The 81884-nt window shown below is 68.8% G+C and carries 79 protein-coding genes and 11 pseudogenes; 51 read left to right on the top strand and 39 right to left on the bottom strand.

Annotated features, from left to right (window positions below):
- Positions 1–86 precede the first annotated feature (86 nt).
- Positions 87–533, top strand: a complete 447-nt coding sequence (locus tag IEJ02_RS24920) for a nuclear transport factor 2 family protein (RefSeq protein ID WP_191066915.1) — start codon at positions 87–89, stop codon at positions 531–533.
- A 34-nt stretch (positions 534–567) separates the two neighbouring features.
- Here IEJ02_RS24920 and IEJ02_RS24925 read toward each other — a convergent pair whose 3' ends face one another.
- A complete protein-coding gene (locus IEJ02_RS24925; protein WP_191066916.1) occupies positions 568–1194 on the bottom strand; it encodes a TetR/AcrR family transcriptional regulator in 627 nt (208 codons plus the stop codon).
- Positions 1195–1435: 241 nt separating this feature from the next.
- On the opposite strand from IEJ02_RS24925, the gene IEJ02_RS24930 reads away from it, so the two are divergent.
- The 5 genes and pseudogenes from IEJ02_RS24930 to IEJ02_RS48820 form a co-directional block, all read left to right on the top strand.
- Positions 1436–2848: an MFS transporter gene (locus tag IEJ02_RS24930; RefSeq protein ID WP_275559786.1), complete on the top strand. Its 1413-nt coding sequence runs from the start codon at positions 1436–1438 to the stop codon at positions 2846–2848.
- A 205-nt stretch (positions 2849–3053) separates the two neighbouring features.
- Positions 3054–3767 carry a response regulator transcription factor gene (locus IEJ02_RS24935; protein ID WP_191066917.1) on the top strand — a complete coding sequence of 238 codons (714 nt, stop codon included), beginning with the start codon at positions 3054–3056 and terminating at the stop codon, positions 3765–3767.
- 275 nt (positions 3768–4042) lie between these two features.
- A complete protein-coding gene (locus IEJ02_RS24940; protein ID WP_191066918.1) occupies positions 4043–7468 on the top strand; it encodes a protein kinase domain-containing protein in 3426 nt (1141 codons plus the stop codon).
- Positions 7469–7579: 111 nt separating this feature from the next.
- Positions 7580–8947 (top strand): protein kinase domain-containing protein, encoded by a 1368-nt coding sequence (locus IEJ02_RS24945; protein ID WP_191066919.1) that lies wholly within the window; start codon positions 7580–7582, stop codon positions 8945–8947.
- Between the two features lie 373 nt (positions 8948–9320).
- Positions 9321–9542: pseudogene (locus IEJ02_RS48820) on the top strand (RNA polymerase sigma factor); the annotation flags it as partial.
- A 650-nt stretch (positions 9543–10192) separates the two neighbouring features.
- Here IEJ02_RS48820 and IEJ02_RS24955 read toward each other — a convergent pair.
- The 3 genes from IEJ02_RS24955 to IEJ02_RS24965 all read right to left on the bottom strand — a co-directional run bounded on the left by IEJ02_RS24955 (position 10193) and on the right by IEJ02_RS24965 (position 12671).
- A complete protein-coding gene (locus tag IEJ02_RS24955; protein WP_191066920.1) occupies positions 10193–11035 on the bottom strand; it encodes a MerR family transcriptional regulator in 843 nt (280 codons plus the stop codon).
- Between the two features lie 592 nt (positions 11036–11627).
- Positions 11628–12224, bottom strand: a complete 597-nt coding sequence (locus IEJ02_RS24960) for a serine hydrolase (protein WP_317985913.1) — start codon at positions 12222–12224, stop codon at positions 11628–11630.
- Between the two features lie 36 nt (positions 12225–12260).
- A complete protein-coding gene (locus tag IEJ02_RS24965) occupies positions 12261–12671 on the bottom strand; it encodes a MerR family transcriptional regulator (RefSeq protein ID WP_191066921.1) in 411 nt (136 codons plus the stop codon).
- Positions 12672–12867: 196 nt separating this feature from the next.
- Here IEJ02_RS24965 and IEJ02_RS24970 point away from each other — a divergent pair, with 196 nt between their 5' ends.
- From IEJ02_RS24970 to IEJ02_RS24980, 3 genes and pseudogenes are all read left to right on the top strand, one after another.
- Entirely contained in the window at positions 12868–13806 is a 939-nt protein-coding gene (locus IEJ02_RS24970; RefSeq protein WP_191066922.1) for an alpha/beta hydrolase, read from the top strand.
- A gap of 349 nt (positions 13807–14155) precedes the next feature.
- Positions 14156–14323, top strand: coding sequence for a hypothetical protein (locus IEJ02_RS24975; RefSeq protein ID WP_223864368.1), 168 nt, complete (start codon positions 14156–14158; stop codon positions 14321–14323).
- Positions 14324–14387: 64 nt separating this feature from the next.
- Positions 14388–14717, top strand: a pseudogene (locus IEJ02_RS24980) (helix-turn-helix domain-containing protein); the annotation flags it as partial.
- Positions 14718–15059: 342 nt separating this feature from the next.
- Here the strand turns inward: IEJ02_RS24980 and IEJ02_RS24985 are convergent.
- Entirely contained in the window at positions 15060–16403 is a 1344-nt protein-coding gene (locus IEJ02_RS24985; RefSeq protein ID WP_191066923.1) for an endonuclease domain-containing protein, read from the bottom strand.
- A gap of 614 nt (positions 16404–17017) precedes the next feature.
- Here IEJ02_RS24985 and IEJ02_RS24990 point away from each other — a divergent pair.
- Both IEJ02_RS24990 and IEJ02_RS24995 read left to right on the top strand, forming a co-directional pair.
- Positions 17018–17323, top strand: coding sequence for a hypothetical protein (locus IEJ02_RS24990; RefSeq protein ID WP_191066924.1), 306 nt, complete (start codon positions 17018–17020; stop codon positions 17321–17323).
- A gap of 245 nt (positions 17324–17568) precedes the next feature.
- Positions 17569–18258, top strand: a complete 690-nt coding sequence (locus IEJ02_RS24995) for a GntR family transcriptional regulator (protein WP_191066925.1) — start codon at positions 17569–17571, stop codon at positions 18256–18258.
- 365 nt (positions 18259–18623) lie between these two features.
- Here IEJ02_RS24995 and IEJ02_RS50820 read toward each other — a convergent pair.
- The 5 genes and pseudogenes from IEJ02_RS50820 to IEJ02_RS25020 all read right to left on the bottom strand — a co-directional run.
- Positions 18624–18713 (bottom strand): annotated as a pseudogene (locus IEJ02_RS50820) (TetR family transcriptional regulator); the annotation flags it as partial.
- 134 nt (positions 18714–18847) lie between these two features.
- A complete protein-coding gene (locus IEJ02_RS25005; RefSeq protein WP_191066926.1) occupies positions 18848–19615 on the bottom strand; it encodes an SDR family NAD(P)-dependent oxidoreductase in 768 nt (255 codons plus the stop codon).
- Positions 19616–19674: 59 nt separating this feature from the next.
- Positions 19675–20700: a transketolase family protein gene (locus IEJ02_RS25010; RefSeq protein WP_191066927.1), complete on the bottom strand. Its 1026-nt coding sequence runs from the start codon at positions 20698–20700 to the stop codon at positions 19675–19677.
- A complete protein-coding gene (locus IEJ02_RS25015; RefSeq protein ID WP_223864370.1) occupies positions 20697–21611 on the bottom strand; it encodes a transketolase in 915 nt (304 codons plus the stop codon). Before IEJ02_RS25015 ends, IEJ02_RS25010 begins: the two co-directional genes overlap by 4 nt.
- Positions 21612–21655: 44 nt before the next feature.
- The gene (locus tag IEJ02_RS25020) at positions 21656–23008 is read right to left on the bottom strand and encodes an MFS transporter (protein ID WP_191066929.1); all 1353 of its coding nucleotides are present in this window, start codon (positions 23006–23008) and stop codon (positions 21656–21658) included.
- A gap of 94 nt (positions 23009–23102) precedes the next feature.
- Between IEJ02_RS25020 and IEJ02_RS48825 the strand changes: the two genes are divergently transcribed.
- Positions 23103–23498 carry a class I SAM-dependent methyltransferase gene (locus tag IEJ02_RS48825; protein WP_223864390.1) on the top strand — a complete coding sequence of 132 codons (396 nt, stop codon included), beginning with the start codon at positions 23103–23105 and terminating at the stop codon, positions 23496–23498.
- 720 nt (positions 23499–24218) lie between these two features.
- Here the strand turns inward: IEJ02_RS48825 and IEJ02_RS25030 are convergent.
- Together IEJ02_RS25030 and IEJ02_RS25035 are read right to left on the bottom strand one after the other, a co-directional pair.
- Positions 24219–24560 (bottom strand): annotated as a pseudogene (locus IEJ02_RS25030) (helix-turn-helix domain-containing protein); the annotation flags it as partial.
- 95 nt (positions 24561–24655) lie between these two features.
- Complete coding sequence (locus IEJ02_RS25035) at positions 24656–25549, bottom strand: NAD(P)H-binding protein (RefSeq protein ID WP_191066930.1); 894 nt, start codon at positions 25547–25549, stop codon at positions 24656–24658.
- Positions 25550–25594: 45 nt separating this feature from the next.
- Between IEJ02_RS25035 and IEJ02_RS25040 the strand changes: the two genes are divergently transcribed.
- Positions 25595–25969: a MerR family transcriptional regulator gene (locus IEJ02_RS25040; RefSeq protein ID WP_191066931.1), complete on the top strand. Its 375-nt coding sequence runs from the start codon at positions 25595–25597 to the stop codon at positions 25967–25969.
- 174 nt (positions 25970–26143) lie between these two features.
- Here the strand turns inward: IEJ02_RS25040 and IEJ02_RS25045 are convergent.
- Positions 26144–26353 (bottom strand): annotated as a pseudogene (locus IEJ02_RS25045) (NAD(P)-binding domain-containing protein); the annotation flags it as partial.
- A gap of 406 nt (positions 26354–26759) precedes the next feature.
- Here IEJ02_RS25045 and IEJ02_RS25050 point away from each other — a divergent pair.
- Together IEJ02_RS25050 and IEJ02_RS49970 are read left to right on the top strand one after the other, a co-directional pair.
- Positions 26760–27230: pseudogene (locus tag IEJ02_RS25050) on the top strand (Y4yA family PLP-dependent enzyme); the annotation flags it as partial.
- Positions 27193–27321 (top strand): hypothetical protein, encoded by a 129-nt coding sequence (locus tag IEJ02_RS49970; RefSeq protein WP_263407981.1) that lies wholly within the window; start codon positions 27193–27195, stop codon positions 27319–27321. The pseudogene IEJ02_RS25050 and the gene IEJ02_RS49970, both read left to right, overlap by 38 nt.
- 20 nt (positions 27322–27341) lie before the next feature.
- On the opposite strand, the gene IEJ02_RS25055 is transcribed toward IEJ02_RS49970, so the two are convergent.
- The 4 genes from IEJ02_RS25055 to IEJ02_RS25070 are packed head-to-tail and all read right to left on the bottom strand — an operon-like array spanning position 27342 to position 31009.
- Entirely contained in the window at positions 27342–28220 is an 879-nt protein-coding gene (locus IEJ02_RS25055; protein WP_191066932.1) for a metal ABC transporter permease, read from the bottom strand.
- Positions 28217–29131 carry a metal ABC transporter permease gene (locus IEJ02_RS25060; RefSeq protein ID WP_223864371.1) on the bottom strand — a complete coding sequence of 305 codons (915 nt, stop codon included), beginning with the start codon at positions 29129–29131 and terminating at the stop codon, positions 28217–28219. Before IEJ02_RS25060 ends, IEJ02_RS25055 begins: the two co-directional genes overlap by 4 nt.
- Positions 29118–30026 (bottom strand): metal ABC transporter ATP-binding protein, encoded by a 909-nt coding sequence (locus IEJ02_RS25065; RefSeq protein WP_223864372.1) that lies wholly within the window; start codon positions 30024–30026, stop codon positions 29118–29120. Before IEJ02_RS25065 ends, IEJ02_RS25060 begins: the two co-directional genes overlap by 14 nt.
- Before the next feature lie 14 nt (positions 30027–30040).
- Positions 30041–31009: a metal ABC transporter solute-binding protein, Zn/Mn family gene (locus tag IEJ02_RS25070; protein ID WP_191066934.1), complete on the bottom strand. Its 969-nt coding sequence runs from the start codon at positions 31007–31009 to the stop codon at positions 30041–30043.
- A gap of 246 nt (positions 31010–31255) precedes the next feature.
- Between IEJ02_RS25070 and IEJ02_RS25075 the strand changes: the two genes are divergently transcribed.
- Together IEJ02_RS25075 and IEJ02_RS25080 are read left to right on the top strand one after the other, a co-directional pair.
- Positions 31256–32239, top strand: coding sequence for an ATP-binding protein (locus tag IEJ02_RS25075; RefSeq protein ID WP_191066935.1), 984 nt, complete (start codon positions 31256–31258; stop codon positions 32237–32239).
- Positions 32240–32290: 51 nt separating this feature from the next.
- Complete coding sequence (locus tag IEJ02_RS25080) at positions 32291–32683, top strand: SCO5389 family protein (protein WP_191066936.1); 393 nt, start codon at positions 32291–32293, stop codon at positions 32681–32683.
- Positions 32684–32744: 61 nt separating this feature from the next.
- Here the strand turns inward: IEJ02_RS25080 and IEJ02_RS25085 are convergent, their stop codons facing one another.
- Positions 32745–33536: a TIGR03943 family putative permease subunit gene (locus IEJ02_RS25085; RefSeq protein ID WP_191066983.1), complete on the bottom strand. Its 792-nt coding sequence runs from the start codon at positions 33534–33536 to the stop codon at positions 32745–32747.
- Positions 33533–34618: a permease gene (locus tag IEJ02_RS25090; protein WP_191066937.1), complete on the bottom strand. Its 1086-nt coding sequence runs from the start codon at positions 34616–34618 to the stop codon at positions 33533–33535. Before IEJ02_RS25090 ends, IEJ02_RS25085 begins: the two co-directional genes overlap by 4 nt.
- Before the next feature lie 173 nt (positions 34619–34791).
- On the opposite strand from IEJ02_RS25090, the gene IEJ02_RS25095 reads away from it, so the two are divergent.
- Genes IEJ02_RS25095 through IEJ02_RS25120 form a run of 6 tightly spaced genes read left to right on the top strand, consistent with a single transcriptional unit; the run spans position 34792 to position 38301 of the window.
- The gene (locus IEJ02_RS25095) at positions 34792–35250 is read left to right on the top strand and encodes a Fur family transcriptional regulator (RefSeq protein ID WP_191066938.1); all 459 of its coding nucleotides are present in this window, start codon (positions 34792–34794) and stop codon (positions 35248–35250) included.
- The gene (locus IEJ02_RS25100) at positions 35202–35474 is read left to right on the top strand and encodes a hypothetical protein (RefSeq protein WP_191066939.1); all 273 of its coding nucleotides are present in this window, start codon (positions 35202–35204) and stop codon (positions 35472–35474) included. The genes IEJ02_RS25095 and IEJ02_RS25100 overlap by 49 nt, the downstream gene beginning before the upstream one ends.
- Positions 35471–36493 (top strand): CobW family GTP-binding protein, encoded by a 1023-nt coding sequence (locus tag IEJ02_RS25105; protein WP_191066940.1) that lies wholly within the window; start codon positions 35471–35473, stop codon positions 36491–36493. The genes IEJ02_RS25100 and IEJ02_RS25105 overlap by 4 nt, the downstream gene beginning before the upstream one ends.
- Positions 36490–37521 (top strand): WD40 repeat domain-containing protein, encoded by a 1032-nt coding sequence (locus tag IEJ02_RS25110; RefSeq protein WP_191066941.1) that lies wholly within the window; start codon positions 36490–36492, stop codon positions 37519–37521. The genes IEJ02_RS25105 and IEJ02_RS25110 overlap by 4 nt, the downstream gene beginning before the upstream one ends.
- A complete protein-coding gene (locus IEJ02_RS25115; protein WP_191066942.1) occupies positions 37518–37955 on the top strand; it encodes a thioredoxin domain-containing protein in 438 nt (145 codons plus the stop codon). The genes IEJ02_RS25110 and IEJ02_RS25115 overlap by 4 nt, the downstream gene beginning before the upstream one ends.
- A 4-nt stretch (positions 37956–37959) precedes the next feature.
- Positions 37960–38301, top strand: a complete 342-nt coding sequence (locus tag IEJ02_RS25120; RefSeq protein ID WP_191066984.1) for an ArsR/SmtB family transcription factor — start codon at positions 37960–37962, stop codon at positions 38299–38301.
- Between the two features lie 289 nt (positions 38302–38590).
- Here the strand turns inward: IEJ02_RS25120 and rpsR are convergent, their stop codons facing one another.
- Genes rpsR through rpmG form a run of 4 tightly spaced genes read right to left on the bottom strand, consistent with a single transcriptional unit; the run spans position 38591 to position 40460 of the window.
- Entirely contained in the window at positions 38591–38836 is a 246-nt protein-coding gene (rpsR, locus tag IEJ02_RS25125) for a 30S ribosomal protein S18 (RefSeq protein WP_191066943.1), read from the bottom strand.
- A gap of 33 nt (positions 38837–38869) precedes the next feature.
- Complete coding sequence (locus IEJ02_RS25130) at positions 38870–40036, bottom strand: GTP-binding protein (protein WP_317985915.1); 1167 nt, start codon at positions 40034–40036, stop codon at positions 38870–38872.
- Positions 40033–40290, bottom strand: coding sequence for a type B 50S ribosomal protein L31 (locus IEJ02_RS25135; RefSeq protein ID WP_191066944.1), 258 nt, complete (start codon positions 40288–40290; stop codon positions 40033–40035). Before IEJ02_RS25135 ends, IEJ02_RS25130 begins: the two co-directional genes overlap by 4 nt.
- 5 nt (positions 40291–40295) lie before the next feature.
- Positions 40296–40460, bottom strand: coding sequence for a 50S ribosomal protein L33 (gene rpmG, locus IEJ02_RS25140; RefSeq protein ID WP_026252351.1), 165 nt, complete (start codon positions 40458–40460; stop codon positions 40296–40298).
- An 89-nt stretch (positions 40461–40549) separates the two neighbouring features.
- Here rpmG and rpmB point away from each other — a divergent pair, with 89 nt between their 5' ends.
- The 6 genes and pseudogenes from rpmB to IEJ02_RS25170 all read left to right on the top strand — a co-directional run bounded on the left by rpmB (position 40550) and on the right by IEJ02_RS25170 (position 46224).
- Positions 40550–40786 carry a 50S ribosomal protein L28 gene (gene rpmB / locus IEJ02_RS25145; protein ID WP_191066945.1) on the top strand — a complete coding sequence of 79 codons (237 nt, stop codon included), beginning with the start codon at positions 40550–40552 and terminating at the stop codon, positions 40784–40786.
- Positions 40786–41091: a 30S ribosomal protein S14 gene (rpsN, locus tag IEJ02_RS25150; RefSeq protein WP_191066946.1), complete on the top strand. Its 306-nt coding sequence runs from the start codon at positions 40786–40788 to the stop codon at positions 41089–41091. Before rpmB ends, rpsN begins: the two co-directional genes overlap by 1 nt.
- A gap of 194 nt (positions 41092–41285) precedes the next feature.
- Complete coding sequence (locus IEJ02_RS25155; RefSeq protein WP_191066947.1) at positions 41286–42776, top strand: ABC transporter substrate-binding protein; 1491 nt, start codon at positions 41286–41288, stop codon at positions 42774–42776.
- Positions 42773–44435: pseudogene (locus IEJ02_RS51120) on the top strand (ABC transporter permease subunit). Before IEJ02_RS25155 ends, IEJ02_RS51120 begins: the two are co-directional and overlap by 4 nt.
- A 59-nt stretch (positions 44436–44494) precedes the next feature.
- Positions 44495–45508 (top strand): ABC transporter ATP-binding protein, encoded by a 1014-nt coding sequence (locus tag IEJ02_RS25165; RefSeq protein WP_191066948.1) that lies wholly within the window; start codon positions 44495–44497, stop codon positions 45506–45508.
- The gene (locus IEJ02_RS25170; protein ID WP_191066949.1) at positions 45505–46224 is read left to right on the top strand and encodes an ATP-binding cassette domain-containing protein; all 720 of its coding nucleotides are present in this window, start codon (positions 45505–45507) and stop codon (positions 46222–46224) included. Before IEJ02_RS25165 ends, IEJ02_RS25170 begins: the two co-directional genes overlap by 4 nt.
- A gap of 151 nt (positions 46225–46375) precedes the next feature.
- On the opposite strand, the gene IEJ02_RS50450 is transcribed toward IEJ02_RS25170, so the two are convergent.
- The gene (locus IEJ02_RS50450) at positions 46376–47515 is read right to left on the bottom strand and encodes a GTP-binding protein (RefSeq protein ID WP_317985917.1); all 1140 of its coding nucleotides are present in this window, start codon (positions 47513–47515) and stop codon (positions 46376–46378) included.
- A gap of 184 nt (positions 47516–47699) precedes the next feature.
- On the opposite strand from IEJ02_RS50450, the gene rpmF reads away from it, so the two are divergent.
- A complete protein-coding gene (rpmF, locus tag IEJ02_RS25180; RefSeq protein ID WP_137976993.1) occupies positions 47700–47870 on the top strand; it encodes a 50S ribosomal protein L32 in 171 nt (56 codons plus the stop codon).
- A gap of 7 nt (positions 47871–47877) precedes the next feature.
- The gene (locus IEJ02_RS25185; RefSeq protein WP_191066950.1) at positions 47878–49098 is read left to right on the top strand and encodes a GTP-binding protein; all 1221 of its coding nucleotides are present in this window, start codon (positions 47878–47880) and stop codon (positions 49096–49098) included.
- A gap of 281 nt (positions 49099–49379) precedes the next feature.
- On the opposite strand, the gene IEJ02_RS25190 is transcribed toward IEJ02_RS25185, so the two are convergent.
- Positions 49380–49922, bottom strand: coding sequence for a hypothetical protein (locus tag IEJ02_RS25190; RefSeq protein WP_191066951.1), 543 nt, complete (start codon positions 49920–49922; stop codon positions 49380–49382).
- Between the two features lie 397 nt (positions 49923–50319).
- On the opposite strand from IEJ02_RS25190, the gene IEJ02_RS25195 reads away from it, so the two are divergent.
- Positions 50320–52023, top strand: a complete 1704-nt coding sequence (locus IEJ02_RS25195; RefSeq protein WP_191066952.1) for an ATP-binding SpoIIE family protein phosphatase — start codon at positions 50320–50322, stop codon at positions 52021–52023.
- A gap of 309 nt (positions 52024–52332) precedes the next feature.
- Positions 52333–52437: pseudogene (locus tag IEJ02_RS25200) on the top strand (integrase core domain-containing protein); the annotation flags it as partial.
- 393 nt (positions 52438–52830) lie between these two features.
- On the opposite strand, the gene IEJ02_RS25205 reads toward IEJ02_RS25200, so the two are convergent.
- On the bottom strand, positions 52831–53415 hold the full coding sequence (locus IEJ02_RS25205) for a CGNR zinc finger domain-containing protein (RefSeq protein WP_191066953.1): 585 nt from the start codon (positions 53413–53415) through the stop codon (positions 52831–52833).
- Positions 53416–53466: 51 nt separating this feature from the next.
- On the opposite strand from IEJ02_RS25205, the gene IEJ02_RS25210 reads away from it, so the two are divergent.
- Positions 53467–54912: an MFS transporter gene (locus IEJ02_RS25210; protein ID WP_223864373.1), complete on the top strand. Its 1446-nt coding sequence runs from the start codon at positions 53467–53469 to the stop codon at positions 54910–54912.
- A 52-nt stretch (positions 54913–54964) separates the two neighbouring features.
- On the top strand, positions 54965–56086 hold the full coding sequence (locus tag IEJ02_RS25215) for an epoxide hydrolase family protein (protein ID WP_191066954.1): 1122 nt from the start codon (positions 54965–54967) through the stop codon (positions 56084–56086).
- A gap of 199 nt (positions 56087–56285) precedes the next feature.
- Here the strand turns inward: IEJ02_RS25215 and IEJ02_RS25220 are convergent, their stop codons facing one another.
- The 7 genes from IEJ02_RS25220 to IEJ02_RS25250 form a co-directional block, all read right to left on the bottom strand.
- On the bottom strand, positions 56286–57155 hold the full coding sequence (locus IEJ02_RS25220; RefSeq protein WP_317985921.1) for an SDR family oxidoreductase: 870 nt from the start codon (positions 57153–57155) through the stop codon (positions 56286–56288).
- A 44-nt stretch (positions 57156–57199) separates the two neighbouring features.
- Positions 57200–57517, bottom strand: a complete 318-nt coding sequence (locus tag IEJ02_RS51410) for a thiolase C-terminal domain-containing protein (RefSeq protein WP_498067110.1) — start codon at positions 57515–57517, stop codon at positions 57200–57202.
- A gap of 297 nt (positions 57518–57814) precedes the next feature.
- Complete coding sequence (locus tag IEJ02_RS25230; RefSeq protein ID WP_191066957.1) at positions 57815–58981, bottom strand: epoxide hydrolase family protein; 1167 nt, start codon at positions 58979–58981, stop codon at positions 57815–57817.
- Positions 58968–59228 carry a FeoA domain-containing protein gene (locus IEJ02_RS25235; RefSeq protein ID WP_191066958.1) on the bottom strand — a complete coding sequence of 87 codons (261 nt, stop codon included), beginning with the start codon at positions 59226–59228 and terminating at the stop codon, positions 58968–58970. Before IEJ02_RS25235 ends, IEJ02_RS25230 begins: the two co-directional genes overlap by 14 nt.
- A gap of 146 nt (positions 59229–59374) precedes the next feature.
- Positions 59375–59635 carry a helix-turn-helix domain-containing protein gene (locus tag IEJ02_RS25240; protein WP_191066959.1) on the bottom strand — a complete coding sequence of 87 codons (261 nt, stop codon included), beginning with the start codon at positions 59633–59635 and terminating at the stop codon, positions 59375–59377.
- 133 nt (positions 59636–59768) lie between these two features.
- Positions 59769–60461 (bottom strand): hypothetical protein, encoded by a 693-nt coding sequence (locus IEJ02_RS25245; protein WP_191066960.1) that lies wholly within the window; start codon positions 60459–60461, stop codon positions 59769–59771.
- Between the two features lie 131 nt (positions 60462–60592).
- Complete coding sequence (locus IEJ02_RS25250; RefSeq protein WP_191066961.1) at positions 60593–61078, bottom strand: MarR family winged helix-turn-helix transcriptional regulator; 486 nt, start codon at positions 61076–61078, stop codon at positions 60593–60595.
- A 112-nt stretch (positions 61079–61190) separates the two neighbouring features.
- Between IEJ02_RS25250 and IEJ02_RS25255 the strand changes: the two genes are divergently transcribed.
- The 3 genes from IEJ02_RS25255 (at position 61191) to IEJ02_RS25265 (ending at position 63780) form a co-directional block, all read left to right on the top strand.
- Complete coding sequence (locus IEJ02_RS25255) at positions 61191–61544, top strand: NADPH-dependent FMN reductase (RefSeq protein ID WP_191066962.1); 354 nt, start codon at positions 61191–61193, stop codon at positions 61542–61544.
- A gap of 6 nt (positions 61545–61550) precedes the next feature.
- The gene (locus IEJ02_RS25260) at positions 61551–62540 is read left to right on the top strand and encodes an amidohydrolase family protein (RefSeq protein ID WP_191066963.1); all 990 of its coding nucleotides are present in this window, start codon (positions 61551–61553) and stop codon (positions 62538–62540) included.
- Between the two features lie 364 nt (positions 62541–62904).
- Positions 62905–63780: a dioxygenase family protein gene (locus tag IEJ02_RS25265; RefSeq protein ID WP_223864374.1), complete on the top strand. Its 876-nt coding sequence runs from the start codon at positions 62905–62907 to the stop codon at positions 63778–63780.
- A gap of 544 nt (positions 63781–64324) precedes the next feature.
- Here the strand turns inward: IEJ02_RS25265 and IEJ02_RS50825 are convergent.
- Genes IEJ02_RS50825 through IEJ02_RS25275 form a run of 3 tightly spaced genes read right to left on the bottom strand, consistent with a single transcriptional unit; the run spans position 64325 to position 65589 of the window.
- Complete coding sequence (locus tag IEJ02_RS50825) at positions 64325–64624, bottom strand: cupin domain-containing protein (protein ID WP_223864400.1); 300 nt, start codon at positions 64622–64624, stop codon at positions 64325–64327.
- A gap of 36 nt (positions 64625–64660) precedes the next feature.
- Entirely contained in the window at positions 64661–64825 is a 165-nt protein-coding gene (locus IEJ02_RS50455; protein ID WP_317985918.1) for a hypothetical protein, read from the bottom strand.
- Positions 64826–64863: 38 nt separating this feature from the next.
- Positions 64864–65589: an MBL fold metallo-hydrolase gene (locus tag IEJ02_RS25275; RefSeq protein ID WP_317985919.1), complete on the bottom strand. Its 726-nt coding sequence runs from the start codon at positions 65587–65589 to the stop codon at positions 64864–64866.
- Between the two features lie 404 nt (positions 65590–65993).
- On the opposite strand from IEJ02_RS25275, the pseudogene IEJ02_RS51415 reads away from it, so the two are divergent.
- The 9 genes and pseudogenes from IEJ02_RS51415 to IEJ02_RS25320 all read left to right on the top strand — a co-directional run.
- A pseudogene (locus tag IEJ02_RS51415) lies at positions 65994–66269 on the top strand (hypothetical protein); the annotation flags it as partial.
- A gap of 2 nt (positions 66270–66271) precedes the next feature.
- Positions 66272–66409: pseudogene (locus IEJ02_RS25285) on the top strand (ISL3 family transposase); the annotation flags it as partial.
- Positions 66410–66515: 106 nt separating this feature from the next.
- Positions 66516–67553, top strand: coding sequence for a LuxR C-terminal-related transcriptional regulator (locus IEJ02_RS25290; RefSeq protein WP_191066965.1), 1038 nt, complete (start codon positions 66516–66518; stop codon positions 67551–67553).
- A gap of 724 nt (positions 67554–68277) precedes the next feature.
- Positions 68278–69615 (top strand): KamA family radical SAM protein, encoded by a 1338-nt coding sequence (locus tag IEJ02_RS25295; RefSeq protein ID WP_191066966.1) that lies wholly within the window; start codon positions 68278–68280, stop codon positions 69613–69615.
- Complete coding sequence (locus IEJ02_RS25300) at positions 69612–70466, top strand: N-acyl homoserine lactonase family protein (RefSeq protein ID WP_191066967.1); 855 nt, start codon at positions 69612–69614, stop codon at positions 70464–70466. The genes IEJ02_RS25295 and IEJ02_RS25300 overlap by 4 nt, the downstream gene beginning before the upstream one ends.
- Positions 70463–72325 carry an FAD/NAD(P)-binding protein gene (locus tag IEJ02_RS25305; RefSeq protein ID WP_191066968.1) on the top strand — a complete coding sequence of 621 codons (1863 nt, stop codon included), beginning with the start codon at positions 70463–70465 and terminating at the stop codon, positions 72323–72325. The genes IEJ02_RS25300 and IEJ02_RS25305 overlap by 4 nt, the downstream gene beginning before the upstream one ends.
- Positions 72288–72761, top strand: a complete 474-nt coding sequence (locus IEJ02_RS25310; protein ID WP_191066969.1) for a cupin domain-containing protein — start codon at positions 72288–72290, stop codon at positions 72759–72761. The genes IEJ02_RS25305 and IEJ02_RS25310 overlap by 38 nt, the downstream gene beginning before the upstream one ends.
- Positions 72758–74026, top strand: coding sequence for an MFS transporter (locus IEJ02_RS25315; protein WP_191066970.1), 1269 nt, complete (start codon positions 72758–72760; stop codon positions 74024–74026). The genes IEJ02_RS25310 and IEJ02_RS25315 overlap by 4 nt, the downstream gene beginning before the upstream one ends.
- A 16-nt stretch (positions 74027–74042) precedes the next feature.
- On the top strand, positions 74043–74462 hold the full coding sequence (locus IEJ02_RS25320; protein ID WP_191066971.1) for a VOC family protein: 420 nt from the start codon (positions 74043–74045) through the stop codon (positions 74460–74462).
- Between the two features lie 537 nt (positions 74463–74999).
- On the opposite strand, the gene IEJ02_RS25325 is transcribed toward IEJ02_RS25320, so the two are convergent.
- Positions 75000–75437, bottom strand: coding sequence for an integrase core domain-containing protein (locus IEJ02_RS25325; protein ID WP_191066972.1), 438 nt, complete (start codon positions 75435–75437; stop codon positions 75000–75002).
- A complete protein-coding gene (locus IEJ02_RS25330; RefSeq protein WP_223864402.1) occupies positions 75391–75828 on the bottom strand; it encodes an IS3 family transposase in 438 nt (145 codons plus the stop codon). The genes IEJ02_RS25325 and IEJ02_RS25330 overlap by 47 nt, the downstream gene beginning before the upstream one ends.
- A 488-nt stretch (positions 75829–76316) precedes the next feature.
- On the opposite strand from IEJ02_RS25330, the gene IEJ02_RS25335 reads away from it, so the two are divergent.
- The 3 genes from IEJ02_RS25335 to IEJ02_RS25345 all read left to right on the top strand — a co-directional run bounded on the left by IEJ02_RS25335 (position 76317) and on the right by IEJ02_RS25345 (position 80502).
- The gene (locus tag IEJ02_RS25335) at positions 76317–78068 is read left to right on the top strand and encodes a beta-N-acetylhexosaminidase (protein WP_223864376.1); all 1752 of its coding nucleotides are present in this window, start codon (positions 76317–76319) and stop codon (positions 78066–78068) included.
- A gap of 46 nt (positions 78069–78114) precedes the next feature.
- Positions 78115–78477 (top strand): discoidin domain-containing protein, encoded by a 363-nt coding sequence (locus IEJ02_RS25340; RefSeq protein WP_191066975.1) that lies wholly within the window; start codon positions 78115–78117, stop codon positions 78475–78477.
- Positions 78478–78657: 180 nt separating this feature from the next.
- Complete coding sequence (locus tag IEJ02_RS25345; RefSeq protein WP_191066976.1) at positions 78658–80502, top strand: alpha-L-fucosidase; 1845 nt, start codon at positions 78658–78660, stop codon at positions 80500–80502.
- A gap of 67 nt (positions 80503–80569) precedes the next feature.
- On the opposite strand, the gene IEJ02_RS25350 is transcribed toward IEJ02_RS25345, so the two are convergent.
- Positions 80570–81481, bottom strand: a complete 912-nt coding sequence (locus IEJ02_RS25350) for an AMP-binding protein (RefSeq protein WP_317985920.1) — start codon at positions 81479–81481, stop codon at positions 80570–80572.
- A gap of 74 nt (positions 81482–81555) precedes the next feature.
- Here IEJ02_RS25350 and IEJ02_RS25355 point away from each other — a divergent pair.
- Positions 81556–81884: pseudogene (locus IEJ02_RS25355) on the top strand (integrase); the annotation flags it as partial.

Genomic DNA, 81884 nt, shown 5'->3' on the forward strand with positions numbered 1-81884 from the left:
CGATCGCTTAACCACCGTACGTGAGGCGCGTCGAGCGCCGCAACCACGCACGTCCACGTCACTTCGAGACATAACGGAAGGCAGATATGACGTCGCAGGAGATCACGGAGCAGAACAAGGAGACGGTCCGCGCGTTCATCGACGCCCTCAACCGCCAGGACCTCGACGGCCTGGGCGCGCTGCTCACGGACGACGCCACCTGGACGGTGTGCGCGCGCGACATTCCCGCCGCCGGCTCACACGGGAAGAAGGCGCTGCTGGGCCGCGTCCTCCCGACCGCGATGGCCATCTTCGAACCGGGCGAGCCGAAGACCGAGATCACCCGCATGATCGCCGAGGGCGACATGGTCTCGGCCGAGATGGTCAGCCACGGCCGCCTGCGCCACGGCGCGGTGTACAGCAACCAGTACTCACACATGTACGAGATCCACCTGGGCCGCATCACGGCCGTCAGGGAATACACCGACACCGACTACGCCGGGAAGATCATGGCCGGAGCCGTGGCGGCGGGCCACACGCTCGACCTCGACTGAGCGCCGGCCCGAACCGTTTCCCGAACCCCGAGCGTCAGGGGGCCCGGAAGACCGCGAGCACCGCGGCGACGAGCCGATCCGTCTCCGCGTCGGCGTCCGTCGGCGCGGTTTCGCCGGAGACCCCGTACGGGGCCAGGTCGGCCAGAGCACCTGCCTGGTGCAGAGCCAGCAGACCGACCATGACGCGATAACGGAAGGCCACGTCGGGCGCGGGCACGCCGGGCAGAGCCCGGTTCAGCTCCTCCAGATAGCGGCCTTCCACCGTTTCGACCTCGTCGGCGAACAACTGGCGGATACCAGGGTCCGGTTCACTCATCACCCGGCCGAGGAAGCGCGATACGGCCGACCCGTCACCGTCGCGTCGGCGCGCCAGGTTCGCACCTGTGCGCACGAACGCCTCGACGAGGTCGGCCACGTCGGGCCTGCCGCCATTGGCGAGAAATTCCTCCAGGAGGCGCCGCCGCTCCTCATTGACAGGCCTCATGGCCCGGTCCACGACGGCTCGCAGCAACCCTTCCTTCGACCCGAAGTGATAGTTGACCGCAGCCACATTGACCCCGGCCGCGTCCGTCACCGCGCGCAGCGAGGTCGCCGCGTATCCGCGCTCCCCGAACAGCCGCTCGGCGACGTCGAGGATCCGGTCCTTGGTTCCCGCAGACACGGACCCGCCCTTCTCAGCCATAGCCCGATCTTAAACGAGCGCTTGAACCGGGCAAGTCCCGACGCCAGAGGCCACGCATAGCCTCCGATCCACTCCTAACCTTTACGGCGCTGTTCACTTTCGAACGAGCCGCCGCTACGGTAACCCTTACAGCATTGTTCAAGATCAGGAGTGATCGGTGACCAAGGAGAGCCCTCCCCATGACCGCGGCCATCACCTTCGGCATGGGCAGAGTCCACCCGTGCCGCGGCGGTGGGCGACCCTGGCCCTGCTCTGCATGGCCCAGTTCCTCCTGATCGTCGATGTCACGGTCATCAACGTCGCGTTACCCACCGTCGGCGACGCGCTTCACCTCAGCCCCGGTCAACTGACCTGGGTGGTAACGGCGTACACCCTGTGCTTCGGCAGTCTGCTGCTGCTCGGCGGCCGGGCGGGAGACGCCCTGGGCCGCAAGCGCACGTTCCTCGCCGGCCTTCTGGTCTTCACCACCGCGTCCCTGCTGTCCGGCCTGGCCGACGGCGGCGGCACCCTCATCGCCGCGCGCGCCGCCCAGGGCGTGGGCGCGGCCCTGCTCTCCCCTGCCGCGATGGCGATCATCACGTCGATGTTCGACGGTCCCGAGCGACATCGCGCGCTGGGGGTCTGGGCGGCGATCGGCGGCAGCGGCGCGGCGTTCGGCGTGCTGCTCGGCGGCCTGCTGACCACGAGCCTGGGCTGGGAATGGATCTTCTTCATCAACGTCCCGATCGGAGCGGCGGTCTTCGTCAGCGTGGCCGTCCTGTTGAAGGAGCGGGACGAGTCCGGCCCGGGACACCATCAAGCGCCCCGGAAGGGCGTGGACGCGGCCGGGGCGCTCACCATGACGGCCGCGCCGGGCCTGCTGATCTACGGCCTCGTCCAGGCTCGCGATCACGGATTCGGCTCGGCCTCGGCTCTGCTGCCGTTGGCGGGTGCGGTCGCCTGCGCGGCGGTGTTCGTGGCCGTGGAGCGGTCGGTCCGGGCACCACTCGTCCGGCTGTCCGTCCTGACCCGCCGCAACCTGGTCGGCGGCAGTACGGTCATGCTCGCCGCCTCCGGCCTTCTGATCTCCCTGTTCTTCCTCTGCTCGCTCTACCTGCAGCACGTCCTGCGACTCAGCGCCCTGCGAACCGGTCTGGTCTTCCTTCCCGTGGCCGTCGCCATCACCCTTGGGGCACACTTCGGTTCGCAGGCGGTCGGCAGGTTCGGCTGGCGGCCCGTGGCGGCCTCCGGGTTCGTGCTCACCGCGATCGGCATCCTGCTGCTGTCACGCGTCGACGAGAACGGGAGCGCATGGACACAGGTCCTGCCGGGATTCCTGATCGCCGCGGCCAGTCTCGGCGCCGGATTCGTCTCCGCCACCACCAGCGCCATGAGCGACGTCCCGCACGAGGACATGGGCCTCACATCCGGCCTGGTGAACACCTGTCATGAGCTGGGCGCGGCGCTCGGCGTGGCCGTCGTGGCCACACTCGCCGGCGCGAGCCTGGAAACCGGCGGCTCGGTGCCGACAAGCGGCTTCGACCGCGCGTTCCTGGCCTGCGCGGTGATCTCACTGGGCGCGGCAGTGGCCGGAGCCCTGCTGCTCCCCCGCGGTAGGCCCGACCCTTCCCAAGGACCGGTCTTCGCGCACTGAACTCCAGCACCCCGCGAACCCCGACTCCCGTCATCCGGACGTCGATCCCCCGTCTCGTCCGGGTGACGGGCCCCCTCGCAACAGCTTGACTATGAAACTACGGCGATTGATAGTATTTTCGCTGCGGCGACCATTGTTCGTTGTCTGGCGGAAGGGACATCGCCATGGGGGAAGACCGTTCCTGTTGCCTTCAGGCCGAGCGTTTATGAAGGCGACCACGGGGGGTCGCAACACAACGTCCGAGCTGCACGACCCGCATTCGAACGAGCGCTCCGACGGCCACATCCTTCTGATCGACCCGGATCCCGGTTCCCGGATCCTGATTCAGCGCGCCCTTGAGGACTGCAACCCCTGCGCGCCGGTGACCTCGGTCGCGACCTCGACGAGCGTTCCCGTCGGCGGTCTCGGCACACCACTGACCCTGGTCCTGTCCTCCGAGGCCGAGCACCGCGAGGTGGCTCCACTCGTAGGCCTGTTGGCACGACCCGACACCCGCATCGTCGTGGTCCTGCGCGTGCAGGCCCGCGAACGCTTCGAGGACCTCGCGGGTTTCCCCGTGGACGCCGTCGTGCACGGGGAGGACCTCTGCGGTCCGGCGATGGCCGAAGCCCTAGCGCATCGAACACAGGACACGGTCGTCGTGTCCCGGCAGGCCGTACGCCAACTGTTCCACCTCGCCGGCAGCTCGACCGCATCGGCCGCCCCCTCGCCCTCGCTCACCGAGCGGGAGGCGGAGACTCTCCAGTTCATGGCCTCCGGCATGAGCAACCGGCAGATCGCGCGGGACATGGGCATCACGGAGCACGGCGTGAAACGGCACGTCGCCAGTATCTTCGCCAAGCTCAACTGCCGGAACCGCACCACGGCGGTGGCGATGGCCCTCCGCACCGGGCTGGTGTCGCATCAGCCTCCCCAGTAGCCGATCGCCTGTTCCCCGCCGCCCTGACCACCTGACCTCCCGTCAGCTGACAGTGACGACCGTCCGGAGCACGCGACGGCAGCGAGCCCAGCTCCACACCGACAGCCGCCAAGGACTGAACGGCGCCGCTCCCCCACCTCCGCGGTGAGCCTGGAACATCGACACCAGGATCGACGCGTCACATACTGATCCTCGTCGAGATCTGACAGCGGGGCCTTCTGCGTCCGGGCCTCCCAGGACGGCGACTTCTGCCGCACTCACGATGAGGAATCGCAGTGAACGCACCTACGTCGCCGACCGTTTGGGTGACCGGCGAGACCGTCGACGGCCGGTACCGGGTGATCGGCGAGCTTGGCCGGGGCGGGATGGGCGTCGTGCACCGGGTACGGCACCTCGCCTGGGGCATCGACATGGCGGTGAAGAGTTCGCGGCCCGAGCTGTTCCGGAGCCCCGGCGATCAGGAGCTGTTCGTCAGGGAGGCCGAGGCGTGGGTGTCCCTCGGGCTCCATCCGAACGTCTGCGCCTGCCATTACGTGCGGGTGATCGACGGTGTCCCCCGCGTGTTCGCCGAGTACGTCGACGGCGGCAGCCTGGCCGAGTGGATCGGCGACGGGCGCCTCTACGCCGGGGACGCGCGGCAGGCCCTCGCCCGTGTTCTCGACACGGCAGTCCAAGCGGCCCGTGGGCTCGAGCACGCCCATCGCGGAGACCTGGTGCACCAGGACGTGAAGCCGGCCAACATTCTGCTCGACGGCACGGGTGCCGCGAAGATCACCGACTTCGGTCTCGCCCGGTCCAAGGCCACCACGGCCCCGGCTGACCTCCACGTGGCGCCGGGCGTCAGCGTGTTGGTGCCGTTCGGCGGCATGACGGTCGGCTACGCGTCCCCGGAGCAGCTCGCGGGCGAGCCCGTCGGGCGGCGCAGCGATGTCTACAGTTTCGCGGTCTCGGTCCTGGAGATGTTCACCGGCGGTGTGCATTGGGCGGCTGGTTCGGTCGCGGGCCTCGCGCTGGAGGAGTACCTGGCCGACCCCTCGAATCCGGTCGCGGCGCCACCGGAAGTCGCCCACCTGCTCCGGCGCTGTCTGCGACAGCACCCGGCCCACCGGCCGGCCTCGATGGCGGACATCGCGGATGTACTGACCGGGATCTACGAGCAGGCGACCGGCTCGGCGTATCCGCGTCCCACGTCGCAGGCCGCCGATCTGCGCGCCGACGAGCTCAACAACCGTGGCCTGTCGCTCCTCGACCTGGACCGGGCCGCCGACGCCGAGCAGGCCTTCGACCAGGCGCTCGCGGTCGACCCGCACCACGTCGGGGCCGTGTACAACGGTGGCCTGTTCCGGTGGCGTACGGGGGCGATCACCGATGGGGAACTCGTCGCCCGGTTGGAGGCGATCCCGCGCGGCTCCGGCGCGTCCTCCTGGCAGGTGCGACTGCTTCTGGCCCGGGTCCACCTCGAACGCGGCGACCTCGCGGCGGCACGCGACCTGCTCGACGCCCTCGCCCGCGAACGGCCCGACGACACCGACGTACGGGCGGCGCTGCGGGTGGCGGCCTCCGGAACCGTGGCCGATGCCCGCCACACCGGCACCCGCGAATTCCGCGAGCCGTTCGCGCTGCCGTTCGCGCCGGTGAAACTGCTCGCCCGGCACGAGGTGATGGGCTACCTGCCGATCCGGTTCGCTCCCGACGGACGCCTCGCGCTGAGCGGCCACTGGGACGGCGTGCTCCGGCTGTGGGACACGTCGACCCGCGCACAGCGGTTGGCGGTCAAGGGCCACCGCACGCAGGTGCTCGGCGTCGACCTCACCCCTGACGGCTCGTACGCACTGTCCACGAGCCGCGACGGCACGGTGCAGTTCTGGGATCTCGGGGCGGGCAGGTGTATCCGCGTCATCCGCTCCGCCGCACGCGCCACGGGGTGCCCGGTCAGGTTGAGCGCCGACGGCCGCATCGGTGTGTGGCAGGGTGCGGACGGGCGCGTCCAGGTCTGGGAACCGCGGACCGGGACCTGCCGGTGGTTGCTCGGGGAAGCGTTCAAGGGCAACCACCTGGACGGCTCGCGGTACGAGGTGAGCGCCGACGGGCGCCATGTGCTCACCGCCGAGGAGGACGGGGCGCGGCTGTGGAGCGTGGCCGATGGCCGGTGCCGGGTGCTGGCCGCCGGCTCGGCGACGCATGCGCTGTGCTTCAGTCCCGACGGACGGACGGTCGCGGTGGCCGGCGAGGACCGGGTGATCCGGTTGTGGGATGTGGGGGACGGCCGGCAGGTCCGGACGATGCGTGCGTTGACGGGACTGCCCGCCGCGGCCAGTCACCTGGCCTTCGGCGACAGTGGGCGGCTGCTGCTGTCCGGAACGACCGGCGACCACACCGTTCAGATCTGGGAGCTTAAGCGCGGCCGGTGTCTGCGGACCTTCACCACCGACGCGTACGGAATGCACCACGTCGGATTCCCGGACGGTGACGACCGGTTCGGCTGCTCCATCGGCGGGCATCCCGAACTGCCCATCCACCGCTGGCGGTTGCCCGATACCGAATACGCCGCGGAGCCGCATGTGATCAAGCCGCGCGAGTACGCGGAGGTCAGCCGGCTCGGCGGGCTGGCCGAGGAACTGCTCGCCGACGCGCACCAGGCGATGTCGAACGGCCGGCACCGGTCAGCCTTCGCCCTGTTGACCCGCGCGCGGGAGATACCGGGATACGAGCGCGCGCCCCAGGTCCTGGCCGCCTGGCACGAACTGGGCCGCTCGGCGCGCCACGTACGGCTGCGCTCCGCCTGGTCGCGACCACTGGACGCCGGCCGCCTCTCCTACGGAGCCATCACGGCGATCGGTGTCGCCGCGGGTGCCCGGCTCGCCGTCAGCGGGCAGGGCGACGGCACGGTACGGATCTGGGATCTGGACAGCGGCGCGTGCACGCGTGTCCTCGACGATCACCAGGGCAGAGTGGGCGGGGTGGCGTTGACCGACGACGGCCGGCACGTCCTGTGCGAGGGCACCAAGCCACTCGCGATCATTCGGCGGCGACTGGCAGACGGCGAGTGCCGTCGGCTGACTCCCGACCGGGACATGAGGCGGACCATCATGTTCACCGGCGACGGAAGGTACGCCTGGCTGGGCGGAGGCGACGGTGTCCTGCGCCGCTGGGACCTGGACGAGGACCGCTGCGTCACGACGATCACCCGGAACGGCCCGGTCAACGTGATCTCCACGTCCGCGGACGGGCGGCTCGCGGCGGTCGGCGACTCAGACGGCGTGGTCCGGCTGCGGGATCTCGACACCGGAGCCTGCCTGCGGACCTGGACCGGCCCCCGGGAACCGATCCTGTCGGCGTGCCTGAGCGCCGACGGCCGCCTGGCCATGTCCACACACGAGGTCATGTCCTCGGGCGCCAAGGACGAACCGATCCGGCTGTGGGACGCCGGTGCCAGGCGACCCGTACGCGAGTTCGCGGGGCACGAGGGCTGGGTCTCCGCCGTGCGGTTCACACCCGACGCCCGGTTCGCCTTCTCGGCCGGCCACGACAGATCCGTACGGATGTGGGAGGTCGCCACCGGCCGCTGCCTGCACGTGCTCGAAGGGCACCAACAACGCATCCGGCACCTCGAACTCACCCCCGACCTGCGCAACTTGGTCTCGGCGGGGGACGACGGCATCCGGCTCTGGGACCTCGACTGGGAGCTGGCGGCCGACTGAGCGGAGCGGGATGCGTACTGTCCCGTACTGTCCGACGCCGCAGACGGCACGCTCACGTTCACCGTCTCGTCCCCCGAAGCCCCCCACTCACGCACAAGGAGACGATCCTCCGTGACGCCCTCGGCCATCATCACGCTCACCCTCGTCGAGGGCCGGGTGAAGCCCGGCGCGTACGTCTTCGAGGAGCGCACCACCTGCGTCCTCGGCCGCTCCACCGACTGTTCGCCGCGACTACCCGACGACTCCGACCACAAGACCGTCTCCCGCCACCACTGCCTGCTCGACATCAACCCGCCGGACATCCGCATACGCGACTTCGGCAGCCTGAACGGCACGTACGTCAACGGCGAGAAGATCGGCCAGCGGCGCCGGGGCCTCACCCCCGAGGAGGCCGCCGCGGATTCCTACCCCGAGCACGACCTCGAGGACGGCGACCGGATCCGCCTCGGTAACACGGTGTTCCGCGTCGACATCACGCGGCCGCAGGTCGCCACGGTGAGGCTCGCGCGCTGCGCCAAGTGCGAGCGCGAGCTGGGCGACGAGGCGGGCGGCCGCCCCGGCGAGTTGTTGTGCGCCGCCTGTCAGGCCCGGCCCGACGCCGTGCTCAAGCTGCTGCTCGAGCTGGCGCACGGCGGCCGCGCCGACCTCAAGGCCATCCGCGGCTACTCGGTGATCCGGGAGCTCGGCCGTGGCGGCATGGGCGCGGTGTACCTGGCCCGGCACGAGGCCACCGGCGTGGAGGTGGCGCTGAAGGTGATGCTGCCGAAGGTGGCGGCGAGCGAGACGGCGCGCGGCCGGTTCCTGCGCGAGGTGGCGCTCACCCGGGCCATGAAGCATCCGCACGTCGTCGCGCTGCACGACACGGGCTTCGGATACGGAACCTTCTATCTGACAACCGAGTTCTGCACCGGCGGCAGCCTGGACCGGCTCGTCGCGGAACGCGGCGGGCGACTCCCGGTCGAGGAAGCGGTGCCCATCGCGGTGCAGGCGCTCAAGGGACTGGAACACGCGCACGGGCAGGGCGTCGTCCACCGCGATCTGAGCCCCTCCAACATCCTGCTGCACAGGGAGCCCGACGGCTCGACGACGGCGAAGATCGCGGACTTCGGCATCGGAAAGGCCTTTGACCAGGCGGGCCTGAGCGGGCTGACACGCACCGGCACCACGGCGGGCAAACCGATGTTCATGCCGCGCCAACAGGTCATCGACTTCCGCAAGACCACCCCCGCCGCGGACGTCTGGGCACTTGCCGCCTGCCTCTACCACACGCTGACCGGAAGGACCCCGCGCGAGTTCCCGCGCGCCAAGGACCCCTGGCAGGTCGTCCTGCAGGAGCCGGCGATCCCGATCCGCCGCCGCGACCCGGCCATCCCACGACGCCTCGCGGAGGTCATCGACACGGCGCTGCGGGAGCACCCCGAGATCGGCTGCGCGAGCGCGGCGGAACTGCGCGGGGCGCTGGAGCGGGCGGTGCGGTGAGCCCTGGCTGCGGCAGTTACGCGGGAGATACCGGCCAGCGACCGTGACGGCGACGAAGGACAGCCCGCGCTACCTGTCCGCCGCTTCATCGCTTCGCGCTCCGGGGTCCGCCCCCGTCAGGTCACCTCCCGGGGCTTGAGGGGCGCGCTCCCCACCACCGACCCGTGCGCCCGGTTCAACCGTGCCCTTGCCGGAAACCTCATCCGTCCTGGTGGGAGCCGGTGCGGCGGGCTTCCCGAAAACTGGCCGCGGTCGCTCGAGTTGGCGCTCTCGCGCTGCTGCCGTCAGCGCGCCATGATGATCGATCGTGCTGCTGCGACTGGCTTACCTGGGTGCGACAAACGTGTTCGCAATGCTCCGCCCGCTGCCCGTCGCGGAACACACCGAAGAGGACCGCGCAACGGCCCTCGCGGTGGCGGACGGACTCGGCTCCCTGCCCCCTCACCAACGTCAGGTACTGACGTTGCGCTACTACGCCGATCTTCCGGTGCGTGACATGGCAACGCTGCTCGACATCCCCGAAGGCACGGTCAAAAGCCGCCTGCACACGGCCGTGGCCGCACTGCGCACCCGGCTTCGCGAGACGGAGGTGATCCACGCGACCCGCCCCCCGCGCAAACAGCGATGTATCCACGGGGCACTCGCCGCAGCGGCAGCCGCCTGCGTCGCCGCCATCGTCGTGACAGTGACGGTCACCGCCGACGGCGACTCCGGAACCGATCTTGACACCACAGGCCGAGGACAGACCTTCCCACAAGCGCTCGCCTGCGCGACCGCCGTAGTAGAAGGCGACCTCACCGCGGTACGCCCGGTCGGTCAGGGCCGGGTTCAGGTGACCGTGTCCGTGGACCAGTGGTTCAAGCCCAGCACAGGGCCTGGCACGGCACGCTTCGACCTCGCCGACCCCGCCGTCGCGGACCCCGCCGAGGCATACGCCACCGGGGACCACCTCCTACTGCTCGTCCCCCGGCGCAAAGGCCAGATTCCCGACAGCTTCCAGGGCCAGGAGCTACGACCGATACGCGACCGGATCACCCGCACCCTCCCGGAGGCAGCTCACACCCCCTGCCCTCCTGAGTTCCAGTGAGGCACACCTGACAGAGCCTTCCCAACAGTGGTCTGGCCGGCACAAACTGCCCTGTCCCGACGCCGTACACGGAGCTCCCCACATCTCGGTGGCCGGCAGATCGACACGGACAACCTTCAAGCGCGACGAGACGCCAGGTCGGTACCGGGCACAGGCGATCACCTGTCTGCGCGGGCGTCCTGGCCGACGAGTTGTGCCACGCGCTCCATACAGCGCATCCGGGCAGGAGAGAAGTCGTAGGGCATCTTGGTGATCGCCTCCGAGGCGCCCATCCGCGTGTCCTCCTCCTCTGCCAGGTCGGCGTCGTAGGTCTCGAAGAGCTCGTCATCGGCCGTGTCCAGCCCGGCTGCCGTGATGGCCTGCACGAGGGCCATGTGGTGGGTGTATCGCTGTACGGCGATTTCCTCGACGCGCGGGTCATCGGGGTCGACGCCGTCGTCGAGGGCGGCCTCAGCCTCGTCGAGACGGTCCTCCTCGGCCCGTAGGTCGGGATGGGTGGCCAGCACGATGTACACGCCGGCCTGTAGTGCGGAGCCGAGCGGACCGAAGATCCGTTCCGTGACCAGCAGGGCCTCCATGTCGGAGGCGCGCAATGCACCAGGGGGCAGGTGGCTGAGCCGATCCGTCACCAACTCGGAGAGCAGGCCCAGCGGGCTGCCCACAGCCCGCAGGCGCCCGACGGCCGCGCGCTGACGTTTGATGTCGGCCTCCTGGGCAGCCAGGGATTCCTCCAGCCAGCCCAGGGTCTCCTCGATGTCCCCGGATTCGTCGAAGGCAGCTCGCATGTCGTCCAGGCTGATGCCGACCTCCGCCATCCTGCGGATCCACAACAGGCGGATCATGTCGTCGTAGCCGTAACGGCGGCGGCCGTCTCCACCACGCTCGGGTTCCGGCAGCAGACCGATCTGGTGGTAGTGGCGGATAGCGCGCGGGGTGGTCCCGGCGAAGGCGGCAGCAGCGCCGATCTTGACCTGGCGGGGCGGTGTGACGAAGGGGTACATCGCAGACGGAGCCTTTCGTGCTGTGGTGCCTCGACGACACCACATGCCGCTACGGCAGGTGCAACAACACACCACCCGGATTCCACCGACCGCAAGGCCCTGGCCGCCGCCGAGCGACGGATCTGGACAGCCGAGGAAGCAACCCGCTTCCTGCACTACTGCCACCGCGCCGACCGTGCGAGGCGGGCGCGTGCACCGCCAGCCAGTGAGTGGTGTGCATCGTGACGTTGCTGGTCACGGGTGTGGTGTGCGTGGGGCTCGGGGTACTCATGCTGGTCGTGGGCGGATGCCTTCGGTGAAGATCGTCGGTCACCGGGAGATTTCGCGGTTCGTGAGGACCAGCAGGGCCCTGGCCACGGGTGTGAGTAGTTGGCGTACAGGAAACCCGGTGAGAACGATCATGGTTCGGTCGACACGAGAACCGGGTCAGCCCTCCCACCGACCGGACCATGATCAATGTCAGCGCCAACCGCTGTCCCGATGTTCCCGAGGCCGGTTCACGTCGTCGCCCCCGGAGCGTCACCAGTGCAACGCGATCTGCGACGCAGCGCTCCATGTACGCACGCGGTAGCTGTACGGGGACCTGCCCTGATCAGGGCAGCTGGTCGTAGACGGTTCGGACGTAGGCGGCGCTGCGGTCGGAGCCGAGGAGGCCCGGTCCCATCTTGTTCATGACGTAGGAGATGGTCATGCGCCGGTCGAGATCCGCGATGATCATCGAGCCGCCCCAGCCGCCCCAGAACGCGATCCTGCCGTCAGGGATCCAGGGCAGGGTGTCCTTCTTCGGCAATGCGAAGCCGACACCCCAGCGAGACGGCAGGCCGTTGACGAGGTCGACGCCGTCCGCCTGCACGTCGAAGATGAGGTCGATCGTCTTCTCGCTGAGCAGCCGGATGCCGTCAACCTGACCGCCGCAGGCGAGCGCGGACAGGATGCGTGCGACGGAGCGGGCATTGCCGTGGCCGTTCGCCGCACCGATGTCCGCGGCCCGCCAGGCCGGGGTGTTCGCGGTTGCCGCCGCCACCGCCGGGCCGATCAGGGTCTTGTAGGCGGGACCGGCTGTCCCGAGGGCCGCCGGATCGAAGGGCAGCGGGGGCGGCGGCACGATGTCCGCGACACGCGTCCAGTCCGCTTCGGCTGCGCCTATCTGGAAGTCCGCTCCCAGCGGGCGGGCGACCGAGGCTGACACCGGTGTGAAGGTCAAGCGGTGCAGGTCACGGCGGGTTCAAGCGCTGTCCTCCGCTGTGAGGCCCGGTGCGTGTTCCTGCTGCCCGTTGGTCTCGCGCAGGGCCGCGAGATAGTCGGCGATCGCGTCCCTGTTGCGGGTCAGACAGTCGATGCGTGCCGTGAGGCTGGCCTGCTCGGCTTCCAGGAGCGCGACCATCTCCGGTGTCAGACCGGAGAAGCGGATGGTGCTGTGCGGGGTGGAGATGCACGGCAGGACCTGCTGGATCAGGCGGGTCGGCAGACCGGCCCGCAGAAGGTCTCGGATCTGCACAATCCGCCCCAGGGCATTTTCGTCGTACTCCCGGTAGCCGTTTTCGGAGCGACCGGGCGCGATCAGACCCTGCTGTTCGTAGTACCGCAGCAGCCGCGGAGTCGTTCCCGTGTGCTGCGCCGCCTCTCCGATGCGCATGCCCTCGATCTTAGGGCAAGGCAGCCTCCAGAAGGCCGTGACCTGCACGGTTTGACCTTGACATCAGTGTCAGGGGTGGACGCTGACGACGTTGGCGAGGTCCACCGGAACCGTCTCGGCGGCGTACCCCCACAGGGCATGTATCCCGTCCGTGTGGCACACCGGGGCCGCGCAATCAGTGGCATCGACGAAAGACATGAGCACCATGAACGTGACACCAGAAGCCGCAGCACTGCTGGAACGCTGGATGCAAGCGGCCAGCGGCATCGCTCCTGCGCTTACGGGGGAAGGCGACCTCAGCTGGGCGGAAGTGCGGGACAACTACGGCAAGGAACTCGCCGCCGCTCTCCCGGCACCGCAAGGCGTGACCTTCGAGAGGACCGAACTCGATGGCGTGCCGACCATGCTGGTGGTGCCGGAGGAAGTGACCGATGACCGGACACTGCTCTACATCCACGGCGGAGGCTACGTACACGGGGCGGTCGAGGCCTATGTCGGACTGACCGGCCACTACGCCAAACGCCTGCGGGCACGGGTGTTTGTGCCCGACTACCGCCAGGCACCCGAGCATCCTTTCCCCACCCCCATCGACGACGTGTTCACCGCCTACCGGGCGCTCCTCGCGGCGGGGACCGCCCCTGAGAAGATCGCGATCTCGGGTGACTCCGCCGGGGGCGCGATGGTGATCACGGTCATGCGCAAGGCACGCGACGTGGGCATGCCGTTGCCCGTGGCGGGCGTCTCCCTCTCGCCCTGGGCCGACCTGACGCACTCCGGCTCCTCGGTCCAGAGCCGCAACGGCCTCGACCCATTGACAAGCGGAGAATTCCTGGAGAAGCTCGCTCGCGCGTTCCTGGGCAACGCGCTGCCGACCGATCCGGACGCCTCGCCCGTCTTCGCCGATGTGCGCGGCCTGGCCCCGACCTTGATCCAGATGGGTGAGAACGAAGTGATGCTCAGCAGCGGCATCACGCTCGCCGGACGGCTCGCAGAACAACGCGTCCGCACCACCCTTGAGGTATGGCCCCACATGTTCCACGTCTGGCACCTGCTGGCCGGCCACATGGCCGAGGCCGACGAGGCCCTCGACAACGCCGTCTCCTTCATCACGCGGGAGTACGAGCGAGCGCGCTGAGCTTGTTCTTTATCTTCCGGCCTCGAATGGTGTCTCGAACTGAGTCGCTCACCTGGGGGTTCGCCGGACGTGGGGGCGGCCTTCGTCTGATCATGTGCTCCGACCAAGGGTGCACATGACCACGACTGTGTGCGGACGGTGCGGTGAAGTCCCCGGTGGACTTGACGCTGTTGCCCGAGCATCGTCGTGGGCACGGAGCAATGAGACCCGTGCATCATGAAGTTGCAGTTCACGGGTCTGGTGTGAGGGGCGATCGGGATACTCGCGCTGGTCGTCGGCCGATGTCCCTCGTGGAGACCGTCTGACCTGTCGGTCGCTGCCCGAGGACTACCGCAAGATCCTGGCGCTGGTGCGGGAGGCCGACGGACCGGTGCAGGTAAGGGCGGTCGGCGAACGGCTGGGGCTGGACACCTCGGTGCGCGGCAAGCTGGAGCCCCTGCGCGCGAAGATGACCAAGCTCGCCGACCGCGGCTGGCTGCACAAACGGCCCGACGGCCGCTTCGCCGTACGTCGGTGACGACGTTGCAGGCCGCTGCCGGCAGAACGTGACCAGCGGGCCCTCGGCGGCAGTTGAGTTTGGTGTGAAGAAAGCCAACAGTACCGTTGAGGGCCCTGACGGCCTTGTCGACACCGCCCGCCTGCCCCTGTCGAGCGCCACCCTGAACTATCTCGCCGACCTGATACGCAGCCACTTGAAGAAGATCGGCTCCCGGTGGCGGGCCCTGCCCGCCGGGAAGATCGCGGGCATCGTGCGCGCGGTGCTGCGCTGTGACCAGCGGCCGGGCGACCTGGCCAGGGGCAACCGGATACACCGCACCACCGTGTCCCGGTGGGTCCGCGAGGTCGTCGGCCTGCTGGCCGCCAGCGCCCCGCGCCTGGACCGTGCCCTGAAGAAGATCACCCGGCCCGGCCGCCGGTTGCCGGTGTCCAGCTTGTTCTCCGGCTCTTGGCTGGGTGCGTTGCGCGCCTTGGACGGCAGATAGTGCAGCGGCGTCCGCGGGGATTTGCCCAGCTTCTTCGCGTGCTTGTTCTGAATCAGCCAGATGTGCGCCGCCGCGCCCGGGAACGCCTCGGAGCTGATGGTGTACCCCGGCCTGTACGACGGGAGCACACACCCCGGGTCCTTGCCAGATATCACCTCGATTCGCTGACTGGTCGAGCACACAACTTCGACCCGTACGCGCCGGGCTATGGCCGACGTGTTTGAGCTCCCGGCCGTGAGGCTGTTGGGGTGTCAGGTCTCCCGGTGCCGCTCAGAACAGTGCCAGGCCCTCGCCGCTGGTGTCCGCGATGACTGGCCGGAACTGGGCAGGGAGGCCGTCCAGGCGGTCAGGACCGGCCGCGGCGGCCACAGCAGGAGCCGTCTCGGCCAACCAGAGACGAAACCGCTCGGCGGCTTCGCGGTAGGGGACTCGCGCCAGGACACGATGCTCGCCGGAGGGGCAGAAATCGACTGCGACAGTGAGCATGCAGGAACGGGGCGCGTTCTGACTGCCCGTCCAGGACACGCGCAGGACACCGCAGGGTTCGCGCCCGCCGGGGGCGCGGTGGGTCGGGCGTAGCGATCGGCAGGCTATGTGGGCGGTCCATGCGGCGAGGTGCGGCAGGGGCAAGGTGGTGCGTGCGCGGCAGCCGGGGCAGCGGTGCCAGTGGCGAAGCCAGTCGTCGGCGTCGGTGTGGAAGAGGCGTGTGTAGCGGTTCGCCACGCGGATGTCGTTGCTGTACAGGTGGTCGGGGCGTTCCTGGGTGTTGCAGGACTGGCAGACGGGGGCTCGGACGTAGCCGTGTTCGTGGCAGTGGTCGAGCACGGTGGCGGGCGTGGTGCGGCAGACGGCGCACGCCCACCCGGCCACCCTGCGGGAGGTGCCGGGCTTCCTGCTGAGCACCGAGTACAGCTGGCCTTCCAGCTCTCCGTTGTACAGACGCGGTGAGGCGGTGGGGCCCTCGGGGCTCGTCGTCTGCCGACCGCCAAAGTCTCGGGCCTGCCGGGGGCGGGAGGGCGGCTCGGTGGCGGCTGCGCTTGCCTGGCGGGTCCGCGCGGCGTGCACCCACCGTGTCTCGGCGTGCTCGGCAGCGTCGAGCAGCCTGACCACAGCGCGCGGCAGCCACCACGTCCGCTGCGTCCCGTCGCGGGTCCGCTCCACGAGTATCTGTCGCCAGTCGATCCCCGCCAGATGGTACGGCCGGCCGACTTCACCTCGTGCTGCCCGCTCGAGGCCGCTCGGCTCCCGCAGTTCCCCCGCGATGCGCCGGCGCCAACGCAGCTGCGTTTCCTCGTCGCACTTCTGCCTCGGCACCCCACGAAACGGACCGATGCGGACCAGGTCCTGCCGATCCATCGCCACCGCGTTCAGTTCCGCGGCCGCCCGGCGCACCTCAGCCTCCGGAACACTCCACTGACCGCCGCTCGCCCTCACCGTCTCCACCACATGGCCGCCGAGCAGGACGTACCCCACCCGGGCATGGGCAGGAGGGCAGGTGAATGCCCCAGAAGCCGTCGGCACAGCGCTGTCGGCCGTCACATCGACCCACAGAGCGTCCGCGGCACCCAGGGTGATCAGGCCGTCCGTGCGACCGGGCATGACACGCTCTGACATACCGACAGGCTAACGGCCCGCAACGCGGCAACGGGTTCCAAGCGCCTCGGTCAGCCGGGCCGCCGCCCACGCCGCATCCGCCGCCCGGTCCGCGCTGCGGCGGATGCTCGATGGCGAGGCGGGCGGCTTCAACGCCGATCCGAACCAGACCGTGGCCGACTACCTCACCACCTGACTCGAAGCCAAAGCCCTCACCCTCAAGCAGACCACCCTGGTCCGCTACCGCGACTACGTCACCCACGGCCCGATCCCGGCCCCGGGCACACTCAGACTCGACGATCTCGGCTACCGCCACATCGCCGGCTTCGCCCGCACCCAGCTCCCCACCGGCCGCGGCCGCGTCACCCCCACCGCTGCCTCGCCACACAACTGGGTCGCCATCTCCCCACGCGTCGCAGCCGCCCTCCAACACCAAGCCCCACCCGGCCCTGCCACACCTCACCCCGACGATCCGTTCTCCGGCCTGGTGTTCACCCGACCCAACGGGCAACCACTGCGACCGCAGGCCGCGACCACACCGCGACCACCGGCTTCAGCAACACGAAAAAGGCCGCCTCCCCATCTCTGAGAAAACTGCCTCCGACCTGTGAAAACGCTGGTCGGGACGACAGGATGTGAACCTGCGCCCCCTTGCCCCCCAGCGGCCGCCCTCGCCCGCACCCTGGCCTGCGCGATCTGAACAACCTGATCGTGACCCCCACATCGCCGGCCAGACCACCCAGTCCCTGCTGGCCGCCGGCACCCAGGCACTGGCCTGCATCCGGCAGGCCCTCACCGGCCAGACCCCCGACCACGCCGTCAACACAGTCACCTCCGTCATCGAGCGCACCCAGGCACAAGAGCAGACCGAACAGAAGATGCGCGACGCCATCAACGCATCCCTCGGCGGCATGATCAACGAGTACGGACACGCGGCCTGACCTGCCGCGACAGATTCCTGAACGGCACATCCAGCCCAGACACGACAAAGGCCGCCCCCCTACCCGCGGAAACGGCCTCCGGCCTGCGAAAACGCTGGTCGGGACGACAGGGTTTGAGGAGGATGAGCCATGAGGTCGGCCACCGCCGCGAAGCTTCGCGCCGATACCGCTCCCTGCCGACCGTCAACAGATGACACCATTTCGGGCTACTATGATCACTCGAGGAGCTGAAGGAGGGTTAAGCCGTGTCTGGTCAGGCGCTTGCCAGTCTCACCCGATCGACGACCCTTCGGGAGCGCGCGCTCGTGGCGCTGCGGACGGCCATCACCACCGGCCAGTACCAGCCCGGCGACCACCTCGGAGAAGTAGAGATCGCCGAGCACCTGTCGGTGAGCCGCGGCACGGTGCGCGAAGCCCTGCGCCACCTCCAGCAGGAGGGCCTCGTCACCGCGGGAGCACGTGGCATGCTGCGCGTGTCCCGGCTGACTCCGACCGAGGTCCGGGAACTCTTCCAGGTCCGGGAAGCGCTGGAAGGACTCGCAGTGGCACAGATCATCGCGTCACCGCGCAGGCAAGACGCGGCCGAAGACCTGCGCAAGGCCCTGGAAAGGCTCAAGGAGGCCTTCGCGTCAGGCGCGGATCTGGCCTCGAAGGTCGAGGCCGATCTCGGCTTCCACCTCCTGTTGTGCGAGCTGTCCGGGAACTCGGTACTCCTCAAGACCTGGCGGCAGCTCGAGGGGCCGATGCGCGTGGTGATCATGAGCGCCGCTAGTGAACGCCGCGACGTGGCCATGTCCGCAACGGCCCACGAGCCCATCGCCGACGCGATCGCCCGCGGAGACGCCGCGGCGGCCCAAGAGATCCTGCACACGCACATGGCCTCGGCGATCGAGCAGCTGGGCATCGAACGCGAAGGCACTCGCGAGACCGCCTGACCACCACGACCTGAGGTGCCGTGTTGCACGCCGGGGCACACTCGGCCAGGTCTGGGACGCGAGGGGCGGGAGTCGGTTCGGGTCAGCCCGCTGGCGGGCATCGACCAATGCGGAGACAACATCGTCGCGGGCTGCGCGCATGGACGCCTCCATTGGCGCGGCGGAAGGCTCGACGGCCCTTTGATCATCCGACCGAGCAGGCCTGCCCGGTGTTCCGCGGAGGGGCCTGCGGGTACGGCAATCCCACATCGAGTGAAGGGGCGAGCCCGCCGGGTCCTGCTCGACCTCGGAGGCGATGACACCGAGCATGCCCTGGAACTCAGGCGGCAGCACGGCGAACAGCACCCCTCCGTCTTCCAGTGGAGGTAGGCGGTGCCCTTGCCGATGCGGGCGCGGCGCGCGATGTCGTCGACGGTGACCTGCTGCGGATCCTGCTGGGCAGTGACCTGGGCCATCGCTCAGGACCGCCACCAGGTGACCACGGGCCCGGGCGAGAGCGGCGCGGAGCGCTTCCGCCGGAGGAGGTCCTGGGCCCGCTCGCCCCCGGGCTCGGGGCCCGGAGATGAGCGAACGGCCCCGACGTCTCCTCTCAGTGCAGGTGAGATCCGCCGTTGACGTCGTAGGTGACGCCGGTGAGGTAGCCGGATTCGGGCCGGGACAGGAAGGCGATGACGTCGGCCACGTCGTCGACGCTGCCGATACGGCGCACGGGGATGTCCGCGATCATGGCTGCCTTGCGGTCCTCATCCAGCTTGCCCTGGGTGATGTCGGTGTCGATCAGGCCGGGGGCGACAGAGTTGACGGTGACCCCGGCGGGCCCGAGTTCGCGGGCAAGCGCCTTGGCGAAGCCGAGCAGGGCGGCCTTGGCGGCCGAGTAGGCCACTCCCCCGAAGACGCCGCCACCACGCTCGGCCGAAACGGAGGAGAGGAAGACGATGCGGCCGAACCCGCGCTCGGCCATACCCGCGGCCACCCGGTGGGTGACCAGGTAGCTGCCGCGGACGTTCACCTCGAAGATCTTGTCCCACTCGATGGGCGTGACATCGAGGAATCGGGTCGGCGAGGTGATACCCGCGTTGTTGATGAGGGCACCGATCGGCGGGAGTCCCGCCTCGGTCTGCGTGATCGCCGCTTCTACCGCGTCGGCGTCGGCGACATCCGCCACCAGGCCCAACGCCTGTACGCCGTGCCGGGCGGCGACCTCCCGGGCGGTGTCCTCTGCGGCCTCCTTGTCCAGGTCGAGGACGGCGATGTGGTAGCCGGCGGCGGCCAGCGCGTGCGCGGTGGCACGTCCGATGCCGCGACGGGAGCCCGCCCCGGTGACGACGGCGGTGCGGGGGGTGTGATTGCTGGCCATGCGGTGCTCCTGAGGGGTGGGGAGTGGAGAAGGGAGTGAGCGCGGACGTCCCGCGCGGGTCAGAGTTCGCGGCGGACGCGTTCCTTGATCGCCGCGACGGAGAGGCCGTAGCGGTCGTGGAGGGTGGGCAGTGCGCCCGCGGCGAGGAACTCGTCGGGCAGTCCGATCGGGACGATGCGGGCCGTCTGCTGGGCGAAGGCCAGGCTGGACGCCACGGACTCGGCGAGGCCTCCGACGACACTGTGGTTCTCAAGGGTCACCACGAGGCGCCCCGTGCCGGCCTCCCGCAGCACCGTCTCGCGGTCGAACGGCTTGATCGTCGGCACGTGCAGAACGGCGACGTCGACATGATCGGCTTCGAGTTCCGCCGCCGCGCTCAGGGCCCTCACCGTCATCAGACCGGTCGAGATGAACAGCACGTCACGGCCGCCACGCAGCTGCGCCGCCTTACCGAGTTCGAACCGGTAGTCGTACTCGTCCAGGACGGTGGGCACCGCCCCGCGCAGCAGTCGTGTGTAGGTGGGGCCGGGGTGGGCGGCCAGTGCCGGGACGGCCTGTTCGATGTCGACGGAGTCCGCGGGGTCGACGATCGTCAGGCCGGGCATGCCGCGCAGGATGGCCAGGTCCTCGGTCGCCTGGTGGCTGGGCCCGTAGCCGGTGGTCAGTCCGGGGAGCGCGCCGACGACGTTGACGTTCAGCTGCGGCTCGGCGATGTCCAGGCACAGGAAGTCGTAGGCGCGGCGGGTGGCGAAGACGGAGTAGGTGGAGGCGAACGGGGTCAGGCCCACCTCGGCCAGCCCCGCCGCCGCGCCCAGCATCACCTGTTCCGCCATGCCCATCTGGAAGAAGCGGTCGGGATGGGCCTCCCGGAATACGTGCATGTCGGTGTACTTCGCCAGGTCCGCCGAGAGCCCGACCACATCGGGGCGTTCCTCGGCGAGCCGTGCCAGCGCGTGCCCGAAGGGGGCCTTCGTGGTGCGCTGTCCCTCTTCCGCGATCGAGGCGATCATCGCGGACGTGGTGAGCCTCCGCTTGGGGGCCTCGGTCGGCGTGGGTGCCGCCTGCGTCGGCGCGGAGCTGTTCATCGAACGAGTCCCTTTCCGTGGGTGGTTGCGCGGTCGAGGTCGGCCCCGGCTCGGTGACGTTCGGTCAACTGGTCGCGGGCGGCCTGCCATTCGTGTTCTTCCACTCGCATGAAGTGCGCCTTCTCCCGGGCCTCCAGCATCGGCACGCCGCACCCGATCCTGGTGTCGCAGATGAGCACGGCAGGTGATCCGCGGTGTTCGCGCAAGCTGTCGAAGGCCGCGACGAGCGCGTCGATGTCGTTGCCGTCCACGCGGATCGCATGCCAGCCGAACGCCTCCCACTTGGCCCTGACCGGCTCGGTGCGCAGCACTCCCTTGGTCGGGCCGTCGGCCTGAAGGGCGTTGACGTCGACGATGGCGGTGACGTTGTCCAGCCCGTGATGGGCGCAGGCCAGCGCGGCCTCCCAGGTGGAGCCCTCGTCGAGTTCGCCGTCGGAGAGCAGGTTGTACACGCGGGCGTCCCTGCCCTGGTGGCGCAGGCCGAGGGCCATGCCGGTGGCTACGCCCAGACCGTGTCCCAAGGAGCCACCGGAGATTTCCATGCCGGGGGTGTACGAGGCCATGCCCGACATGGGAAGGCGCGAGTCGTCACTGCCGTAGGTGGCGAGTTCGCCGACGTCCAGCACGCCCACCTCGGCGAGCGCCGCGTACAGCGCGATCGCGTAGTGCCCGATCGACAGCAGGAACCGGTCACGCTGCGGCCACTCCGGCTCGTGGGGACGGTGGTTGAGGACGTCCTGGTAGACGACGGCCAGGACGTCGGCCACGCCCAGCGCCTGTCCGATGTAGCCCTGCCCTTGGGTCTCCCCCATGTCCAGCGCGTGCATACGGATGCGGTAGGCGGATTCCTTCAAAGCGCGCACCCGCTCGGCGGGCGACACCCCCGCCGCGGGGGTGGCCTGAGTGGTCATCGCAGACATCCTCTTTTCTTCTCTCGGTGGGCGGCGTTGAGGTCTCAGTGGGCGGCCTTGAGCGCGGGTTCGGTGGACGCCGTCACGGCCCGGTCGGTCTCCCGGCGCTCCGGCTCGCCCCATGTCTCGCGCGTCACCAGCGTTGCCACGAAGCCCAGCAGGCCGTAACAGGTGAACAGCACCGCGGGGCCGATCCACCCGGTGCCGGAGTACAGCGCGGTGGCGATCATGGGCGTGAATCCGGATACCACAGCGGACAGTTGATAGGCCAGGGACGTTCCGGCGGTGCGGGTCTTGGTGGCGAACAGCTCGCAGAACCAGGCCCCCTGGACGCCGGCCAGGCAGTTCTGGCAGACGGCGTAACTGATCACGAAGGCGACCATGACCAGTGCCGCGGTCCCGGTGTTGACGAACAGGAAGAGCGGGATGCCCCAGACGACGCTCACCGCGCAGCCGAACAGGTAGACCGGGCGGCGTCCGACCCGGTCCGACAGGCGGCCCCAGAGCGTGGTGGCCGCGATGCCGAGGGCCGCGGCCGTCACCAGCGCGGTGAGGCTGGTGGTGCTCGATACGTCGGGGGCGTCGCCGTCGTCCAGGTAGGACAGGACGAAGGTGACCGAGACGGCGTATCCCGCGGTCTCCGTGGTCCGCAGGCAGAAGGCCCGCAGAACGTTGCGCCAGTCCTCGCGGATAACTGTGAGCAGCGGGTTCTTGACGAGTTCGCCGGACTCCCTGACCTCCTCGAACTGGGGCGATTCGTCGATCTTGAGCCGGATGAAGATGCCCACGGCGATCAGGACGGCGCTGAGCAGGAACGGCACGCGCCAGGCCCAGTTGTCGTCCAGGGTGTGTCGGCTCAGCAGGAACGCGAGGTTGGCGAGCAGCAGTCCGACCGGGAATCCGGCCTGTGTGATGCCCGTGTACAGGCCGCGCCGGCGCCACGGGGCGTGCTCGAAGGTCATCAGGATGGCGCCGCCCCATTCGGCGCCGAAGGCGAGCCCCTGGATCACACGGACGGCCACCAGCAGGACCGGAGCCCAGACCCCGACCATCTGGTAGGTGGGCAGACATCCGATCAGCACGGTCGCGATGCCCATCAGCAGCAGGGATCCGACCAGTACGGGCTTGCGGCCGACGCGGTCCCCGAGATGGCCGGCGACGATACCGCCCAGAGGCCGGGCGGCGAAGCCGATCCCCAGCGTCGCGAAGGACAGCAGGGTCGCCGACAGTGGGTCGGAGTCGGGGAAGAACACGTCGCCGAAGTAGAGCGCCGCGGCCGTTCCGAAGCCGATGAAGTCGTAGGTCTCGATGGTCGCGCCGACCCCGCATCCGACGGCGACTCTCAGCCGCTCGGGCGACCCGTGCGCCGCCTGTTGCGGCGCCCTGGACTCAGCCATGCCGATCCTCCTCGATCGTAAGCGGGCCCTCTGCCCCGACATGCCGACTGCTGTCTGTTGACAGTCAACAGTCGAATGAGATGCTGCGGGGATGATGAGGCGCTGTCAACCCTGTGGGGGCCGGAAAGATGCTCCGGCATCAAATCGCCATCGCACAGCGCAACGGGCCTCGGCACCGGTTCTCCTGGTGCGACAGGGCCGTCATAGCAGCACTGCTCCGGATGGTCAGCAGCGAAGGTTCGTCGCCGACGCGGCATTCGTGGATGGCAGTCACCGGTTCCACGAAGTCTTCGTCGATCTCTACTATTTGCGCAAGATCGTCCGCCCCGGTGGCCTGATGGTCGTCGACGACGACTGGTGGCCGTCTGTGGACACGGCCGTGCAGTACTACGAGCGGAACCTGGGATGGAGGGCGATCCCCGACGCCTTCTCCGGCGAGACGATCGGCGTCGGACCTCAGGGGCAAACAGGGGCCCGGTGCAAGGCATAACCCTGCCAGAGGACAGCACGTGCCGAAACGAGTCGACCCCACGTGTGCCGCTCGAAAAGACATCGCTGCATGTCATTGAGCGTTGCGCTTGCCGGAAATCTCATCCGCCCAGGTCCCGTGTACCCTCCGGTAGCCCAACCGGGATTCTCCTTCGCCAGACGCAGCACCACGTCCTGCCGGGTACGTACCCGGCAGGACGGTGTTCCGACGGTCGAGCAGTGGATTACTTGTGGACGATGCGGAACGTCGCGGTTCCGGGGGTTCCGCGGGTGTCCACCTGATAGCTACCCGTGGGCACCTTGTACGATCCCATCTGGAAAACGTCGCCCTTCTTCAGGCCCTGAACATACGCCAATTCGCCGACCTTGATCGAAGGCCGCCAAGCGGAGCAGTGGCCAGGGGACGTGCCGCGGCCGCGCGACCGAGCCGCTGGTCCAGGACGTCCACGGCCACTGCCGGAGGTCTCCGACATTGCGAAGCCAAAACTCGGTGGGCCCGAGACGCTGCAACGCCGACACAACCCGCGGCTCGTCGGCGGCCCGCTGCTGTGCGGGCCCTGCACATCCTGCCGACTGCTCCCGGCGCCGCGGGCTTGGCCGCCGGATCAAGGCGACCTTGATTCTCCGCTTCTTTTCGGCCGCTTGCGGCACTCCGGCGGGCAGGCTGCCGGGCCACCGTCACGCGCGCCGTCGCCAGAACCGCGGTGGCCTTCACCATGCCACCGAGCCTCGCCAGGTGCCGGGTCACTGTGCGGCGGCTGACGGTGATGCCCTGAGCTTGGAGTTCAAACGCGATGCGCGACGCTGACCACTTCTTGCTGCGCGGAAGGTCTGCGATTCGGGCCACGACCGTGGCGTCTGTCGCGGCGGGTTGACGGTGTGGTGTCGAAGAACGGTCGAGCAGGCCGATGGCCCCGTAGCGGCGGTAGCGGTTGACCCACTTCGATGCACAGGCGCGCGAGATTCCCCTCTCGGCGGCGACGTGCGCTATTGGACGAGTCCGGCAACGCTCGACAAGTCGGCATCGACCTTCGACGGTCAGTGGAGCGTTGGCGTGCCTCATGGGCAGTTTCCAGTTTCCCATGACGGTTTCGACATTGTCGGGGAAGCGATCTTCGGCGGTCATCACACCGGTTGGAGACTGACTGATGTGTGTGGTCATGGCCGCGGGCCGAACTCGGTGCTGTGGTCGATGGCCCACTGCGCAAAGGGGCGGGCCGGCCTACCGATCAGGCGCTCGACATCATCGGTGACAAGGCGTGATTCAGGTCGCCGCGTTGACGCCGTGATGAGGGCATCGACCAGCCGTTCGGGACGGCCGTCCGCGAGCATGCGTGCGCGCGCGATATCCACGGGGACCGGCTCGAAACGCAACTTTCGTCCGAGCGCGGCACCGAGGATTCCGACCTGGTCGGCCCTGCTGAGCGGCTCGGGCCCGGTCAGCAGGTAGGGGGTGCGATCCGAATCGTCCTGGCGTCGAAGGAGCACCTCCGCGGCTGCGGCCGCCACATCACCCTCGTCCACGACTGCTGTGCGCGCCATGTCCGGACCCCTGACCACGTCGCCTGCGCGCAGCTGTGCCGCCCAGCCCCGGGTGTTGGACGCCAGCGTGTCGCTGCGCAGCACGGTGGGATGCAGACCAGCATCACGGAGCCGGCGTTCCATGTCCGCGTGTACCTGCACAATCGGGTCGCTTTGGCGAAATGAGGCGTCATCGATCGCAGTCGAGGAGAGGTAGACGACGCGCGGTGCTGCTGCGGCGAGTTCTGCGATCAGAGGCTCAGCGGGGGCGGTGTCGAGCAGCGGCCATATGAGGAAGACGGTGTCGATGTCGTCGAGCGCCGCACGGACGGAGTCGGCGTCGGTCAGGTCACCGCGCACCGACTCGATGCCGGGTCGCGGGCCAACACGGCGACGATCGAGGCACCGCACAGCTGCTGCGCGCGCCTGCAGCCGGGCGAGGAGCTCACGGCCGAGGTTGCCCGTCGCGCCGGTGACCAGGACTGATCGGGAACAAGCAGGAGGAGGCGGGGTGGGAGAACTGTCAGGCATGCTGGGGAGGCTAAAGGTTCAGGTCGACATCAAGGCAAGGGCGGAATGGCGATAACGATCGGCGAGGCGGCTGCGCAGCTTGGAGTCGAGGCCCATGTCCTACGGCACTGGGAGCACGTCGGAGCACTCACCGTGCACCGGGACGCGAATGGTTACCGCCTCTACGACCACGACGTCCTGGAGCAGGCACGAACCGTGCTGAAGCTGCGACAAGTCGGGCTCTCGTTGCCAGAGGTCACCGCAGCGATGTCCCCGAAGAAGTCCGCAGCGCAGGAGGTCGTGCGCGCGAAGATCGCCGCGCTCGAAAGTGAGGTCCGCAGCAGACAGCAAGCGATCACCTTCCTCCGGCACACCGTCGAGTGTCGCCATCGGTACCTCGAGGAGTGCGAGGACTGCGCGACATTCGTCTGGGACCCCTGATCATCCGATGTGAGGAATTCGCGGTCGATGACCATAGCCCTTGATCAGTGGCAAGTGACCGCCGACTCAACGTCTTGGCCCGCAACATCTAGGGTGAGGACGGCTTTGGCGATGACGGTCATACGGTTGGGGCTGATGCGGGATCGCCGGCCCACCGTGACCACGCCCGCTCCTTCCAGCCAGTGCGCCATTGAAGGGGTTGCTGATGTCGACGATGGCCTTGCCCGCGAGAGCGTCTCCGTACTGGGCGACGACCGGCACGACACCGTCGTACGACAGGGCCACGATGACGATGTCCCCGGCCGGGGCGGTGCCCCATTCTCCTGTCGTTGCGCCGCCGCCGAGAGCCTTGGCCAGGTCAGCGGCCTTGGAATGATCGCGGCCCGAAAACCTCGGCCTGATCGCGAGACAGGACCACGTCGGTGATGGAATCGCCCCCGTCGGCAAGCATCACTGCCAGGTCAATCACGCCCCGCCCCGGATCATGTCCAGTGCCACGGTTGCCGGACCGAAGCCCGGTGAAGACGGCGCCTAGTATGTGCACACATGCGATACGGTGGTTTGCCTGCCGATACGACCGCGCCGACATCGCGCAGAACCCGAGCCCTGGCCGGTAATCCGCGTCTGCTCGTCCTCGACGAGTCGGCGTCGGCGCTCGCACATGGAATCCACGCCCATGTTCAGTATGAGCCAAAAGCCGCGACATCGGCGTAACGGCCCATCGTGAGGGGCACAGCTCCTCCCAGAACGCCAATCAAGTCGCCGCGAACAGGGGGGAGGCGGCCTCGGGATGAGCGGCGCCTTGTACCTGGAGCCGCGCGTATCGCCGAGGGTGAGTTCCCTGCTGGGCTCCTCCGGCTTTCTGCATACCCTCGCTGACGCGCTGGGGTCACCGCTGGGTCTGGTGCTGCCCGACCAGATCGGCGAGAACGTGGAGCGATTCCGGTCGGTGTATTCCAAGCACCACCTTTCGGGCCGGACTTTCCTGGCGCACAAGGCAAATCGTTCCAGCGCCCTGCTGCGGCGGCTGGTCACGACGGGGGCGGGGGTGGACGTGGCCTCGCTCGGCGAGCTGCAGCACGCCCTGGGCTGTGGATTCGCTCCAGCCCTGATCATGGCCACCGGGCCGAAGGACCCGGAGTTCCTGTGGCTGGCCGCCCGGACCGGAGTCACCGTGAGCCTCGACTCGGCAGTCGAGCTCGACCAGCTCGCGGCGCTGGTGCGTGCGCAGAGGCTGCCGCGGATCCGGGTGCTGCTGCGGCCATGTCGCCGTCCCGCATGGCGACCACGTGGACTACGTCCACGACGGACACCGCCACGCCCAGCACCAGGACCACTGGGACGACCACTGATCACTTCCCCCCCGTGCCGGTCAGAGCCGTGGCCGCCCCGGTACGTTGCCCCGTACCGCCCGCGATGTCACCGTGCGGCCCCGCCGGGACCGCACGGTGACGAGCGTCGCGAGGTAGACGGCGGTGGCGACGGCCAGGATGGTGAAGCTGGGTGGCAGCCGCGGAGCGGCGTAGCTCAGCCCCAGCCCGGCCCACATCTCGGCCACCGCCAGTCCGGCCGACAAGGCCAGGGCGTGGTACGGGCGGGCCGTCAGCCGGTGGGCGGCTCCGGCGGGGGCGGCGAGCAGGCCGAGCGACAGCAGGGAGCCGACCGCCTGGGTGGCTTCGGCGACGCAGGCCCCCACCAGAACCAGGAACGCCAGGCCCAGCGCCCGTACGGGCACACCGCGCGCCGCGGCCACCGCCTCGTCGACCGAGGCGAACAGCAACGGCCGTGCGAGCAGCGCCACGGACGCGCAGATCACGGCGGCCGCCAGTGCCGCCACCCTCGCCTGGCCTGCCGACAGGCCGAAGATCGAGCCGAACAACACGCTCACCCCCGCGGTGCCATGGGCGGCGCCGCGGGTGCTGTACAGGGTGAGGAAGAAGGCGCCCAGGCCCAGGGTCCAGGCGAAGACGCTGCCGATGGCCACATCGTCGGAGCGGCCCCGGCCCCCGAGCGCGCCGATCAGCACGGCGAACACCACGGTCGCCGCGAACAATCCCAGCCGCAGGTCGTAGCCGAACGCGAGCGCCGCCAGCCCTCCGGTGAACGCCACATGGCCCAGCGCGTCCCCGGTGAACACCTGAGCTCGGAGCACCAGAAAGTACCCCACCAGACCCGCCGCCGCGGCGGTCCCCGACCCGGCCAGCAACGCATGCGTGAAGTACGGGTGGTCGAACGCGGTGAACACGCTCACCCCGCACCCCCGGAGAGGCGGGCGGACGCCGGGGCACGCCGGGCGAGGATCTGTGCGAGGACGCGTGCGAGCCGGGCGAAAACGTAGACGCCCAAGGCGAAGGTGGTCACGAAGAACCCGATCGGGTACGGCGAGTAATACGCGGCGATCAGGCCGGTCCACGTCACGGCCAGCCCCACCAGCACCGAGACGGCCAGTCCCACGGCGGGCCGGGCGGTGAGCTGCTGGGCGGTGGCGGCGGGCATCACCAACAGGGCGAAGACCAGCAGAGTGCCGGTGATCTGGCTGGTCGCCGCGGTTGCCGTACCGAGCAGGACGAGGAACGCCACGGACAGGACACGTACCGGAACCCCACGTGAGGCGGCGACATCGGGATCGACCGAGGCGAACAGCAGCGGCCGTGCGATCAGCGCCAGCATGGCCAGCGTCGCCACCGCCACAGCCGCCAGGACGGCCACCTGCGTGGTGGTGATGCCGAGGAAGCTGCCGAACAACAGGGAGTTGATCCCGCCGAGGAAGCCCTTGTAGAGCGCGACGAAGAGGAACCCGCAGGCCAGCCCGAACGCCTGGACCGTCCCGGTCAGGGCCGCTTCCTGGCCGCTGCCGCCCTGCCCGGCGCGCGGGATGGCGGCGATGACCAGGGCGGCGCCGACACAGAAGGCGAAGTAGCCGACGACCGGGGTGATGCCCAGCAGGGTGGCACAGGCCGCGCCCGGGAAGTTGACCTGGGCGAGCGTATGGCCGGCGAAGCTCTGCCGGCGCAGCACCATGTACCAGCCGATGACACCCGCGAGAACGGCGACGACAGTACCGGCCCGGAAGGCGTTGACCATGAACGGAAACGCCCACATCGCCCGCAGATCGGCCACCGGATTCCACGACCAGACCGGATAGGTGTCAGTCAAGCTCATGGTGGTGACCATGGCCTCCCCCTCCCCCTGCGCCGTGCCCGCCTCCGACGACCACCAGCCGCCCGTCGCCTGCGCGCAGCACCTCCACCGGCGCGCCGTAGAGCCGCGAGAGCGTCCGCGTGGTGATGACCTGCCGTGGCGGGCCCGCGGCAGCGGCACCCTCGGCGAGGTACAGCACCCGGTCCAGCCAGGGAAGGATCGGGTTGACGTCATGCGCGACCATCACCACGCCGACCCCCTCCGCACGGCAGATCCGCCCGAGAAGCGCCGCCACCCCACCCTGATGGGACAGGTCCAGGCTGTCCAACGGCTCGTCCAGCAACAGCAGTTCGGGCCCGCGGACGAGCGCCTGGGCGATCAGCAGCCGCTGCTGCTGCCCCCCGGAACACTCCCCGAGCGGCCGATGGGCGTACGCACTCGCCCCAACAAGCTCGATGACCTCGGCGATACGGTCCCGAGCCGCCCGGCGCCGCGCGCTGAACCGCACAGGCAGCGGCAGCGGAACACCCCAGCGGTCGCCGTCCAGGCCCATGCGCACGACATCGATGCCGCGGATCCGCAAGGACGGGTCGACGTTGCGGCGCTGCGGCAGATAGCCGATCCGGTGCCCGGCACGGCCGGGAGCCTCACCCAGGACCCGTACCTCGCCCGCGGCGGTCGGCAGGATTCCGAGAACCACCTTGATCAGGGTGGACTTGCCGACACCGTTCGGTCCGAGGACGGCCGTGAACTCCCCGGCGCCAACCTCCAGATTCACCCCGGACCACAGGGTACGTCCGCCGACCCGTACGGCCGCGCCGCGCAGGGACACGACGCCCTCACCGCCTTCGCGGCGTCCGGTGCTGGTGACGTGCGGTGGTACGCGGTGCCGCGCCGCCTCCCGTATCCGGGCCATCGTCCCCACCGTCCTTACTTCTTACCCGTCGCCTCGGCCAGGGCCTTCTGGATGCCCTTCAGCTGACGGACCTGCCAGTCCTGGAACGAGGCACCCGCCGGAGTGAGGGTCTCGGTGACCGTAGCCACCGGGATACCGGCCGCCTTGGCCTCCTTCACCTGGGCCCGCACATCCGGGGTGGAGTTCTGGCTGTTGTAGACGTAGATCTTGATCTTCTTGTTCTTGATCTGCTGGTCGATGGCGGTCTTGTCCTTCGCCGTGGGGTCGGTGCCCTCGCTGATGGCGTCGAGGAACGACTCGGGGGTGGCCATCTTCAGGCCGAGGCCCTGCGCGAGCGGGGTGACGATGGACTCGGAAGCGCCGACGGACGTACCCGCGTAAGTGGACTTGATGCCGAACACCAGCCGGCTGTAGGGGGCCAGGGTGGTGTCCAGATAGGTCTTCTTCCGCGCGTCATAGAAGGCGGCGTGGTCCGGGTCGATCTTCTTGTAGTCGGCGGTGATTTTCTCGATCACCTTGTGGACGTCGGCCGGAGCGTACCAGCGGTGGGGGTTTCCGCCCGGCCTGAGGCCGACCAGGTCACCGATCTTCAGCTCGGTGCGGTCGCCGCCCGGGTTGGCGGAGAGCAGCTTGTCGGCCCACGCGTCGTAGCCGATGCCGTTGACGATCGTGTACCGGGCGGTGGCGACGGCGCGCCCGTCGGCGGCGGTCGGCTCGTAGTCGTGGGGGTCGGCGGCGGGGTTGTCGATGATGCTCTTGACGTGCACGTGGCTGCCGCCCAGCTGCTGCGCGATGCTGCCCCAGAAATTCTCCGCCGCCACGATCTGAATCACCTTGCCGGACGCTCCCTTGCCTGAGGCGGAGCCATCGGACGTGTCCGAGGAAGCGGTGGAACAGGCGCTGGTGCCGGCGAGCACGGCGACGGCGGCAGCACATCCGGCGAGGGCGCGGGGACGTATGCGGTGGGCTATGGCGGATCTCATGGCAGGGGCTCCTCAGGGGCGGAACGAACACCATGAGGCTAGATGAAAATGATTTCCAGAACCACTCGCATCACCACCCGAGATGAAAATCATTGCCAGAACTTGACCCCGCCCCGCCATACAAACGGCGACACTCCACACTCCATCTCCCCTTCGCCGACGGCAACTTGACAGGGAAGCCGTGATCCGGGAAGTCTTCAAACCACGCACATGACATTCATATTCACCTGGAGGTGATGCGCAGCCATGCGCACCGCGTTCGTCGGCAAGGGCGGAAGTGGCAAGACCACGCTGTCCGCTCTCTTCGCCCGGCACCTGGCTCGCTCAGACGCGCCCGTCGTCGCCATCGACGCCGACATCAACCAGCATCTGGGGGTGGCGCTGGGGCTGGAGGAGGACGCACTGCGCGAGGTCGTCCCGCTCAGCACGCGCCTCGGCGGGATCAAGGAGTATCTGCGCGGCGACAATCCCCGTATCGCCTCCGCCGACGCCATGGTCAAGACCACTCCCCCGGGGCGCGGCTCCCGCCTGCTGCGGCCGCTCGGACCCGACCCGGTGCACACCCGCCACGTCCGGGACATCGCGGGAGTCCGGCTGATGACCACCGGCGTGTTCACCGAGGAGGACCTCGGTGTCGCGTGCTACCACTCCAAGCTCGGCGCCGTGGAGCTGTATCTGAACCACCTCGTGGACGGCCCCGGTGAGTACGTCGTGGTCGACATGACCGCCGGCGCGGACTCCTTCGCCTCCGGGCTGTTCACCCGGTTCGACATGACCTTCCTGGTGGCCGAGCCCACGCGCAAGGGGGTGTCCGTCTACCACCAGTACAAGGACCACGCCGCCGAGTTCGGTGTGCCTCTCGCCGTGGTCGGCAACAAGGTGACCAGCGAGGACGACCGGCTCTTCCTCAAGGAGCACGTCGGCGACGACCTCCTGGTCTGCTTCGGCCACTCCGACTGGGTCCGCGCCCGCGAACAGGGCCGCCACACCGGGGAGCTGGAACCCGAGCACCGCCTGGCGCTGGAGGAGCTGCGCACCGCGGTGGACGGCCGCACCAAGGACTGGGAGACCTTCCAGCGGCAGGCCGTCGAGTTCCATCTGCGCAATGCCCGCGCCTGGGCCGACCGCGCCACCGGCCTGGACCTGAGCACCCAGGTCGACCCCGACTTCCGGCACGGACCGGCAGCTCTGTCCGAGGCACTCATCGCCGCCCCCACGGCATCGAGCTGAACACCCCCGCCCATCCGCATCCGCAAACCCAGTCGAGAGGACCCGCATCCCATGTCACTGAACGTCGCACCGGAGCTCCTCGCCCAGGCCGAACAGGGCGAGATCCAGGAACGGGACTTCGTCGCCACCGTCCGCGAGTCGCTTCCCTACGCCTACAACCTCATCGCCGGTCTGGCGGACAAGCTCCGCGAAGGTGACGCCGAGTTCGCCGACAACCAGACCCCGCCCCCGTCGGAAGCCGAACGCGGACAGCTGCTGCGGGCCCTGGCCAGCAACGCCATCCGCAGCAGTCTGGAACGCCACTTCGGCATCACCCTGGCCTTCATGAACTGCCACCGGGTGGCCGCGTTCCGACCCGGGACCGAAAACGGCGCCACGTATGCGAAGTTCACCTCCACGCGTTCCCAGATCCTCAACCAGTCACCCGAGTTCCGAGACTGCTGAGCCGCGCGGTGCACCTGAGCCCCAGGCCGCTGGTCTGGGGCTCAGGTGCGCCGCCGCCCCTTCAGCGACTGTCGGGGGTGACCACCACATCGTGGTACGGGTCCTTGGGCGCGGGAACGCGTTCGACGGTGGAGACGTCGAGGGCCGGGCTGGCGTCGTCGGTGCCCAGTTTTCCGGTGGGGTGCCAGGTGCCGGTGACCGTCACCCAGGTGTCGGCGGGCGGAGCGGCGGGCCCGTGTACCCGCACCTTGCGCACTTGCGCATCGGCGGCGCAGCAGCTGATGACCAGGCGGCTGACGTACCAGGCGCCGTGGCGGCCCGGGGTGACGAAGCCGGTGAGGCGCACGGTGTGGCCCTTCAGGGTGCGGTCGGTGTCCCAGACCGCCCGGGAGCTGAAGTCGTTCAGCGACATCTCGACAACGCCTTTGTCGGGCAGGGCCGGGAAGAGGCTGTCACCGGTGGTGGAGGCGGGGGCCTTCGGGGTCTTGGCGTCGTCGCGGGAGGCGGTGTACGAGCCGAGCGCGGGCGGCGCCAGGAAGAGGATGGTCAGGGCCGGTACGTACAGCAGCCAGGCGACCTTGGGACCGCCCGCGTGGCTGTGGCCGTGGCCGTGGTCCGCGTCGTTGCCCTGGTCCTGGTCCTGAGCATCGCCATGCGCGCGCGGGCGGTTGAACGGGAAGCCGTCGCGGGCGGCGCTCACCGCGCCGAGCGCGATCAGCAGCACCCCGGAGGCGATGAGCGCGGGCCGCAGCCCCGGGCGCACATAGCGCAGATACAGATCGGTCAGCAGCGAGATGTGCAGCAGACCGACGCCGAGGAAGAGGAGCAGCAGCACCTGGATGTTGCGCTTCACAGCAGCCACCACCCCACCAGAGCGCTGCACGCCACCGCCACCAGCCAGGTGGCCGACGAGAAGCGCACCGCGAAGGCGCGCCCGAAGGTGCCGGACTGGAGGGCGATGAGCTTCAGGTCCACCATCGGGCCGACCACCATGAAGGCCAGCCGGGCCGTCGGGGAGAACCCGGTGAGCGAGGCGGCGACGAACGCGTCGGCCTCCGAGCAGACCGCGAGGACCACCGCGAGCAGCCCCAGCATGGGCAGCGAGAGCCACAGGGAGTCGGAGAAGAGCCGCAGCACCGAATGCGGCACCGCGACGTTGAACGTGGCCGCGGCCGCGGCGCCGACCACGAGGAAGCCTCCGGCGTGCAGGAAGTCGTGCTGGAGCGAGACCCGGAACTCCTCCGCGCGGCTCGCGCCGGGCGCGTGCCCGACCGGCCCCTTCGGCAGCCGCAGCCACTCCTCGCGGCCCGCCCGGATCCACAGCCAGCCCATGGCGACGGAGGTCAGCAGCGAGGCGATCAGGCGGGCGGCGACCATCCAGGGGTTGCCGGGGAAGGCCACATAGGTCGCCACCAGCACGATCGGGTTGATGGCCGGGGCCGACAGCAGAAAGGCCAGCGCCGCCGCCGGGGCCACCCCGCGCCGCATCAGACTGCCGGCCACCGGCACCGAAGCGCACTCACACCCCGGCAGCACCGCCCCGGCGGCACCGGCCACGGGTACGGCGAGCGCCGGGTTGCGCGGAAGCACCCGGGTGAACACCCACGCCGGTACGAACGCGCTGATGGTGGCCGACACCACCGTGCCCAGCAGCAGAAACGGCACGCCCTGGATGACGATGGCGGTGAACACCGTGCGCCACGCCGCCACCGCCCGATCGTCGAGCGCTGTGGTGATGTCCGGCCCCAGCACGATCGCGACTCCGCCGAGAAGCACTACCGGGGCCCCAGCGACCAGCGCCTGAACGGCGACGCGCGCCGCCGTGCGCAGTCCACCGGACTCGTCGGCCCCGTCCGCTCCGTCGGGGCCCCGGGACAGCGTCGGGCCGCTGCCGCCGCTCTCATGCGGCGGCGCTATATCGACATCACTGTCCATTCGTCTCCCCATACGGCTTTCGTCACGGCGGTATTCGGGCTCACTTTAACGGCGGCGGATGGGCGGCAGACACACCATCACGCATGAAGGGACATTCACATGGACATGGATTTCATTTTCATCTACAGTGTATGCATACCGCTTCCCGCCGAGCGCCAGTGAGGTGATCCGCCGTGAGCAGCCGGAGGACCCGGCAGCGAACCGCCGTCCTGCGCGTCCTCACCGGCTGTCAGGACTTCGTCTCCGCGCAGGAACTGCACGCGCTGCTGACCGCGGCCGACGTTCCGATCGGGCTGACCACGGTCTACCGGGCCCTGCGGGATCTGGAGGCTACGGGTGGCGTCGACGTCGTACGCGACGAGGCGGGAGAACGGCTCTACCGCCCGCGGCCCGCCGACGGACACCGTCACTACCTGATCTGCCGCTGCTGCGGCCGCAGTCGGCCGGTGGACTCCGAGATCGTGGAGCGATGGGCCGACCGGGTCGGAGCCGACACCGGATTCGCCGCGGTGGAGCACACCGTCGAACTCACCGGCATCTGCGGCGACTGTCAACCCTCCACCGACGAAGGAGAACCGCCGCCATGCCACTGGGAGCCCGCCCGGGGCAGAGCCCGCAGCTGCGCGAGCTGAGGCAGTCCGTACGGCGCCTGCTCGGACTCGACGACGACACAGCGGTCGTCATCCGGCAACTCGCCTGCACCGAACCCGGCTGCCCACCCCTGGAGACGGTCATCGCCGTCTTTCCCATGAACGGCCGAGCCCGCCGATGGACCCTGCACGCCACCGTCGCAGAAATCGCCGAGGACGACCTGCGGGCCGCCCTGCTCACCCATGACCCGAAGGAGTCCGCATGACTACCCCAACGTCCGACGAGCCCCGTGACGAGCGCGTCCCCGTCACCGTACTGACCGGCTTCCTCGGCTCCGGCAAGACGACCCTGCTCAACCGCATCCTCACCGAGCAGCACGGACTGCGCATCGCCGTCATCGAGAACGAGTTCGGCGAGGTCGGAGTCGACGACGCCCTCGTCCTCGACTCCGAAGAAGAGATCTTCGAGATGAACAACGGCTGCATCTGCTGCACCGTGCGCGGAGACCTCATCCGCATCCTGGGCGCGCTGATGCGCAGGCGCGAGAAGTTCGATCACATCCTGATCGAGACCACCGGTCTCGCCGACCCCGCCCCCGTCGCCCAGACCTTCTTCATGGACGACGAGATCGCCGCCCAACTGCGGCTGGACGCCATCGTCACCCTGGTCGACGCCGCGCACGTCCTCCAACACCTGGACGAGGTCAAGCCCGAGGGCGTGGAGAACGAGGCCGTCGAGCAGATCGCCTTCGCCGACCGGATCGTGCTCAACAAGACCGACCTGGTGGACGAGTCGGCCATCGCCGAGGTCACCGACCGCATTCGTGCCATCAACAGCGGCGTGCAGATCATCCCCGCCCAGCACGCCGAGATCTACCTGCCCCAGGTGCTGGACGTCGGCGCGTTCGACCTGGAACGGGTGCTCGCCGAGGATCCGAGCTTCCTCACCGAGACCGAGCACCAGCACGACACCACCGTCACCTCCGTCGGCATCGACCTGGCCGGCGAGCTCGACGAGGAACGCCTCAACCGGTGGCTGGGAACTCTGCTGCGAACCAAGGGCGTTGACATCTTCCGCTCCAAGGGCATCCTCGCCCTCGCCGGGGCGCCCAAGCAGTACGTCTTCCAGGGCGTGCACATGCTGCTCGTCGGCGAGTTCGGCCGCGACTGGCGCGACGGTGAGCAGCGCCGCAACCGGCTGGTGTTCATCGGCCGCAACCTCGACCGAGAGGCCCTGGAGCGCGGTTTCGCCGACTGCCTGGCCACCGCCGGAGCCGCCGCATGAGCATCACCGCACCCGACACCGACCTCGCCACCGCCTGGGACACCGCCGTCGACGACGCGCCCGTCGCTCTCAACGTGCGCCAGGACCTGCTCGCCGTCGCGGGCGCGGCGGGCACGCTCTGGATCCTGGACGCCACCACCGGTGCGTGCGTCGACACCTTCGAACTGCCCGGCGGGGCACTGAGCGTGGCCCTCGCCCCGGACGCCCGGCACGCGGCCGCCACCGGGCCCACCGGCTACGCCCTGTGGCGCAGGGAGGACGGCCGTACGACGGTTCACGACACCGGCGCCTGGTCCTCCACAGCGGCGTGGGCGGACAACGAGCGGGTCGCCATCGCCGCCGGACGCCGTGCCCTCGTCCTCACCCCGGACGGCGAGGAACGGTGGGCCACCGAGCCCGCTGCCAGCACCGTCACCGACCTCGCCTGGCTGCGCCAGGGACGGCGGCTGGCCGTCGCCGCCTACGGGGCCGTGCGCTGCCACGAACGGCATACCCTCAAGCCGGTGATGACCTACCCCTACATCGGCTCGCACCTCGCGCTCGCCGTCGCCCCCACCGGACGGTGGATCTGCAGCGGCAACCAGGACGCCTCCATCCACATCTGGCGCACCCGCGATGCGGGCGAGCTCACCATGTCCGGCTACCCGGAGAAGGTCTCCCGCCTCGCCTTCGACGACACCGGTTTCTGGCTCGCCGCCGACGGCGCCCCCGACGTGACCGTCTGGGACTTCTCCGGCAAGGGCCCCGCCGGCACGGCCCCCCGCTCCCTGCGCTGCCACGAGACCATCACCGCGCTGGCCTGGCGTCCCGGCGGGGGCGGCCATCTGGCCAGCGGTGGCGCCGACGGCACGGTCGCGCTGTGGCGGGCCACCGCGGGGCGACCCGAGTCCCGGCTCTCCCCTGCCCGCATCCTGGACGGCGATACGACCGTCGCCGCTCTGGCCTGGGCCGGGCCCGAGCTGCTGGTCTCCGCCCACCGGGACGGCCGGATACGCGCCCACCGGCTGCCTTCCCGGACCACGCTGTGAGTCTCGTGAAGGCCACGATCGGGGCCGCCCGCGACCGGCCGTGCACCCTGGTCGTCTGCCGGGGCTGCTGCTGCGGCAACCCGCGCAAGCAACCCGATGTCGACCATCAGTGGCAACTCGACCGGCTACGCGCCGCTGCCGCCGATTCCGGTGGTCGGCTCGCCGTCCGCACGACGGACTGCCTCGGCCCCTGCGGTCAAGCCAACGTCATCGTGGTCCAGCCCGCCACAGCCGGGCGTGCGAAGGGCGGCCGGGCGACCTGGATCGGGTGGGCCAACGACGACGACTGCGTGGACGACCTCCTCCGCTGGGTGGCCGCCGGCGGTCCGGGCCTGGCCCAGCCGTCGCCCACGCTCGAGCTGCAGTTCATCCGCCCACTGGGAGAAGCCCGGACGCGGGCACGCGGCCGCGGACGCGGACGTGCACGCCGATGAGGCCATGGGCGGTCGCGACATCCTCGCGACCGCCCGCCTCGACGACGCCACGGCAGCGTCCGTCGCCACCACGCTCCAGGCCCTGGCCACCCCGTCGCGGCTGTTGATCCTCACGGTCCTGCGGCAATCTCCCCACTCTGTCACCGAACTGGCCACCGAGGTCGGCATGGAGCAGTCCGCCGTTTCCCATCAACTCCGTCTCCTGCGCACCCTCGGCCTGGTCACCGGGCGCCGCGACGGCCGCCGCATCGTCTATCGCCTCTATGACGGCCACGTGGCCCAATTCCTCGACCAGGCCGTCCACCACATCGAGCACCTACGCCTCGGCATCCGCGACACGCCCTGACCGCAGCGGGGCCCGACGGTCCAACCGTCGGGCCCCGCTGCGGTGTGGAGAATGCGCCCTCGCGAGGCCGTGAGGCCGTCAGTTGAGGTGGGCGGCTCAGTTGAGGTGGGCGGCTCCCGCCGGAGAAGGGGCCGCACGCAGCCGGACGGGAAGTGTGTCACCGTCCGGCATCCCCCTCCGTAGCCACGCGCTCAGCGCCTCGGCGTCGGCCACGGTGGCGATCGGTCCCAGCCGCGCCACAGGTCCGCAGGGCCACTGCGGCGAACGTCCGGTCGACGCAACCGGACGGCTAACGGGAGCCGTAGGGAATCAGGGCCATCTCGCGCGCGTTCTTGATGGCGCGGGCGATCTGGCGCTGCTGCTGTCGTGTCACATGGGTCACCCGGCGGCTGCGTATCTTGCCGCGGTCGGAGATGAACTTCCGCAGCAGGTCAGTGTTCTTGTAATCGACATAGGTGATGCCGACGGCGTCGAGCGGGTTGACGCGGGGGCGCTTGGCTCCCCGGCGGTCGGTGATGGTGGTGCGGCGGGCCATGAGTGAGTCCTGTCCGTTGAGCGTGAGGCGCCGTCAGGCGACCGGGTCGAGCAGTTCGTCGAAGGCGTGCGGCAGCCGGCTCCAGGCGTCCGGCCCGGCCGCGTACTCGGCGTCGGTCAGCAGACACGAGTCGAGCAGGGCCAGCAGCCCGTCGCGGTCCAGGCCGGGCGAGGTGAAGGTGAGGTGCTGACAGCGGTCGCCGTGGTCGGGGTGCCAGTCCAGCGCGGCGGCCACCCGCCGCTCCGCCGGGACCATCTCCCAGGCGGCGTCCGGCAGCGCGGCCAGCCACGGCCCGGCCGACTCCACGCACAGGGCACCACCCGCCGCGTCCCACGACAACAGGGTGTCGCCCCGGTCCGCCAGCCAGAAGCGGCCCCGGCTGCGGGCCGCGGCACAGGTCAGATCCTCCAGCGCCTCGTAGAGACGGCCCGGGTGGAAGGGACGGTGGCGCCGCCAGACGAGGGTGCTCACTCCGTGCTCATCGCCGTCCTGTGGCAACAGTGCGCAGGCCGGGTGCTGACGGGCCGCCGCCGCCGCGATGTCGAAGCCCTCGAGGAGGGCGGGCCCCAGGGCCCCCTCGCCGAGCCACACCTGCCGTGCGCCCGGCGTGAGTTGGGTGAGCAGGGCCAGATCGCCGTCGTCAGCGGGCTCTTCGGACATCTCGTCCTCGGCGACGGCGATCACCGTGGGGTACTCCAGCTGCCGGGCGAAGGTGTCCGCGATGGTGCGCTGATCGGTCGGGGCGGCAGCGAGACCGGCCTCGGCGAGATCGTCACCGTTCGCGAGATACGGCACCATCAGGGCCGGGTCGACCGCGGTGGCCACCCCGGTCAGCTCCAGCGGCGCGCCCTCGGCCGCGATGACGGCGGCCATGGCCTGGGGCTCGACCGAGTCCCACAGCTCGACCACGGCGAGCCGGTGCCCGCCGCCCGTGGCCAGGCGCAGCAGTTCGGGGACCATGTCCTCGCGCAGCGCACAGCACGCGCAGTCGTTCACCAGCGGCGCCTCGCCCTCGCCGAGCGGCCCGGAGGCGTCGCGCACGGTGCGGCGCACCGCGCGGTCGGTGGCGGCCGACAGATCGTGGTGCAGCGCCACGGAGCCGGGCACCGTGCGCAGGATCTCCTCGACGGCGGCGCGGCGGGCGTCGGCGTGCAGTCCGCCCACGACCGCCACGGCCAGCCGGTTCCCGTCCGCGGTCACCGGCCCCTCCCCCGGTGACCGTAGCGCCGCTCGAACCGCTCGACGCGGCCCGCGGTGTCCACCACCCGCTGGTTGCCGGTGTAGAAGGGGTGGCTCGCCGAGGAGATCTCGACATCGATGACCGGATAGGTGTTGCCGTCCCGCCACTCGACCGTCTTGTCACTGGTGGCGGTGGAGCGGGTGAGGAAGGCGAAGTCGGCGGCCCGGTCCCGGAAGACGACGGGCCGGTACGCGGGGTGAATTCCGGGCTTCATGGCGGTCAGCGCTCCTCACGGAAGTCGACATGGCGGCCGACAACAGGGTCGTACTTGCGCAGGGTCAGCCGGTCGGGGTCGTTCCTCCGGTTCTTACGGGTCACATACGTGTAGCCGGTGCCCGCCGTGGACCTCAGCTTGATGATCGGGCGTAGTTCATTGCGTGCCATGCACAGCAGCATACATAGATTTGGTTTTCATTTTCATCAAGCTGGTACGGTGCCACCCGCACCACCCCCGGACACTTCGAAAGGAACCCATGTCCGCCCATTGCCAACTCACCGGCCGACAGCCCGGCTTCGGCCAGAACATCTCCCACTCGCACCGCCGCACCAAGCGCCGGTTCGACCCCAACGTCCAGCGCAAGCGCTACTGGCTGCCGAGCGAGGGCCGCCACATCCGGCTCACCCTCAGCACCAAGGCCATCAAGACCATCGACACCATCGGCATCGAGGCCGCCGCGGCGCGGATCCGCGCCCGGGGAGGGAAGGTCTGATGGCCAAGAAGAGCAAGATCGCCAAGAACGAGAAGCGCCGGGCGGTCGTGGCCCGCTACGCCAAGCGCCGCGCCGAACTGAAGGCGGTCATCGCCGACCCCAGGACCCCGGCGGAGGAACGGCTCGACGCCCAGCGGGAACTGCGCCGCCAGCCCCGCGACGCCAGCGCCACCCGCGTACGCAACCGCGACTCCATCGACGGCCGCCCCCGCGGCCATCTGCGCGCCTTCGGCCTCTCGCGGATCCGGCTGCGCGAAATGGCCCACGCGGGCGAACTCCCCGGCGTGACCAAGAGCAGCTGGTAACCCTCACCGGGCCACCGGACGCGGGCGGACGCCGCATGCCGTACTCCGGCCCGCAGCGTCCGCACCGCGGCCCCCGCCGCGCCCGCGTTCGCCCTCGTTCGACAGCCTCCTCGGCAGCGAGTTTGATAATGATTATCGTGTGCTACGGTCAAGAGGAGGTAAATTCCCAGCTCGCCGCCCTCAGGAAGACTCCTGTGAACCTGCCCAAGGCTCTGCCCAACGCCGCGATATCCGTGGCTTCCTCGCTTCTGCTCACCGGCTGCTTCGCCTCCGGCGCGCCATCGGCCGCCGAGGGCAAGCGCATTCGCGTCGCGATGATGCAGCCGCCGCGCTCCGGTCTGTCCCCGCTCAGCGACGATGCGTTCAAGCTGTCGCGCTGGAGCACCGCCGAGACCCTGGTCACCCTCGACAAGGACGGCGACGCGCAACCCGCTCTCGCCACAAAGTGGCGGCAGACGGGAGAGCGGACCTGGATCTTCACCCTCCGTCAGGGCGTGGAATTCCACGACGGGACGGCACTCACCGCCCAGGCCGTCGCGCGGTCCTTGAACACCGCCACCAAGGCCGCGCCCAAGCCGCGCATCCTGGACGGGGTCGATATGACGGTGAAGGCGAGCGGTGGCCGCGCCGTCACTGTCACCACCGCTGACGCGGACCCACTCGTCCCGCAGCGGCTGTCCTCTCCGCAGCTGTCGATCCTCGCCACCAAGGCGTACCAGGGGAAGACGGTCAACCCGGTCGGCGCCGGCACCGGCGCCTTCGTCCTGAAGAGGGTGAACGGCACCACTTCGGCCACTCTCGATCACAACCCGGACTACTGGGATGGCAAGGCCAAGGCCGCTGGTATCGACGTCACCTTCGTGCCCGACGGCGCCGCCCGGGCCGCCGCGCTGCGCAGCGGCGAGGCCGACATCGTCGAAGCCGTACCCGTCTCCCAGGCCGCACTGCTGGATCGGGACCAGATCAGCGAAGTCCCCATGCCGCGTACCAACACCCTGTATCTCAACACCGAGCGGGGTCCGTTCCGCGACCCGGCGCTGCGCGCCGCCGCCCGCCGGGCCATCGACGCCAAGGCGCTGGTGAAGGGCGTCTACGAAGGCCGCGCCGATGTCGCGCGGGGGCTGCTGGGGCCGGCGTTGCCCTGGGCGGCCGAGGGGCGGGAGGGCCGTACGAAGACCATCAAGGCCGGTGACCCGGGCGGCCGGTCCCTCACCATCGGGACTTTCACCGATCGCGCTGAACTGCCCGAGGTCGCCACCGTGCTGCAGCAGCAGCTCAAGGACGCGGGCTTCAAGGTGAAGCTGGAGGTGCGCGAGTACGCCAACATCGAATCCGACGCCCTGGCGGGGAGGTTCGACGCCTTCGTCCTCTCCCGTGCGACGGTGCTGGACTCCGGTGACCCGGCCGCGTATCTGCACAGCGACTTCGCCGGCGACGGCTCCTTCAATATCGCCCAGCTCAGCGACGAAACGGTCGACGGGGCAGTGCGGAAGGCGGAGGCCACCGCGGCCGGTGATGCCCGCCGGGCGGCGATCCTCAAAGCCGAGACCGCGATCCTCAACACCGACGCCGCGATCCCCATGCTGCACGAGCGGGTCATCCAGGGGGATGCGGTGGACGTCGTGGGCTCCGCCAAGGACCCGCGTGAGCGTGAGCTGGTCACCGCCGATACCTACGTCAAGTGAACGCCGCTCTACGGGCCGGGCTGACCCGAGTGGCGGTGCTGGCCGCCGTCACCGCCGGCGTCGGGCTGCTGCCGTGGCTCTCCGGCCGGGACCCGGCGCTCACTGTGCTGCGCGCCCGGTCCGCCGAGCAGGAGCCGACACGCGAGGCGTTGGCGGATGTGCGGCGGGATCTCGGGCTGGACGCCGGGGCGCCGGCTCTGCTCGCCGACTGGGCGGGCGCAGTGGTGCGCGGCGACCTCGGACAGTCCTGGGTCTCCGGCACCGATGTACTGTCGTCGGTGCTCTCCGGGCTCGGCGTCTCGCTTACGCTGATGGGCGCGTCACTGCTGGTGGCGCTGCTGGTCGCCACCGCCCTGTGTACTCCGGCGCTGGTACGGGGTGCGCGGGGCACCGCACGCGGGGGTGGTGGCGCGGTGGCCGCGATGCTGGCGGCCGTGCCCGAATTCCTCCTGGCGACCGTGGTGTTGATCGGTCTCGGAGTGTGGTGCGGCTGGCTGCCGACCTCCGGGTGGCAGGGACCCGCGCACATGGTGCTGCCCGCTCTCGCCATGGGTGTCCCGGCGGGTGGCATCGTCGGACGGCTCGTCGACGACGCGCTGCCCGCCGCCTTTGGTGAGCGGTGGGCGGAGTTGTGGCGGGCCTCGGGTGTCACGGGGGAACGCATCGCCTGCGCGGCACTGCGACGGGCCATGCCCGCACTGGTGCCGCAGCTGGGTCTGGTGGCGGTCGGCCTGACGGGTGGCGCTGCCGCTGCTTCAGGGCGCCGTGCTCTCCCTGCTCGCGCTCGGGCTGGCGGCGGGCGCGCTGGCCCATCTCGTCCGCGGTCGGCTGCTCGGGCCAGCCCTGAAGGGCGCGGCACTGTCCCTCCCCGCCCCCGTCACACCCCAGCCGACACGGCTGCGCCGGGCGGTGCCAGTGCTGTTCGCGGCCGTCCTGACGGCCGCCATCGGCTGGGGACTGCTCGGCGATCCGTACCGTCTGGACACGGACGGGCGCCTGGCCGTGCCGTCGTTCGCCCATCCGCTCGGCACGGACGCACTGGGCCGCGACGTCCTGGCCCGGCTGGGACACGGCGCCGCCGCGACGGTCGGCGTGGCCATCGCCGTGTGCGTGGTTTCGTATCTCTTCGCCCTGGCCTTCGGCTTCCTGCCGAACGTCTCGACCGGCGCCGCCGACATCGCCAATGCCCTGCCCCCAGTCGTCGTCGGCATCCTCGTCGCCGCCGTCCTCGGCCCCGGCACGGCGGGGGCATCGATCGCCGTCGCCCTCGTCTCCTGGCCGCCACTCGCCGCGCATGCGGCGGCGCTGGTGGTGGAGACGCGTGCCGCGGCCTATCTGACCGCCCAACGGGCCATCGGCGCACGGCCTTCGTGGATCCTCACCCGGCACATCCTCCCCACGGTCGCCGGGCCGGTCGCCCGCCACGCGGTGCTGCGGCTGCCCGGCATCGCGCTCGCGCTGGCCTCGCTCGGCTTCCTGGGGCTCGGCGCCCAGCCGCCCGCCCCCGAATGGGGCCTCATGCTCGACGAGTCACGGCTGTACGTGGAGCGGGCTCCCTGGGCCGCCCTCGCCCCCGCGCTGGCCCTCGCCCTGCTGGCCGGGCTGGCGGTCTCCCTGTCGACCGCAGGGCTGCGACCACGCCGGAACACCGGCCCGTGAGGTCGCTGTCCGCCCGGGTACGTATCCGATCCGCACCTCCTGCATCGAAGGTGACATCCATGCCCAAACCAGTCCTCTCCGTACGCGACCTTCGTGTGACCCTGAGGGACAGGGGCCACGTCGACATACCCGCCGTGCGGGGGTTGTCGTTCGATGTGGACGAAGGCGAAGTCCTCGCACTTGTCGGGGAGTCGGGAGCCGGGAAGTCCCTGACCGGGCGGGCGGTCCTCGGGATGCCACCACCCGGGGCCCGCGTCACCGGCAGCGTGCGGCTGCGCGGGCGTGAACTCATCGGACAGCCCCGCGCGGACGTGTGGGGCCGCCGGATGGCGTTCGTGCCGCAGGACGCGCTGACCGTGCTCAGCCCGGTGCACACGATCGGCGACCAGATCGCCGCGGCCGTGCGGTCCGTCGCGAAGACCTCCCGCGAGGAGGCCCGGTCCCGCGCCGTGGCGGCCCTCGATCGCGTGGGCATCGCGGACGCCGCGCGGCGGGCGCGGGCGTATCCGCACGAGTTCTCGGGCGGGATGCGACAGCGCGCGGTGATCGCGATGGCGATGGTGAACGAGCCGGAGGTGGTCATCGCCGACGAGCCGACGACCGCGCTGGACCCGGCGATCGAGGCCCAGGTCCTGGACGTGCTGGCGGCGGCGCGCGAGGCCAGCGGCGCGGCGCTGGTGCTGATCACCCATGACCTGCGGATCGTCGCGCGGAACGCGGACCGGGTTCTGGTGATGTACGCGGGTCGGGCCGTGGAGTCGGGCCCGGTGGAGCCGGTGTTCCGCGCCCCCCGGGCCCCCTACACCGCCGGCCTGCTCGCCTCCCTGCCGCCCGCCGAGGTGGACCCGGCGGACCGGCGGCTGCCGTCGATCGACGGGACACCGCCGTCGCCGACCGACCTTCCGCGCGGCTGCGCCTTCGCACCGCGCTGCCCGCTGGCCGGGCAGGAGTGCGACGGCCCTGAGCCCGCACTGACCGAGTCCGGGGAGCCGGGGCAACTGGCCGCGTGCCACCGCTCGAAGGATCTCCCCGTACCGGCGACCGCACTCTTCTCACGGAAGGCGCCGGCATGACCGACCCGCTGCTGAAGGTGACCGACCTGGTCGTCCGCTACGGCCGGCACACCGCCGTCGACAAGGTCTCCTTCGAGATCCACGCGGGCGAGACACTCGCCCTGGTCGGTGCGTCGGGCTGCGGCAAATCCTCCACCGCTCTGGCCACGCTGGCGCTACGCCGCCCGGATGGTGGGAGCGTACGTTTCGAGGGACGGGAGCTCACCGGCCTGCGGGAGCGGCAGCTACGTCCGCTGCGGCCACGGTTCCAGCCGGTCTTCCAGGACCCCTACGGCTCGCTCAGCCCGCGCCTGAGGGTCCGCGACGCGATCGCCGAACCCCTGCGCGTCCAAGGGAGGCCACCGGCACCCGGCCGGATCGAGGAGCTGATGAAGACGGTCGGCCTCGACGTCTCGCTGGGCGGCCGGCTGCCGCACGAACTGTCCGGCGGACAGTGCCAGCGCGTCGGAATCGCGCGGGCGCTGACGGGGGAGCCGCGCCTGCTGGTCCTGGACGAGCCGGTCTCGGCACTCGACCCGTCGGTGCGCGCCGGGGTGCTGAATCTGCTCACCGCCCTTCAAGAGGACTACGGGCTCGCCTATCTGTTCATCTGCCACGACCTCGCACTCGTACGCCACTTCGCTCACCGCGTCGCGATCATGCGCCGGGGCCGGATCGTCGAGACCCGCCCTGCCCGCGAGCTGGACCTCACCGCGCTCGGTGGCCCTCCTGCGTAGGCATCACGCCCGGTGGGAACCACCTCATCAGTGGGGGCATCCGGCCATGAGCCGGACGCACTCCTCCTACGGTTCAGCCCCCGGGTCCCGGATCGCGGTGCCGAGCAGCGGATCGGGCAGGTCGGCCCAGCGGTCGGCGCCGAGTGCCAGTTCACCGTCGTCGAGTACGGCGGTGTCCAGCGCGGCCCGCAGCCGGTTCCTCGTCCAGTTCCGCTCCGATGAACACGATCTCGTTGCGACGCTCGCCGTAGCGGTCGTCCCAGTGCCATGAGGCCAGGGTCCGACGCTCGGACGACGCGGCGCGCCACGCGCCCGTATCCCCGTCCTCCAGCCAGCTCCCCGCCTGCCGCAGTTCGAGATGGCGGCCGGCCGAGCGCCAGGAGATGACCGCGTCCGGGTGGGTGGCCACCCACAGGTACCCTCGGCTGCGCACCACCGCGGGCATGACCTGGGGCAGGCTCTCCGCCAGCCGCTGGGGGTGCAGCGGGCGCCGGGACCGCCACAGCACCGAGGCCACGCCACGGTCGATGCCACGGCGGCGCAGGGCGGGGGCGACGACGTCGAGCCGGTCGGCCGGTCCGGCCGCGGCCCACCCGGTACCGGGTCGTGTCAAAGGCGTCAGCAAGGCGCTGTCGCGTTCTTCCCCGTCGAGGAGGACCAGGGCGGACGGGTTGAGATGGGCGAGCAGAGCGCGGGAGCCGTCAAGGCGGCCGTCGTCCTCCACTCCGCCGTCCCGCAGGACCATCACGTGGGCAGCCTCCACTTGCCGGGCCGCGGCCTCGGCGAGCGTAAGGGGGACAGCCTGCGGGTGGTCACCGAAGAGGTGGGCGGCGCGGTGCACACAGCGCAGGTCGCTCAGCAGCCGGCCGGGGTCGACGCCGACGGCGAGGGGCGCGAGATCGTAGTGGTCCGACAGCGGAGTCCTTCCCAGCGGGCTTCGCCACAGCTCCGCCAGGAACGGCAGGGCGTCAACGTTGTCAGGGAGCGCGAGCACGACATGCGCGCACGGGGCGGCCCTGGCAATGGCACCCAGGTCCTGGCGGACGATCACTGCCGGGTCACCCGTGGCCACTTGAGACAACGAGGCCCGCTGCCGTTCATCACCACCCACGGCAAAGCGCTGCACGAAGGGGTACCGCCCCGCCGCGTCTGCGTGGACCGAGACCGAGAGCACCAGCGCGTCGGGCGAGGCACGCCGCAGCAGGTCCAGAACGCGGCCTCGCGCTTCAGGGGTGTTGCCGGACACCACGCCCAGCAGGCCGCGCCCCCTTCCCTCGCCTCCAGCCCTCACCCCTGCCCCCGTCCGATGGCAGTGACGAGCGCATAAGCAGTCCTGCGTATCCGCAACATCACCAACGGCGGCACTTCTCCTCCTCAGCGACGACCTCACAGCAGCCAGCACACTACATGGAAACGGTACCCATTTTCATGTACGGTCGCAGGAACAACACCGACCAGGAAAGGGCCTATACGACATGGCCGTGCCCAAGCGGAAGATGTCCCGGAGCAACACCCGCCACCGCCGCGCGCAGTGGAAGGCGAGCACGCCAGAGCTGGTGACCATCACCATCGACGGCCGCGAACACCAGGTACCGCGGCGGCTCGTCCCCGCCTACCGGCGCGGTCTGCTGCACCCCGAGGGCTGACCGCGCCATGGCCGATCAGCTGCCGGTGACGGTCCTGTCGGGATTCCTGGGATCCGGCAAGACCACCCTCCTCAACCACCTCCTCAACAACCGCGACGGGCTACGGGTCGCCGTCATCGTCAATGACATGAGCGAGGTGAACATCGACGCCGCACTCGTCCGCGACGGCGACGCGGCCCTCTCCCGTACCGAAGAGCGCCTGGTCGAGATGACGAACGGCTGCATCTGCTGCACCCTGCGCGACGATCTGCTCGAGGAGGTGGACCGGCTGGCGCGGGAGGGGCGGTTCGACTATCTCCTCATCGAGTCCAGCGGCATCTCCGAGCCCATGCCCGTCGCCGCGACCTTCGCCTTCCCTCGCGACGACGGCGCCACTCTGGGCGAGGTCGCGCGGCTCGACACCATGGTCACCGTCGTCGACGCCGCGAACTTCCTTCCCGAGCTGACCGGGGGTGACGAACTCGTCGAGCGGGGCCTGGACCAGTACGAGGACGACGAGCGCACCGTCAGCGACCTCCTCATGGACCAGGTCGAGTTCGCCGACGTCATCGTCCTCAACAAGCTCGACCTGGTCGCCCCGGAGACGGCCGAACGGCTGGCGGCGGCGCTGTCCCGGCTCAACCCGGCCGCCCGTCTCATACCCGCCACCCACGGCCGGGTGGAACCGGCGGACGTGCTCGGCACCGGCCGCTTCGACCTCGAACGCGCCCAGCAGGCCCCCGGCTGGGTGAGGGAGCTCAACGGCGACCACGTACCGGAGACCGAGGAGTACGGCATCTCCAGCACCGTCTTCCGTGCCACCCGGCCCTTCCACCCCGCCCGACTGTGGGACTTCGTCACCACGGACCTGGACACCGGGGCCTATGGCGGCGTCCTGCGCTCCAAGGGCTTCTTCTGGCTGGCCACCCGCCCGCGCGTGACCGGACTGTGGTCACAGGCGGGCGCCGTCGCCCGGTTCGAACCCTCCGGAGCACGCGAGGGCCACAACGCGGCCGACGAAGCCGCCGCGCGCGGCCAGGAACTCGTCTTCATCGGCACCGGACTGCGCCCCGCCGCCCTGCACCAAGCCCTCTCGGCATGCCTGCTCACCGACGAGGAACACGCGCGGGGCGCTCAGGGCTGGTCGGCCTGGCACGACCCCTTCCCCGCCTGGGAGACCTACGGCCTCGACGAGACGTGTGACCACGAGCACGGCCCACCCGAGGCCGAACCCGTACCGGTGCCCTGAAACTCAGCACACCCGGCAGGCTCCGAGCGGCGCCACGTGCGGGGTCGGGCCGGGTCCGGTTCACCTCGCACACCGATCCACCACCTGAAGGGTGTCAATATTCCGATCAGGCTGCTGAGCTGTGCGTTTCCTGTGGGTGATGAGGCGGTCGGGGTGGCGTGACGTGGTACTCGTTGAGCAGTCCGCCGAGTACCTGCTTGCGCCTGACCGTGGCGGCGGGCAGGAGGATGATGTTCGGGTCGTCGTCTGGAGTTCGGTACATCCCCTCACCACCTACGCGGTCACGGGTAGGGGTAGACGTAGCCCTCGACGCGGACGTACTTGTAGCCAGCGGCATTCGCGTCGCGGATGCCAGCGGGTGTGGCGGTGAGGAAGTTGTCCCCACGCTCGGCGCTCCAGTACTGATAGAGGGCGACGGTTCCGGGCGCGTAGGTGCCCCTGACGTATCCCTGCACGCCGATGTACTGGTATCCAGCGCTGATCGCGGAGTCGACCCCCTGGCGGGTGGCGGTGCTGAAGTTGTCCTGCCGGGCGGGGTCCCAGAAGAGGTAGAGCTCCACGTACGTGTTGTTGCCGTTGTCCGGCCACAGCCATGCCTCGGTGCGCAGCTCACGGTAGCCAGCTGACCGAGCCATGGCCTCCTGGTCAGCCGTTCCGGTGGCGAAGTTGTCGCCGCGGTCCTGACTCCACCAACTGCGCAGGGGCTGGAGTTGCAGGGCGTGGGCCGGCTGTGCCTGGAGGCTTACGCCGGCCAGCGCCGCGGTGGTGAGCAGGAGCGCGACCAGCAGGAAGCGGAATCGGGGTGGGAGAAGAGTGCGCGCCACGTGGCACCTTCCTTCGCGGTCGAGGGACGGCGGGCTCCGGGAAGGCGCGCCGCGATCGACTGTGGCGGCTCCACGTCAGCCGGAACAACGGCGTGCGGGAGCACGAAGGGGGCGTATGTCTGTACGGACTCCCGTGGACACCACGGTTCCGAGGGCCCATGCGTCATCTCTGGCCCCGTGAAATCACTCCTGCGAGTGGCCGCCTCGGAGCAATTCAGGAGATACAGTCTTCGCGGCGATCAGGGCCTTATACAGATGGCGCGCCGGTCGCCGTTCTCCTCGTCGTCATATGGGCGCCACCGCTGCCCGACACCACGTCAAGGGGGCCTAGTTGCAGGCGCCACAAAGTGCTCCGAACCGCACCGCCCCCGGCTGGCACGATACGGCCGACGCACACATGGAAGGCGAGACCGCCAGGCTCGCCTTCCTCCACAGGGCGATCAGCGACATCGGCACGACGTTGAACGTCGGCCACGCGGCCCGCGTACTGGCCGCCTCGGCCGTCCCAGGGTTCGCCGACTTCGCTTCGGTCCATCTCCACGACCACGTCACCGCATCAGAGGACGACTCCACGGCACGGGGTCCGCACGCCTCCCCGGTGATGCACCGCGTGGCCGCGGTCCACCATGACGACCTTGGCCACAAGGCGGAACTCCAGGCCGGTCAGACCTTCGTCTACCCATCCGACACGGCCATGGCCAGGTTTCTCACACTCATCGAACCTGTCCTCATCCCCCGGGTCGACCAGGACATCCTGCTCAAGCTGCCAGCCGAACTCGACAGCCCATCCGCCCGGTCGGTGCTCACGGACTCCTCCGTCATGCTGGTACCGCTGACAGCACGGGACTCGGTCCTCGGTTTCCTGATCTTCGGACGCAAACCCGAGCGCCCGGCATTCATCCCGGCGGACCTGGCCGCCTGCCAGCAGATGGCCCAGCGGGCGGCCCTGTCCCTGCACAACGCCCGCCTCTACCGCCACCAGGCCAGGGCCTCAGCCGTCTTCCGGCGCAGTCTCCAGCCCATGCTGCCGCCCAGCCTCCCGGGCGTGGAAATCGCCTACCGCTACCACCCGTTCAGCCGCGCAACCCAGGTGGGCGGCGACTGGCTGGACGCCATCCCGCTGCCCGGCCACCGGGTCGGCCTGGTCATCGGCGATGTGGAAGGCCATGGACTGCATGCGGCCGTGGCCATGGGCCAGCTGCGCACCGCCGTCAGAACCCTCGCCACCTTGGACCTTCCCCCCGCACAGTTGCTGCTCCGCCTTGATCAATTCGCCCAAGGACTCAACCACACCACCCTGGCCACCTGCCTGTATGGCATTTATGACCCCCTCCCCCGCCGGGCCTCCTTCGCCAGCGCCGGGCACCTTCCACCCATTCTGGTGAGCCCTGACGGCAAGGACGAACTGCTCGAGGTGCCCGTCAGCGCACCGATCGGTGTAGGAAGTACCGCCTTCGACACTTTGGAACTGCCCATCGACTCCGGCAGCCTCCTCGTCATGTGCACTGACGGCCTGGTGGAGACCCGAGAGCAGGACATCGAGGAGGGGCTCTTCGCCGTGCGCCGCAGCCTCACCACACCCCACCTTTCGCTGCAGGAAGCATGCGACGCCCTCCTACGGCGACAGCACCACGACGACGCCACCGTTCTCATGGCCCGCCTCCACGGCATTCCCCACGACAGAATCGCCACCTGGCGCTTCCCGCCGCAGCCTGAGCAGGTACGCATCGCCCGGAGGCTCGTCCGCGACACGCTCACGGCATGGGGCCTGCGCGACATCTGTGACACCACCCAACTCCTGGCTGGTGAACTCCTCACCAACGCGGCCCACCACACCTCGAATCCGATCGGGCTACGCCTGGTGCATACCGACACACTTCTGTGCGAAGTCACCGACGACAACCAGGTGGCGCCCTCACTCCTGCAGCCGGCGGGCACGGACGCATCCGAGCGATGCGTCACCCTTATCCGCAAGCTCGCGGCGCGATGGGGCTGCACCACCACACCCGCGGGAAGGACCGTCTGGTTCGAACACAGTCTGCCCACGCACGGTGCCCGAGGGATTGCCAGTCGGAGCCCGCTCTGGCCGGACAATGCCTGACGGCCATTCGCGCGACCGCCTGGGTGTCGGAGGTCGCGGCGAGATCGGGACGGGCTGCGCCGAGACAGGCGTAGTACAGGCTTCCGGTGCCCGCCGTGCTGGCGCCGCCGATGTGATCACGGTGACGTTGACGCACGGTGATCACCGCTTCCCCCGCGCCCCTGGCCGACAGTTGCCGACCAGGGGCGCGTCCGTCCTCAGGGCAGAAGAAGGGTCGTTCGTGTCCGGCCACGGCCGACGGATCAGGGAGTGACGGTGAAGGTGGAGGAGGGGCCGGAGGTGCCACCCCATGTGGTGCTCGTGAAGGGGGGGCACCGGCGGATCCAAGGGGAACTTGCCCAACTCGGGCATCGGATAGCCGCCTCGACGGTCTGGGAGATCCTCAACGCGGCCGGTATCGCCCCCGCGCCACGTACCGCCGCGGCGCATGGCCTCAGCACCGGCAAAGTCCTACGCACCCGGATCCTCGGCAGCCTCGTCAACGAGTACAGATACGCGGCATGACATGCAGCGCGCGGTCGTGCGGCGGGCGTCATCGGCTCTGCCGGGGCGTCTTCGCGTTGGCGGGGCGCTGATCCGATCCGATCAAACGCCGAGTCAGGGCGTGTTGCCCGCGCTGGAGCTGTCGGTGCGCAGGAATCGGTGAAGGATCGGCTTGCCCACGGATCGTCACTCGTACGTGCCCGGGCCAAACCTTCTGCCCTCTCCTCGTCCTCCTCGAGGACGGCCAAGAAGATCGCTCGAGTTCGTCGAAGGCGGGCTCGGACGAAACCCCGGCGCCGGCCTGGCAGGGTCGGGTGCCGGCGCTCAACGCGGGCTGCGCCGGCTCCGGTAGGCCGCGACGCTGGCCCGGTGTGCGCAGGTTCGGGTGCAGTACTGCTTCGAGCCGTTGCGCGAGAGGTCCACGAAAGTGGCCCGGCAGGTCGGCCCGGCACATACGCCGAGACGAGCGGGACCGAGCGTGGCGATCACGGAGGCCAGTGCGCTGAGCGTGGTCGCGGCAAGGTGCGCCGAGCAGCGGTCGGTGTCGGAGGTCACCTCGGTCCACCAGCGGTCGTCCTCGTGGCGCAGTACCGGGGTGGCGCGGCTGCGACGCAGACCGTCGTTGATCAGAGCCGCAGCTTCGACCGCGTCCGCGTTCGCCCGTTCGAGCACCTTGCGCACCGTCTCGCGCAACGCGCGGACTTCCGCCAGGTCGGCGCGGGTGAGATGCCGCGGACCGGTCCCTTGGTTCGCGGCCGAACTCGGAGGCTCAGCCGCGGGATGGTCGTCAAGGAAGTCCCGGAGCTGCTCCACGGTCTCGAGCGCGTCCTCCCCCTTGATCGGCCTCAAGGTGTTGGCCAGGTCGACGGCCGTCTGAACCGCCCATGGGCTGTGATACGCATCCTGCATTTGACGTGTCTCCTCACTGCCCCGTAATGTTACACTCAAAGGAGCTTTAGCATGTCACAACATACTCGGCAGGGGACGACGCCGCAGACGATCCCGTCCGGAGGGGCCCCGGCACCGGAGCGAGCCGACGCCCCGGACGGGCGTCGGCTGGGGCTGACTTTGGGGATGCTGGTGCTGCCGATGTACGTGGCACTGGGAGCGCCGTCGGTGGCCCTGCCGGCCATCGGCCGCGCACTCGCGGTGCCGTTCGGGGCCACCGCATGGATTCTCGCCGCGTGGTCGCTGACCTCCGCGCTCGCGATGCCGGTCGCGGGTCGGCTGCTGGTCCGCTGGAGCCCCTTCCAGGTCCTCGTCGCCGGGGTCGTGGCGCTCGCCGCGGGCTCCGCGCTCGCCGGAGCCGGGCCGACACTGTCCGTCGTGATCGTCGGCCGACTGATCGGCGGCGCCGGGGCGGGCGCGACCGTGATCGCCGTCTTTGCCGCGGCCACCGCCCTTCCCGGGCGGCAACGGATCCGCGCCCTGGGAATCATCGCGGCCGCCAGCGCGACGGCGTCGGGGTGCGGGACACTGTTGGGCGGGGCGGTGACCGCATGGCTCGGGTGGCGTGCCGTGCTCGCGATCCCGGTCCTCGCGCTGCCCCTCCTGCTGGCCGCATTGCCGAGTAGGCGCGCGCTGACGCGGAGCGGTAGCGGCGAGCGAAACGGCTCGACCGGGCGACTCGATATCGTCGGCGCGGCCGTGCTGTCGGTACTCGCCGGCTCCTTGATCACGCTGCTGCAGGCACACTCGGTCGGCCTGCCCGCTCCGGTCACGTTCGTGGTGGCTGCCGCCGGGGTGCTCGCCGCCGTGGGGCTGTGGTGGCGCGTGCGAAGCACGCCCGACGGGTTCGTGCCTCGGCGGGTGATCGCATCCCGCGGCTTCCTGGCGGCCGGGCTCATCGGCGGGACCGTCTTCGCCGGCTACTACGGGGTGCTGTTCCGCGCCCCGTCCCTGATCGAGCAGGCCACGGGCGGTGGCCCCCTGGAAGCCGGCGCGCGCTTGGTCCCGGCCGCCGCCTGCTCGGTGCTGGCCGGGCGGCTGGTCGGCACCTTGACCGACCGGTTCGCCGGCTGGCAGGTGTCGGCCGGGCTTGCGGCACTCACCGTCGTCGGCGTGCTCGTGGTCGCGATCCTCACCGGACCGATCCCGATCGTCGTCGGCACGGCGTTGACCGTGTGCGGGTTCGCCGGCGCCCAAGCCGTACTGGTGAGCCTCGCGCCGGACCTGGTCGCCGCGGACGACCGCGACACCGCACAGGGCCTGCTCAACTTCATGAACGCCCTGGGCGGCGGGATCGGTCCGGCCGCTGTCGCGGGTCTGTCCGGCATCGTGCCGGTGCCGGTGGCCCTCGCCGTGCTCGCGGCACTCCCCCTGGCCGGACTCGTCCTCAGCCTCGCCCGGCGCCCTGCCGCCGACCGCCGCCCCGAACCCGACGCCGCGCGTGGGAGCCCGCGATGACGGTCCACCCGCATCTGATCCGATAACGCCGTGACCAGTAAGGAGCCTTGCCATGTCCGCCGAGCCATTCGAGGTCAGCATCACCGAAGCCGAAATCGCGGACCTGCGGACACGATTGCGACGGACACGGTGGCCCGAGCGCGAGCCGGTGGACGACTGGTCACAGGGTCTGCCGCTGGCGTATGCGCAGGAGCTTTGCCGCAGCTGGGCCGAGGACTACGACTTCGGGTTCGCCGAGCGGCTGAACGTGTTCCCGCAGTACCGCGACACGATCGACGGGCTGGGCATCCACTTCCTGCACGTCCGCTCGCCGGAGCCGGACGCGTTCCCGCTCGTGCTCACGCACGGGTGGCCGGGTTCGGTGCTCGAGTTCCTGGAGGTCCTCGGCCCGCTGACCGACCCGCGCGCGCACGGCGGTGACCCGGCGGACGCGTTCCACGTGGTCGCGCCGTCGTTGCCCGGGTACGGCTGGAGTGACAAGCCGTCGACGACCGGGTGGGGCGTCACTCGCACCGCGCGCGCCTGGGACACGTTGATGGTCTCGCTGGGTTACGAACGGTACGGCGCGCAGGGCGGTGACTGGGGTTCGGCGGTGTCCGCGGCGCTGGGCGAGGTGGCGCCCGAGCGGGTCGCCGGCGTGCACCTGAACCTGGGATCCGTGGCGGCGGGCACGTTCGACGACCCGACGCCCGCGGAGCTGGCGAATCTCGAGGCCGAGAAGGAGATGCAGCGCACCGGCCGGGGGTACTCGGCGATCCAGTCGACTCGGCCGCAGACGCTCGGCTACGGCCTCACCGACTCCCCGGCGGGGCAGGCCGCCTGGATCGCCGAGAAGTTCTGGGCCTGGACGGACAACGACGGCCATCCCGAGGACGCGCTGTCGCGGCAGACGATCCTCGACGAGATCTCGGTCTATTGGTTCACCGCGTCGGCCACGTCGTCGGCGCGCCTGTACTGGGAGAGCTTCGCCAACTTCCGGGACAAGGTGACCGCGCCATCCGGGCTGTCGGTCTACCCGCGCGACACAACCCGCCCGTCGAGGCGGGAGGCCGAGCTGCGGTTCACCGACCTGCGCTGGTTCGAGGAGCTGCCGCATGGTGGCCACTTCGCCGCGCTGGAGCAGCCGGAGTCGCTGGTCCAGCAGGTGCGCGGGTTCTTCCGCCTGTTCCGCTGACTGTCCGTGCCACCCCCCCTGGGAAGCCCGCGCCCAGGGGAGCACTACAGCGCGAGACATGTCGGTACTCATAGCGGCCCATCGTGACGTCAGGGGCGGCGCCAACCAGGGCAAACAGCCACTGGTTCAGTCGGGTGCTCTGGGGCTGCCCGCGGGCACGCCGTTCCGGTGACCGGCGGGGCGGCGGCCCGCGCCCGGCCTACGGACGAGACCGGCCCTCCTCCGGGAAGCACGTCGCGGCACTGACCCCGCCGTCGACCAGAAGATCGACGCCGGTGATGTAGGACGCGCGGCTGGACAGAAGGAACTCGATGGCGTCCGCTGTCTCGATCATGGTTCCTTCGCGTTGCAGCGGCGTCCGCTCAAGCAACTCGGCCTTGGCACTTCGGCTGGCTCCGGCGAACTCCCGCGCCCCCATCGGGGTGGCGATCATGCCGGGCGACATGGACACGATTCTCGCGTGGCGCCGGCCCCAGGCGGAAGCCCGGCGCACGCACATCCGATTGAGCGCCGTCTTCGAGAGCGAGTACGCCACGGCCGGCGTCTGCTCGGCCACCAGCTCCTCCAGGGCTTCGAAGAAGCCGGACGCCAGCGGGTCGTCGAGCAGAGCGATCGTTTCCGGGCCGGGGTCCCGGACGAGGTGAGCGGCCACGGACGAGACGAACACCGCCGCGGTTCCCCGCTCCGCCAGACGCAGCATCGCACGTTCCACCTGCGCGGCGCCGATCAGGTTGAGCGTCAGGATTTCCCGCCATGTCCCCATGCTGGGCGACTTGGCCGCCACGTGGGCGATCGCCCGGAGCGGACCCGCCGCGGCAACCGCGTCGGCGAGGCGATCGACCGAGGCCGGATCGGTGATGTCGCACCGATGGTGTCGTGCGTCGTATCCGTCCGCACGCATGGCGGCGGCGCGCTCTTCGGCCACCCGGGCGTCGATGTCGGCGAGGATGATCCGGTAGTGGTTGCCGAGCCGCCGGGCGGCCGAGGTCCCCATACCCCCTGCCCCGATCACCACGGCGACGGGCAGGTCCGGCCGTTCGCTTGTTCCTGTCTTCATACCTGATCCCATTCTGCCGGTGGAAACCTCGCGCCGTTCGGGCCGCACCCGGCGTCTCAGCCGGTACCGAGAATCACGGCGCCCGCGGCACCGGCCATTCCGCCGACGCCCAGCACGAGGCTCGTCTCCATGTTGTCGATCTGCGCCGGTGCGGTTCCGCGCAGCTGCCGCACGGCCTCCTGGATGGCGAACATGCCGTACATCCCGGTGTGCGCGTAGAGAAGGCCGCCGCCATTGGTTTGAGCGGGAGGCTTCCGCCGGGACTCGTCGCCCCACTCCTGATGAAGGGCGGAAGGCCAGGTCCATGTCCGCGGCCCGCTCCCGGGTCGTGACCACGAGCGCCCCGCCGCCGTCGTTGGCGGGGCAGCACTCAAGCCGGTGGAACGGCCAGGCGATCGGCGGCGAGGCGAGCACGTCCTTCAGCGTCAGCAACTCCGGCCGGAATGCCCGTGGGTCGCGGCTCGCCCAGCGCGACTGGGCCACCGGCACCTCCGCCAGATCCTCCGGTGCCAGCGGGCCGCCGTTGAAGGGCAACCTGGCGCGAGGCGGGAAGAACGCTCGTCCCGGGTGCGCGCACGTGGGCGGCCGCAGCTCACCGAGCCGTGCCTTGTCCCCGTAGGTCTGCGTCTCGGGCGTAGGCGCCGGACGGAATGTGTCACCCACGAGTTTCCTCAACCAGCGCGCAGCGGGCGGACGAACGAGCGGATGTCCGCGGTGATCAGCTGCGGTTCCTCGGCCGCCGCGAAGTGACCACCGCTGGGGAACATGGTCCACTGGCGCAGGTCGCTGTGTGCGGCGAAGAGCGATCGGGGCCGGTACAACAGGTCCCGGGGGAGAACGGCCACCGCTGTCGGCACGCTGATCTCGGGCTTCACGTCATTGGCCAGCCCCATGGGCAGGTGGACTTCGGAGGCCCGGCAGAACAGCTCGGACCCGACGAAACTGTTCGTGAACCAGTACAGCGAGAAGTGCGTCAGCAGCGTGTCCTTGTCGAAGCGGGTCTCCACGTCTCCGTGGCAGTCGCTCCACGCCCGGCGGCGCATGAGCATCCACGCCGCCTGCCCCACGGGGCTGTCGTGCATCGCCCAGGCCAGGGTCTGCGGGTCGAAGGCATGGATCAACGCATGGTAGAAAGCTCCCGGACCCCTGTCCTGACCTGCGATGACTGCCAGTTCCTCCGGAGTGAGCCCGGCCGGGTCACCGGCGTCGTGGGGTACTCCGGGCAGGATCGGGAAGCTCATGTGGACACCGATGAGCGAGTCCGGATGTGCGTGGCCGAGTCGTGCGGTCACGAAGGCACCCGCGTCGCCGCCGTGGGCGACGAACCGCTCGTAGCCCAGCCCCCGCATCAGCCCGACCCATAGGGCGGCGGTCTCGACGTAGCCGACACCGGTGCGGGTCAGGGGCCCGGAGAAGCCGAAGCCCGGCAGTGAGGGAACAACGACGTCGAAGGCGTCCTCAGGATCGCCGCCGTGCGCGGCGGGGTCGGCCAGCGCCATGATGACATCCCTGAAGTCCCAGAACGTCCAGGGCCACCCGTGACTCAGGACGATGGGAACGGGGTCGGGCCCTTTCCCTCGCACATGGATGAAGTGGATCGGCACGCCGTCGATCTCGGTGCGGAACTGCGGGAACTCGTTGATGCGCGCTTCCTGTGCACGCCAGTCGAAGCCGTCCTGCCAGTAGGCCACCAGCTCGCGCAGGTAGGTGCCGTTGACGCCGGAGGACCAGTCCTCGTTGTCGAGTTCGGGCGCCCACCTCGTGTCGGCCAGGCGCGCGCGAAGCGCGTCCACCTCACGTTGGGGTACATCGATCTTGAAGGGCTCAATCCGTGCCATCATTCCTCGGTTTCATCGGAAACTCCTCCGGCAGGTTGCGGGAGAGCAGCGCCACCCGAGTCCCCTCGACCACGCCGAGGCTCGTCAGCGTCTGCACGTACTGGGATGTCGCGTCGCGTACCTCGCCGACGGTCGCTGTCCGGCCGTCCGGGAGGTGCAGCAGTGGGCGGCCCGGGTCCTGATTGAGCGCGTTCACCAGTAGGACGATCGTGTTGAGGTGACGACGAACGGGGTCTTGCGAGTACATGCCGGACCGGGCTCCTCCGCGTTCGGGTGCTGGACGGCACGCGACCTTGACATTGCCTAGGACGATGGCACGCGACGGGGCGTGCGACATCGGGCAACTGTCCGAGGTCTGCTCCGTGATGTAGGACAACCGGCGCGGTGAGGCGATCAGACTCGCTCGTCCTGCTGCCTCCAGAGGCGGTACAGGCACACGGTGACGAAGAACTGAGCGCGCCGGTTCGGCTCGGCGAGCGAGTAGCCGAGCTCGGCCTCGGCCTTCTGCACCCAGTAGGCCACGGAATTGTGGTGCAGGTAGACCTGCGCCGCGGCCTTGCGCAAGGAGCCCGTGATCGCGTAAGCCTCCAGGACGAGCAGGATCTGCTCGCCGTACTGCTCGAACAGTCCGGCGAGGACCCCAACCTCCGGCACGGCGTCGATCTCGTCGTGGCTGAGACGGCAGAGGGCCGCAAGCCCGGTGAGCCGCGCGCCGTCGATCAGTACGCCGTGAATGGGCTGGTACGGGCCGCGGTCGTGCGGCGAGGGCCGGGTGAACAGGTACGCGTCATGGGCGTTGGTTGACGTACGCTTCCCGGGTGCGTGCCGCCGACACGATCCTGCTGTACGCGGCCCGGACGTCGACGGGGACTCCCGGAACGGTGACGCCGTCCGCGCCGTCCGCCATGAGGAGGAGCACCGCTTTCCCCTGGTGATCCGTGCGGGCGACGATCTTCTGCGTGTCCGCGACCGCCTCCGCGAAGTGCTCGACGCCGGCGTCGGGGCCGCTGCACAGCAGAACTCGGATCTGCGTGTCGCGGGTGATACCGAGCCGCGTGAGCGCCGATTCGTGCGCGGCCTCGCTCGACGTGCCGTTGATGAGCACGCTGATCGGCTCGGACTCCGTGTGCGTCAAGGCCGCGCCCCAACGGTCGATGATCGACACGGCGGCGGACAGCCGGTTGAGGAAGTGACGCGCCGTGGGCTCGGGCAGGCCATCGACCCAGACCCAGCCGCCGGAGCCGGCCACCGGCACCGAGAACGCGGTCAAGGGGCTGCCCACCGGCGTCAGTGCCCCACACCCATTGCGGGCGACGCCGCCCCCGTCGTCCCTGACCCTTCCCACAGCGGCCCGCATGAAAAGCGCCGCTCGCTCGATCAGGCGGTCGAGGTCGGCGCCTTCGAAGAGCTGCGTATCGAAGAAGGCGGTGATGGTGGACTCACCCGGCTGTTTCGTCGACGCCGGCCCCTGGGAGTTCACTGCTGCGTCCCTTCGCTCACCACCGCATTGCCGGTTTTCGAGGGCGGGAGTGGGGGAACAGCCTAGCTGTCCGGGTCCAGGCGAGCAGGTCGATGGCGGTCGGGGACAGCTCCGGCCACGCGCTCGTCGTGTCACCCTGCGCGCTCGATGCGGGCGAGCACCTTATCGGAGATCCGGTGCAGCGTCCGTAGCTCGTCCGGGGCCAGGACGTTGATGAACAGGTCCAGCACCTGGCTGACGTGTCCGGGGGCCGCGTCCGCCAGGTACGCGAAACCGGCTTCGGTCAGGATCGCCTGCGTGTAACGCCCGTTGTGCGGGTCGGGCTCGCGGCACACGAACCCGCGCTTCTCGAGCCGACCGATCATGTGGGACAGGCGGGACAGTTCCGTGTTGGCCAGGCCCGCGAGCTCGCTTATCCGCAGGCGGCGCCCGGGCTGCTCGGACAGGTGCGCCAGCACGTGGTACTCGATGAAGCTGAGCTTCGAGTCCTGCTGGAGCTGCGACTCCAGCGCCGCCGGCAGCCTCTGGAGGAGCTTCATGAACCCGCGCCACGCCGCTAGCTGATCACCGCTGAGCTGGCGCGGCTCGGACACCTTGGACTCCCCTGGGGCAGACATGTGCGCAGCATACCCATGTCACCGAGGGCCTGACTTGAACATTCACGTGAGGTGGGTTAGGTTCTCACTTGAATATTCAAGTGTGAGTGTGTCCAGATGGGAAGGGCTACCCATGAGCGACCTGAAGCTCGCCATCATCCTCGGCAGCACCCGTCCCGGCCGTAACGGTGAAGCGGTGGCGAACTGGGTGCTGGCCAAGGCCAAGGAGCGGGCGAACGCCGACTACGAACTGATCGACCTCGTGTCGTACGGCTCGCTCGGCGGTACGCGGGCGATCGAGCACCTGCGGGCGATCTCGAGCGAGTTGCAACTGGCCCACGTGCGCCAGCAGTTGTCATTCTCGTTACTCACCGACTTCGAAAACTTCTCGGTGTTCAAGCCCGCCGCGATACACGACAGCGCTGCTTCCGTCCTGTTCGGCCAGCTTGAGTCCTGGGCCGGCGCGCTCAAGTCCGTCCGAAGCTGAGTCTCGATGAAGCTTTACGGGCTCGAAGAGCACTTCGTCACCACCGACGTGCTCGAGGCGTGGAAGCGGCGCGATCCCCAGCTCGCCGAGCCGATGATGAAGTGGGCTGCCGCCAGTGACATCACGTCGGCCTTGCTGGACCTGGGCGGCGGACGCATCGCCGCGATGGAGGACGCCGGGATCGACACCGCGGTGCTGTCGCTGACGACGCCGGGGCTGCAGAACCTCGACGCGGCGGAGGCAGTCCCCTTGCAGGCGCCCACGAACGACGCGATCGCTGCCGCCGTGCGCCACCACCCGGGGCGATTCCAGGGGTTTGCGGCGCTCGCCACCTCCGCACCGTCGGCCGCGGCCGAGGAATTGCGGCGTGCGGTCACCGAACTGGGGCTCAACGGCACGCTGGTCAACGCGAACTCCGGCGGCCAGGCTCTGGACGCGCCCGGATTCTGGGACATCTATGAGGCTGCCGAGGATCTGCGCGCACCGATCTACCTGCATCCCAGTGTGCCGTTCCCGGCCGTCACCGCGGCCTACTACCGCGGTTTCGGCGAGCCGGTGGACAGCATGCTGGCGACCGGGGCGTTCGGTTGGCACTACGACGCCGGACTGACCATGCTCCGGATGATCGTCGGCGGCGTGTTCGACCGGTTCCCCAAGCTGCAGGTCATCCTGGGGCACTGGGGCGAGGTGGTGCTGTTCTACCTCGACCGTGTCGCGACCATGGACAAACTCACCGACCTGCGGCGTCCGATCGCGGAGTACTTCCGCTCGAACATTTTCATCACCCCGGGCGGCATCTCCAGCCACAAGTACCTGCGGTGGAGCCTGGAGACGGTGGGGGTCGAGCGGATCATGTATGCCTCGGACTACCCCTTCAACCGGGAGAGTACCGGATCCGCGCGGCGTTTCCTGGAAACGGCACCGATTGGCGAGGCCGACCGCGAACGTATCGCCTTCCGGAACTGGGAAAAGCTCGTCGCCGGAATCCGGCGCTGACCGATCGCGCCGAAAGGGGGTTCGCGTGCCGGTTCTGCCTGGCCGGGAGGCCGCTGTATTCACCGATTCGGGTAGTGGTGGGGATGCAGTCGTGTTCCTGCACCCCGCCTCGGGCTCGGCCGGCCGACCTCACCACGCCCATCCTGTTGCTCGTCGGTACCGCCGGCCTGCTGACACCGCAGGCCCTCATGCGATACCTCGCCCGGCACCTGCCCAGCACGGAATTCCGCGTGCTGGGCGAGGTCGGTCACACGGCGTTCTGGGAAGCCCCGTCGTAGTGGAACGCCGCCGCACTTGATTTCCTGACGCGTCACCGCGTCCATCCGATCCCCACTGTCCCTGCGCCGAAAAGGAGCCAACGCACATGAGCGGGTCCGAAAGCCGACTGCAGGTCGTGTTCACTGATCTGCGCCGCGCCGTCGACGACGTCATCCTCAAACACCAGATCACCATCGAGGAGCTGTTTGCCACGATCGGATGGCTGCAGCAGGTCGCCGACGCCGGCGAACTGCCATCCGCGAGCATCCTGTTCTACAAGACCGTCCTCAAAGGAACCGCGGGCGCGACCTACGCCCATCCGGAGAAGGACGGCGCGAGTCACTGGGAGATGGAGGGCCCCGCCCACCGCCCCGGAGCCCCCGTCCTGCACAGCCCCGCCGTCCTGCCCATGCGCCCCGACGAACCCGGAGAACCCCTCATCGTGTCCGGGACCGTACGCACCACCACAGGCGACCCGCTGCCCGGAGCCGCCCTGGAGATCTGGCAGATCGACGCCAACAACGTCTATTCCGGCATGGACACCAGCGACTTCGAGCCGCTGAATATCCCCAACGACTCCACCGGCATCCCCGCCGACAACCTCCGCGCCAGGATCATCGCTGACGCCGACGGCCGCTACGAGTTCCGCACGGTGATGCCCGGCACCGAAACCTTCGGCCTGGCCACGGACAGCCCACTCGCCACACTGACCCGAGCGTTGCAGCTTCAAGGCCTGCGCCCGCTGCACATCCACGCGATCGTCTCCGCCGACGGATGCCTGCCACTGACCACCCAGATCTACTTCGACGGCGACCCACTGGTCGCCAGCACCATCGAAGGCGCCATCCCCGCCGACGCGGTCAAGACCACTACCCGCCATGACGACCATCACGCTCGCGGATTCGACCGACCTTACCGCACCCTCACCTACGACTTCGTCTTACGCCCCACGGCCGAAGGCGCCACTGCTACTCCACAGTAGACGGTGCAGAGTCGGCACACGCAGCTGAGCGCGGCAAGCACCTTCGACAACATCCTCGCCGCCGGTGCCAAGTCCGGCATGGTTCCGCACGAGTACGTCGACAGCCTCGGCGACGCCGCCGACGCTGGCAGCGAGGTCCTGGTCAACGGCACGTCCGGCAGGGTCAGGTCCTATGTGGTGCGACAACTCCCCGCCGCTCAGCAGGTCGAGGTCGTGGCCACCGATACCGCTGCCGACTTCGAGCGGCTCCGCGAACTCGGAGCTCCGAAAATCATCGCCGACAACGCCGGATCGGTCACCGACCAGGGCGTCGTCGCCTACTACGCCGACGGCGTCGACACCCTGGTCAACCTCGCTGGAGACTCCCTCGAGCAGATCCCCTTGGGCGAGGTCAAGGAGGCCAGCGGGGTCTCCTCCACCACCACGGGACCTGACGAGGACACCCTCGCCGCTGTCGGCCTCACCGGCCGTAAGGTGATGGCACACGCCACCCGCGAGGTCACCACGCCGGTCGCGACGAAGGGCGCGGAAGGCTCCATGCGGGTCAGCGTCGCCCAGGTCCTCGACTCGACCACGCCGCCGAAGGACTCGCCATCCTTGCCTCGGGCAGGACTCGCGGATGGGGGTGTGTCTGATCGAGCTGATAGGCCCCGCACAGCAGGGAAGTGGGGCTGTCGGCCTCTGCGTCGGCGTGGCCGAGACTTTCCAGGGCGTGCTGTGCGCCGTGCGGGGTGAGTACCACGTCGCCGTTACTGATGGTTCGCTGTGAACCGTCGGGTGTCAGCAGTCGGCACGATCCGCTCAGCACGATGTGGAACCCGGCTCCGGATAAATCGGTACCCATCGTCTCGTTCACCGGATGACGATTGATTGTGGTGCGTCAGGTGAGGCGGACCGGGCGACCGGGATTCGCTGCCGGCGCGGTCAGGGGTGCCCACTGCTTGATGGTGAAGGTTTCTCCCTTCCGGACGACTTCGGCCCCTCCGGCGCCGCCCAGATGGGCCGGGATGATGAGGGCGTTGGTGTCTGCGGCCTCTTCCAGCATGCGGCGGCGACTCCTGGCCGCCTGCTGCTGGTCTTCGCTCAGGCAGGTGTCGTGGCCGGGGTGAGGAACTGCAAGGGCGTGTGGATGAGGTCTCCGACGAAGAAAGCGCGGTCCGTGCCGGAGTGCAGCTTGAGCACCGTGGAACCGGGGGTGTGTCCAGGAGCCAGCTGGAGGGACAGGCCGGCGGCGATGGAGTGCTCGTCGCCTTCCCACAGCAGGGCCTGACCGGCTCGGTGAACGGGCAGCACACTGTCGTCGAAGCCCGCCCTGCTGTCGGCGGGGTCGCCGAAGTCCGACTTGCGGGGGATGTTGTTAGCGGGGTTCCAGTAGTCGAAGTCGGCCTTGTGCATCAGGTACTGAGCGTTGGGGAATGTCGGTGCCCACTCGCCGTTCTCCAGCCGAGTGTTCCACCCGACGTGGTCGGTGTGCAGATGGGTGTTGACAACTGTGTCCACGTCTTCGGGCTGCACGCCAATCGCGGCGAGCCGGTGCAGGAAGTCGCCGTCGCGGTTGGCCAGCAGACCGTGGACGCGCGGCTTGTCGTTGCCCAGCCCGGTGTCCACCAGGATTGTGCGCCCCTGTCCACGCAGCACCCAGGTCTGCACGCTGACCGGCGCGAAAGAGCCGTGCCACTCGGTGATACGGCTGATCTCGAAATCTCCGCTCCGCTGCCCTCGAGCCTGATGGGGGCGATGGCCGTTGTAGTGCCGGGCGTAGACATCGAGGACGTGGCGAGCGTGGGTCTGCGGGTGCCGATACATCATCCACGCAGGTCGGGAGCCTGATCACGGATCCTCGGTTCTCCTCGACATTCGCCCAAGTGCCTTCACCCGCAAAGGGCCGGGGCGACATCATGATCAGTCGTGCTGCTGCGCCTGGCCTACCTCGCCACGACCAACGCCCTTTCCTATGCCTCCTGCCGATGAGCGACCGAGACAAGATGTGTCGGTGGCCAGCAGCCAGGTGATTCGGCGGAGCAGCTCGGTGGCCTTGCGCAGGCGCTTGTTGTCTCCGCCGGTCAACCGTGACCGTAGAGGCCCCCGTTGCCGACCTAGCCTCCCCCCACCAGCATCGTGGAGTGCTGCTGCGACTGCTCTACCTGACCTTGACGAGCATGCTCACCCTGGTACGGCTCCTACCGAAGTGTGACCGCGACAAGGAGGCAGAGATTCACGGCGAACTCACCTCCCTCGGCATCAAGGTCGCCGCCAGCACCGTGTGGAACATCCTCAAGGAGCACGGCATCGGCCCCGCACCTGAACGGATGAACGCGATCATGGAGCGTTGGGTCCGGTCCTGCCGAGCTGAGCTCCTCGACCGCACCCTCATCTGGAACCAGACCCACCTCCTCCGCGCGCTGCGTGAGTACGAGGCGTTCCACAACGAGCACGGGCCCCACCGCACTCTCGCAAGCGCCGCACCGCTCCACCCACTGCCCGAACCTAACCGACGGAGGCGATCAATGGCCGCCTCGAGCACCTCCGCGGCTCAGCGTTGGGCTTCCGGATCCTGACGCACTACATCGCGAGAAGCATTCTCGAAGCCGGAGGATTCAGACCCCACCTACACCCTCAAATGCGATGAGCCCGTTTTGTAAGTGACGGTTTCGCGCTCTTGCGCCGTTAGTGGCTGTTGGTGATCTTGTTGGCTTATTAGGACGGTCTTCAATTCCCGAAAGGGGAACATAGTCATGTCCGCGTGCCCCACAAACCTGGAAGCCGACAAAACCACCAACGCTGACAGTCGTCTGATGGTCGCCCTGTATGCCCTCGCGGCAGCCCGGGAAAGCGTCTCCCGCAACGAACTCTTGCAACTTGCGGACGCTTCGCCCGATGAGGCCGGACAGGCGATCGACAGGCTGCTCCAGCTCAAGGTGCTCACCGGCAAGCCCGGAGACCCCGTTCGCCTCGTACCCGTGGCGCCAGCCACCGCCTTCACCCAACTTCTTTTGCCGGCGATCCGGGAACTGCGCGAACGGCAGATGACGATCAACGAAGTGAGCGCGCAACTGGTGGATCTGCTTCCCGTCTACGAGAAAAGCGTCATGAAAGACGTAAGGGAACACTCATTGCACCGTCTCGACAATGTGGATGCCGTCCGCCTGACCGTGTCCGAACTCTCGGCCCGCGCTACCAGGGAGATCCTCGTCTCTCCACCTGGCGGCCCTCGCCCCGAACCCGTCCTCAAGGAGGCAACGGACCGTGCCATAGGCGTGCTTGAGCGTGGTGTACGCACGCGTACGCTCTATCCGTACGCGGCGCAGTTTCATCAGCCCACTGTCGACCAGGTCTCGCTGCTTGTCGAGCACGGCGCCGAAGTCCGCGTTGTTACACAAGTGTTCATGCAGCTCATCGTCTTCGACCGCGAAGTCGCCCTCGTCGAGCTGGTTGGAAACCCCAAAGGAGCCTTGCTCATACGTGACCTGAGCGTCATCCACTTCCTGATCGGCGCCTTCGAGCGGGCTTGGGACAAAGCCCTGCCATTCCCGCTCGCCTATGAGCGGGAACAGATGCTGTTCAGCTCGGAGGAGATGAAGACGGCGATCGTGGAACTGCTCGTCGAGGGCTACGACGACAAGGTTGTCGCCAAGCGTCTCGGCATCTCCCTACGCACCTTCCAGCGCCACCTGGCCGCAGTTCTGCGCCGTATCGGGGCCCACAACCGGCTCCACGCCGGCTACCTGCTACGCGATCTCGGCATCCTCCACGAGAAGCGCGCCCAACAGTAAATTCGGCGATTCGCACGGTAGTTGCCTGTCAGCGTCGACCAGGTCGCAATGCCTTTCGCATCTTCGGCGAGCGACTCGATGGCACCGGCTCGCCACGTGGAACACGGCCGAATGGCGGCTACCTCCTCACTCTCGGCGTCCTCGACGGCAGCTCCCGCGCCATGGTGCGCCTGGCCACCGGGGCCGGCATCGCGTCGCGCCGGCCAGGGCCACTCCCCCTATCGCAGCGATCCGAACGGCACCGTGATCCGCATCGGCCCCACTTACCGCTGAACCAGCGATCACATTCGACAACGAGCGCAACAAGGCCGGGCCACGCCCGGCCTTGTTGTATGTACGTTGAGGACGGTGGACCGGTTGGTACCGAATTACTCCTTTTGCCCCATGGCGGGCTTACGCCAGTCGCACGCACGATCACCCGCGACCGCGACAGGTGTCTCATTGTTCAAGCAGGATCGTGGTGCGCCGGACGGTATGCCTGGTGACCAACTTCGCCCATAAGTGCGACCTGAGGATGGTCGTGCATAAAACCGCAATAGCAATCGTCGGCATGGCATGTGCGGCAGTAGCTGTGACCTGAGTTGCCGCCACTGCTCCCGACGTGGTGAACCCTCAAGCAGCGCACGCTTCCGGAACCGCGGAGGATGATCTCGGCCGGGGGGGGGAGAGTTCGGATTGATGCTCGCCCACACCGCTCGGTTTCGGACAGGGAAAGGGACTCGAATTGAGTGTCGGCAAGTTCACGCCCTACAATGAAAAAACAATTCAACGCGCCCCGCAATGGGGGCGGGTGCCTGGGGAAATCCGCGAGGCCGTCACTGTGGTCTCCCAGGTTCTTCCGTTCCGCACCAATCAGTACGTGCTCGACGAACTCATCAACTGGGACAACATCCCGGACGATCCCATCTTCCGGCTGAACTTCCCCCACCGGGCCATGCTGGACGACACCGACTACGCCACCCTGCGGGATGTCATCGCCGCTGGCGACAAGGGGCAGATCGCCCTTCACGCGGCGAAGCTCCGCCAGCAGATGAACCCCCACCCGGCCGGCCAGCAAACCCACAACGTACCTGAGTTGGACGGCAAGGAAATGTCAGGGATGCAGCACAAATACTCCCAGACAGTACTGTTATTCCCTCAACACGGGCAGACCTGCCATGCCTACTGCACGTTCTGCTTCCGCTGGCCGCAGTTCGTCGGCGACGGCGAACTCACCTTCGCCGCCAGGGATGCCCAGGGCCTGACCGCCTACCTCGCTCGCCACCGGGAGGTCACCGACGTCCTGATCACCGGCGGCGACCCGCTGATCATGCGGACAAACACTCTCGCCCGCTATATCGAACCACTCCTGACACCGGAGTTCGAACACATCCAGAACATCCGGATCGGCACCAAATCGGTCGCCTATTGGCCCCAAAGGTTCGTCACCGACCGGGATGCCGACGAACTCATCCGGCTGTTCGAGCGAGTCGTCACCGCTGGTAAGCACCTGGCGATCATGGGCCACTACAACCACCCCGCCGAGCTGCGCCCTGACATCGCACAGACCGCCCTGAAGCGGATCACCGCCACAGGTGCGAACATGCGCCTCCAGTCGCCGATGCTGAGGCACATCAACGACAACGCCGAGGCGTGGCGGGAGCTGTGGACGACCGGGGTGCGGCTGGGCGCCATCCCGTACTACATGTTCGTCGAACGCGATACCGGCGCCCGCTCCTACTTCGAGATTCCCCTGGTGAGGGCGTACGAGATCTTCCGCGACGCATACCAGAGGGTCTCCGGCCTCGCCCGCACCGTGCGCGGCCCGTCGATGAGCGCGTTTCCGGGCAAGGTTCTCATCGACGGCACCCCCACCATCCGCGGCGAGAAGGTGTTCGCCCTTCAGCTCCTTCAGGGACGTCATGCGGACTGGGCGCGTCGGCCGTTCTACGCCGCGTACGATCCGGACGCGACCTGGTTCGACCAGCTCGTCCCGGCGTTCGGGGCGGAGAAGTTCTTCTTCGAGGACGAACTGCCACTCCCGGCGCCCGAGGCTCGCGAACTGACGGTGGTGGGCGCATGAACCGGCCGCCAACCCACGAACTTCTCGCGCTCAGGTTCGGGACTCAGACGGGGCGACTCGCGCGGGAGAACTTCCTGTTCGCCGACGACCCCTGCGCCACCGACACCCCGGCCGGCTTCGACTTCTACATCTGGGTCATCCGAGGTCAGGACCAGGTGATCGTCGTCGATACCGGGTTTACCGCGCACACGGGTGCGCGGCGTGGCCGCGAGCAACTTCACCACCCCGTCGAGGCCCTGGCCGGTCTCGGCATGGATCCCACCGACGTGTCGCATCTGCTGATCACGCACATGCACTGGGACCATGCCGGTCACCTCGCCGCCTTCCCCACGGCTCGCGTTCATCTCCAAGAGCCGGAACTCGCGTTCTGCACCAGCCGCGCCATGCGCCAAGCCGCACCCCGCCGCCCCTTCGAGGCGGAAGATGTGAACGCGGCGATTCGGCTGCTGTTCGACGAGCGCCTCACCCTGCACCGGGGTCCGGCTACGATCGTGCCCGGCGTCGAGGTGCACCCGGCCCCTGGACATACCCCCGGCCTTCACGTAGTACGCGTTCACACGAAGCGCGGCTGGGTCGTGTTGGCGAGCGATTCGTCGCACCTGTGGGCAAACATCCGTCGCCGGGCCCCGTTCCCGATCCTCGACCACCTCGCCTCCATGGTCGAGGCGTACGAGACCGTCGAAGATCTGGCGGACGGCGTCGACCACATCATCCCCGGTCATGATCCTCAGGTCGCCACCCGCTTCCCCCAGGTAGAGGACGACCCCCGCTGGGTGCGGTTGCACGAGGAACCCATAGCCCCGTACACCGACCCGGCGGCGCTGGAACTGCGCGAGCGGGTGATCTCTTGAGGGCTGTTCAGGTCACGATCGTCGGGCTGGGGCCACGCGGCCTCGGCATCCTCCAGCACATCGCCCAGCGAGCCCACCAGCTCCCCGAGGGCGTTGAGCTGAACGTCCACCTTGTCGACCCCGGCGACACCGGGCAAGGAGCACACTCCAACCGGCAGCCCGACCATCTGCTCACCAACACGCTCGCCAGCCAGCTCACCATGTTCCCCGGCGGTGGCGGCCCGTCGTTCACCGATTGGGCCCAGCAGGTTGGCTACCGCCGCTTCGCAGGTGGCTACTACCGCACGGGCGAGGCAGGCGGGGAGCCGATCGGGCCACACGACTACCTGCCGCGCAGCTTGCTCGGTGAGTATCTCTCCTTCGTGTCCGACCACACCCTCAGCTCGCTGCCCACGAGCGTGCGAGTGGTGCACCACCGGGCTCGCGCCATCGACGTGGAGGAGCTCTCCCCGTCCGGCAGGTACGTGGTGCGGACCGAGAACGGCTACGAGATTCCCTCCGATTTCCTGTTCCTCGCCACCGGGCACTCCCGACGCACCCCCACCGGCGAGGACATCCGGTTCGAGAATTTCGTCAGCGAACACCAAGGCCGCAATGACCGCCTCGCCTACCTGGCGGACTGCTACCCGGTCGACAAGCTTGGGCGCATCGCTCCCGGGGCCACGGTGGCCGTGCAGGGTTTCGGGCTGACCGCCCACGACGTCATCGCTCACCTCACCATCGGCAGGGGCGGACGTTTCGAGGGCGACGGCCACGACATGCGCTACATACCGTGCGGGCGTGAGCCGAGCGTCCTGTTGTTCTCCCGTCAGTGCCTGCCCGCCGCCGCACGCGGCATCAACCAGAAGGGCCTCGCCGGCGCCTACCAGCCGCACTTCTTAACCCTCGAGGCCATACGCAGATTGCGTGAGCACGCGAGGCGGAAGCGTGGCAGCGCGCAGATCGACTTCGAGACGGAAGCCGTGCCGCTACTACGTCGGGAAATGGGCTACGTTTACCGCTCCACGCTGGAGCAAGGTCATATCCGACCCAGCCAGTACGAATTCACAGCGGCCGATCAGGCCGCCGTCGACGCCATCGTCGACCCGCTGGCCGGCAAGAGCTTCAGGGATCTGGACGCCTTCCGCGCCTTCTTCACGGCGTTCGTCACCGAGGACCTGGAGCACGCCGAGAAAGGCAACCGGACGAGCCCTGTCAAAGCTGCCACCGACGCCATCCGGGACATCCGCGCCAGCCTGCGCGAGGCCGTCGAATTCTCCGGCCTGACACCGGATTCGCATCGGGTGTTCAACACCCGATGGGTGCCGCTCATGAACAGGATCTCGTTCGGGCCACCCCGCCGCCGTAACTACGAACTTCTCGCCCTGATGAACGCTGGTGTGGTCGATCTGGCCGGAGGACCGGGCTGCCGTATCGTCCCCGACCCTGAGACGGCCCGGTTCACCGTTGAAACCCATTTCACCGACGGCCCTACCGTCCGATACGCCGACGCCTTAGTGGCGGCGCGCCTGGACTTGTTCCACCCCGAGACGGACAGTTCCCCGCTGACCGCCCGCCTGCTGGCACGCGGTTTGATCCGTCCCTATCGCAACGGCTCCTACGAGCCGGGCGGTGTGGACATTACGCCCAGCGGCCGCGTCGTCGCCGAGGCCGGGACGCCACTCACAGGTGTATGGGCTGTCGGATACCCCGTCGAAGGGCCGCGGTACTACACGTACTACCTGCCCAGGGACGGGCAGAAGTCGCGATTCACGGACGAGGCGAACGCCGCCGTGTGCGACATGTGGCAGCAACTCACGTTCCTCGAGGAGGATGATTCCCGTGCCGATCGGCAGCGGCAGTCAGTTTCCCTACCCTGACTTCAAAAAGCGCTACGACACCCTGCTGCCCGAGCCGGTGGTGTGGCGGTGGGCGGACATCTCCGGCCGGCTCAGCGACACAGAGCACCCCGAACGCGGCACGCTCGCCCTGTCTCTGCCGAACGGCAGCGCCGAAATCATCCGTGATGTCGCCGTCGCCTACCAGGTCATCCCCGCTGGGAAGAACACCACCCCGCACGCGCATACCTGGTATCACCTGTTCGTCGTGCAAGCCGGCACCGGCACTGTCACCTTCCACGACACCAGCGAGACAACCGATCTGAGCCCCGGGGACCTTCTGCTCGTCCCGGCCTGGTCGCTGCACCACTTCGACAACCCTACGAGCCAGAACCTCGTCCTGCTGAACCTGATGAACATCCCGCTGTTGGCCGAGCTGGGGAACCTGGCCTCCAGGCAATCGGAGCCCGGCGCGTGACCGCGCAAGAGGCCGGCGAGGTGGCGCCCGCCGAGCGGGCTGCCCACTCAGCGGGCTCGTACAAGTGGGTCGTGCTCGCCGTCGCCGTTACCGCGCTGACTTCCGGCTCGATCGTCTACTCCGGCGTCAGTGTCCTGCTGCCGTTCTGGAAGAACACCTACCACCTGTCCGCGGCCACCGCCGCTCTCGCAGCCACGGCGATCCAGGCCGGGCCGATCGCCTCGATGCTGATCATCGGGCGGGCCATCGACCGCTACGGAGAGCGCTGGGTCGTCTCTCTTACAATGATCGCCATGGGCGTCGCGGCGTTCATCGCCGCGGCTGCGGGTCGCAATTACCCTGTGCTGCTGCTGTGCATCCTGGTGATGGGCGCCTTCTACGGATCTATTCTGCCTGGCGGGCAGCGAGCCATCACCCGATGGTTCGAACCCGGCCTACGAGGTATGGCCACCGGTATACGCCAAGCCGGTCTGCCCATCGGCGCCTCCATCGCCGGGGCGATCCTGCCCGCCGTCGCCCTGCACCGCAGCTGGACCGCAGCCATGATCGTCCAGGGAGCGGCCGGCATCCTCGGGGGCGTGGTCTTCGCCACCTTCTACCGCCAGACGGGTGACGCCACGACGAGTGCGCGAAAGACGCCGGTGAACCTGCGCCGCTTGATCCTCGGCCTCGTGCGCGACAGGGCTGTCCGCTCGCTTCTCATCGCCGGACTCGCCTTGGCCGCGTTCCAGTACGTGTTCTCCGTGCAGATCTTGATCTTCCTCAACGATCACCTACGCATCCCGATTGTCACGGCCGGCTTCATGTACTCGGTGGCCCAGGCTGCCGGGATCGCCGGCCGGATCGGTCTCGCCTGGATCAGTGACCGTTTCTGGCCCGGCATGCGGATGCGCTCGCTGAAGTGGCTTCTCGCCTTCTCCACGATCCCGATCACCGCGCTCAGCACGTTGACCCCCGGCTCGCCTCGCGTGCTCGCTTACACGCTCTGCACGCTGCTGGGCCTGCTCAGCGTCGGCTGGTACCCGCTCTACCTCGTACAGATCACCGACATCGCCCCTCAGCATGCGGTCGCCTCCACCATCAGCTTCGCGATCACCCTGAATCAGGTCATCGCCGCCACCATGCCACCGTTGTTCGGCGCGCTCGTCGGCGCCACCGGCTACACGGTCGGCTGGCTCTTCCTGGTGGTCATTCTGATTCTGACGGCTACCCAACTGCACCGCGCTCAGGCCGCCCCGAACCCCATCGCTTCGCAGACCTCCTGAAGGGACCCATACGCTCATGCTCAAGCGCATTGACCATATCGGTGTCGTGGTCCACGACCTGCTCCGCGCGAAGAAATTCCTTGAAAGCCTCGGTCTCAACCTCGAGTTCGAACGCGAGCTGCCCGACCGCAATGTAAAAGCCGCGTTCTACCGGGTGGGTGACGGGGCTCGTATCGAGCTCATCGAACCCACCACCAGCGAGGCCCGTCGACGCCGTCTCGGCGACCGCGTCGGCGACAAGGCTCGCATCGAGCACATCGCAGTCGAGGTCGACGACAGCATCACCGAGATCATGCAGACGCTTCGTGGCCTCGGCGTCGAATTCGTCGCTCCTCAGCCCGTGGCGATCGACGGCAACCTCAATGCTTTTTCCCGGCCCGACACCTCGGAGGGGATTCAGTTTCAGCTCGTCGAGCGCGACGCCGCAACGGCCTGACTCACCTGCCACAGTGTCCAGATCTTCATCAGAAAGCGAAAACTCCTTCTGAACTGGGATGATAGGGCTTGTACAAGGCTACTTTTGTTCCAGCAAGAAGACGGTTTCCGTGTGTGTCGTTCGGAAACCCATCGCGGCTGCTCGGAGCGGGTCCAGCGTCAACACCGTTGATTTCGCTCCTTTGGCCTGGCCGTTGACCTCGATCTTTCGTGACGGCCCGCCGGATTGCCCGGCGGGCCGTTTCGGCTGTCCGGCCTGGCCACGGGCAGGTTGGAGGCCCGGCTGTCGCGCCGGGTGGGTGCCAGGTTCCCCGGCTCCGGTGGGGGGGTGCTGCTCGCGAGGGGGAAGTACGCACCGCTGCACGTCATGCCGCACATCTGTACTCGTTGATGAGGCCGCCGAGGATCCGGGTGCACAGGACTTTGCTGGTGCTGAGGGCGTGAGCCGCGGCGGGGTCTTTATGGGCGTCGGTTGGTAGCTGATTGCGGGCTTGGTGGGGCCGGTGCTCGTTATAGTGCCGCTCGTAGCCCGCGAGGACTAGGCTGATGAGCTGGGCGTTTCCGGTGGATGATGAGGCAGCCGGGGTGACATGGCGTGGTACTCGTTGAGCAGTCCGCCACGTACCTGGCGGCGCCTGACCGCGGCAGCAGGCAGGAGAATGACATTCGGGTCGTCGTCGGGTGCTCGGAGGCCGAGGCTGTGGTGGGCCCGTCCCGCTTTGTAGTGCTCCGCGTACGTGGTGAGGACCGTGCGCAGGTGGCGTTCGCCGGAGGAGATGAGGAACCGGTCGGTGCACTCTGCGCGGGCTGTGCGTATCCATCGTTCGGCGAACGCGTTGGACCGTGGGCCTTGCGGCGGAGTCGGGATGACGGCTGTACCGTTACCGGCGAAGACGGCGTCGAACGCGGCGGTGAACTTGCTGTCCCGGTCACGGACGAGGAACCGGAAGTACCCGGCTCTGTCGCCCAGGTCCATGAGCAGATTGCGGGCGAGTTGGGTGATAGGCGAGCAACGTGTGAGCCTGGGAGCGCAGGAAGGAGCGCCAGGTCTGCTGGGAGGCGCGCTGCCGCGCGGGCGGTAGACCGGAGCGGCGCAGGACGCGCCGGACGGTGGCGGCGGCAATCCGATGACCCAGCCGTCGGAGTTCGCCTTGGATCCTGACGTATCCCCAGGTGGGGTTCTCTCGCGCCAAGCGCCGGATGAGCGCCGCAATCTCCTCCGCCAGCGATGGCCGGCCGGGACTGGTTGGGGTCCGGCGCCATTTCCAGCGCACCAGACGGCGGTGCCAGGTCAGCAGCGTACCCGGGGTGACCAGCCGATGACGGCGCAAGGCGGATGGCAACTGGCGGGCGAGAGCGGAGAGCATGGCACGATCGGCCCATGAGAGCTTTGGCCGCTTGATCTGCCGGCGAAGCACGACGACCTCATGGCGAAGCGCGAGGATCTCTGCGCTGTTCGTGGCGGTCGATCGGCCCAGCAGAAGGAGGCAGCCCAGCAGCTGGCAGAAGATCAGGTAGAGCAATCGCAGACCCACAATCACTGATCATGCCCATACTTAGACTATCGCAAAGCCCCAGGTCAAGCAACCGTACGGCAATAAAGACACTCTTCAGACACATACGGACACCCACGGCACGGACAGAGGCAGCTACGGACGGGACTCGCCTGGGCACGCGCATGGTCGGTCTTCCTTGGAGCCGACGGATCTCTCCGGGTGGGCCTGAGCGGGCCGACCGCGCGGCACGCCCCGCACGATCAACCCGCACGTGTCTCACTTCGGAGGAACGCCGCAGCACCCGACCGTCCCACCGCGTTACCCACTCGTTACGCGCCCCATTTCGCTGCGCGGGCCCCATGGACTCAAGAGCCTTCGGCCCACACCAACGGCGCAGCGGTATAGACCAATTGATACCTCTGGGTAAGTGGTCTACACCTCTTGACCTCCTGGGGAACCGCGAGGATCGTGAGGGCCACGCGACGCAGAGTTCCCATCTGCCCCCACAGCCGGCGGTGCGGAGCGCCCCCCTTCATTCACGGACGGGCTCCGCCTTGCCACTTCTCGGAAGCCAGCATGAATCCAAGACGTTCTGTCGCGGGAGCGGTCGCCCTGGCGACCCTCCTCCTCGCCCCCTTCTTTCACTGCGGTACGCGCCTCAGGCGTCAGCAGCCGTGAACACCGCCCCACCAGGAGTGGTCCCTGCCCTTCAGCAGTGGGATGGCGGCAGTGGCCGCCTGTCCTTGACACCGAAGAGCCGCATCGTCGTATCCCCCGACTCCTCAGCGGACATGAGAGAGCTGGCGTCCCAGCTCTCGGCTGATTTCGATGAGTTGACTGCGCTACACCCGTCGGTGACCACAGGTAGCCCAGCCGCCGGTGACATCTTTCTGCGCCTCGACCGCGATGGCGACTTCGGTGCCGCCAAACCGGCGCTGCGCCCCGAGGCGTACCGACTGAAGACCACCGATGGATCCGTCGACATCATCGGTGGCGGCGACAAGGGGCTCTACTACGGCACCCGCACACTTCTCCAGGCCGTACTCGGCTCACTGGATCGCACGAGCCTGCCCGTGGGCACGGCCGTCGACTACCCGAACTACGCGGTACGCGGGTTCATGCTGGACATCGGCCGACGCTACTTCACACCCGAGTTCATCAGGTCCTACCTGCTCTGGCTGAAGCTCAACACGCTGCAACTCCACCTGAACGACAACGAGATCAAGCCACCCGACGGCGACTGGTCCAAGTCGATCTCGGCGTTCCGCCTCAAGAGCACCAACCCCGAGTTCGCCGGTCTCGGGGAGGAGCAGGGATACACCCGGCAGGACTGGGATTCCTTCGAGGACACCGCAGCCGCTAACGGCGTCACCATCGTCCCGGAGATCGACTCGCCGGCCCACTCGCGGTCCTTCATCGAGTTCAAACCCGAACTCGGCCTCGACAACGGCAACTCCGACCACCTGGACCTGAGCAAGCACGGAACCACCACCTTCATGAAGAGCGTGTTCGCCGAGTTCGTTCCCTGGTTCAGGGGCCCCATCGTCCACATCGGCATCGACGAGTACCCCACGAGCCTGGCCGACCAGTTCAAGATGTACGTCAACACCATGGCCCCGTATGTGCGCTCCCTCGGCAAGAGCGTCAACGGCTGGGGCAGCTTCTCCGCGATGTCCGGAGGCGGCGCCGGCTACGACAAGGGCATGGCGATCAACAGCTGGAACAACGGCTGGTACTCGCCCAAGGCCGCGATCGCCGACGGCTACAAGGTCATCAACTCGAACGACAACTGGCTCTACGTCGTCCCCTTCGCCTCCTACTACCACGGACAGGGCCTCGACGGCCGGGAGATTTTCACCAATTGGGCGCCGAACGTCTTCGGCGGAGGGCAGGACCTCGCGGTCCAGGACCCGAACCTGCTCGGGGCGATGCCGGCCGTCTGGAACGACCTGGTCCGCGAGGACTACACCGAACTCCAGGTCCACGACCTGATCAACAAGAGCTTCGACGCCCTCGCCCAGAAGATGTGGTCGGGCAGCGCGGCAGGCGCCGACTACGCTGCCTTCCAGAGCAGAGTGGCCGCGGTCGGCAAGGGACCGGGCACCGGGTAACCTGGGGTCCGGACAGACCCCGGGCGACCTGGCGTACGGCCGCCCGGTGACAGCATCCTCGACGGAGACCCCGGCCTTCCCCGCTTCCCACGCCGTCGACGGCGATGACTTCACCCGCTGGTCCAGCGCCTACAGCGACGACCAGTGGCTCAGCGTGGACCTCGGATCGCAGCAGCGGGTCGGCTCCGTCCGCCTGGACTGGGAAGTGGCGTACGGAAAGGACTACGACATCCAGGTCTCCAGCGACGGTACGAACTGGCGGACCGTCGCCGAACGCCGCGGACGGGAGACGGCCGGGAGCGACACCCTCACGTTCCCGGCGACCACCGCCCGCCACGTCCGCATGCACGGCATCACTCGCGGGACGGGATACGGGTACTCCTTGTACTCACTCGAAGTCTTCAACTGAGGCTCTCTCCAGCACGGGATGGTGTGCGTGCGGATCTTCCGGGCGGCCCGTCAGGAAACATCGGATTGATTATTCGATGTGAGCGAAGATTCCCTTCGGTTATGACTGGTTAGCTCTGTTGACGTCCGATGTATTCGTCTCTACGGTCCCCAGCGACCCGACGAGTTCAGGAGCCGCCCCATGCGCACCCCCGTCAGCCGTACCAGGCGGAGAGTCACGGCACTGACCCTGCTCCTCACCGCTGCCCTCGCCACCACCGCGCTGCCCGCCGCCTCTGCGGCATCTCCACGAAGCACGTCCCCACGCCCGGCGGGCCCCGGCACCGACTACGCCACCGACGATCCCTTCACCGCCGACCGCACCAGTTGGTTCCGCCAGGACCGCTTCGGCATGTTCATCCACTTCGGCGCCTACTCCAACATGGAGGGCGAATACACCCGGCCCGATGGCACGACGTGCCGCAATGCCGAGTGGATCAAGCGCGAGTGCGACATCCCGACGGACGCGTACGAGAGGCAGGCGGCCAACTTCAATCCGGCCGACTTCGACGCCAAGGCCGTCGTCAAGGCTGCCAAGGACGCCGGAATGCGCTACATCGTCATCACGTCCAAGCACCACGAGGGCTACGCGATGTGGCCGACCAAGGTCAACTCCTGGAATCTGCGGGACCATTCGGCGTTCGACAAGAACCGCGACATCATGGCCGAGCTGAAGAAGGCCGCCGACGACGCGGGCATCAAGCTGGGTTTCTACTACTCGATCTGGGACTGGCACGATCCCGATTTCGCGGACCCCGCCACCTTCCCGCGGTACGAGAAGCGCATGTACGCGCAGCTCAAGGAGCTCATCGACCATTACGACCCGGCGCTGTTGTGGTTCGACGGCGAATGGGACACCGAGAATCCGCACAATCCCTGGACGGCACGCGACGGCGAGCGCCTGGAGTCCTATCTGCGCGGCCTCAAGCCCGGCCTCGTCATCAACAACCGCGCCGGCAAGCGCCGTGTGGTCGACGGGGACTACGGCACACCCGAGCAGGAGATCCCGGCCACCCCCGTAGACGGCCAGCTCTGGGAGTCGTGCATGACCCTCAACGACCACTGGGGTTACGCCCGTTACGACCAGAACTGGAAGTCGGGCACCGCCCTCACCCGTAACCTGCTCGCCACCGCCTCCCGCAGTGGCAACTACCTCCTCAACGTCGGCCCGGACGCGCGCGGCCGCATCCCCCAGGCGTCACTGGACCGCCTGAAGCAGATGGGCGACTGGCTGCGTACCAACGGGCAGGGCGACGCGGTGTACGGGGCGGGCTACGGCGGGCTCGTCGAGGAACCCGACTGGGGCTCGGTGAGCCGCAAGGGCAACACGCTGTACGCGGCGGTCACCCAGTGGCCGGCGGCCGGTCGGCCACTGCATCTGACGTCCCGTACCGACTTCACGGTCACCGCGGCGCGGGTCCTCGGCAGCGACCAGAAGGTCACCGTCACCAAGGCCGGCGACGGCTACGACCTCGCACCGAGCAACACCACCACAAACGACATCGCCACCGTCATCGCGCTGACCGTCGACCCGGGCCCGACCACCCCCGGCGGTCGGGGCAAGGGACTCACGGAGCAGATCTTCGACAATGCCGACCTCAGCGGTAAGCCGAAGATCACCCGCATCGATCCCACCGTCAACCACTCCTGGAAATTCGGCGGTTCGCCGGACCCGGCCATCCCGGCGGACACGTTCGGCGTCCGCTGGTCCGGCACCATCGAGCCGCGCCGCACGGAGACGTACACGCTGACGACCGTCTCCGACGACATGGCCCGGGTGTGGATCGACGGCAAGCTGGTCATCGACTCCTGGACGCCGCACGAGCCGAAGGTCGACACGGCGCAGGTGGCGCTGACCTCGGGTCACCGGCACGCGATCAAGATCGAGTACGCGGAGCGGACCGGCGAGGCACACATGAAACTGCTGTGGTCGAGCCCGGCCCAAGAGCAGGAGATCGTGCCGTCGAGCCAGCTGTACGCGCGATAACGCGAGCAGCCGAACGCGAAGCGAGCTGGATCGTCCCGGGGCACCGCTCCTGCTTGATCAGTGCAGCTCACGCTTGAGGATCTTGCCGGTCGCGGTCATCGGCAGATGATCGACGAACTCCACGATGCGCGGGTACTTGTAGGCCGCCATCCGCTACTTGCACCACGAGACGAGTTCGTCCGCCGATCACGGCCGCGAGCGAGACATCGGGGTGGGTCATGAGGACCTCCTCGATCTCCCGCGGGTAGACGTTGAAGCCGCTGCGGATGATCATGTCCTTGACCCGGTCGACGATGTAGTAATGACCGTCCCCGTCACGGCGGGCCAGGTCCCCGGTGCGGAACCAGCCGTCCTTCATGGCTTCGGCGGTGGGTTCCGGACGGTTGTGGTAGCCCTTCATGACGTTGTGGCCGCGGATGGCGATCTCGCCGACCTTGTCCTCGCCGTGCCCGTCGATCGTGTTCCCGTCCTCGCCGATCAGTTTGACCTCGACGCCCCAGACGGGTGTCCCGATCGAACCCGGGCGGGCAGCTCGCCCGAGGTCGGAGAACGTCGTGACCGGCGAGGTTTCCGACAGGCCGTAGCCCTCGAGGATCTTCACGTGGAAGCGGTCCTGGAACTGTTTGATGATCTCCACCGGGAGGCTCGCCCCGCCGGACACGGCGATGTGCAGGGCGTGGGCGATGCAGTCGACGTCGATGTCGTCGGTGAGCGCGCCGAGCAGGCCCCAGTACATGGTGGGGACACCAACGAAGAAGGTGATGTCCTCCTTCTGCAGCAGCGCGAGAGCCTGCCGCGGGTCGAACCTCGGCAGCAGCACGAGCGTCGCGGCCACCGAGAAGCCGGCGTTCATCTGGACGGTGGAACCGAAGGAGTGAAACAGCGGCAGTGTGAGCAAGTGCCGTTCGTGCTCGGTGACGGTGCTGCCGAACACTGCGGGTGCCGATACATCATCCACGCAGGTCGGGAGCCTGATCACGGATCTTCGGTTCTCCTCGACATTCGCCCAAGTGCCTTCACCCGCAAAGGGCCGGGGCGGCATCATGATCTGTCGTGCTGCTGCGCCCGGCCTACCTCGCCACGACCAACGCCCCGGCGTTCCTACGCCTCCCGCCGATGAGCGACCGAGACAAGGACATCGAGATCCTCGTCCTCCGGCACCAACTGCTTGTCCTACAGCGTCAGGTCGGCAAGCCGAGCTTCACCGACAGCGACCATGCCATCCTCGCCGGCCTGCTCCACCACCTCCCCAAAGACAGACCGCGGCACCTTCTGCTGCTGGTCCGCCCCGAGACCATCTTGCACGGGCATCGCGAACTGCTCAGGCGGCGCCATGCCGCAACCTGCGTACCTAGTGCTGTGACCGCATATGTTCGCCGGGC

Source organism: Streptomyces sp. 5-10 (assembly GCF_014712245.1).
GTDB classification, from domain to species: Bacteria; Actinomycetota; Actinomycetes; order Streptomycetales; family Streptomycetaceae; genus Streptomyces; species Streptomyces violaceusniger.

Excerpts from the sequence above, each read along its gene's own strand:
- IEJ02_RS25325 (WP_191066972.1), bottom strand. The coding sequence starts at position 75,437 with ATGGACCTGGGCGACAGAGCCGGGTACTTCCGGTTCCTCGTCCGTGAC.
- IEJ02_RS25260 (WP_191066963.1), top strand. The coding sequence starts at position 61,551 with ATGAAGCTTTACGGGCTCGAAGAGCACTTCGTCACCACCGACGTGCTC.
- IEJ02_RS25210 (WP_223864373.1), top strand. The coding sequence starts at position 53,467 with ATGTCACAACATACTCGGCAGGGGACGACGCCGCAGACGATCCCGTCC.
- IEJ02_RS25090 (WP_191066937.1), bottom strand. The coding sequence starts at position 34,618 with ATGGACAGTGATGTCGATATAGCGCCGCCGCATGAGAGCGGCGGCAGC.
- IEJ02_RS24955 (WP_191066920.1), bottom strand. The coding sequence starts at position 11,035 with ATGTACCCCTTCGTCACACCGCCCCGCCAGGTCAAGATCGGCGCTGCT.
- IEJ02_RS25205 (WP_191066953.1), bottom strand. The coding sequence starts at position 53,415 with ATGCAGGATGCGTATCACAGCCCATGGGCGGTTCAGACGGCCGTCGAC.
- IEJ02_RS25040 (WP_191066931.1), top strand. The coding sequence starts at position 25,595 with ATGGCGATAACGATCGGCGAGGCGGCTGCGCAGCTTGGAGTCGAGGCC.
- IEJ02_RS25065 (WP_223864372.1), bottom strand. The coding sequence starts at position 30,026 with ATGGCCCGGATACGGGAGGCGGCGCGGCACCGCGTACCACCGCACGTC.
- IEJ02_RS25345 (WP_191066976.1), top strand. The coding sequence starts at position 78,658 with ATGCGCACCCCCGTCAGCCGTACCAGGCGGAGAGTCACGGCACTGACC.
- IEJ02_RS25300 (WP_191066967.1), top strand. The coding sequence starts at position 69,612 with ATGAACCGGCCGCCAACCCACGAACTTCTCGCGCTCAGGTTCGGGACT.
- rpsR (WP_191066943.1), bottom strand. The coding sequence starts at position 38,836 with ATGGCCCGCCGCACCACCATCACCGACCGCCGGGGAGCCAAGCGCCCC.
- IEJ02_RS50455 (WP_317985918.1), bottom strand. The coding sequence starts at position 64,825 with ATGCTGGAAGAGGCCGCAGACACCAACGCCCTCATCATCCCGGCCCAT.
- IEJ02_RS25070 (WP_191066934.1), bottom strand. The coding sequence starts at position 31,009 with ATGAGATCCGCCATAGCCCACCGCATACGTCCCCGCGCCCTCGCCGGA.
- IEJ02_RS25275 (WP_317985919.1), bottom strand. The coding sequence starts at position 65,589 with ATGATGTATCGGCACCCGCAGACCCACGCTCGCCACGTCCTCGATGTC.
- IEJ02_RS24970 (WP_191066922.1), top strand. The coding sequence starts at position 12,868 with ATGAGCACCATGAACGTGACACCAGAAGCCGCAGCACTGCTGGAACGC.
- IEJ02_RS25170 (WP_191066949.1), top strand. The coding sequence starts at position 45,505 with ATGACCGACCCGCTGCTGAAGGTGACCGACCTGGTCGTCCGCTACGGC.
- IEJ02_RS25015 (WP_223864370.1), bottom strand. The coding sequence starts at position 21,611 with ATGACCACTCAGGCCACCCCCGCGGCGGGGGTGTCGCCCGCCGAGCGG.
- IEJ02_RS24920 (WP_191066915.1), top strand. The coding sequence starts at position 87 with ATGACGTCGCAGGAGATCACGGAGCAGAACAAGGAGACGGTCCGCGCG.
- IEJ02_RS25250 (WP_191066961.1), bottom strand. The coding sequence starts at position 61,078 with ATGTCTGCCCCAGGGGAGTCCAAGGTGTCCGAGCCGCGCCAGCTCAGC.
- IEJ02_RS25330 (WP_223864402.1), bottom strand. The coding sequence starts at position 75,828 with ATGCTCTCCGCTCTCGCCCGCCAGTTGCCATCCGCCTTGCGCCGTCAT.
- IEJ02_RS25165 (WP_191066948.1), top strand. The coding sequence starts at position 44,495 with ATGCCCAAACCAGTCCTCTCCGTACGCGACCTTCGTGTGACCCTGAGG.
- IEJ02_RS25105 (WP_191066940.1), top strand. The coding sequence starts at position 35,471 with ATGACTACCCCAACGTCCGACGAGCCCCGTGACGAGCGCGTCCCCGTC.
- IEJ02_RS24965 (WP_191066921.1), bottom strand. The coding sequence starts at position 12,671 with ATGCGCATCGGAGAGGCGGCGCAGCACACGGGAACGACTCCGCGGCTG.
- IEJ02_RS25215 (WP_191066954.1), top strand. The coding sequence starts at position 54,965 with ATGTCCGCCGAGCCATTCGAGGTCAGCATCACCGAAGCCGAAATCGCG.
- IEJ02_RS25255 (WP_191066962.1), top strand. The coding sequence starts at position 61,191 with ATGAGCGACCTGAAGCTCGCCATCATCCTCGGCAGCACCCGTCCCGGC.
- IEJ02_RS25035 (WP_191066930.1), bottom strand. The coding sequence starts at position 25,549 with ATGCCTGACAGTTCTCCCACCCCGCCTCCTCCTGCTTGTTCCCGATCA.
- IEJ02_RS25075 (WP_191066935.1), top strand. The coding sequence starts at position 31,256 with ATGCGCACCGCGTTCGTCGGCAAGGGCGGAAGTGGCAAGACCACGCTG.
- IEJ02_RS25290 (WP_191066965.1), top strand. The coding sequence starts at position 66,516 with ATGTCCGCGTGCCCCACAAACCTGGAAGCCGACAAAACCACCAACGCT.
- IEJ02_RS25220 (WP_317985921.1), bottom strand. The coding sequence starts at position 57,155 with ATGGGATCAGGTATGAAGACAGGAACAAGCGAACGGCCGGACCTGCCC.
- IEJ02_RS25100 (WP_191066939.1), top strand. The coding sequence starts at position 35,202 with ATGCCACTGGGAGCCCGCCCGGGGCAGAGCCCGCAGCTGCGCGAGCTG.
- IEJ02_RS25195 (WP_191066952.1), top strand. The coding sequence starts at position 50,320 with ATGGAAGGCGAGACCGCCAGGCTCGCCTTCCTCCACAGGGCGATCAGC.
- IEJ02_RS50825 (WP_223864400.1), bottom strand. The coding sequence starts at position 64,624 with ATGGGTACCGATTTATCCGGAGCCGGGTTCCACATCGTGCTGAGCGGA.
- IEJ02_RS25230 (WP_191066957.1), bottom strand. The coding sequence starts at position 58,981 with ATGGCACGGATTGAGCCCTTCAAGATCGATGTACCCCAACGTGAGGTG.
- IEJ02_RS25235 (WP_191066958.1), bottom strand. The coding sequence starts at position 59,228 with ATGTACTCGCAAGACCCCGTTCGTCGTCACCTCAACACGATCGTCCTA.
- rpmB (WP_191066945.1), top strand. The coding sequence starts at position 40,550 with ATGTCCGCCCATTGCCAACTCACCGGCCGACAGCCCGGCTTCGGCCAG.
- IEJ02_RS25185 (WP_191066950.1), top strand. The coding sequence starts at position 47,878 with ATGGCCGATCAGCTGCCGGTGACGGTCCTGTCGGGATTCCTGGGATCC.
- rpmF (WP_137976993.1), top strand. The coding sequence starts at position 47,700 with ATGGCCGTGCCCAAGCGGAAGATGTCCCGGAGCAACACCCGCCACCGC.
- IEJ02_RS25010 (WP_191066927.1), bottom strand. The coding sequence starts at position 20,700 with ATGAACAGCTCCGCGCCGACGCAGGCGGCACCCACGCCGACCGAGGCC.
- IEJ02_RS25060 (WP_223864371.1), bottom strand. The coding sequence starts at position 29,131 with ATGAGCTTGACTGACACCTATCCGGTCTGGTCGTGGAATCCGGTGGCC.
- IEJ02_RS25005 (WP_191066926.1), bottom strand. The coding sequence starts at position 19,615 with ATGGCCAGCAATCACACCCCCCGCACCGCCGTCGTCACCGGGGCGGGC.
- IEJ02_RS24935 (WP_191066917.1), top strand. The coding sequence starts at position 3,054 with ATGAAGGCGACCACGGGGGGTCGCAACACAACGTCCGAGCTGCACGAC.
- IEJ02_RS24985 (WP_191066923.1), bottom strand. The coding sequence starts at position 16,403 with ATGTCAGAGCGTGTCATGCCCGGTCGCACGGACGGCCTGATCACCCTG.
- IEJ02_RS25335 (WP_223864376.1), top strand. The coding sequence starts at position 76,317 with ATGGACTCAAGAGCCTTCGGCCCACACCAACGGCGCAGCGGTATAGAC.
- IEJ02_RS25110 (WP_191066941.1), top strand. The coding sequence starts at position 36,490 with ATGAGCATCACCGCACCCGACACCGACCTCGCCACCGCCTGGGACACC.
- IEJ02_RS25135 (WP_191066944.1), bottom strand. The coding sequence starts at position 40,290 with ATGAAGCCCGGAATTCACCCCGCGTACCGGCCCGTCGTCTTCCGGGAC.
- IEJ02_RS25120 (WP_191066984.1), top strand. The coding sequence starts at position 37,960 with ATGGGCGGTCGCGACATCCTCGCGACCGCCCGCCTCGACGACGCCACG.
- rpmG (WP_026252351.1), bottom strand. The coding sequence starts at position 40,460 with ATGGCACGCAATGAACTACGCCCGATCATCAAGCTGAGGTCCACGGCG.
- IEJ02_RS25080 (WP_191066936.1), top strand. The coding sequence starts at position 32,291 with ATGTCACTGAACGTCGCACCGGAGCTCCTCGCCCAGGCCGAACAGGGC.
- IEJ02_RS48825 (WP_223864390.1), top strand. The coding sequence starts at position 23,103 with ATGAGGCGCTGTCAACCCTGTGGGGGCCGGAAAGATGCTCCGGCATCA.
- IEJ02_RS25020 (WP_191066929.1), bottom strand. The coding sequence starts at position 23,008 with ATGGCTGAGTCCAGGGCGCCGCAACAGGCGGCGCACGGGTCGCCCGAG.
- IEJ02_RS25320 (WP_191066971.1), top strand. The coding sequence starts at position 74,043 with ATGCTCAAGCGCATTGACCATATCGGTGTCGTGGTCCACGACCTGCTC.
- IEJ02_RS25265 (WP_223864374.1), top strand. The coding sequence starts at position 62,905 with ATGAGCGGGTCCGAAAGCCGACTGCAGGTCGTGTTCACTGATCTGCGC.
- rpsN (WP_191066946.1), top strand. The coding sequence starts at position 40,786 with ATGGCCAAGAAGAGCAAGATCGCCAAGAACGAGAAGCGCCGGGCGGTC.